We start from the raw sequence: 115,343 nt of genomic DNA, 5'->3' as shown, positions 1-115,343 counted from the left end.
CGATAACACACGTTTGTTTTTCAAGCCTTCAGGCACTTCGCCATTAATAATACGCTGCGCGAGCCCTTCAGCTATAGCGGTTTTACCGACACCGGGTTCGCCAATCAACACGGGGTTATTTTTAGTACGCCGTTGTAATACTTGGATCGTGCGGCGAATTTCATCATCGCGGCCAATAACAGGATCAAGTTTACCCTGCTCTGCACGCTCAGTTAAATCGATAGTAAACTTTTTCAGCGCTTGACGGGTATCTTCGGCATTCGGATCATCAACTTTTTGACCACCGCGAATAGCTTGTATTGCTGCTTCTATTTTAGTGCTGGTCATATTTAAAGCGCGGAAGATATCACCCAATGGCCCTTTATCATCACACGCTGCTAATACAAATAACTCACTGGAGATGTATTTATCTTTACGCTTTTGCGCGTACTTATCGCATAAGTTGATCAGTGAAACCATGTTATTTGACAACTGCACGTCGCCGCCAACACCTTCCACTTTAAATAGCTTTTCTATCTCTTGTGATAACTTGGTATTAAGTTCATCGGCACTCACACTGGCTTGGGCTAATAACGCACGCACACTTGAGCCACTTTGCTGCAAGAGTGAATACATTAAATGTACTGGTTCAATAAATTGATGATCACGACCAAGCGCTAATGACTGAGCGTCAGAGAGCGCAGATTGAAATTTACTGGTAAATCGATCTAAACGCATAAGGGGTTACCTATTAAAAAAACTAATTACTTAATTAATGGGTATGCTCGGCACTTTGATCAAGGCTTAGGAGAAAATATACTCACTGAATAGACTATTACTTGCGCCAGATCAAAGAAGCCATACGGCCTGTTTGACCATCTCGACGGTATGAGAAGAATTGTTCGCTATTGCTAACTGTACAGTACTCACCACCACTAATATTTCTTATGCCTAGATTAATAAGCTGTGTGGTTGCGAGCAGATAAATATCCGCTAAATATTTACCATCCGCCTGCGCCACAAATGCAGTGTGATGAGATGCTGATTGTTCACAGAAAAGCGCTTTTACTTCACTGCCAACCTCAAACTTTGCAGCACCTATGGCAGGACCTAACCACGCTATAATTTGTTCTGCAGGGCTGCTAAAGTGACGCAAAGTATTAGCGATAATACCCGCATGCAAACCGCGCCAGCCACCATGAATAGCAGCCACCTCATCACCACTTTCACTGGTAAGTAAAACCGGCAAGCAATCTGCTGTCATAATTGCCAGTGGTTGATTTTTTAATCGGGTATACAGCGCATCCGCATCATAATTAGCCTGTGGGTCAAAATACTCATCCACAACAACGACTTCACTGCTATGGATCTGATTAAGCCACACCGGTGCTTTAGGAAGCTGAGCAGCTAAAAGTGCGCGATTCGTTAATACCGCTTGCTGATCATCGCCCACATGTAGGCCTAAGTTTAAACTCATAAAAGGCGCATGCGATACACCGCCCTGACGAGTTGTACTGAGAGCACCTACATTGGTTGGCGCTGTCCAATTAGGATAAAGCATTAAAGCAGCTTAAAAATCGATATTTGGATTAGCTTTGGTGTCTTCACGAAGTACGTGCGTCATGGCAACCATGTCATCAGGAATTGGCGCCTGCCAAGTCATCATATCACCCGTAATTGGGTGTGCGATACTTAGCTTTACCGCGTGCAATGCTTGACGATTAAATTCACGTAACATTTGGAACAATTCAGGTGTTGCGCCTTTTGGTGGACGTGGACGACCGCCATAGGCTTTATCACCAATCAATGGATGATTAATAAATGCCATATGCACACGAATTTGGTGAGTTCGGCCAGTTTCTAAACGAAGACGTAATCGCGTATGCGCACGGAATTTTTCAGCAACACGAAAATGCGTAATTGCTGGTTTACCCTGCTCATGCACAGCCATGTGTGTACGCTGCGTAGGATGGCGACCAATTGGTTTTTCAACCATACCACCTGCGGTCATGGTGCCATTACAAATTGCTTCATACTCACGCGTGAAGTTTTCACGCTTCTGTAATGCTTTAACTAAATGTGTTTGCGCCTGAATTGTTTTAGCTACCACCATCAAACCGGTAGTATCTTTATCTAGACGATGCACAATACCTGCGCGCGGAACATTAATGATATCTGGATAATGATGCAACAATGCATTGAGCACTGTGCCATCAGGATTACCGGCACCAGGGTGCACAACTAAACCCATAGGTTTGTTGATAACCAAAATATCATCATCTTCATAAACGATGTTTAATTTGATATCTTGCGCTAAGTATTCACGTGGGGCTTCAATGCTAGTTTCAACATTGACTGTTTCACCACCAAAGAGTTTCTCTCTCGGGGTGTTTAAAATTTCACCATCCACGGTGATTTTATCATCCAAAATCCACGTTTTTATACGTGAACGTGAATAATCAGGGAACAATTGTGCCAATACTTGGTCTAGACGTTTACCGCCTAACTCAGTTGGCACCTCGGCTTGAAGAGAAATTTGCTCTGACATTAGTAACTTTACCCAATTTACCAGTGCAAGCTGTGCTCGACTGGGTTAGAATCGCTTTTAATAAAAGCATTATATAATAAGCATAGTTTACTCGGTTTTACCCACTTGGCCTAGCCGAAGACATCGAAGGTAACAAATAAAATGATAAATAGAATAGGGAAACGTGCATTCGCCATTGTTTTTACAGTTTCATTACTTGGTTTAGGTGCCTGTTCGTCAGCACCTGATGCAGAAGATATCCAACGCGTTCCTAATAAATCAGCGCAAGCGTTGTATGATGATGCCAAACAAACACTTGATTCAGGCTTGTACGCGCGTGCAATTGAGCTTTTGAGTGCGATTGATTCACGCTATCCGTTTGGGCCTATGTCAAAACAAGTACAAATGGATTTAGTCTACGCCCATTACCAAGCGGGTAATACTGAACAAGCACTTGCAACAATTGACCGTTTTATTCGCCTAAATCCAAACCACAAAGATTTAGACTATATGTACTACATGCGTGGTTTAGTAAATATTAAAGCCGATAAAAACGCATTCCAAGAGTATTTTGGTGTTGATAGAGCCGACCGTGATGCTAATCGTACCCGTGTTGCCTTTACTGATTTATCAACCTTAGTCAATCGCTTCCCTGATAGTAGCTATGCCCCTGAAGCAAAAAGACGTTTAGTTTGGTTACTCAACAAAATGGCACGTTACGAGTTGAAAGTTGCTGATTACTACTATGAACGTGAAGCTTACTTAGCAGCAGCAAATCGCGGTAAATACGTCGTAGAGCATTATTCTCAAAGTAGTTATTTAAATGAAGCACTGGAAATGATGGAAAAAAGCTACAACAAGCTTGGTTTACCAGAATTAAGTAAACACGCCAAAATGACCCGAGAGTTAAATAAAAAGAAATAAATTAACATATACAAAAAAGGCGCTACTGATTGTTTATAAGTAGCGCCTTTTTTATGTCTGACTTTTAATCTCAGATAATAAATTAGATCGCGTCTTCATCTTCTTCAGCAGTACGAATACGTACTACACGCTCAACGTCAGTGACGAAAATCTTACCATCGCCAATTTTACCTGTTTGTGCTGTTTTAACGATCACTTCAATAGCACGGTCAACATCGTCATCACCAAGGACAATATCAAGCTTTACTTTTGGTAAAAAATCAACCATGTATTCAGCGCCACGATAAAGCTCAGTATGTCCTTTTTGACGGCCAAAACCTTTCACTTCACTGACGGTCATGCCAGTAATACCGACATCAGACAACGCTTCACGAACATCATCAAGTTTAAATGGTTTAATTATTGCTTCAATTTTCTTCATTATTAGTCGCTACTCTTATATTGCCAATTGAATCGATTTTAGACAATCCTGCACTTCATAGCAAACAAAGCAATTGAATTACGGTGATTTAATCGTCAGCAATGGTATGATTATATCAATTGGAACAATTATGTTTAAAATAAGTTCTTCAAAGTGCGCTGATTTACTCAGCGCACTCCAGTACCAGAGGTGAACATGAACAAACAACAACATGGCTTTACATTACTTGAGGTGATGGTCACCCTTGCGATAGTCGGAATTTTAGCCTCAATCGCTTTTTGGAATAGTAGCGACATGCTTGAAAATAACCGAGCTGAAAATTATTTGCTGGAGTTAAAACGTAACATCAACTTTGCTCGCGCAAAAGCCACAAGTACCGATTCATTGATCGTTGTGTGCAGTGGTAATACAACCAGCATAGAAAATGACAAAAAAGTGACCTGCTTAGATAGTTGGAATGACGGCTCTATAATCGTCTTTTATGATAGTAATAGTAATGGCGATCATAACCCACGCAGAGGAGACCGAATTCTCAGAGTTATGGAAGAAGTCCCTGACAATAATCAATTAACATTTTCAGGTGATAATTCATTGATATTTGATGCAAGTGGTCGTATTACCTCTAACCCAGGCACATTCATCTACTGTCCAAATAAAGATAACAAAAACAATAAAGCACTGACAATCAGCCAATCTGGTACGGCATTTTATAACGGAGATACGAGCGGCACCTGTGATTAAATTTCGCTCTATATTTGCATCTGATTTAGGGTCAACTAAGCTTAATCTACTTGTCATAATTGAGAACTTCAAGGATGAAGGATATAAACAACGGAGCAAAGCGACTAGGAACCACGTTGATTGAAACTATGGTAGTGTTAAGCATTATGTCAATAATGTGCCACTTAGTTTTATTTAATTATCAGCCATTACTCATAAATATCCGCCTTGACAACCATATCGCAAAAGTAAATCGAGCTATTGGCTTATCCCGTTTAAGCGCAGTATCTTATGGCGCAAACGTAACATTTTGCGCCCTTAAAAATAATCAATGCCATAGCGATAATTGGCACAAAGAACTTACTGTGTTTACTGATACTAACAAGGTAGGTAAATTTGATGGTAAAGATAAGGTTCTATTTTACATTGAACCAACACACTCTGAAGATATGCTCACCTACCCTAGGCCATTTATTACTTTTCGATATAACGGCACACCCATGGGCTTTCATAACGGTACATTTATATATTGTCCTAAGTATAAACAAGCAAGCCACAAAGGGCTTGCTATATCTATAAGCTATACTGGCAGAACGAAGATTAAAAATACCTCAAAATGCCAAGAGTAACCAAAAATAAAGCCATTACAAACTATTTACCCCAGCACATTGCAGAATTCGCTTTCGGTGTTGCGGTTTTTAGTCCTGCATCATCAATAACAAAGGTCTTACAGTCATCATCTTTTAATGGAGGACCAGCAACTGGAGTTGCTGTAAAGCTAAATGTCCCTGCATCGTTATCGACTTCAACCTCAATAGTATAAAAACCATGCTCAGTTGGTGTCGTTACACCAATATTTGCTAAATCATTTGTATATTCTCGATTATCAACAAAGAACTGCTCTTGCCGATTAGCCGCATCAAGTAATGACGTGATTGCTTCTGTGCGAGCAGTCCGTTTAACATGTTCAAAATAGCTTGGTAGAGCAATTGAGGCAATAATGCCTAATATTGCTACAGTGATCATGAGCTCAATTAATGTAAACCCTCGCTGCATGTTATTTTTGGTTGTCATTATTCTCTCGCTTATAGATAAAGGTTTGTTGAGTTTTAAAACCAAAGCCAATGGGCACCGCATCACTCACAAGCTTAATTTTGCCATCTTCATCAAACGTAATGCCTGGCCCTAGGATCTCTTTTGGTATAAATGGGTTTTTCGCACTAAATTCATCTTCAGTCGCTTTAGTTTGCTTTACTCCTGGTCCTAGTAATAAAAACTGGCTTTGTTCATTACATGCTTTACCATCACTGTCGCAAACTTCTGAGGTGCCAAAATAAAGTTGCGGTGTATCTGGTACATCATTGCTCGTGACATAACGCAATTGGTTATATACCTTGCTTCCGTAGTGCAAGTGAAATGCATATAAACCGCCACTTCCTCCACTTAAAGAACATTGGTTAATCGTGGCATCTGCTGAAGCTGGTGTGAAACTTGTAAAATAAGCAACTCCTCCAACTACAGTTGCAGCTGCGAGCGACTTTTCACCACTGCGAGGAAGATCATAATACCAACCGCTTTTTTTACTAAGCTTCACTTCCTCTTCTGTAAACTGCTCAATATCATCTAGCGCATTTGCAAAAGGATCACTATTTACATTCATTAAATCACTAGGCGTAATAGTCTCAGGAATGTCATCTCCTATAAATGACATGGTCACAGTATTAATATCACGGATCATATACAATTGATCTTGTACCGTTGTTAGTGTTGGCTTTGGTCTATTACCACTACCAATTAATATTGCGTCAAATGGGGTATCCTCGCGGATTATACTTGTTTGATTATTGCTTGTGGTACTGGTTACCTTGCTAAACATTGTACGTGCTACGGTCGCCTTATAAAAAAAGCGCCTATCTTGACTAGAAATTGCTCCCCCCAATTTAGCAAGTTCGAAATGGGTCCAAGGGTTTTTACTGTCGGTCGGGTTTGCACTTGGCATATCTACACGCCAAATACTACCCGCAGTATCTGTTGCATATAAGCGATCTATAAAACCGTCATAATCTGAATCAAGTATCGAAACTGTTGCTGCAATACTATGTTTTCCTTTAAAGCCTGTTTTAGGCGTTAATTCCCAAACCAAGCTACCGTCTGATGCATTGACGATATATATACCGCGCCCTTTCGTATCATTACTGAGTGATACATTGTCTTTATTAGTATCAAAACCAGCACCAAAAATTAACACTGGCTCTTTCTTTCCCTTAATATATGACACAGTTGGAGCAGACCAAGTTTGTGCTAACTCTTTATAAACTCCACTGCCACCTTGAATTGTCCACATTAATTTTGGTACATCTGGATTAGTAATATCTAATGCATAATATTGGTTACCACCACGTCGCATACCGAAGAATGCCCACACGCGATCACCAGCTTCAACAACACCATCACGATCAGCATCATCAAAAAATACAGTAATTGGGCCGTCAACACCGTACACTTTGGTGTCTGCTAGATTATTACGTAATGGAGTTAAAATTTTATATAAACTACTTGGAATAAATGACCATGTTTCGCTAACATCCTTACCTTTATCTTGGAACATATGCAGAAAACCAGCATTAGTACCAATCAATATGCGAATGTCACCACTACCATAATCAATCGTAACTGGCTTTGAGTGTAATGGATCACCAAATATATCTTTTCGTTGATCACGCCGAGAGCTATCTTTATCTTCATCATCAACATCTACCCCTCTAGCCCATTCAATAGTTGAACCAACACTATTGATATCTGTGCCAAAGCTAGTAGCAACCTTAGCAAGACTACCGAATGCGGTTTGCAACGTTGAGCTTTGAAACTCAATCAATCCTCCTTTAGGGGAATCTGTATAAACAGTTCGCTCTGCTAAATTGGTAAGGTGTAAATTGACACCACCACTTTCTACCGAATTACCATCAGGTGGAGTGTTCTCGGGTAACCAAAATGTCGATGCGGTTGACTTAATCAACCCATCGTCGTTCAGTGCAGGGGTCGAATTGGCATCAACTATTTCAGTTCCTGACACTTTTAATTTTTTCAAATTACCACGCCAGCGAGCGCCGGTTTCAGGGTAAAACATAGCGTAATATATAGATTCTCGACTACGAGTTTGATCAACATTATTACTAGCTATGGAAGGTGAAGTAAAAGTATCGTTTACTTCACGGATATTGGTGATGAATTTTTTAAATGCATCAGCTAATTGCTCTGCAGTATCTGCATATTCGTATTGACCACCACCGAGTGTAGCGGTTTCCTCTAGTAGTTTTTTACCAGAGCTACTCATCCCCGATCCAAAGCCCACGGTATATACACGGCCGGTTTCGTGAATATCGGGAGTTTGAGGATACAAATCAACAACGACCTCTTCGATGTTAGCCTTTTTATTCGCGTCTACACCATGAATTACTTTAGCTAACTGATGTAAGTAGTTACTGTAGATGTAATCATTATTATTTAAATAACGACCGAAATATGACTTATATGCTTCACTTATCGCACCGTCACTATTATTATCACTTCCAGCAGATGGATCACCGTCCGTCATATAAATTATATTTACTGAGTTATCACAGCGCTTAGCTTCCTCTACACTATCTGCAAAAGGTGAAATATACGAATAACTATATTTATCTTGCCATTCATACCTACAATTCCACCCCCAGTTGTTACATTTACGAACTTGCTCTCTTCCCGCATAGACTTTACTCTCAACATTTGTATCCCTACTGCTCTCACTGAGATTTAGCGCATAGTGCAAACCTTTCCCTGTAATATACAAATATGCTTCCCAAAGAGTTTCAGCTAATGGAGTACCACCATCGGCGGGTAGGTTATCTATTGATGCTTTTATAGCATTGTGTGAGCTACCAATACCATTCAATATATAACCGCCATCAGTACTGTTATAGCGCATAAGCCCAAAATCGATGTCAGGGTTACCGGTGATCAACTCAGTCATAGCATCTTTAGCCACTCCAAGTCGACTGTCATTACATACCTTCCAGCCACCATTATTATATTGACCACAATCTTTACCTGTTTTGGATGAAAACGCCATACTGCCAGAGGTATCAAAAATCAATAAAACTCGCGCTCTTTCGTCTATTTCTACATTATGGTTTACATATAATTCAATATCTTCCGCATAGCATTGCATACTTAAAAGTACCGCGATACTAAGTGAAATATTCATAACTAACTTTTTAAACTTGATCATATTTACTCACTTAACCGCCAGTATTTAAGCTTGCCATTTCCTGAGCAATGCCTGATGTTACTGTTATAGTATGTCTGCTTTTTGAGCCAAACGTAATGGTACTGTTTACCTGCACCATATTGCACGAAATTCCCGCTGTAAAATTAAACTTTCGAGGACATGGTAAGTCTAGTGCACCATTATTTAAATTACTCATCGTACTTGTTGTATCATCTATCTGAGGCAGTTCAAGCGTGCCATTTGGTATTTGAGCTCGAGTATATAGAAAATGACTTGTGCCGCCCTTGTTAGCCTCACCTGCAATCAATTGTTGTACGTTACCCATTAATAAATTTTCAGCTTCTTCTCGCTCAAATGCAGCATTAGTAATTTTTATATCTACACTACTACTGCTCATAAGTGTCACCGCAATGCCAGTGACAGCGACCACCATAATCAAAGCAACGACCAACACAATTCCTTGCTGTTTGGCAGCTGGTTTTAAATACGCCATAAGTTAGCCCCCACATTATTTAAGCGAATAGTTGTTGTAAATAAAGCTCGACGAAACCTGTCATTAAACCTAAGCACTCGTTGACCTGCATCCTCACCTAAAGTATACGTTTGATTGAGCTGATTTAAGTCTGCATATTCTTGTAATGACCGCACCAGTATAAAAACTTGTACGGTTAATATTCCTCGGCGGTTTTCCCAATCTGTTGCTGTCATCATTCCTACGCTTCGATAAGCATCCACACGGCCGTCATTATTTGTATCTAGCCCAAATAAAAAACGCATGTTTTCAACACCTTCCATAATAGTCTCAGTAATCATTTGGTCTTTTCTGGCGCTAAGTCGGCGTCGCATTAGTACCGGCACATTGATATTTTGTCCATTGACTTGATAAGTTTGTTCATCAATGTAATAAACGTGGTGACGATAACGCCAAATCGTTGCATTGCCGTTTATAGTCCCAGCAGCTATTGGGCCTTTGCGAAATTCAGCTCGCTCTTGCTCAGCTATAAAGTAATAATTACTTGAACTGGTATCAGCAGGATCAATTTGCAGACCCTCTAGAAATTTCACCTGTAAGATATCTGTTGTATCGTTTGAATCTGTAATACAGTTCAACTGCGCGCCTCCAGTTGATTCAAGTGCAAATACCGAACGAAAATTACTATTTGCATTATTAACGGGGAAACTACCGTTATTAAGTCCAGAAAAACAATCACCAGTAGGGTTGGTTAGAGTTGTGGTATTTTCTTTCGAAAATGAATCTTCGTAGAATGTCCCCCAAAAACCGATTTGCTCTATATCGCGCTGCATAATATTTAATGCTAAACGACCCGTTTCTTGTAATTCACCAATTACCATAGTATCTCTGGTCGTTACTTTCATACTTATGTAAGTAAACATAACTCCGCCGAGCACTAAACCACCAATAAAAAGTGCGATCATCATTTCGACTAAAGTGAAACCTCGCTGCTTCATGCTAGCTCCTTGAATAAACATAGCTTTTTAGTACCATAACGCGGCGTGTATTACTTTCTTCGCCACATGTTATTTTTTTTGTCTCAGCATTAGCAGTGATCTCTTGACGTCCCCGCCAACTTACCACGACTTGAATATTAAACCCTCTGCCACCATTACCTGCCGCTACAGTATTTTCTATACACACAGTGGCGTCATCGAGCGCGCCAGTATTTTCACGGGCTTGTATGGCACGGATCCATTGTTGACGATCTAGAGCAGCTATTTGAGCTGAGCTACATGTATCGGTGTAACATGTTCGAGACTGTTCTAGTGCTGTGTTACTGGTGAATGTGCCATTATACTGAGTGATTGACGCAACTCGGTCATTTGCTCGTATCCGTTGAATAATGTCATTACCTAAAGCAACTGCTGCTGCTCGTTGCATAGAGTCGAAGCTGGCTTGTTTTGCTTTTGCTTGTAATGCGACCGCACCGAGTAGGCCAAAGCTTAAAATCACAAACGCAATTAAAACCTCTATTAACGTAAAACCATGTTGCGATGTATGCTTGATGGACCTCATATTACACCCAATATAAAACTACCTGATTATAAGGATATGCTTATAATATGTAGATACAAGATGGGTTAGGATGAACGGTTATATTTGTTGATGAATGGTTAACTATGCATTTTTGCTGCAAAATTTAATGTGCTTAAAGATGCTCTTTTACTGTTTTATAAGCGCGTCTACTTACTGGTAATAAACAACTGCAACCTTCTAATAAAACCACATGACTGCCATCTTCAGCTTTTTTTAGAGCGATTAGCCGGGACAGATTAATCACTATCTTGCGGTGAATTCGTAATAACTGTGTAGGATAATCCTGCTCGAGTTGTTTTAAGCTTTGATCAAGCAATGCCTCACCGTTAGCAAAAACTAAACGCGTGTATTTCTCTTCAGCTATAATATAACAAACATCCTCTAATGCCACACTGCGTGTCACCCCCGCAAGCTGATAACTGATTGCCGCTGGACGTTGCTTTTGTAGATGGGCGCGTGTTAAACGACCTAGTTGATCTATTGTTTTTGCTAGATTTTGCTCCGTCACAGGTTTTACTAAATAACCCGCGGCACTGAGTTGCAAAGCTTCTAAGGCATGCTCAGGATGAGCGGTGACGAAAATAATAGCCGGAGGGACAGACAACTTGTTCAATTGTGTTGCAACTTCTAAACCGCTCATAGCAGGCATATCAACATCCAGAAATACAATATCAGGAGCCTGCAGCTTCACTTGTTGCAAAGCCTCGTTGCCATTACTTGCTTGTGCTGCATGGTTATAGTCTGGGTAATGAGCAAGTAATCGCTGTAAGCGAGCACGTGCTAGTGGCTCATCATCAACTATGAGTACCTTCATGCTTGCTCCTTGGCATTATTGATAGCCAAAGGCAGTACTAACTTTACCCGAAAAATATCACCTCGTGTTGTCATTGTCAGCTTTGCATGACCTTGATAATAAAGATCTAACCGCTGGCGAATATTATTCAGCGCCATGCCATTACCTGAGCGTTTCTGCTGCTGCGACGAGATTGGATTTTCAACTAAAATGACTAACGAGCGTTTACTAATATGTAACTCGACGTAAATTATAGCGCCAGTCAATGAAGGCTCAACACCGTGACAAACAGCATTCTCTAGCAGTGGTTGTAATGTTAAGCACGGAATAGTTATCTCTGGCAATTGCTCCGGTAATTGCCAGTTGACTTGTAAACGATCAGCAAACCGCCAACTTTCAAGCGCAATATATTGCTGAGTCAGTGCGATTTCATCACTTAGTGCAGTCTCTTTCCCCACTCGCATTGCCGCTTGAGATAATGCCGCGAGCGCTAAAATCGCTTGCTCTGCAGCTTGAGGATCATAATGAGTAAGCTCCGCTGCGGTATTGAGGCTGTTGTATAAAAAATGCGGACGAATACGTGCCTGTAAGGCATCTAGCTCTGCGCGAGCCAACGCATTAGTTTGCTGGTCTTTTTCAAAATGAATAGTTAAAAATTGAATAAATAATGCGGTGACTAAAAAAGCGACTAATAAGTTTCTTAAAATAAACTGATAAGTATGTTGTTGTGCAATAAAGTCGCCTCCATAGGTCACTAACAATCCGCTGAAAACCGCCGTTGTAAGTAGTAATGAAGCCATTAAAGCACTTAATTGCCAAGGCTGACCCAAGTTTGCAAGTGGTTTACGCAGTAAGTAAAGCCAAGTTAGACTAGACAAAAATGTGAGATGTAAAAACAGGCTGATCCCGCCGAGGCGGATCCAAATGTCATCCGCAGTTGCAGGAGCGAAAGCTAGTATAGTGGCGATAACTTGCGCAACGACTAAAGTAGCAAGTACGCCGCGTTCTTTAAACAGCGCCGCAAAAAGCAAAGTATTGGTTTGCACCGACTTGCTCATTGCGCGCTCCTTAATAATGTCCTGTCAGTACGCTAAGGTTAGCGTAGCTCAACGGGTACAGCAAATACGATATTCTCTACTTCGCCAGGGTTTTCAATAACCTGTTTACCGCCTAATTCTTTAAGGCGGTTAATCACTTGTTGTACAAGCACTTCAGGGGCTGATGCACCCGCGGTAACACCAACCGCATTGACATTAGCAAACCATTGATCTTCAACATTACTGGCGTCATCAATTAAGTAAGCAACAGTACCCATTTTATCAGCAAGTTCACGTAACCGATTTGAATTTGAGCTATTTTTAGCACCAACAACTAATAACACATCTACTTTATCAGCTAAGTCACGTACCGCATCTTGGCGATTTTGTGTGGCGTAACAAATATCGTCTTTACGTGGGCCATCAATCGCTGGAAACTTACTTCTTAAGCCACCTATAACATCTGCGGTATCATCTACCGATAATGTAGTTTGGCTACAATAAAATAAGTTATTTGGATTTTTCACGTTTAGTTTGGCAACATCTTCAGGCGTTTCAACTAAATAAATACCACCTTTAGCGTTATCGTATTGCCCCATGGTGCCTTCAACTTCAGGGTGACCATGATGACCAATTAAAATACACTCGATACCTTTACGACTAGCGCGGGTCACTTCCATATGCACTTTAGTGACCAATGGACATGTTGCATCAAATACTTTTAAATCTCGACGCTTAGCTTCACTGCGTACAGCTTGTGACACGCCATGGGCACTAAAAATAACAATGCTGTCGTCTGGCACTTGATCCAATTCTTCAACAAACACCGCACCACGTCTTTTCAAACCATCTACCACGTAGCGGTTATGGACAACTTCATGGCGCACATAGATCGGTTTTTCAAAGATATCTAACGCACGTTCAACGATACTAATCGCACGGTCGACTCCCGCACAAAAACCGCGCGGATTTGCCAATAAAATTTCCATTAGTTACTTACCTTAGCAATATCGGTAACCTCTAAAATATCAACTTCAAAAGTTAAACGTTGACCTGCAAGCGGATGATTAAAATCGATGGTCACAGACTCACCCTGCACTTCACGAACAACTCCTGGTAATTCGGTACCATCAGGTTGAGTAAACGCAATAATAGAGCCAATTTTTGCCGGCGTTTCTGGGCCAAACTTACTACGGTCTACATAGTAAATATTATCTGGGTTTGGTTGACCAAAAGCATCTTCTGGCTCAAGTTCAAATGACTTGCTGTCACCAGACGCTAAACCAAATAAGCATTTTTCAAAGTTAGCCGTTAGACTACCATCACCCATCGTTAATTTTGCAGGCTTATTATGCACTTTGGTTGAATCTGCCGCAGAACCATCCGATAGCTTAATTGAGAAATGAAAAATAACCTCTGATTTTTCACCTATAACTGCTTGGCTCATGCTTTTTGCTCCTTAGGACTTTCGCCAGTAAAGGCATCAAATAATAATAATGCGGCACCAATACAAATCGCACTGTCGGCAATATTGAACGCAGGAAAATTCCAGCTTTCATAATAAAAGTGTAAAAAGTCAATCACATAACCATGGCTGATACGGTCATATAAATTGCCAATTGCGCCCGCTAATACTAACGAGTAAGCACTGCATAAAATTTTATTAGTGGCAGGTAAACGTTTTAGCCACCAGATCAATAATACGCTGATTGAAATAGCAATAACGCTTAAAAACCAACGTTGCCAACCACCCGCTTCACTTAAAAAACTAAAAGCTGCGCCATAGTTATGCACATAGGTTAGATTGAAAAATGGCAATATATCAATTGATTCGCGTAAATTCATGGTTTTAACAACCAGTGTTTTACTGGCAAAGTCTGCTACTAAAAGTAGCAAACTTAACCAAAGCCACACTAAACCACTTTTTTGGGCTAGTTTGCTCACTTCCTACTCCTATGCGAATTGGCGTGTTTCGCCTTCGCCATCTACGTTGCTAACACAACGACCACAAATTTCTGGATGCGCAGGATTTGCACCTACATCATCACAGTAATGCCAACAACGTTCGCACTTTTGTGCATCGGTAGCTGATACGCTGATGTATAAGCCTTCAATTTCAGTTGTTTGAGTTGCATCTGGTTGTGTATCAACAGCTGTAACAGTAACGTTAGATGTTAAGAATACAAAGCGAAGCTCATCACCCAAAGCTGCTAATTTAGCTGCAAGCTCTGCATTGGCAAAAATATTCACATTAGCTTGGAGTGTCGCACCGATCACGTCTTCTTTACGTGCACCTTCTAACACACGGTTTACTTCATCACGCACAGTAAGAATCGTTAACCAATCGTCATTACTAAACTGGCCTTCGCCAACCGCTTTTAAGCCATCATACCAAACTGAGGTAAACACATATTGGTCACGTTCACCTGGCAGTGCTTGCCAAATCTCTTGTGCGGTAAAGCTCATGATTGGCGCCATCCAGCGCGTCATAGCTTCGGCAATATGATATAGAGCTGTTTGACATGAACGACGGGCATGACTATCACTTTTCGCTGTGTATTGACGGTCTTTGATCACATCTAAATAGAAGGAACCAAGCTCACCAGTACAGAAGTTCATTAGCTTTTGCGTTACTTGGAGCATTTGGTAACTTTCGTAAGCCGCCAAAATTTCATCTTGTAATTGCGCCGCACGGCCAACAATCCAACGATCAAGTTCAACCATGTCATCAATAGCTACTTGGTCAGTTTTAGGATCAAAACCACTTAAGTTAGCGAGTAAGTAACGGCTAGTGTTACGAATACGACGGTAGCGATCCGCAGAACGGTTGAAGATTTCATCTGATACGGTCATTTCTGCAGTGTAATCAGTTGAAGCAACCCACAAGCGTAAAATATCTGCACCGAGTTTATTCATCACATTCTGTGGTGAAATAACGTTACCTAGCGATTTTGACATCTTACGGCCGTTTTCATCCACAGTGAAACCGTGAGTTAGCACTTGACGATATGGTGCATGACCATTAATTGCCACTGACGTCATCATTGATGACATAAACCAACCGCGGTGTTGATCTGAGCCTTCTAAGTATAAATCAGCTGGACCAACTAAATCTTCGCGAGCATCAACCACACAGGCGTGCGTTACACCAGAATCAAACCATACATCTAATGTATCTTGCACTTTCATGTATTGCTGAGCATCAGCTTCACCAAGTAAAGTTGCAGGCTCTAAGTCGTACCATGCTTGAATACCTGATTTTTCAACCAGCAGGGCTGCTTTTTCAATCAAAGCTTGAGTATCAGGATGAAGAGCACCGGTGTCTTTATCAACAAACAGTGCAATTGGAACACCCCAGGTACGTTGACGTGAAATACACCAATCCGGGCGACCTTCAACCATGTTTGCTATGCGGCTTTCGCCCCATTCTGGCAACCACTGAGTGTTTTTAATCTCTTTTAATGAATCTTGGCGCAAATTAGCTTGATCCATACTAATGAACCACTGCGGCGTTGCACGGAAAATAATTGGCGTTTTATGACGCCAGCAATGCGGGTAACTGTGCGTTAAGGCATGGTGATGCATAAGCGCATTACGCTCAGTCAGCACATCAACTACACTCGCATTGGCTTTGAATACATGTTGACCTGCAAAAAGCTCAGTGTCAGGTAAATAAACACCATTTGCACCAACCGGGTTAGCCACCTCTAAGCCGTATTGTAGACCTGCCACGAAATCTTCTTGACCGTGGCCAGGTGCTGTATGCACGATACCCGTACCAGAATCAGTAGTAACATGATCGGCCACAATCACTGGTACATTAAAATCATAAAATGGATGCGCCACTTGTAAATTTTCAAGTGCTGAACCCGTTACATAACCTAATACGTGAAAGTGCTTAAAGCCGTAGCGATCCATTGCATCTTTAACTAGCTCTGACCCTATAATCAAACGCTGCTGCGCGCCTTCATCATCAACTTGCACTAAGGCATATTCTAGTTCAGCATGTACGGCAACCGCACGGTTAGCTGGCAGTGTCCATGGTGTAGTTGTCCAGATCACTGTACTGACTGTACCTTTACCTTCATGATCGGCTTTTAAATCAAAGGCACTAACAACGGCCGCTTGATCAACAAACTCAAAACGCACATCAATCGCTGGTGATTGCTTATCTTGATATTCAACCTCAGCCTCGGCCAAAGCAGAACCACAATCAGTACACCAATGCACAGGCTTTGCGCCTTTGTGTAAATGGCCTTTTTCGATGATACGTCCAAGCACACGAATTGCGTTTGCTTCGAAGTCAAAATTCATGGTTAAGTAAGGCTTATCCCAATCAGCAAATACGCCTAAACGTTTAAAATCAACTTTTTGGCCTTCAACTTGTTTTTTAGCGTATTCACGACATTTCTCACGGAATTCTGCAGCCGTGACTTTCACGCCTGGCTTACCCACTTTTTTCTCTACCATTAATTCAATCGGTAGACCATGGCAATCCCAACCAGGTACGTAAGGCGCATCAAAATCAGATAAGGTTTTTGATTTAACAATAATATCTTTTAGAATTTTATTTACTGAATGACCTAAATGGATATCGCCGTTCGCATACGGAGGGCCGTCATGCAAAATAAAGGTTTTTTTACCTTTCTTAGCGTTGCGAATTTGACCGTACAGGTCGTCTTCATACCATGTCTTAAGCATTTTTGGCTCACGTTGTGCCAAATTGCCGCGCATTGGAAACGTCGTTTCCGGTAAATTCAAAGTATGCTTGTAGTCGCTCATTAATCCTAGTTTCCGTATCGGCTACCTAATTTAAACCAAAACACTGTTTAGCGGCAGCAACATCAGTTGCTATTTGTGCCGTCAATTGTGTTAATGTCTCGAATTTTTTCTCATCGCGAAGCTTTTTAATTAACTCCACGTGCATAAACTGTCCATAAATATCTTGCGCAAAGTCGAACAGATGAACTTCTAATAATGCGCGTGTTCCATTAAATGTGGGTTTGTTGCCAATATTTGCAACCCCATACACTGTTTTATCGTTTAACGTTACTTGTACCGCAAACACCCCATTTACAGGGCATACTTGCCGCTTTAACGCAATATTTGCAGTCCTAAACCCTAATTCACGACCGCGTTTCCAGCCATGGATCACTCGCCCTGATATTGCGTAATCATGACCTAGCATCGCTTTGGCTTGCGCTAACTGACCTTCAGCTAATGCTTGGCGGATCAAGGTGCTGCTTACTCTAGCATTTAATTGCCGAAAACTCGCGGTGCTTTTTACATCCATATGAGCCGCGAGGCCCATTTTTTTTAGTAAATTAAAGTCACCTTGACGTCTTTTACCAAAGCGAAAATCATCACCTACGGTTAGCGCTTTGACACCCAACTTGTTGATCAGTATCTCTGTTACAAATTGCTCTGCTTCCATATTGGCAAATTGCTGATTAAAACTAATACAAATTACCCGTTCAACGCCTAACTTTGCTAACAAACCTAGCTTGTCGCGTAACCGCGTTAATCGAGCTGGCGCATTATCTCTGGCAAAAAACTCTTGTGGCTGAGGCTCAAATAACATTACCGTACTCGGTAAGTTATATTTTTTAGCGTCATTGAGTAATCCATTGAGTACTTCACCATGACCTAAGTGCACACCATCAAAATTACCAATGGTCAACACACAACCATAATGCTGTGTGCGAATATTGTGGATACCTCTAATTAACTCCATGCCACCTAATGCCTTTGTAAGCGTTATGTACCGAGTAAAATTTCACTTGGGTTACAGAATCACCGATTATACCCAAACCACTTCAAGATGCGAGTTTCAGTTGATTTTTTTAGTCTGATTGAGCACTAACAACGTTTTTTATGGTATTTAGTCTTACCCCGAGTAAAAACAACACTAAAAAGTACACCCCCCCTGCCAGAGCGAGTAAACCTATCAATAAAACAACTTGCTCACTAAAATGCCACTGACGCCATAAAAACTGTGTCGCAGCGTACCAAACTACAGCCCCCATCAATAAGGCGGCGAGCAAACATTTGCAGGTAAACAATAAACTAAAACGCGAAAACTGATAAACCTGCTCTTTGCTTAATTGACGATAAAGCAGGTACGCATTACAACTGGCCGACATTGAAGTCGCAAGCGCCAATCCTAAGTAACCTATAAATGGTGCTAACATAATATTAAAGACCATGTTCAACACCAGCGTAATAATGCCAATACGCACCGGAGTTTTAGTGTCTTGACGTGCATAAAATCCCGGCGCTAAAACTTTGATCAACATAAAACTGACAAGCCCAACAGAGTAAGCCATCACCCCTAAACTCACGGCCTGAACATGATCGACATCACCTTGACTAAACGCGCCATGATCAAATAATACAGAGATGATTAACGGGCTAATGATCATCAAACCAATCATCGCAGGTAAGCCTAAAAAGATCACAAACCGCACTCCCCAGTCTAAGGTGTGCTGAAAATCGCTGCTTTTTTCGCTGCTATGTAATTTAGATAGCGCAGGTAAAATAACCGTCGCGATACCAATGCCAAATAACCCCAGTGGAAATTCGATTAGGCGGTCAGAATAATATAACCAAGCAATTGACCCTGTCATTAACAATGACGCAATCATGGTATCAAGCAGTAGATTAATTTGACTAATAGATACCCCAAACAACGCCGGTAACATTAACTTACGGACTTTTTTTACATTTTCGTCCTGCCAGGCCCAACGTGGTTTACTGAGCATTTTCGCTCGGTACAGAAACGGCAATTGAAACAATAACTGCACCACTCCACCGACAAACACACCAATAGCTAGCGAATAAGCACCAACCGAGAATTTATCGTGTAATAAGATTGCACAGGCAATAATCGAAATATTCAACAGCACTGGCGTAAAGGCCGCAACAGCAAAACGATTATAAACATTCATCACCGCGCCACTTAGTGCAACAAGACTTACAAAAAATAAATAGGGGAACGTTAGCTTAAGTAAGCTACTGGCTAATACAAATTTTTCACCGTCTGGGCCACCTTGCCACCACTCAATAAACCACCCAGTACCAAATAGTGCTGCAATAATTGGCGATGCAATTACACCGATAATAGTTACAACCAGTAAAATAGTACCAAGTGTGCCAGCGGCTTGAGCAACAAACAGCCTGACTTTGTCGTCTCCTTGTTGCTGTTTGATTTCCGACAAAACTGGCACAAATGCTTGCGCAAATGCCCCTTCAGCAAATAAGCGGCGCAAAAAGTTGGGAATACGATTAGCGAATAAAAAAACGTCGGCGGCAGCACCTGCGCCAAGTAAATTTGCGACAACAGCATCTCGCACTAATCCTAAAACACGCGATATCATTGTCATTGCACTTACAATCATACCGGAACGAAATAATCCTTTTGCCACACTAAACCTGCTTTAAAACCAACGATAAAACCAATTATGCCACAGTCTTTTTTATAAATCGCTCTAAAGCACTAGGCTGAACTCACCGCCTTTGTTACAATAGCGGTATTAACTGTGCTAGAGCGGCAAATTGATGTTCGTTATATAGGAGCAGTTTTTCTTGGTATGTCAAATTTTTATTGACATTCACGATTAAAAAAGGCATATTCCACGGCCTTTAAATTAAGCTTATTTTAAGATTGTTAGGAGCAAACCTTGGCTAACATCAAGTCTGCAAAAAAACGCGCTATCACTAGCGAAAAAAACCGTCAGCATAACGCAAGCCGTCGTTCAATGATGCGTACATACTTCAAAAAAGTAGTTGTTGCTATTGAAGCGGGCGACAAGGAAGCTGCACAGCAAGCTTTCGCAGTTGCTACACCTATTTTAGACCGTTATGCAACTAAAGGTCTAATTCACAAAAACAAAGCAGCTCGTCATAAGAGCCGCATAGCAGCTAAGATCAAAGCGCTATAATTTGTTTTTGCTAGAATATAAAAAACCGGTCTTGACCGGTTTTTTTATATCTATCATTTAACGCTTAAAATTATTTAAACACTGTTGTTGCGTTAAACAACGTCTAATTCTGGATAAAACTTTTTCAACATTGCCGCTATTTTCTTCGGTGTAAATGGTTTTACCACAAATCCTTTAGCCCCTTTATCGATTGCATCTTTAACATTCTCAACCGTTGAGTGAGCCGATACCATAACGACATTAGTTTGTGGGTTTATTTCATTGATCTGCGCGATAATCTCTTTACCATCACCGTCTGGCAACTCAATATCTAAAAAAATAATATTATAATCGGCCGCTTGGCAAGCACTTATACATTGCGCAGCTGTCGACGCTTCTCTAACATTTTCAATACCTAAGTGCATTAATGTTTGATGGAGAAAGCTGCGCACTGTTCCCACATCATCCACTATTAAAATTGAAAGCTGCGTATTCATTGTTGATCCCCGTAGGTTATGAACTAGGTTTAAGTTATTATGCTTAATAACTTTTCTAATTTAATAATCTCATTATAGAGAGCTCTGCTTAAAAGGCCAGATTTGCTTTATGTCAAATAATATAAAAAAACAATCCTTGCTAGGAAAAACGCCTCAACGAAAAAAACCAACGGCACCAACTAACAAGCGAAAAGCGCCTGCTCAGGCAAACGTCACGCAAGCACAAACACAAACTGCTAGTAGTGAATTAACTGAAACAAAAAAAAGCCGCACAGGCATTATTGTAGCGGGTGTTATTGTGTTTGCTATTTTAGTTATCCCCAAACCACAGTTATTAACCTATGAAAAATTAGGATTAGTAACGCAAAGTGTATATTGGCCGGGACTGTTTGGTTATGGCGCCATGTTATTTGACTCAAATTTGCAGCCAAATGCCGATTTAGCGCGTAATAGCCTTTATTTATGTCAAAACAATAAGCAACCAGATACTTGTCAAAAATATCGAGTAACCGAACAAGCCGGCTTTTTTTCTGCATTACAAAAATTAATTTTGGATTAAAAAAACTAATCTGAAAATATAAAATTACTTGGTTGAAAGGTGCGCAAAATATCAACATAATGGCGCTCCTTTTTTCAACACTTGAACAACGATACAACCATGCTAAACGAGCTAGATTGGCTTTTAAATATTATCCTGTTAGCCCTAGGATTAGGGGCGTTTTTTATCAATCAATTAACAATACTGCGTGTAGCGGCGATCAGCGCCTGTGCTTTACTGTTTTTGTCATTTAGCTTGGATTTAATGTCGTCGAGTGTTATTTCAAACATGAGTTTAGTGTTGATAAACACGTTTTACTTGTTCAAGGTTTATACCTTTGGGCAATTAAATGTGCCGCAAAATTAATATCTCTCCCTAGATAATTTTATGTACCCTACCGGGCTTTGCTCGGTAGGGTATTTTTTTGCGCGAATAGAACTTGGGCAGCAAAATGAACTAAGTTAAAATCATCGGCGTATTATGCTACTTTGGGTATCACTATGCCTTTAACTGACTCTGATTTATTTTTAACGTCTATGGAAGACGTTGCTCGCCTAGATCACGATACGATCGAACCATCACAACACTTAACTGGCCCCTCTTTAGCCCAGCAACAAAAACGCAAAGCCGCAGAATTAAATTTAAACATCGATGAAAATTATCTACGTAGTGAATTAGTCGAGCTATTAGAGCCTAATGCACTATTGAGTTATAAAAATGCGGGAGTGCAAGATGCTGTATTTAAAAATCTTCGATTAGCTAAGTATCAGCTTGATGCGACACTTGACTTACATGGCCAAACACTAAAAAACGCACGCCAAGCCTTATTTGAATTTATAACTGATTGCCAAAAACGTAATATTCGTGTGGTAGTGATCCGCCACGGCACTGGTATCAAAAACAAAAAGACCCCTGGGGTGTTAAAAAGTTATACCAATAAATGGCTACAAGAAATTGACTGCGTATTAGCCTTTCATAGTGCACTTAGGCATCATGGTGGCAGTGGTGCAAGCTATGTGTTAATTAAAAAAAGTGATGAGAAGAAGAGTGAGAACCGGGAGCGTCATAGTAAACGCTAACCCGGCTTCGTTATCAATTGTTGGTTCTATTTATTCTGTTTGGCTTTGTAAAACAGGAGCTTGTTCACTTGCATTAGCTTGATTAAACCATGCAGACACACCCATTAAGACCACTGAAATAACGATAATACTAAATTTAACGCCTGTTTGATGCTGTTTCATTGTACACCTTATTATTATTGTTAGTGTTTTTTGAGTTAACTAGACTAACTAAAATTACAGATGTTAACAAGATGTACTACGCTATTGTCGCTGAACTTTTAATAACCTTTTGTTCTATCAACCTGATTATTTAATTTAAGGCCTGTTTTCATACGTTGTACATTATTAGCAATCTGCTGCGTTACAGTTTTCAGATCAGACAATGCCGCGCAATGGGGAGTCATTGTAACCGCTGAATGATGCCAAAAAGGATGCTCTGCAGCTAATGGCTCTTGTGCAAAAACATCCAATGTTGCTCCTCTTATAATTTGATTATCTAATGCCCAAAGTAAATCGTCTGCAACGACGTGCTGGCCTCGCGCTACATTGATGAGCACGGCATGACTTGGTAGCTGCATTAATAAGTTGCGATTAATAAAGCCCTTCGTTTGCGTGGTTAGTGGTAATAAACACACGAGATAATCAGCCTGTGCTAACAAACTTGGTAATTCACTTACTTGATGAATACAATTTACTTCGGGTATATTTTTAGGGCTTTGTGAAAATGCACTTACGGTAAAATTATTAGCCAGTAAACGTTTAGCGCAGCTTTGTCCTAACTCACCAAAACCTAAAATCACAACATGATTATGACTATAAGCGCGTTTTGGCAGCCATTGTCGTTGTTGTTGCTTAATCACATAGTCTTTAAGCCTTAACTTATGCGCTAAAATATGGGTAAGCACATACTCTGCCATATCATGAGCTAAATTTTCATCAACGATGCGTGTCACAATGACATTGTCAGGGAGTAAGTTTAAATCAATGCTATCGACCCCTGCGCCAAATGAAGAAACTACTTTTAAATTCGGTAGTTGTGCCCACATATCTGCAGGTGCCAGCCAAGCAAGCACAAATTCAACATCCTCTAAGTTATCACAGTCTGGCCACTGTGAAATTTTTACACCTGGTAATTTAGTCGCTAACGCAGTAATAATTTTACTGCAATCACGTCCACTAATCGCAACGAGTACGCTCATGTTATGCCTATAGAGTTGTTGATTTGCAAAGAGTATAACCTTTGTTAAAACATTTAATCTAATCGAATTACTGCTCGGCTCTTTAAAAAGTCACACAACTGCAACCTAATTGTCATGGCAAGCTTTTACTCTGGCGATATATTGATCACCATATGCAAACGAGGTAATTATGATCAGTGTTGATAAAGTAATCGCAGCAAATCTACCACAATTAGAAAACTCACCTAAAGTAAAAAGTTTAGTTAAAAAAGGGTTAGGTTATTTGCTTCACGAACAAGAATTTGTTGCATTTGGTGATGCCTACCCGCACTTACAAGGCATTGAGTTTGTTGAGCAAGTGTTGGATGAACTAGATTTTGATACTCGCTACAAGCCAAAGCAGATTGAGAATATTCCTAGTGAGGGTAAGTTAGTTATTGTTGCTAACCACCCTATTGGCTCTTTAGATGCACTGGCATTAATTAAAGTATTATCAAGTGTTCGTAAGGATTTAAAGGTCGTTGCCAATCGCATGTTAATGTCAGTTACGCCAATGCACTCATTATTACTGCCGGTCGATAATTTATCGGGTGACAGTAAAAAGCAAGAACTCAATAATATCCACCAGCACCTTAAAGAAGCTGGGGCCATTCTCATTTTCCCAGCAGGTGAAGTGTCGCGTTTAAGCCCTACCGGAATTAAAGATTGCAAGTGGAATAGTGGTTTTTTACGGATCGCAAAAAAAGCCAATGCGCCAATTTTACCGATTTTTATTAAAGCCAAAAATAGCCCACTTTTTTATGGCACATCGATGATTTACAAGCCTTTAGCGAGTTTATTACTGGTTAAAGAAATGTTTAAACAACGACAAAAATCATTAGAGTTTGAAATTGGCGCATCGATACCTCCAGAGTCTTATTTAATTGAAAACCTTAAAGACAAAGAAGTAGTCAATCTGATCCGTAAGCAGCTTTATGCACTTACCTCAAAGAAAACCTTACCGCTTAAAACACAAGCACCCATCGCCTCCTCAGAATGCCGCAAGGAACTAAAAAAAGCCATCGAACAGTGTGAGCTATTAGGCACAACTCAAGACGGCATGCAGATATACCTTTATCAATATCAAGGCAGCTCAGCGATTTTCAGAGAGCTTGGCCGGTTACGAGAGATTTCGTTTCGCACTGTTGGTGAAGGCAGTGGTAAGCGTCGTGATATTGATAAGTACGATATGGATTATCAGCACTTGGTTTTATGGGACGGCTCACAACTTGAATTGGTTGGCGCATACCGACTTGCTTGTGCTCAAGCTATTATTGATAAACACGGCCGCAAAGGTTTATATACTGATAGCTTATTTTCTTACAGTGATGCAATGACTCCTTACTTTGCTGCAGGTATTGAACTGGGTCGCAGCTTTGTACAACCTAAATACTGGGGTCGTAAAAGTCTTGATTATTTATGGTATGGGATTGGCGCGTTTGTGAAAAATTATCCTCAGTATCGCTACCTCTATGGCGCAGTCAGTGTCTCTAACGCGTTGCCAGAACCAGCCAAAGCCATGTTAGTTCATTATTATCAGCATTATTACGGCGCTAAGCAGGTTATAGCTACACCTAATAATGAGTTCAAACTCACAGAGCAGCAACTCATACAGTGCGCAAATCTATTTAGCGGTGATGATGTCAAAGAAGACTTTGTTGAGCTCAAACATGTGCTCGCAAACATGGGTGCCCAAGTACCCACTTTATTTAAACAATACACCGAACTATGTGAGCCTGGCGGCGTACAGTTTTTAAGTTTTAGTGTTGATCCTGATTTCAATAATTGTATTGATGGCTTAGTGCTTGTTGATCTTGAAAAAGTAAAAGAAGGCAAAGCAAAAAGATATTTAGGAAAGAACTAAGAACGCAAAGGTGTATAAAATAAGGACGACCAGCCATCTAGCTTATTTACTAAACCTACTTTTGATCCGTAACGTGAATTTGCGTTCGCTGTATGCTATCAAAAGTAGTTTTTATGTGCAGATATGATAAAGTGGTTGTACACAAATTGTTGACAGAACAGCTATGAAAAGGTCCCTGCTATTTTTATCTTTTATCATTATTTTTTCGGTAGTTAGCATTCAATTATTGGTGATACCTCATTTTGAAAGTAACGTCAGGTACCCTACTGAAAAATGGGCTTTAGAGTTTTTAACATCAGGCTCTACGGATCTTCTTGCACAACAATTACAATCCATACCTAAACACCAGAGAATGGCCTACTTACAAAACATACAAGCTAATTTTGGCTTTGAACTTACTTTACAAGACTATCAACAAAGTGATTTTTCAAGTGAGCAACAATCTTGGCTCGCAGAGGATAAAATTTGGGGTGATCCGCAAACAGATTTAGCATATCGAAAAATAGATGACGAACAGCTATTAGTAATTGTAAAACCCAATACGGTTCCTAAGCATCTGATCAACGAAGCGCAACGTTGGATGATGGGCTCTTTTTACCTACTGAATAATATGCTGATGCAACACCCACAGCAGAGCTGGCCGTCGATAATTGATTCGCTCAGTGATGATTTTACATATCCCGTTGCACTGATGACATTGAGTGAGTTAACTTACACAGAGCAACAAATAGCCCAATTAAAAACAGGAGCTATTGTGACCATATCAACTGCGGATTCTGATTTTATTGGCTATCCCGCCGACATTGCCGTACAGCGCATCAAAAATAGCGATAAAGTAATTGTACTTGGCCCTTTTAGCCCTCAACTAAAGGGCAAAGTGGTGTACATGTTAAGTATCTTTTATTTTATATTCGGCTTTTTTCTGCTTATACCAATTATAATATGGTTAATTCCTGGCTGGCGCTCTATGTTATCGCTCAATAAAGTGGCGATATTACTTGGACAAGGTAAATTTGATGCTCGCGCTAAGCTAATTCGTTTTAGCCATCTAAACCACTTGTCCAAAACGTTTAATACCATGGCCGAAAAAATACAACGCCTTATCTCTTCTCATAAAACTCTGATCAATGCTGTATCACATGAATTGCGAACTCCCATCGCACGCATTGAATTCAATGTTGAATTACTTAGAAATAGTACAACCAATGACTATCAACTAGGGCAACTAGAGCGGATTGAATTATCTTTGAATGAACTAAATTCATTAGTATCAGAAATGCTTACACATGCTCGATTTGAGCGCGAAATACCCACTCTTACATTTGCAACCGTTGAACTTAATCATTGGATAAAACAAGAGTTAATCTGTTGGCAAGAAGCCAACCCTGATACTGAGATTGTTTTACTTGAACAAGGCGCTTGCCATGCAATGATTGATAAGTTTTATATGAGCCGTGCATTAAGTAATTTAATGCGCAATGCCATAGCGTATGGAAGAAACCATATTCAAGTAAGCTATGAACAAACCGCAAAAGGCTGGCTGATTTGTGTTGCTGATAACGGTGATGGTATTCCTTTACCCTGTGCTGAGAAGGTATTTGAACCATTCTATCGAGAAGATCAAAGTCGTAATTTGCAAGTCGGTGGAACCGGACTAGGCCTTGCAATCGTTAAACAAATTTTAGGCTGGCATGAAGGAACCGCGAGTGTTGAGCCATCCAGCTTAGGTGGTGCATGTTTCATACTAAATTGGCCAGCCAAACGCACACATCGATAATCCACATAGAGAACAAGAAATGAAAACAAAGATTTTAGTGGTAGAAGATGATTTACCGCTTGCTGAGTCAATTCAAGAGTATTTAACGATTGAAGGCTATCAGGTTGAAATAGAATCAAATGGCGAGCATGCGGTCTCCCGTATTCTTCAGTGGCAGCCAGCTCTGGTGCTGCTTGACGTTATGTTACCGAACAAGGATGGCTTAACGGTATGCCGCGAAGTAAGGCAGTCATACAGCGGCTATATTTTGATGTTTACTGCACGAGAAGAAGAAATTGATCAGGTTGTAGGGCTTGAAATTGGTGCCGACGATTATTTATTAAAGCCGGTGAAACCTCGCTTACTACTGGCAAAAATTAAAGCTTTTTTAAGACGTGGACATCCCACAGATCCACTCGCCATAAAGCCACAAACGAAAGAGTCTATAACGTTTGGGCAATTAATCATTAATACGCACAACCGAACTGTCTCTTTAGCAACGCAACATATCCAGCTCACAGACGGCGAATATGACCTACTGCTACTGCTTGCTAAAAATGCAGGAGTTATTCTGTCACGTAGTGACATTGTTGAAAAAATAAAAGGTTATCACTATGATGGAATTGAACGTGGTGTTGATAATCATATTAGCCAGTTACGCAAGAAGCTCGGTGATAATGCGCGTAACCCAATAAAAATTAAGACTATCCGTTCCAAAGGCTACTTATTTGTAGTTAGTGCGTGGTAGTTCTAGGTGGATATGGCGCTATATCTCCAACATGGGAGTAGCGCCTTTGAGAGACTTGAACTGTGGATAATACATCTATCTCAGCAACTATTTCACACTAACCAGAGGAGTTTTAATCTAAAGTTATTCTTCAGCCATTACTCGTTTACCATTACTATCGACAACTAATAAATATGAAGCGCCAAAATTACCCGCACATAAATCGATAGCCTGATTGGCAACTTTTAGGCCATTAGCACAATTACTCACCGCTAAGAACGCTGTGACACTGCCCTTTTTTGTAGTTAATACTTTTTTATCATCAATTGACACATCATACTCGCCGTTGGCAAATAAACGCACATTAAATACATCTGCAGTATTGTTTTGTTTTTTATCAATGACAGACAAAGCCCGCTTACCTGAAGATTGCCAAGCAATTACCCATAAATCGTCGTTATTACTCAAGGTTGTATTTATGCGTTCCTCTTTATTCGCATTGATACTATCTTTAACTCCCAAGTTAATCATGTTATTGATTACTTTATAACTGTAGTTATAGCGACTACCCACAGCATTGGCCTCTACATCGCCCGCAGCGATATTATCACTATCGAATAAACCACTGTAGCCGGTGCTAATACTCCTTTTTTTGACATGAAAGTCAGCCATATAATCCAATGAATTTATGAAAGACATATTTGCTTGATGGGTTAATTTATCATCTAATTCATCCGTGCTTTCACCACATCCACTTAAAGCAGCTGCCACACCAAACAACAGTGCAATACTAAATCCTTTATTACTGGTGCTCATAACAATCTCCATAATGTTTAATTTTATCAACGCTAAAAACCGCACTAAACGCTGTTATTACTTTAATAATTTTTTATAAATCAATTACTAAGTATTTTATTTCGAATAGCGAAATTTACTGAAAAAATGTTAGCATATCCTTTACGATACATCTCTCAGCGCTTGTCGGACATTGTCAGAAATTGTCTGTTTATAATGAACAGTTTAATGATAGCCTTGCGTTATAGTCAGCTGATACGGCTAAATACCTGCTCTAAAAGCTGTGTATATATTTTCTCAATTTTTAGTAAGTCATTAATAGGCACATGCTCGTTAACTTGGTGGATGGTATTATTTCGTACCCCGCATTCAATCACTTGGGTGTAATCATTGGCAAAAAACCGCCCATCAGAAGTTCCGCCACTGGTACTTAATAAAGGATAACTGCCTGTCACATTAAAAATAGCTTGTTCAACTTGAGTCAATAAACAGCGACGCGTTTGATGACTCGTATAAAAAGGCTCACACGGACGCTCCCATTCCACACTCAGCAAAGCTTGTAAATCGTCTAACGCGAATTGAATCTCATTTTTTATATCACTGCTTTTATAACCATGGCTATAACGAATATTAAATGTCATTTCACATCGTGCTGGCACCATGTTATCGACAACATTAGCAATATTAATCCCGGTTATTTGCAAGCTCGTATGTGAACTTGGCTCGTCACGCTGCCAAGTTATGCTAGTCAAGCGCTTGATTACTTCTGCACTAAGATGAGCTGCATTGATGGTGTTTTCTGGATAAGCAACATGCCCTGCTTTGCCGTTGATCACTAACCGCGCAGACAGTGCACCTCGACGGCCATTTTTGATTGTATCACCAACATGCAAATGACTGGTTGGCTCGCCGACAATGCAGCCGTCAAGTTGGATGCCCTGTTGCGCTAAACGCTCGGCAATCAGTAGTGAACCATATTCCGCTTCCCCTTCTTCATCAGAGGTGATCAACCAGTAAAAAGTACCTTTTTTTGCGGCTACGTTAGCCAGTAATGCACGACTGGCACATAACATGGCGGCAACGCCCCCTTTCATATCAGCAGCGCCTCGGCCATAAATCGCGCCATCAATAATATCACCTGAAAATGGTTCTGCTCGCCACGCTCCTCCAGATGCGGGGACCACATCAATATGCCCCGAAAAAGCATAGCGTGGCCCATCACCAAAGCTTACTTTAGCTATTAAGTTAGTAACATTATTAAAGGTAAACTGTTCACAGTTAAAGCCAAGGTCTGTTAACTGCTTTGCTAACCAGTCTATTGCCCCGGCTTGCTGTGGCGTAACAGATTTAAATTGGATCAGCTTTTGAAGGTAACTGACCACAGTATCAGTGTGGATTGCATCATTCGTGGTGTGAGATTGGATAGCTAAAGTCATAATTAACACCCTTATTAAGAGAGAGTGTATTCATTACAACCTGAATTTATGACCGCTTTATGAAACACGGATTATACTAATCGTTTTAAGTTACTGACCATTTATAGCGACAGAAAAATACAGTGATAACAAGGCAGAGATTTTGACATGTAGTTGTTCTCGGCAATTGCTCCTGCATTGCTCTACCTCTTGCATCCATGCAGTCGTACATGAAAAATTACTAACGCAGTTAGCGCTTTATTTAGCGCGCTAGAATGGTTAAATATTTAAGTCGATTGGTATTAGTGTGCACCTTCTTCGATGAATGCTTCTTGGCTGACTTTAGCGATATCTTTATCATCTTTGGTCAATTTTGTTTGTTGCCAACGACCACGACAAAACCACAAATACGATAGCGATGCGACGATCACATTGGTGACAGCAAACGAGTACCAAATGCCGTGATCGCCCAGATGTGTGTGTTTTGACAAAATATACGCCACCGGAAATTGTACTACGCATTGAGAAAACAGCGCCAACAACATCGCATTAAGCATGTTCCCTGATGCTCTAAATGCAGCCACCACACATAATTGCACGCCTATTCCGCCCCAAGTTAAGCACATAACACGAATAAACTGTGCGCCTTTGGCTATCACACCTTGATCATCGGGGATAAAAAATGCCACTAAGTAAGGTGCAAATATAAATGCAATCGCCCCAATAAAAGACAAACCACATAATCCCCAAAGTACCGCCAACTTAGTAATTTGCGATGCTCGTTGCGGGTTACCTGCGCCCATATTCTGTCCAACTAAGGTCGACACAGCCATCGAGAGTCCCATAGCCGGGATCATCACCATCTGTAATATATTTGAACCAACACCATAAGAAGCAATGGTTTGAGTGCCAAAACTAGCCACTAAAAAAGACATGATAATCAAACCAAATGCACGCGCTGACAACTCCACAGAGCCTGGTGCACCTAAATAAAACGCTTGTTTGATATAACTGTAATCAGGAATGAAACTTGATAATTTTAGCTTAATACCATGGCGACCACGCATAAAAATAACAATGCCAGCAATGGCTGCCAAACTTTGTGTCACCAATGTAGCCAGCGCTGCCCCCATCACCCCAAGACCTGTAAAGCTGCCATAACCAAAAATAAATAATGGATCGAGTACAAAGTTTAGCAACACGGTTACGGAAACAATGATCAGTGGCACCTTGGTTTGGCCAATACCCCGCATTAAGGCTTGAAACATGGCATAAATAAATACAAATACCACACCCACAAATGACACATGCATAAATTTTAAAGCATCGTTATAAACGGCATCTTCAACACCCAGTAAATGTAAAAAGTAAGGAGATAGCAAATAACCGATAATTCCTAAACAAATGGCCGTCACAGTCACCATTAACACTGTTTGTGCGGCCACATGGTTTACTTTATCTTGCTGGCCAGCCCCCATATATTGCGCTGACAAAATAGCCCCCGCCATCGCAAGTCCAGAGCCAATCGCAATCACTAAAAAAGTCACTGGCATACTTACTGACACCGCTGCAACTTGTGCCGCCCCTAGACGACCAACCCAGAACGCATCGGTTAATTGATAGGCAGATTGTAAAATATTGATAAGAATAATAGGAACTGCAAGTTTTAACAGTGCTTTGCTAATAGAGCCAGACAGAAAAAGATGGTTGGTTTCGTTCATTGTATACCCTTGCTTTAAGCAGCAATTATAACTTATTTTCCTGACCTATTGATGAATAGCAATAAAAAAGAGTGCACTGTCAATCGATTTTAAACGTCAATTAAGTAAACCTTAATCTAAATCAAACAAACGCTGCGCCGTTTTATACGCTGTTATAAAGCTTGATCTAGAACAGTTTTTTATTTTTTTTTTGGCTGATAATAACGCCAATTCAAAAAGTAGTTCTCGGAGAACAGCATGAAAAAACAACTTAGCGCAGCGTTACTCACCTCACTTTTAATCGCATCTCCTTTCGCCAGTGCAAACTTAAGCGTTAATGTCGGTGCTATTAATGTTAACCCTGACAATAGCAGCTCAGCGATCAATGAAGATCCAAGTTTAGGCTTAAAAGGTAGCTCGGATACACAACTGGGTATTACAGTTGACTATGCATTTAACGATCAGTGGGTTCTAGAATTGGTTGCTGCAACACCCTTTTCTCATGAAGTTAATGGCACCGGTGGTTTAGCTGGCAATAAAATAGCTGATATTAAGCAATTACCGCCGTCACTAATCGCTCAGTACCACTTTTTAGAAAGTACTTCAGCATTTCGCCCATTCGTTGGTGTAGGTATTAACTACACAGTGTTTTTTGATGAGCAACCTTCTACAGCGCTAAAAACAGTACTGGGCACCAACGACGTTGAAGTAAAGCTTGATAACTCATTTGGTTTTGTAGCTCAAGCAGGCTTTAACTATATGCTAGATCAAAACTGGGGCGTACATGCGATGGTATCAATCATGGATATTGAAACCGATGCAACTGTTTATGCCGATGGTAAACAAGCTCTTACTTCAACAGTAAAAATTGATCCTGTAGTTGCCATGTTAGGGGTTAAATACGCTTTTTAAACATACTCTAAAAAGGCCTAACGACCTTTTATCAGTGTATGTAAATTCAACTGGGAAGATTTGTTATTTTTTTCTGCTCTAACATTTCTTTCCAGTGCATAATTTCCGTAGGTAATATAGGCACAATACCATCAAAGTTTACCGCCTCTAGCATTTCTTCTACGCTGACGACACCTCGCTTGCGCTTAAACACACCTCTTACATAGGCGATCGCATGCAAGCCACGCTCGGAATGAAATTTTTGCTCAATATAAAAATACTTATGATCCCAACCAACTAAGCGCGTGCTAATGGTATATCGTTGCATTGGCTTAATATCACGAATATAAGTGATGGCCGTGGCGTTAACGATAGGAAACCAACGTTTTTTCATAATCGTTTCAAGCAAGCCAACTCGCTCAGTCATCCAAGTGCGAGCTAAATCCATCATTGCTAAATAACGAGAGTTAGTAAGATGTAAATTAATATCACAATCACTTGGCAGCGCTTTGTAATCTATATCCACAGTGTCTAACAATGATTGATAATCACGGTTACGTTTGATTTTAAAAAATAATAATAAAAGACGAAAATATAAGTTCACAATAAAGGTCTTACCAGTTAACAATTTTGTGAGTGTAGCATAGCGTATTGCATTGGAGAATATTCTGCTCTACTCTGAAATTCTCTGATTATAAATAATAGTAGAAAAATGATGAAAAAATCAGTTTCTTATTTGAGTATGGTATTTGCATTGATGAGTACCAGCGCGATGGCCGACTTTAACTATCCAGGCGAAGGAGACGTACGTTATCCAACTGGGGTTGAAAAGCCGTTTCAATTTGGGTTTGCTTGGCAGCAACAAAATAGCAAGTTTACTATAGGTAAAAAAAGCTATGATATGCAATTACCTGAATCCTATTCCATTGCTATTACTTTAGCAAAAGACGACCAACAAGTGTGGGTGCAAGAATTTAATAATGGCTTTATTGAAGGATTCAGCTGGGAAATTGGCGAACACACAATCAAACTTGAAAAACGTCAATATAAAGGCGCGGTAAAAGGGGATTATGTTATCAGTTTAGATAACAAAGATTACTTTTTTGCCCGTAATAACATCAGTATCTTAATTAAGTTCACCGCTGAAGGTATCGATACTGTCGCTATTGACGGTGTAACCAAAGATATGGGTACTAAGCAATAGTACCCAATACTGTTGATTTGAGTCAGTTTACACTTTTACCGTTTTACGATTAATGCCGTAATCACGTAGCTTATTTGCAACTGCGGTATGACTTAACCCTAAACGCTTAGCCAATTGTCTCGAACTTGGGTAAGCAGGGTACAACTTACGTAATAATGTAGCCTCAAAACGCTTTACAGCTTGATCGAGCGAGCCCTCAAAATCAGACTCCAAGTACCCTAAATCATGGGTAAATGCAGGTAATTGTAAATGCTCAACACGTAGCTCGTTATCATCTAATAACGAGACCGCACGGTATATCGCATTTTCTAATTGGCGGACATTGCCCGGCCAAGGATAATCTTGTAAAAACGACAAACACTCTGCAGATAGTTCCGGAATTGCATGACCATTTTGCTGCGCATATTTTTGAATAAAATGTTCTGCAAGTGGCCCTACATCAGCTTTACGATCACGTAGTGGAGCAATTTCTAAAGTCAGTACATTGATCCGATAGTATAAATCTTCTCTAAACGTACCCTCTTGTACCATCGCGGGTAAATCTTTTTGCGTGGCGGCGATAATGCGTACATTTACTTTTACTTCGTTCTCATCGCCAACTTTGCGAAATGTGCCATCTTGTAAAAAGCGCAGTAACTTAGTTTGAAGTTGGGTAGACATTTCACCCACTTCATCTAAAAATACCGTGCCACCATCCGCTTGCTCTAACACGCCGCGTTTTGGCGCTGCATTTTCTTCATAACCGGCATAACCAAATAATTCAGACTCAGCAACATCATCAGGCAGTGAAGCGCACGATAAAGCGATAAAAGGTTTCACAGAACGATTAGATGCATAGTGACAAGCGCGTGCCAGTAACTCTTTGCCGGTACCGGTTTCACCAGTGATAAGTATCGGAGCTTCAAGTTGCGCCATTTTACGCGCTTCACGAACCACACGACGCATCGCAGTGCTAAAGTTGTGAATAGTTGCAAAGCTTTCTTGACCATAACGACGAAACGCACTTACCTGCTGACCTAAACGGCTTTGTGATTTAATGTTGATCACCGCACCGGCCAATACATCACCTTCATTGCCTTGTGGTACTGCGATTGGCAAGATATCCGCGATAAAATCTTCACCAGCCACCTCAACCCGGGTTGTTTGTCCCAGTACTTCTTTGCCTTCTAACCAACGGGTAAAGTTAAAGCCTTTCAATAGATTATTAATATTTGAACCAATAACTTCTTTTTCAGTTAACTGTAAGTCTTTACATGCAGCATCGTTGCAAAGCCTTACCCAACCTTTGGCATCAATTGAGATCACACCATCTGGTAGCGCACGCAACAATGTGTTGAGCTCATTATGCTCACGCTCAGAAGGTAAAAAAGCGGTGGTACGTACATCCTGTACACCATCAATTAATCGAATTGAGGGCATGATTTTTTGAAACTGCTCAAATTCAATCGGCGGAAAACTCACATACATACGACAGTTAATTGAATCAACTTCAATACCTTTTAAATCAACGCGATAGTTGACTAAAATATTGAGTATTTCTTGAGCAATACCGATGCGGTCTGCACAATGGATATCTAAACGCATTTCACCCTCAAAAAGAGAAAACCTACTATGTCGCAAATAATACGCTAACTACCCATCGCTGGGTAGTCTATTGTAAAGATTTTTGGACAAATGATACTAACCATTATTGCAAAGACTTTTTATGGCAACTGACTATAATTTAGTATGAATGATATTAGAAAAATTCAAATACTTGGCTAATATCATTTCCACAAAAAATCCGTATAATGAAAACGTATTAAAAAATGTAACTACAGTGATAACGAGGCTTGTTTGAAAATTAAAAAATATAAACTCTTTTCTATTCTCTGCTTAGCCCTAATTATCGCTGGCTGTAAGGTTGAAGACCCCTATGATACAGGCGAAACACAAGCCCAAAAGAGCGATGCACAACTGCGCGATGATTATTTAAAAAAAACGTTTAATGGTGTAATCACAATAACCGATCAGCAAGCTAATAGTGTGGCTGGCATCATGGTTGAGTTTGCAGGACAGCAGTATCAAACAAATGCCAGTGGGCAAATTAATTACTCAGGTATTACAACAGGTAACCATCGGTTAATGATCGCTGATGAAAGTTACTTCCCTGCTGTCGCTACAGTCAAAATTACTGCTGATAACACTCAGCAACAGCTGACCCTAACAGCTAAGAGTAGTAACTCGGTTAGCCTGCTATTTGCTGGCGATACTATGTTTGCACGACGCTTTTTAGATCCCTCTTTGGCAACTATGACGGCTGCGATCCCTGATGTCGCAGGGGCACTTATTCGTCCAGCAACAGCCAGTGAAAATGCTCAAGCATTAACACATTTTGTCGCACCATTTTTTCAAGCTGCTGATTTTTCATCAGTAAACTTAGAGACACCGATAACAAGTAGTCCTGAAGCAGCACATCCAACAAAAGAGTTTAGCTTTTTTTCATTACCTGAGACGCTAGATGGGATCAAAGCCATTGGTATTGATTACGTCGCACTAGGAAATAATCATGTGTATGACTTTTTAGAAGATGGCCTCAATGATACTTTGCTTGAAGTAGATAGCGCTGGCCTTGCTCACAGTGGCGCAGGGAAAAACATAGCCAGTGCTTACCAAGCAAAGTTCATGGATGTGGGAACACTCACGTTAGGACTTTTTTCAGCGACCTCCATTACAGGTAAAGAACATGCAATTACCTATGTTACCGATGCCACAAAAGGCGGTGCCGCAGATTTAACAGAAACAGAATTAGTCTCCAACTATCTTAATGATGCAGTGCAAAATAGTGATTATGTAATTGCCCAAATGCATGGTGGTGATGAATACACTTATCAACCCAGCGGTTACATTAAAGGCAGGTTTAATTCTTTATCCAAACAACAAACCAATTTATTAGTTGCTCATCATCCGCATATTGCCCAAGGCTTTGCAGTTTTTAATGGCGTACCTGCCATTTTAGGCTTAGGCAATTTTGTGTTTGACCAAGACCGCTTAGAAACGCTGCTTGGCGTTGCGGTGTTAGTAAATGTAGACAAAGATGCATCTCCTATGACGAAGCGCGCTTTTGCTTACCCTATTTATGTTGAAGGGTATCAGCCTAAATTTACCAATGGTTTTTTGAGTGATTATTTATTACGACGTCTGGCTGAGTTTTCTGATAATAACATTACCTTGATCCCACGAGATGGTTATGCCGATGTATTTTTCACCGCAGATCAAGCGACTGTTTCTCAGCACACGGAAACAGTTACAGTTACCCCAAATCAAAGCATTCTAGATTTACGCAACTTTGCTCCATCAACAAAAGCATTTTTATCTAAACTTGAAATCATTGACGGATCGCCAAGTGATGTCACTTTAGGGCGCGATTTAATGATTTTCGGTGACTTTGAAGATTGGGATAACGATGATGAACAACTAGAAGTTGCTCGTTGGGATCACACCGGCGACAGCGTAACGCCTTGCTTAAGTGGTGCTCGTTCAGGCGCGCAAGGCTTATGCTCTGCTCGCACCCAGTTTGATAACACGCCATCGCTGCTCCCATTTAGACAAACCATTCGTGCAATGGAATTACCTAATGATGATGGCTCAATTGATGTCTTCAAGGAGTTTAGTTTGTTTGGTTACAGTAAAGCTGAAAACGCCGGAAAACTAGACGCAAAAATAGTTTATACCACCGCTGAGGATGGCCTTGAATTTTCTACTCAATTGGTCGATATTGAACCGGCTGGTAACCATGACTGGCAAGCCTTAAACTATGACTTTTCACTGCCTTCTGACGACTTAACACTTGGCCCAGAAAAGTTACCACCGCGCGGTATTAAAGTTACCTTGCGTCACTTTGCGCCAAATAGTGGCGAAGCAAGCTTGGCGTTGGATGATATGGCAATGATTTCATGGCAACAAAAAGTAAACTTCACTGATACGATGTGGCGCACGGATAAAATCCATGGATTTGACTTTTTACGTTTAAATGCAACGTCTTCTGTTACGTTTAAACTAACGTATAGCACCTTTAATTAATCTCTATTCTATTTTGGAGCTAATCGTGGCTTTTAAACAACAGTTTTTTTTACTTAAACGCCAGCGTTCTTTTTGGCTTACTATTTGCCTGTTTATCATTGTGGTGATCTCAAATTCATTATCACTGTTTAATTCATCAAATGCCTTTTTCTATAGCCGTTTAGCAAATCTTACACAAAGCCAGCAAAGCAATGTTGTGATCATTGAAAGTGAGCATTTAAGTCGCGAACATAATGAACTAGTACAACAACTATTAAGCTATCAACCAAAAGCAGTATTGGTTTTTGCTAATGAACAACTAACAGTAAATAAAACCTTGACGGACATGGCACAAAACACTGTTTTTTACCCACACCCTAAAAATGACTACTGCCTACCACATATAAACGATTGGTCTGGCTACAATGTTGAATTAGCCGCTATGGCTGACAGCTCATGTCTGGCAATTTGGCCGACACTGTTTAACGACCTTGATAGTAGCAAAAGTGTATTGCTTAACTTCGCTTTAGCCCCTTCTGCACTGCCAAAGTTTTCAGCTGAACGGCTGATGACAATGGACATTATGGCCAGCCAGTTACAAAACAAAATCATTATTCTCGGTCAACATAATGCTGGTTTAGGGGTAAAACTTAATGCGCCTAAATTAACCCAGACATCAAACTATTTATTACTTACTGCTTATATTGCCGATACACTTGATAAGCAAAGCAGCATATCGCTACTGACACTATGGCAAAGCACCCTACTGCTGCTTAGTATTTCTTTACTACTGCTGTTCGCTTTTCAAAAATTATCAATTAGTTACAGTATCGTAATTGCAGTGCTAACAAGTATATGTTGGTTTGGCTTAGGGTATTTTATTTTAGTGTTTCAGCATTTATTTTTACCCGTTGGCCAGATGACCATTTTTACCTTTATTACACTAGTGTGGGTAATATTGGTTAGAAAACTCAACGAAGACAGGGAGCTCACTAGCCTAATTGGGAATATTCAACAGAAAATGGCTGGGCGCTATTTACCAAAGTCATTTATTTCTCAAAGCTCGCCTTGGGATGCGATTATTCGCTTGGTAACTCAACAACTTGCTTTGAATAAATCGATATTTTTAGCGCGTAAAGAAGGCGATCACCGACTAACCGAAATAAGAGCCGTCAATTGCCACCTTAGTGATATTAAAGAAATGCGCCGCGATTATAAGCGCGCGCCATATTCAGATGCTTTAAAAGAATTTGGTGTTGTGCCAATTTTGCGCCCATTTTTTAATGAGCTAAGTGACGGTGAGCTGCAATATATCGTACCATTGATCTATGCCGGTGATGTTCGTGGTTTTTGGGCAATGACAGTAATGCCTGATGCACAATTTAACAAACAAGCATTTGAGCGCAATGTAAATGCCTTTGCCGGACAAGTGGGTGAATTACTGTTCCATTATCGAATTATTGAATCACAAAATAATGCTAATGATAGCGCCCTATCTCAACTACTCACTTTGAAATTACAAGAACCGCTCAGCCAGCAAGTAAAAACGTCGATAGCGGAAATGGAACAAAAGCTAACGACCTTAGAGCATGTGTTTAATAATGTTCGCTCTGCGACTGTATTATTTAATTTATTTGGTCAAGTGGTGCAAATAAACAAATCGTTAGAAAAACTAGCTGCGCAGCATCAATTCTCTATTTTTGATATGACAGCATTGGATTTGCTCTGCTTAGTTACTGATTTAGATACTGAAACCGCGAAAGGTAAATTACGCTTTATCACCTTACAAAAAGGCGATATTTATCTTCAAGCTAAGCTTGATGAAAATACCTATATACTCAATGTTCGAGCAATGGATGCAAGTCATCTACAAAATGCATCTGGCGAGCCATTTCAGGTTTCAGGTATTTTATTTGAGTTTATTGATATTGCGTTTTTTATTGAGCAAATGCCCAACAGCAAACAACTGTGTGATTCATTATGCAAACAACAGCAATTTTACGCTCAAAACTTGATGGAGCCATCAACTAGTGGGTGATTTTATTTTACAATTGTTTCCAGCAGGTGGTGGCTTAGGTCAATCGGTGATCACCACTGTATGGATAGGCATTACTGTTGTTTGTTTGTTAAATTTACGATTTGGTTTTCCGCTTACTGGGCTTGTTGTGCCTGGTTATTTAGTGCCACTACTTATTGTTAGCCCAACCTCAGCCGCCGTTATCTTAATTGAAGCGGTAGTAGTGTATGGCTTAATGCTCTTTAGCGCTAAGTACGTAATGCAAAGATTTGGCTACGCCGAGATGTTTGGTCGTGACCGCTTTTTTGCCATTATCTTGATCAGTATTTTAGTGCGTGTAGTCATGGATACTTTGTTTTGGCCATTGATTGCTAACGTGCTCAGCGGTTGGGATATAACCTTTGATTATTCATCACAGCTTTATTCCCTGGGGTTAGTTATTATCGCCCTCACTGCCAACGTGATGTGGAATGGTGGCTTTAAGTACGGCATGAAAGTTACCATTGTTCAGCTACTAATTACTTTCTTATTAGTTCGTTTTGCACTCATGCCAATGACTAACTTTAGCATCGCCAATTTAGCAATTATGTATGAAGCGGTTGCCGCATCAATTATAGCGGCACCAAAAGCCTATATTATTTTGGTGATCACTGCGTTTATTGCGTCGCGTGCCAATATTAAATATGGCTGGGAATTTAATGGCATTATGCTACCCGCATTATTGGCGCTGCAGCTTATGCAGCCAACTAAATTGCTCACATCCTTTGCAGAAACAGCCATTATACTGATCATTGGTGCTTCGCTATTAAACTTTACGCGGTTACGTAATGCCAATATTGAAGGTGCAAGATTATTGCTATTTTTCTTCAATATCGGTTTTATCTATAAGTTATTTTTAAATTATTTTGTGGTGCACTACTACCCTGAAATAAAAGTTACCGATACCTTTGCTTTTGGTTATATGCTGTCTACGCTTTTAGCATTAAAAATATATCAAAAAAGCGCACTAGGCTTAGTGATCCGAGCCACCTTTCAAACTTCAATCCTAGGCGGTGCGTTAGCCATTGTGATCGGCTTTATTATCATGTTTATCCCTTCTTTATTTGTTACAACTGACATTAAAGAATTGCAAAGCACAAACAAAGTCAGCGCTCTTGGTCAACAGATCAGTGAATATAAAAGCTACCTTTATACGAGCAATAAAGGACAACTAGACATCAGCAGTTATCAAGCTAGTCAGGACAAAAATAACTTTAAACAAGCGATTTATGAAATTAATAAAGCCCCTAATTCAATAGAAAACTTACTGCTGAATAAACAGCGCTTAGCTAAACTTGATTTTCAATTGCAATTTGATGATAGTTATATTTACATTCGCGATGCTAGAAAAACCTCGCAACGCGGGTTATTTGTTATTTCTCGAAAACCAAGCGCAGATTTCATAGTCACGGTACCATTTCCCACTTCAGAAAGTTTAGCGAGCGACTCTGCGGGGCTTATATTTTCACACTTTGACAGTCGTGCCTTAGTATTTGGTACCAGTGCTACACCAACGACGGAATTAACTCATAATAATAAACAAAGTCCTTATTATTTAGCATTTATTGAAGCGCTGGGGCTTGAGCAACTATTTCAAGTACGGGAAGTTAACAATCGCACAAATCGTTTGTTAATCAAAACCCCTGTCGGCGCAACAAGTCAGTATTGGATTTACAATCAGTTACCAAGCTCACTCAGCCAACGTTTGATCCAACAGCTATTAGGACATCAAGAGACTTTTTTTGGTCAAGCAACCAATAGCTCTTTACCTGCAGCAAATTTTAATGGCCAGCTGTTTGAAGTGTTTTTAAATAGTGATAACTACACTACGTTATTAGCTAACATATCTCGTGATGAAAGTAATAACGAGGACAACGCAATTAGCTATGCAACGCAGAGCCTGAATGAAGTGATTGAGCTATTTGCTGACAACATTACCGCTAAAGGCAGTGGCGCTTATAAACCATTAACGGCAAATCAAGCCGCCTTGTGGGAATTTGAAATATTACACCCTCTATACCGTTTAAAAACTAAGCTGACGGATCAAGATGTAGATGAGAATATAATCAATCAACTAAATCAAATTAATGCCACAGCCAGACTAATGGGCTATCAGCTAACATTACTCAATAACGCGCAAGGTCGCTTTTTACTTATCGCCCCTTTCGTTGATGGGGCTGCAATAGCCTATGGTCAAGGTTTCTATGTCATCAATCTGACATCAAGTACCCAACTTAATATTGAAGTACCGCGACCATTATTTGAAAGTAATACCTTAAAGTTTGCCACTGAACTATTTGTAAATAGCCGGGCAGAGCATTTACTGATCGCCGGTGCCCATCCTTATGCGCATCCACAAGCGAATGTATTATTACCCAATAACGTTGATTCATTATTTAATGTGGTTCATCAAAGCTATTTACGGTTTGCACAAAATAATGCCATTTTAAACTTACAAATTCGTAGTCACAGTGCACCATCATGGATCAGACCCACCGCCCTAGCTTTTGAATATACGCAATCAAATAACGCCCACCAGCATCTTTTACAAACACTTAATCACAGTTTGCAAGATTTGGCTGTTGATTACCAAGTTGTGCAAGGCCAAACCGCGACAAGAGGTTTAGAGCTTGGTACGTCGCCGCAATCTGGCTATCAAATATTTGCTCCCCACAGCGAACTAGCAACCCTGTGGCTTGCATCTGATTTTAAACAGCAATTTTCTGTTAACCAGCAAAGTCTTTTACAACGCTTGCTCGCGATTTCAGCGCAACCAACAATTAAAGTAATGAATATAACCACATTATCGCCTGCCAATTGGCAAGCTGTAAGTTCACAGCAGCAAAGTCATTTTTTAAAAACGATTGAGCATTATGCCAGCACGCAACGCTTGACGGCACTGGCACAACTATGTAAACCATTCGCTAACTGTGAATTACAAACAATTGAATTTGAAGGCCGCCAAGAGTATGCCCTCGCGATCAGACAAAAAGGTAAGCTGTTGGCAATTTTTAATCCGATAACAAACCGTCTCACTGACCAAAACCGTTTTAACACTATGATGATTGAGGGATCGTATGCAATTTATTAAACGACTCTTAAAAATACTCATATTGCTCCTAATACTTACTGGGCTTAGTTTTGCGCTGTTTAGTTTTTATCTGTGGATACAGTCAGCTGAACCTATAACTAGCCGTTCGGATGAAGAGACACGCTCTAACGTTCAATGGCTAAGCACTGAAAAACCATTGATTTTTTCGTTTTCTAGCACTAGAACACACTCGATCCGAGTATTATCAAATGCGATATTTTCTGAACCACAGGATTTAGATAAACCGATAAACTATGCCATTGAATACGCATTCTTAAATGAAAAAAAACAAGTAATTAGTAGTCATGTCTATCACCATGCGTCAAAACTAACACCTCCCGACAATGAGCAACAAATAAAGCAAATTATTGAAAATCGGCAAGCTTTACAGGTCTCATCTGGGCAATCTTTTTATATCAGCCCAGAACAATTAAAGAACGTTACCAGCGTATCATTAAAGTTAATTAGCGAAGATAGCCAAGTTATGGGAGTTGTAGTGCGAGTCCATGCTAAAACACATAACGATAATGATGATAAATACAGCGCGTGGCTCAAGTTACCATTAGAGCGAAGAGAGCGAAGCAGCGCATATCACAGTATTGGGGTTAATGCGTTATCAACCACAGAAATAAACAATGCAGTTACCTATTCATGGCTAAAACTTGCTCCACAAGGTATTCCTGGGATCGACTTTAAAGCCGACATTTTATATGAAACGCTGCCCTACAATGTTGTTACTTATGACTTTGCGCAGCAACAACTTAATTTAAATGACTATTACACCGATGCGACACTGTGTGCGAGCATTGAACTAAAACAGCCAGATTCGCTTATTTTCAGTCTGGACAAATCAGCTGAAATCAATTTAACTTGGTATGATTTAAGTCAGTTTATTGCACCACATACTGTGCTTTATCGCGCAATTACAGCGCAGCCACTGAGCTTTATTACCGAGCCATTAGATATTGGTTTAGTAACTATATGCAGCACCGAGCCACTGTTAAGTAATTGGTCTTTTAGCTCACTACAACCGTTAACGACCGCACAAGATGGTTACTATCAAATAAGTAACTTATTAAATGCTCGCTTCACACTTGAAGGAAGTAGCGATATTAACATCGATCTCAGATCATCTAGTCGAGGTCATGCTACTGTGATTGTTTATGATCAAAATAATCAGCCAATTGATACCTTTACTATTTCTTATGACGATGAATTATCTGAATTTGATCGAGTTATTCTAGATTCCACACAACGAGAAAAAATCCCTAAAGCAAATAGCTTTTATTTACGTCTTAACGAACGTGCAGCGGCATTGGTAATTACAACTGAGCAACCGACTCTTGTACGTGTCAAATCACGTAATAGCCAGTTTAACTATCAACGTACGGTATGCCATACGAAATGTATTGAAGATCCAAACTTTCATGATATTGCCGCTTGGTATGAGCAACAAGCTGATAACCATTACGACTTTACTGAACAAGATAGTTACGTCAATATCCGAGTTTTCCAAGAGCCACCAGAGATCCTAATTAAAGACAGTTTCTATCAATCAAGAGAGCTGTTTAAACAATTACCGATCTCTAATGTCGCATTGGTCAATAGCCCAACAAAATATTTTACCCCAGTTACTGAGCCCAGCCCTTATAACTTTGCACCATTGCAAAATAAGCATCTGCTGCAAGCGGCGACTAATGCGCCAAGTACAGATCCAGGCAGTGTGGTTTATCAACTAAACAACAAAACAGCCAGAGAAGTAAATTTAGTAGACACTGACTTTGAACAACTGGCAAGTATTGAAAAAAATGCCCAACAAATTTATCAAAACTGGCAAGGGCAACGCCCGTGGCTTAAACAACGGTTGTATAAACTTACGGCAAATACGCCACTAAAATTAGCATATCCAACGCAACGCCCGTACAGTGTGGTATTAAAAGCGTACAGCCATTATGCTGAGCAGAGCATTATCCTCGATATTGCTCAACGTGCTAAATACCAAAGTGGCTTAACCCATGATTATAGTATTGCAAACAAGCGCTATGGACTTCAGCCGAGCCGCTTAAGTGATGCCTTTTTGATCCATCCAAAAGACAGTCAACTATTTGCTTACCCGGCAATTACTCAACAGCTCAATGCTGATGTTCGTGCGCTCAACAGTTTAACCATTACAAGCAATAAAACCGTCTGGATCGCAGTATTAGAAGAGTACGCTAACGAAGAAGTAAAAATAAGGTGGTGGAATGATGATGCAAGCTAAACGGTTACTTGCGATAATATTACTGTTATTAACTAGCGCAAGTTACGCTAGTTCGTCATCACAAAATGGTGCCTATGCGGTTACAAAAGCCCAACTAGCGCAATGGCTGAACACGCAAACAAACTTGGCGCAAGGCAACGAACTAACATCAGCGTTAACTTTAGTAACGAAAGATGAACACGTTATAGCAGGAGAAATAAAATACCAGTCGAGTGGCAGTCAGTGTATTGCCTATGCTCCGCACCGCTATTTTGACAAACACAGCTACCCTATTGCGATGGCTCTATTTACTGAATGCCAGGTTTTCTTAGCCAATACCATACATCGCAATACACTTGCAGCTGATGGACAAAAAAGTGATCTAGGTAAATACCACTACAGTGTTACCAATGCGTTTATTCAAAGCTACGCCAACACAGTCGATCAGTTCGTTATTTATCAGATACACGGCTTTGATCCAAAAAAACGACACACTAAAAAAGCACGCAATAGTGATGTAATAATCAGTCATGGTGCCAAGCCAGCTACAGCTAAATTACAGCAAATAAGCCAGTGTTTAACTGACAAATTACAACTTGCCAGTTATGTATATCCGTTAGAAGTTACAGAGCTTGGCGGCACAAAAAATATTTTAAATAAAATTCTGCCAAGCAATGGCGAATTTTTCCATATTGAATTAAGTGATATATTACGCGCGCAACTTGTTCAACAGCCTACTTTGATGAGTCAATTTAAAATATGCATTACGCTATAACTGCTATTATTTTCAGCCTATTGCTTACTTTGAGCCCACACGGCTTAGCCAGTAATGACAATATTTTGAGTTCGCCTATGTGGCTAAATGTGACACCTAACGTGCATTTAGATAAATCTCAGCAAGCGATGTATTTTGAAGCTAAACAAAGTCGTTATCTTTGGCTGGCAAAAGGTCAATGGCTGGAGCTGGATAGTACAACATTTAATTCGTTTATTTACAGCTCGGGGACCAGTCACCTTGCCCAGCAGAGACTCAATGTGAGTCGCGATTTTATCTGTGAACAAGCCAAGTGTCAGTTACCGATTGCATCATATAACCGCATTTTAAAAATCACCAATCACCTTGATGAAGGTGTAACCTTAACGGCAATGGTCGGTGAAACAAACCGTCACCGTGATAGCTTCCGTCGCGCCGTAAAGCTACCACGAGCGGTAACTCGTTTACAATATGGTCAAAATATTGAGCATTATTATCACTTTAAAGCGGGCGAAAAAGTAAAACTGTACTTTCAACACGCTAAAAAATTAAAACTAACTGTGCGCAAAGATTTACTAAATAAAGATATTAACGGCAAAGTCTATACCTATGTAAATGAGCAACCGATCAGTGTGCTCGGTGTTATTGCCAGTCGCGCCAGCGAGTATAGTGACCAACACATTGGTTTGGCCAATACCGATTACTTAGCAATAGATAAAGGTGAATACCTAACTATACGTAGTGAAACAGACGCTTATATTAAACTTGAGCAAAATCACAGAGCAATTTTTGATGATCAAGCAATAGATAAGCAACAAGAACGTTTGTTTCAACCATATTGGGTTAATAATTTAGACAACACGCTGCGTGCTATCTACTCGCAACACGACTTATCACAGCTAAACAATTCACCTTATCAAAGTGGTGAATTACTTTCGCAACGTCGTTATCAAGATTTACTTAGCACAATTTCATCTCGCGATTTTCTTGTTCCGAAGTCGCAGGATAAAGTGTACTTTAATAGTCAATTTAAGCAGTTTGATAGCTTTAGCGGACTGCGGATGGTTGATGATACTGGCTACCCTGTACTATCAGAGCACTATGCGCAAATACATCAATTAGGCCAGCAACAGCATCAATTTTCTCTAAACAATAAACAGCGCGTGAGAACGACGATAACACTGCATGCGCGCAGCAGTGTCGATAGCCAATTGTTAGTTCGCAGTGGTAACTTAAAATGGCATTTAACCTTGCTAAAAAGCGAAAATTTTGCCGCTTTTGAGTTAAACGTGCCTTTAACAACAACTCAATTAAGCATTCAGAATCTTCAGCAACAGCGCCAACCAATTGAATACGTAATGCAAAGTGATCAATTACTAGATTTACCAAATAATGAATTGCTCTATGCACAAGCAGGTACGCTAAAAGAAAAAAGTAATCTTATTCATAACTTATTGGCCCAGCAAATTAGCCAAATCGGTGATGAGTTTACTGCCGCACTGCTCCCTTATAAACCACTGAAAACAAAAACTGCGGCAATAACTTCCACTGATACTATGCATTGGCAACATCAACTCGGTGAAGCTGAGTATTTAATGGCAGAGCATCCACTTCAGGCACTGCAATTAATTAAAAAATTAGTCAACGTGCCCAATACAGATATTGCAATTAAAGCGTGGCAATTGCGTCTCACTATTTTGATGGCGCAAGGGCGCGACGCTTTAGCCAAAAGCTACCTTGAAGGGCTCTACAAAAGCAGCCAAGAAGTGGCTATCAAATCCTATGCTGGCAATCAGTTGATACAACAATATCAAGCATTAGAGCAAGACTATAAACTGCAAGGTTTATGTGCCAATGCTTTAGATTTATTAGCGCCATGTAGGAACATTTTGATTGCGCTTGCAATCAAACAACAAAAAAACTTACTCGCATTGTGGTTAAGTCATGACTTACCTAATCAAGCGGCATTGCAAACAAGCTTTGCAAAATTAAATTGGCGCGATTACAGCGAAGCAGATATTCAACAGCCCAGCTACGAACTTGATTACCCAGGCACGCAAACGCTTGCCAGCCCAACGGGGTTAATACAAGCACTGGTGGTTAATAAAAGCCAAGCGGTAACATTCAAAGCGCAAAGCCAACCACTCACAATTGCCCTAAGAGCGCGCAGTACCAGTGTTCAAAATGGTCAATATAAAATGAGCTGGTTGTTTGCACAACAGACATCGCAATCATCAAAATCAGCGCAACACACTGTACTGCCAATTTTTTCTGATATTAACTCGCAAACCCTATTACGCAATGATGCTCAACCGCTGTCGATCTCCAGTGACGCGTTGATCACATTACAAGCTGGTGAGTCAGTTCGCTTATATAGTGATCAACAAACATTTATTTCCTATAAAATACTCTCGCAGCCATTGACGACGACGTATAATTATCAAAATATGGCAACCCGCTATTTTTGGCAAACACCATTTATGGCGTTGCTATATGACACCGATATCAACATGCAGACGTTATTGAATAATACCTTATTTAAGTTAGCGGATAAAACGCTAACCACCAATGAGTACACGCAAGTTTTAGCGAAAGTAAATGCCCTGAGCTTACCTCCACAACTCGCGCAGTTATTTTCACGTATACAAAGTTATGGCCAGTGGGTTCCTCTACAAGACTATACTGACTTTGCTGGCACGCAACTCATTGCTGTGGATTCTCAAGATGAGAGTAGCTATAGCGACCAATTACTGCGTACCAGTAGCCAAGGCGGTTTTACGCAAGGATTAGTCTTACGCCCACATCATGATTTACATATTGACTTGAGCCAAACCCGCTCAGAACAAATTCGTTTAAACTTTCATTTTTCGGTCGCAGAGTTATCTGCAGCGGCTGACTTATCCCAAGGGAATGTCGCGAACGTTGCAATAAAATTAGCCACATCGGAAAAAGTTTGGTCAATACAACCTGATAAACCAACTGCATTTGGTTTTAATAAAACTGAGCTAACCGAAAATGTGCTCTCGTTGCAATGGCTTAATCCTTATTTATCACAAATGATGACAATCAGCGCACAAGAGTACCGTAATGGTCGCTGGTATGACTTACCGCTTAGCAATAACTTGTTATTTTACACTGTTCTGCCAGAGCGGCATTTAATCGCACAATTACCAGCCGATCGCTTAGTTAAGCTCGAGCAAATGCTCCCAAGCAGTATTGTTGGTGAATTTGAACAACGCCTTGAACGCAGCTTTTTCCACCCAGCAGGTAAAATAGAAGTCAGCACCGACAGCATCAAGCACGTTCGCTTATATACTTGGCAATTGAGTGAAAGCAATCATAAAATATCTAATTTTGAAGCCGAGCAAAACAGCTTCGCAAACACCGTAATTTACCAACTGCCCGTTGCTCAGCGTGCCCTGCAAACTGAGGTCGCACAGTTTCATCCAGACGACTTAAGCTGGCAAGCATTTATTAATTATGACCGCCGAGGTATTTTTGAATCTAGCGAAAACGTCCCTATTCGTCATAGTATGGATGTTGGCGCTAGGTTTCGATTAAGTGACGATGAGAATTGGTATCGTCTTGATCTTACTTACTCTTTGAGCGAACAAGATAGCGAACTATTTTCGATTGATGGCTATCATTCTTGGCAAGATCATGACAGTCCTTGGTACGTCGACAGCGCCTTGCAAACCACATGGCAACCAAGTCAAGCAGACACTGACAGCCAATATGCATTTAATACCTATGTGCAGATTGGTCAGATCTGGCGCATTGATGAAAGTCATCGTCATCAATGGCAAATAAGTCCATTCTACAGCTACAGCAGTGCTAATATTGAAGACTTTTTATTTGATCCTAAACTCAATTCAGACATTTATAATTTTTATCGCGAAGATCACCCGCATGGTTGGCGAGGCGAATATCAATATCGCTATCAACCGTGGGTTGATAGTTACTTTAATTTTCTCGCCGGCAGCACGTCCAATGCCGATTGGACAAGCCTAGATATTTTGCGTTTTGGCGCATCTTGGCATCAATATTATCAAGGGCAAATCTTCCAAGCCGGATTAACCAGTTACTATAAGTTTGCTGATAAACATCGCCCTAATAGCACATGGCAATACATCACCAGTGTAGGTTGGCGAAAACAGCTGCCATTAGGTAACTTTTCACAAGGGTGGATCAAAGTACGTTGGGACCAAGATTGGTTTAGAAATGACCATAACATCAGTCTCGAGTTTTCGACTGGCAATATAGCTGACACCGGTTTTGGTGTTTTCTCTCACGACGAAATTATTTTTGAGTCACTGCAACTCAATCACTTTTTAGAGCAGAATTAATATGGCAAACACCAAGAAAGTTACTCCCTCTAGCGAATTAAAAGATCGCTTAGAACATCTATTGTTTGCTGATATTGCTAATTTTTGGCTGGACCTTTATCGCCAAAAATACCGTCAACTTGTTGATGAACTAGCGCAGTGGGAATTGCTGCAAAATATGCCCGATGGCGAAGATCAGGATATTTGGCTATTGCGCCAAGCAATTGCTTTTTTACGTCATCGCGTAGAACATAAACAGCAAAGTTTACAAAAGTTGGATGCCGGTTATCTGCTTTTTATTGAAAGACTCAGTCATGCAGAAATCAGCGCCGAACGTGAATTCCATATTTTAGATTACGCTCAGCAACTAGGCGCCACGTCTGAACAATTACGCCAAGATAAACTTGCCTTTAATCGTTGGTTTGACGAAGGTGCTGTGATCAACCGTTACCAAGATATAGTCGCTGATATTGAACAAACTCTTAAATTTTTAATTGGAAAGCTTGGCGACTTAAGTAATCGCTATTTAAAAAAATCTTCAAACGATATAGCAAAAGCGTGGCAAACTCTGGACTTAGAGAGCTTCTTTTTACAATTATTAACCAAGACCGATAATGAACATGTAAGAAATGCGCTATACCGTGCCTTGGCGAATCAAGTACAACTGATGCATAACCATGATGGCGATCCAGAGCTAAGTGCAAATTTAATTGAAACCTTAGTATTAGCATTAGAAGAGGTGAATACACCGCATTTAGCCCGTTTGGATATATTAGAAATTTTGATCCATCAACGGCCAACCTACATTCGTGCATTTATGCAGCAGCTGATCCAACAAACTGATCAGTGCCAACTTAATGCTGAAGAACGGTTATTTATTTTAGCTGCGTTACCAAAAATTTTAACCAGCCAGAACACATTGAGCCACTTATGTGAAAACCTGTTAATGCAGTTAGCCGAACACAGTTATCCACGAGTAAGGCAAAGTGTCATAGAGCAAGCTGGTAATTTTTCTATCAGTTTTTTACAAAATTTATTAACCGAACGATTAAAAATAGAAACCGTTGATGCCGTGCGCTTTACGTTAGTTAAACAACTAAGTAGCGCGCGTATAGATACTGACAACTTTACATTCAAACTCTGGTGGCAACTATTAAGTGGTAATGAAAGCTTTGCCATTAAACGTTTAACGTTAGAGCTCACAGCTCGTATGATGCTCAATCAACAATTAGAGACAAACCAACCAAATAGCGTTTTCACAACTTATATCAATTGTTTAAATGAACGATTGCAGAGCGAGCCGGTGCTGGCTATTCGCCGTTTTATCAGCCGTACCAGAGAGCAATTAGTTGCATTTGAGCATCAAAATTTAATGGCTGAGTTAGAGCAAGTATTACCAAACTCTGCAACCCTATCTCAGCTCGATAAAGAATTAGATGAAGAGTTACTTGGTCGCTTACTCAGTCGTAAAGCTCAGCAAAGCGAAGGCTACAATGTTAGTAAAAATAAATTAACATGGCAGATCCGCAGTGGTTATCGTTATGCGTTTAGGTTGTGGCGTTTTATACATGAATGGCGCAACCCAAGCACAGACAAACGCCAAAGCTTTAATCATAGCAAAGCCCGAAAACCATCTGCCTTTATGCATGTTCCTAGTTGCTCTGTAGCGGAGATAAGCACTACCAATGTTCCTGGCGAACCGTTATTTGATACTGATGAATACTCAGCGCGGCCACATTTACCGTTACCTGATTTCTTACTCTCGGTACTGAGCCAAGACAATTTAAAACAGCCAGCAAAAACCTATACGCCAGATGGTATTTTATTAGTTACCCCGCCAAAGTCATTATTTCAGCGAATTAGCAGTTATATTTGGCTAAGTATTAATATTGATAGTTTAGATACGCAACGTAAAGGTAACGAAATAGAGCAAAACAATTACCTGAAAGCACTCAATAAGCACGGTTTTAGTTTTGAATTTAAAGCCTATGGTGAACAACTCGGTTGTACGTTTGATGTAGAGCCAAATATTAGTAAGCTTTATAACAAGCTAAGTTTTTCTCCACTACTGGTAAATATTTGGCTGAATTTTAAAGAGTATCTTTACTCAATCTATCAAAACAGTATTGGTCAGCTTATCTTTTTTGTAGTTGGTTTTATGGTTTATTTTTGGGGACGTCATATTCGCATAAGCCGACGTATAAAAACCGACCGTCAAGCAATTCCAGTCAGTATTGGTGGTTGGGGCACCCGAGGTAAATCTGGCACTGAACGCTTAAAAGCCGCGCTGTTCAGCAGTCTTGCGTTAAAAGTAATAACGAAAACAACGGGCTGCGAAGCAACCCTTATTTATGCTCGCTCCAATGGTGAACAATTTGAAGTGCCTTTATTCCGCCCATTTGATAAAGCCAGTATTTGGGAGCAAAGTGATGTTTTACATTTTGCTAAAAATGTCAAAGCAGATGTCTTTTTATGGGAGTGCATGGGCTTAACACCTCGCTACGTCAAAATACTCAGGCAGTGGATGCAAGATAACTTTTCAACTATTACCAATGCCTATCCTGATCATGAAGATATATTAGGACCAACAGGTATTGATGTGGCTAAAGAAATGGCAAACTTTATCGCCCCCAAAAGTCAGGTTTTTACTAGCGAACAAACCATGTTCCCTATTTTAGATAAAGACGCTACACAAAAAAGCAGTACCTTAATTCAGGCACATTGGGGCGATGGTTATCAAATCACACCCGACATTAGAGCACTTTACCCATATGAAGAGCACCCGGATAATATTGCTTTAGTATGTAAGATGGCAGCCTACATTGGCCTGGAAAAAGACTTTGTATTTAAAGAAACAGCACAGCGTATAGTACCTGACATTGGTGTTTTACAACACTTTAGCCCTGTACCTTTTACACATTTTAGCATGTCATTCGTTAATAGTATGTCAGCCAATGAACGCTTAGCGACCATAGAGAACTGGCGACGCTTAGATTTATTTGGCCTAAGCAAGGATCCAAGTAAACAAACCATCGCCTTGATTAACAACCGAAATGACCGTGTAGCACGTTCAAAAGTGTTTGCCCAGATGCTCGTCGAAGATTTACCGTTTGATAAAATGGTTGTCATTGGTACCAATGTTGATGGCTTTTATAGCTATTACTTGCACGCTTTTGCTGAGCGCTTTGAACGAATAATTAGTAATAATGATTTACAGGAATTAGAATTGTTGTGCTCTCAGCTACACTGCATTAAAGAAGCAGATACAGTTGCCGAAATAATGAATAAAGCACTTGAAGGTAGCTACCAGGCAAAAGAATTTACCGCCTTGAATAATGCAGAGCAATTTACTGATTGGCTCAATGGACAGGCACAAACATTAAGTGAACAGCAGCGGATAAGTTTGCAAGATGTTTTTAATCACTATTTAAGCTATCAACAGATGCGGCCTTTGTTGAGTGATTTAAAAAAGAATCAACATAATTTACAAACAATATTATTGGAATTAGTCAAAAGTAAATGCATATTAATTACTAACTCCAAGGTCACCCCCGATCAATTAACGATCATGCTAACTGCACTTGCGAGGCCTCACTGTCACCAAGTCATCATTGGTATGCAAAACATTAAAGGAGCTGGCTTAGGCTATGTTTATGGCTGGCAACAATGGCAAAAGATTTACGATAGCATAAGTATGCTTTTAGATAACAATTGCTCAGCTGAACAGTTTAAAAAAACCTTAACGCGCTTATCACTGATCAGTACATTTAGTCAGCTTGAGCATGCTTATTTAAGCAGTGCGTTATTAGAGATAAAAAAAATGCATCATGCGCAAAATGAATACAGCCAAGCAGAGCTTGTGCATATTAATGAACGTTTGAATAAACATCAGCAACAGCTAGACAATAAAACCGACAGCCAGCAACAAGGCCCATTAAAAAGATTTGCCATACAAGTGGCTGAATCATTTTTAGATGCTGGGGCTGCTGTTAAACGCAAAAAAATTGCCAACCAAGTTTATAAAGATATCGCAACCCAGCGTATTACTCTTGAAAAAGCTATTACGGTCTTAGGAAAGCTAAATCGCAATCAAAAGCCCGGCTGGTTAACATTTTCAAATAAAGATAATAGCTAAGTTAATCATACCGTAAAAACCTACAAAGCCTTAATTACTAATTAAGGCATACCGACCTAAACAAATGTATTAACTTAATTTTCAGCTAAAATTTTAGTTATAAAAAAAGTAAAATATTTTCAAAGTAATTACATTCAGCAAGTCACTGTTTGCAAATGAATTATTTAAAAAAGACAAATAAAGCAGTGAATTATTGCGAAAACGCTCATGTTCAACATTTGACCGAACCCAATATTTATAGCAAAATAGTACCATAAATTGTTAATAAAAATGTTAACAAAAACAAAATGAATTACTTGGTAGGAAAAGTACTATGAAAAACTCATTGTTTAAGCTTGCAACATTACCTTTATTGATCGCTTCAGGCTTTGCAGCAGCATCAACGAACCTAGTAGCAAATGGTTCTTTTGAAAACACTGCAACAATTTCTGGAACATGGGGATTATTAAATCAAGTCTCAGGTTGGCAACGTTCAAACAATGCTAAGTTTGAAATCCAAACCAATAAGCTTGGCCTTATCAAAGCTCAAGATGGCAGCCAGTATTTAGAGTTAGATTCGACAGCTAATTATAGCGTTTCGCAAACATTGAATACTGATGTTGATCATAACTATGAAGTAAGCTTTTATTATTCAGCACGTGTAAGTGGCGATGCAAATACTAATAAAGCAGAAGTATATTGGGATGGTGAGTTACTCGATACGTTAAATTCAACCACCAAAGACTGGCAAAAGTTTACGTACACTGTAAAAGCAAGTTCAGCAGCAACCGAACTTAAATTTATCGGCGCAGGTAAATCTGATTCATTAGGTGCGTTTATTGATGATGTTAAAGTAACTAGCCAATGTGCATCTGGCTTATACGGTATTAATAACTTCGGTACGAATGAAGAAGGATTTGTTTACTTTTTCAATACTGACACAAACACATACTCTAAAGTAACGGGTTTAAGTAACACGGCATCAAATATTGCATCACATAATGGTGTTTTATATTTCATGGAGCAATTAGATAGCTCGACTAAAGTCTCGCAAATTTTATCACTTGACCTTGCTACGAATGAGCAGGCATTGGTTACATCTGCAACTTCGTACCCGATTTACCGCTCTGCAATGAACGCTGATGGCACAACATTACGTACCACAAGCAAAACATACATGTACGATTTTGACCTAGCTACAGGTGATAAAACAGTACTTGGTAAATTAACTTTCCCTGGTGATTCGTTCGCTGATGGTGATATTGCTTATTCAGCTGATAATAATGTTCTTTACGTTCTTACCGGTAAAGCACTTTATACTATTGACCAAGGTTCAATGGAGTTGTCTTTAATTGGTGAGCATGGTGTTGATCAAGCATCTGGTATCGCAATTGCTGCAGATGGCACAATTTATGTTTCAGGACGTGTAAAAGGCGAGAACGCTAAAATTTACCGATTAGATCAAAATACTGCGGCGGCAACATTCATTATGGATGGCCCTTCACATGTTAATGATTTAACGTTTGTTGATAGTAACTACTGTAACTAATTTACACTGTTAATAAGTCTTTATTTAAAGGCCGAGTAATTTATTACTCGGCCTTTAGTATTTGTTACACAATGCCACCTTATTTACCCGCTATACAAAAAATGAGCAAGTGTCATTTCATTACGCTTATTACCGCAAAGCCCCTTAGTGCCTTACGCTGACGCTTTAAAGCCATCAGTAATCTAACTATCGCAAGCACTTCCCCTGCACTGCCCGTGTATGTATACTTAGGCGCAATTGTAGCTAGGATAAGGGTGTGACTCTTACCCACTAAGCAATCTTAGTGAGCAAACCATTACCTTAGCTGCATTAAAAATAATATTCATGGCCACCCGTTCTGTTTGTGTTGAAAGCACATGAACGACCAAAGCAAAAAATATAAGGCCGCAATAATTAACGTTGAGTTAGGAAGTAAATATGAGTTCATTACCTAAAGCAGGTGATTTTTTAGGGCATCCTAAAGGATTATTTCTGTTGTTCGGCACAGAAATGTGGGAACGATTTGGTTATTACGGCATGCGTGCCATTTTAGTACTTTATCTTGTTGCTATTGTCCAAGACGGTGGTTTTGGTTGGAGTAATGCAGACGCACTAAGCCTTTATGGTACGTTCACAATGGCGGTTTATATCACTCCATTATTTGGTGGTTGGTTAGCTGATAACGTACTTGGTCAACGAAAAGCTATTATCATCGGCGGTCTACTAATGGCTGCTGGCCATTTTACTATGGGTATCCCCCACGATATGTTAGCCGGCCAACAGGAAAACGTATTTTATATCGGTCTTGCTTTATTATGTATGGGTAACGGTTTATTTAAACCTAACATCTCAACTATGGTTGGCGACTTGTATAAAGAGGGTGATCAACGTCGTGATGGCGCCTTCACAATCTTCTATATGGGTATCAACTTAGGTGGTGCGCTTGGGCCACTTGTTGCGGGTTTCGCAGCTGCATCTATGGGTTGGCAATATGGCTTCGTTGTTGCTGGTATTGGTATGCTAATTTCGGTAGCGATGCAAGTAGTACTTAGTAATAAGTACTTAGGTGATATTGGTGTTGTTCCTGCCGCTAAATTAGCGCAATCACAATCAACTTCAAATACCAAAGAGCCGCTCACAAAAGTGGAAACTGACCGTATAAAAGTTATTTTCACTATGAGTGTATTTAGTATCATATTTTGGATGGGTTTTGAGCAAGCCGGTGGCTTGATGAATTTATTCGCTAATGATTACACTGATCGTATGTTGTTCAACTTTGAAATTCCAGCGTCTTGGTTCCAATCATTAAACTCAATCTTCATCATTATTTTTGCGCCTATGGTTGCCATAGTATGGTTGAAACTTGATAAACGAGAGCCTAATTCTCCAGTTAAATTTGCCATTGCGTTGATATTCTTAGCGCTTGGCTTTATCACTATGATTTTAGCACTTATGACCCAAGGTCAAGGTGAGCCACTACAGATCAGCATGATGTGGTTAGTATTATTTTACTTATTCCATACCTTGGGTGAATTATGTTTATCGCCGATCGGCTTATCAATGGTGAGTAAACTAGCACCACTGCGTTTAGCATCAATGCTAATGGGAATTTGGTTCCTATGTACTGCTGTTGCGAATAAGATTGCTGGTTTCGTAGGTTCATTCTTAGGTGAAGGCGAAGAAGCGCTTGATAACGCATTGGGCATTTTTATTGGTTTAGGCGCGACTGCTGTTCTCTCTGCTGTGATCATGTACTTACTAAGCGACAAGCTTGTTAAATGGATGCACGGTGCTGAAGGTCAACACGAGCCACAAACACAAGAGCACATTTTAGCTGAAGAGCTTGAAGTAGTTGCTGAAAAACCGTAACGTTGTGTTTATTATCTCCCCACAAGCTATGCCGCTTGTGGGGATTTTAGTTGCTCTATTTATATCGCCATGATTAATTCCTGCCAACCAAACGTCGATTTAAGTTACGATATTAATAAGGCTGACTTCAAAGCGCGTAACAAAAGATTATAAATTACTTTTCAACAGCTTCATTAAACACATCTGATAGGCCACCACGCACGTTCAACGAAACGCTGTAGCACTGCTAGCAAAATGCCCCAGCCATTACTAGTAACCTTAGCTTAGCGCAGAAGAGTTAGTTTTTTAACAAATACGGCTCTAGCGTAAACAATTTATTACACCACGTATATTTAATAAGGGGGGAATAGTTCCTTTATTTGATTATTTACCCCCTTAAATAAGAATAAATTAATTTTATTTATCAACAAGTTAACAAAAGTTTAAGTTGCTTAATACAAGACCTTTCAATACAAATCTCAAAACCAAGCATTAATGCTTATGCATTTTAAAATGATCGTCCCATTTAATTTACAAAGAGCCGTTTGCCTAAATAGCTATCGGCTCTTCCCCTGCTGCCAATTATGGTTAATTATCTGCGCATCAGACACAACAAGACGCAGTGTTTATTGCGGGAGAATTATAATGAGTGAAGTAACTAACCCTTTAGGTTTGGTAGGTATCGAGTTTACTGAATACGCTACACCTGATGCAGATTATATGGATAAAGTATTTACCGATTTTGGTTTTTCAAAGCTCAAAACATTTAAAGGTAAAGACATTGTTTATTACAACCAAAACGATATTCACTTTTTACTAAATAATGAACGTGATGGTTTCTCTGCAGAGTTTGCAAAAAGTCATGGTCCTGCAATTTGTTCTATGGGTTGGCGTGTAGAGAATGCTCAACAGGCATTTGACACCGCAGTAGCGCGTGGTGCAAAACCCGCGACTGATTCAACTCATAAAGACCTACCATACCCGGCAATTTACGGTATTGGTGACAGCTTAATTTATTTTATTGAGCAATTTGGTGACAAAGGTTCAATCTATGAGCAAGACTTTGAAGACTTAAGCGAACAAAACATTGTTGATGATAAAGGCTTTATTCGCATCGACCATTTAACTAATAACGTTTATAAAGGCACTATGGAAACATGGGCTAACTTTTATAAAGACGTCTTTGGTTTTACTGAGGTTCGTTACTTTGATATCAAAGGCCAAAAAACAGCCTTGATCTCTTATGCTCTTAAATCACCGTGCGGCACCTTCTCGATTCCAATCAATGAAGGTAAAGGCAACGATAACAACCAAATCGATGAATACCTTGGTGAATACAATGGCCCAGGCGTGCAGCATTTAGCATTCTTAACAGATGACCTAGTAAGCTCACTAGATAAGCTTGATAAATCAACCATTGCCACGCTTGATATTATCCCTGAATACTACGATACAATTTTCGATCGTGTACCTTGGGTTGCAGAAGATAAAGAAAAGATCCGTGAACATCAGATCTTAGTCGATAGCCAAAGTGAAAATTGCTACTTATTGCAAATTTTCTCGAAAAACTTATTTGGCCCAATCTTTATCGAGATGATCCAACGTGTTGATGACGGCGGTTTTGGTGAAGGTAACTTCCAAGCACTGTTTGAATCAATCGAGCGCGACCAAGAGCGCCGCGGCGTTTTATAAGCACCGTATTGTAAATTTAAAAAGCAGCGTACTTCGCTGCTTTTTGTCGTTTCATCAATATTATAAATGACAATCTGAATTTCACTGTTTAAATCGCGCTATTCATCACCATATCCACTGTAAAGCGCGACTGACTAAACCAAAGGAAATGTAATGAGTTTAATTAACGAAACCCATGATATAAATTTAACTAGCTGGGTTGCCTCAGCGAACGTTGCAAATTGTGACTTCCCAATTCAAAACCTACCATTTGCAGAAGTACGTCGTAAGAACTCTGACGAAGCTTTTCGTGGTGCCGTTGCCATTGGCGACCAAGTTATCGACCTTGCCAAAGTAAACGAGTTAGCTATTTTCTCAGGCGATGCACAAACAGCCATAGCAGCAGCAAGCCAAGCAACATTAAATGAATTTATGGGTCTTGGTCAGCAATATTGGTCAGCGCTACGTTTAGCATTATCTAAAGCATTACGCGAAGGCGCCGCTGAACAAGCTAAGTTAAGCGACGCATTAATTGCCCAAGCAGACATTGAGTTTGCATTGCCATGTCGTATTGGCGATTACACTGACTTTTACACATCTATCTATCATGCAACAGCAGTCGGTAGCTTATTCCGTCCTGACAACCCGTTACTGCCTAACTATAAATGGGTACCCATTGGTTACCATGGCCGTTCTTCATCAATTGATGTGTCAGGTCAAACCTTTCATCGCCCAAATGGTCAAACTAAGGCGCCAGACGCTGAAGTACCATCGCTTGGTCCGTGTAAACGTTTAGATTATGAGTTAGAGCTAGGCATTTATTTAGGTAAAGGTAATGAATTAGGTGATGCCATTGCTATCGAAAACGCTGAAAACCATGTATTTGGTTTTTGTGTATTCAATGACTGGTCAGCACGTGACTTACAGGCATGGGAATACCAACCATTAGGTCCATTCCTTGCGAAAAACTTTGCTTCAACTGTATCACCGTGGATTGTAACCACCGAAGCATTAGCACCTTATAGAACATCATGGACTCGTGATGAAAATGACCCACAACCATTAGATTATTTAGAATCAAGCCAAAACCGTGAGCTTGGCGCCTTTGATATAAAAATGGACGTGCAAATTGAGACCGCTAAAATGCGTGAACAAGGTGCTGCACCTTCATTAGTATCTAAATCAAGTTTCAAACATTCATACTGGACAGTGGCACAAATGGTGACTCATCACACAGTAAATGGTTGTAACTTTATGCCAGGTGATATGCTGGGCTCAGGTACGCAATCAGGTCCGACTCATGAAGAAGCCGGTTCATTACTTGAACTGTCTCGTGGTGGTAAAGAAAAAATCACCCTTAATAACGGTGAACAACGCAGCTTTTTAGAAGATGGCGACAACGTTATTATGCGTGGTTGGTGTGAAAAAGCCGGTTTTGCTCGTATCGGTTTTGGCTGCGTAGAAGGAACGGTTCTTCCTGCTAAGTAACTAAGTTGTAAACATTTATTAAATGTATTTATTATAAGGAGGCGACCAACGCCTCCTTTTTTAAGATTAATTACAATTTTTTACTGGCTTTTTCAGCTCAGATTGCTATCTTAATTCGGTTAATAGCCAGTGTTTATAAGCCATGTCAGCATTTATTAAGTCTTTTTATCACAAATTATTCCCAGCTAGACAGCTGTTGATCCGCCAAAATGGTGAGGTTAAACATGTGATATTAGCACCTTGGTTACAAATATCAGCTGTAGCGATTATTTTAATTGCTTTAGTATGGTTGGCTGTTTCGACCCTGCGAATATACTCTCAAACCAACAAGATTTCCGATATCGAACAAAGCCAATTATCAAAACAACAACAGTGGCAGCAACAAAGTAAAGAACAACAAGCACAATACGATAAACAGTTAGCCCAGCTTGCGGTGCTAGAGCAAAAGCATGCTTTATTGCAGAGCATGATCGATTCTTTACCTGAGTCGATGAGTAATCCCACACTGCCAGCAGCGCCGCCAGAAGGTGAACTCGGCGAACAACAAGAAGAGTTCCACGAACCATTAGTTGATGAAAACCCTAACAGCGCACACACTCTTTCACTCTCTGAATCTGTTAATATCGAGCAACGTTTTGCACTACTCGATAGCCAATACCAACACAGCTTTTTACAAATAGAGCAACAAATAGAACGCCGCCAGCACGATATTTTAGCGATGCTCAAAGGTGCAGGACTTGATACCGCCTTGGCGCGTCGTCTAGATGGTGATATGACAGAAACCGCGCAAGGTGGTCCGCTGGATTTATTTGATGAATCAAAGATCCCAGCTGAATTTTTAGTCATCGCAGATAAACTATTGGCGTTGAATAAGCTTGAAAATTTACTCAGTGAGTTACCGCAAACTCTGCCTGCAGCAAATTACTATATTTCGAGTAGTTTTGGCCTGCGTAAAGATCCAGTGAATAACCGTCATGCTTATCATAAAGGTGTTGATTTAGCAGGTTGGCATAAAACCGAAATATTCGCCCCCGCTGATGGCACTGTATTACGCGCAGGACGCAACGGTGGTTATGGTAATTTTATCGAACTGCAACATAAAAACGGCTTTGTAACTCGGTTTGGTCACTTAAATAAAATCAACGTTAAAAAAGGCCAAACGGTAACCAAAAATGATGTTATCGGATTAATGGGCAGCACTGGCAGAAGTACTGGCACTCACCTACACTATGAAGTATTACTTAACGACAAACATGTCAATCCAGTCAAAATAACAAAGGCGCTTTCTCGTGTTCGGTAAAAAAAAATCAACAGTAAGTAGTTCTGCAAATTCTCAACTAAAAAGAACTAGCCACACTCCTTCGATAATTTCTGAAGATGTTCGCTTAACGGGCAGCCTAGTGAGTCAAGGTGAAGTACAGCTTGATGGTCGCATAGATGGTGATGTTCGTGTTAACCATTTAGTTATTGGTAATACCGGTTGTGTTGAAGGCTCAGTGGTCGCTGAAAGCGTGATTGTAAAAGGTAAAGTAATCGGCTCACTCAACGCCAGCAAAGTAGTTATTGAACGTTCAGCGCAAGTGCACGGGGATGTTTATCAAGATACTTTAAGTATTGATGCTGGTGCAATTATTGAAGGTAACTTAAAACAACGCCATGAAGCTGAAACGGTTGAATTAATTACCAATAACGCAGAATCAAAGCCAGAGCTTACATCTGCGCTCAGTGAAGGTGATAATGACTTGTCGTTTTTCAACAAACAAGCCGCAGAGAAAAAATAATCGCTTTATTTTTCTTTTACTTTTTCTTAGTAACGTACATCGTAATATCAGCAGTGAAGACCAATTCACTGCGAGTATTGTAAAGCTTCACTGGCACCACTAAATCCTCTTTATCTAGCCATTGTCTTGGCATTGCAATTTCTGCCACAGCTGTGACATCAGTATCAACCTTCGCTAAGTACTGCACCGTCATTCCTTTAGGGATCCAGCGATGAGTTTTATACGGCACGGTAGCATCAACCATCACACCGGCACATAACTCAGCTAAATTACATTGCGCAATAGCATGGATAGTCCCAATATGATTGTGCACACTCCGTCGGTTTTTAACCATTGCGCTGCAATGTCCGTCACGTAAATCTAAAACAGTGGGTTTCATTGAGCCAAAATAAGGGGCTTTAAAACACACGACTTTAGTAAATAACCAATTGCCAAATGGTAGACGCTTAAAACTATGCCATGCTGTTAAAACTGCAGATTTATTACTCATTATTATTTTCCATTGAATGTCGCTATTGCAAAATTAGCACATCAGACCAGTTAGCAAAAGTGCATTTATACTTATAATCTTACTCGCTATATTCTTATAGATGGGTCATATGCCCTTTCTTTTTTATCTTTGCAGACCTAAAATACGCGGCAAAAGGAGCACTCATGCCAACAACCGATCGCCGCAATCATCTTAGTGTTATTTTAATTCTCGCTCTTCTGGTTATATTCTGCCCATTAGCGATTGATATTTACTTACCCGCATTTCCTGATATAGCGCAAGCATTGGCTATTGATGAGCAGCAAGTGCAACTTACCGTCGCTATTTTTATGCTGACGGTTGGCTTAGGTCAGCTTATAGCAGGTCCTTTAGCCGACAAGTTTGGCCGCCGTCCAGTCGCACTATTTGGCATCACACTGTATGGATTTGCTGGGATGTTGGCTTTTTTAGCGCCTAATTTTAGCATTCTGATGCTTGCGCGTGCACTACAAGGTTTTGGGGCTTGTGCCACTTTTGTGGTTGCATTTGCGATTGTTCGTGATACCTACGGCAGTGCTAAAAGCGGCCAAATGATCACTTACCTAAATGGTATTGTGTGTTTTATTCCCGCGTTAGCGCCTATTTTAGGCGCTTGGCTGACTGTGCAATTTGGCTGGCGGATAAACTTTTTATTTTTGGCGGGGTTTGCTTGTGTTGGACTAATGATCACTGCCATATATTTTAAAGAAACACGCCCTGCGGATAGCCACTATGAGGGCCACATACTCGATTTACGTCGTTTTATACCAATCATTAGCACGCCTATTTTTCTTTTTAATAGCCTAATTTGTATGGTGGCAATGTCGGCTATTTTAGCTTTTGTAACATTAGCACCGGGATGGATCATGACCGAGTTAGGTGGATCGGTCAGCGATTTTACTTTTTGGTTTACTCTCAATGCCATTGTTAGCATTGTAGCTAGCTTTATTGCACCATTGTATATCAAACGCCATAGTCAAAAAGCGTTACGCATAGGTATGAGTTTATTAATTTTCTCTGGTGTACTGATTTTAATTCTCGGCCAGTTTAAAAGTGCCTTTGCTTTTATGCTACCAGTGTTGATTGCTGCGCTAGGCTTTGCACTTAGCTTAGGCTCAGCGGCTGGAATGGCATTGTCACATTTTGCTAAACAAGCAGGTACTGCATCTGCGTTAATCGGTTTAATGCAAATGAGCGGCGCTGGAGCATTGGTTATGCTCACCCAAGTGCTCCCTTTCAATGCGCCCGAGTTTATTGCTTTTCACTTATTATTATTGCTGCCACTGTGGGTTATACTGCTCAGTAATAAAGCACATGCTTATCACCCTAAAAACACATAAAAACAATGATCAATTTTGAATTTTTACTGTCATTTTTAGCCGCGAGTTTTTTAATCGCTGTTGCACCAGGTCCTTCCAATGCTTTTTTAATGGCGCAAACTTTTGCCAATGGCCGCGCAGCAGGCTTACAAAGCGCATTTGGTTTTGCTTTAGGCGGAGTGGCGCATACTTTATTTGCCGTTGTCGGTCTTACGGCCATCCTTAAAGCCTCAGAAGTGGCTTATACCAGCGTACAATACGCTGGTGCTGCCTACTTATGTTATTTAGGTGTAATGATGGTTAAAAGCACATTTATCCAGTCAGAGTGCAGTAGCGAAGATAAACCCCATGTAAGCACCAAGAAAAAAACTAATGTTATGTTTCAGGCTATGATGACTGAAGTGCTCAACCCTAAAGTAGCGTTATTTTTTATTGCGTTTATTCCGCAGTTTGTTGATCCAACCCTGTCATCATCAACTACATTTCAATTAGCTTTCTTTGGCTTACTGTATCCACTTTTTGCGTTTCCGATTGACTGCACGTATATTTACTTTGGCGATAAAATTGCAGGCTACTTTCGAGAGCACCCGCAAAGCCAAATTTGGATTGATCGTATAACAGGTGTAGTATTTGTAGTTCTTGCGGTTAATCTACTCATCTAAAAAAAAAAGAGTCAACATGGAACAAAAACAGCAAACCCTTCCAGCGCAAAAAAATATTGCTTTAGTTGCACACGATGGTAAAAAAGCAGCCTTGCTAGCCTGGTGTAATAAACATCGCGATAACCTCAGTAAGCACACATTGTATGGCACAGGCACCACAGGTCATTTAATTGAGCGAAATACTGGACTTGAAGTTATCAAACTACTTAGTGGCCCTATGGGGGGCGATCAGCAGTTAGGCGCTAAAATTGCGGAGCATGAAATTCATGTGTTGATTTTCTTTTGGGACCCCCTTGCATCTCAACCTCATGATCCGGATGTTAAAGCATTATTACGCTTAGCTGCGGTATGGAATATTCCAGTGGCGTGTAATGAAGTCAGCGCAGATATGATTTTAAGCTCGCCTTTGATGCATAACGAGCTTGAACGGTCATTGCCAGATTACGAGAAATACCTCGCAACCCGACAAGTCATTCTATAAGCACCCTTTAACGATAAAGCATACTTGCCCATTTAGTGAGTCCGGCGGTTACACTACCAAAGTGATCGCCGTTTACCATTTTAATATCACCTAAGTGCTCAACTAATGCGGCTTTTATTAGTGGCGATTGCGCGCTGCCACCTGTAAGGTAAATCACATCAGGAACGGTCCCTGCATCTTTAATCGCTTGTTTTGCTAAACTTACTATTTGCATAATCGAATCATCAACCGCCACAGCTAAATCAGCCCGTGATAGCACTTTATGTAATTGCGGCGCTAAAAAACCTAATTCACAGTCATACTCAGTCACTGACGAAAGCGCAATTTTTGCCGCCTCTCCTTGCTGTACCAGCTGATGACCTTGCTTATTTTGCTGCAAATCGATCAGTCGTTGAAATAACTCAGGTGCTTGTACTTCACGTAACTGCGTAAGTAATTCTCGATGATGGCTTTGACTATAAAACTGGCTTTGTAAGTTCACATCGTTAATTTTACATGCTTGCCAAAATGCTTGATTAGGCAGTGGTAAACCTGATTTAAACTGACTGCCTAAACCAAGCAATGGCATTAATGCGTGATAGCTTAAAGCAATGTCTAAATCATTACCGCCAACACGTTTACCTGTATGCGCTAAAAAGTCATGATCACGGTCACTACTATCACGAAAGCTAGGTCCCATTTGCACAAATGAGCAGTCACTGGTACCACCACCAATATCAATAACCAATACTTTTTGATCGTGATTTAAGTCACTTTCATAATCAATTCCTGCTGCGAGTGGTTCATATAAAAAAGCCACATCTTTAAAGCCAGCTCGTTTTGCTGCACGCTCTAAAATACCAATTGCTTGTTGGTTTGATTGCTCTCCACCCACGGCTTGGAAATTTACCGGGCGGCCAATAACCGTTTGTGTTAACTCTTTTTGTAGTGATGTTTCAGCACGCTGTTTGATTTTTAAAATCATTGCGGTGGCAATATCTTCAAAGAAGTTGATTTGCCCTTGCTTTAAGCCTATTGCCCCAAAAAACGATTTAGGGGATTTAACAAAATAGCCTTCTTCAGGAAATTGCACATATTCGTTAATTGCTTCACGGCCAATAAAAAGACTTTCATCACCGGGGGCTAGATCTAAGTCAGACTTGATCCGCACCATACTATTGAGCAGGGCTTGGCGCTGGGTTTTAAAATCAGTTTCATAACTTGTACCTGTTAGATGCTGAGCAACAAAATCGACAACTAAAGCACTGTGATGTGTGTATAAGGTTGAAGGGAGGTAAAACTTACCTTGCTCTAGGGGCACCAGCTCAACAGTATTTTGAGCATTCATTACACCCATTGCGCAATTAGAACTACCATAATCAAAACCAACTACCATTACTTCACCACAACTAACATCAAAAGGCCGCGCAATTTAGCATACTTACGGCTTTTTTTAAATGTTAATCAGGATCGCGTTGACGTAAAAAACTGGCAAACCGTGGTAAACCGTTTTTAGTAAAACCATGGTATCGGTATGTCACCGTCGCTCCTATTGCGGGTGGATTTTGGCGCTGTGCGTTACTAAAGCCAGTACCAATTGAAAACTCTTTTCCTTGTGGTGTAACTACTTTTAACGCCCCTAGCATGCCAGTAAATTTGCCTTTTCCTGGAAGATGAGCAATGACGACCGCTTCACTATCAAAATAAGGTTTTAACTTTAACAGCGCATCAGAACGGCCACTTTTATGCATTGCCGAGGCTAAATGCAGCATTACACCTTCACCACCTTGCTGAGTTACTTTATCAAAGTACGCAGATAATGCCTGCTCTGTAGTAAATTGATACTGCTGTACTGCTTGGATGTGAGGCTTATTTAATGTTTTTACTAAACGTAGATAATTTTCATAGCGTACTGCAAAGGGATTATGTTGATCTGGCATGTCAAATATCTGATAGGTGACTTTTTGCCAGTCACTATCCAACGGCTGTAAAGTGCGCACAATACCACTGAGGTCTGCAAAATCACCGCGCTTGGTCCACAACTCACCGTCGAACCTCAAATTAGGTAAATCAGCAATAAACCAGCCTGGCGCATGAATGGCATTGCCATTACGGGTTATCAACTGTGTTCCTGTCCAAATCGCACGGACCCCATCAAACTTCTCACTAACGAGATAGTTTTCAATGGCAAGCGCTTGGTCTTGTTGGTAAACCTTGGCCAGTTGGGCATCTGCGGTGATCTGTGTATCAGTTGCTGAGCAAGTAAAAGTACTGATCAGCAACCATAATACTGTTAGTCCTTTAAGCATATCGGTCTCCTTGTTTATCACCAAGCAGACTAAACTATAGCTTAGTTTGTACCCATTGCCATAGCTGCTGTAAATTATCCATGCGAGAAACAGCTAAACTTAAATCGTGGCCTAGAGTATGTTTATTCGGTATTGCAACCACAGGTACGTTTGCATTAGTTGCTGCTGTAACGCCGGTGTGTGTATCTTCAACAGCAATTGCTTGCTCTGCTGAAATCCCTAATGTTGTCAGTGCAAGTAAATAAGGGTCTCCCGCAGGTTTTGGATTTTGCACGTCGTCTTTAGTCACTACGCAGTCAAACCATTCATAAAAGCCATAGCCTTTTAAGATAGGTAACGCCTCATGGCGTGAACTACCCGTCACTAATGCCATTTTAAGATCGCTTTGCTTCACTGCCTCTAATACCTCTTCGGCAAAAGGCATTAAAGGAGGTAAATTAGTGGTAACAAATTGCTCGAATGCATCATATTTAGCCTGCGCTAACCACTGCGGTGAAACCGATAAGTTATATTGCTCAACCACTTCAATTGCCGCATCTAAGGTCGGTCGACCTGAAAAACGTTGGCAAAAATCATCTTCTTCATAGCGCACGCCAAACGGTGCTAAAACATCATTCCAACAGTTAAAGTGGACACTTTCTGAATCAACTAAAGTGCCATCCATATCAAATAATACTGCTTTTAATGTCATCCTCATTCCTTTATTTTTCAGCAACAAAAAAGGCGCTCATAGCACCTTTTTGGTTTAATACTTATGCTGTTAAACCTGCTGGAGGCTCTGCAAATGCTTCTTCACCCGTTTCAACATCTACCAACTCGTAGCCACGTTCTTTTCTAACAACTTTTAGTACAGGTTTTTCAAATGCTGTTTTTAAACGCTCTGCGTCATCTCGTAACGCATCTAAGGTGTTGCCAAAAGGCGCTGCGCCCGTTTCTGACCAATTCGTTACTTTACCATTTAGGTTATATTCAACCTCATGTATTTGATATTGCGCCGCTTCATCTTTAGTTGCTTCACAAAAAATCACTCGGTAGTTCCAAAATCCAGCCATTGTTCTTCTCTTGTTAAATTTAATTGTCGCTACTTTAGCAGCTCTAATAAGGCTTTTCACTAGCGTAAAAAAAAAAGCCCGCAAATAATGCGGGCTTAAATCTACTTAACTAAAATGGAGTTTAGTAAAACTTCACTTTAAATTCTGCACCGATATAGCGTTCTTCATTTACCATACCAGTGTTATTATTGAAGTCGATTGCACCGATTACTTGTTGCTCGTCAAATAAGTTACGTACAAACGCAGATACTTCATACTCATAATCACCTTCAGCCCAGTTATAACCAGCACGTAGGCCAGTTTCTAATAGTGATTTACCTTCGAATTCAACTGACTCATACAAGAAGAAGTCAATTTCGCTGCGGTATGAAATATCGGTATAGGCGAAGAAGTCACCACCAGCTACTTCTTTAGTATAACGAAGCGTTAAATTAGAGATCCATTCCGGCGCATGCGGAAGGCTATTGCCATCCAAAATAGCGCGATCTTCAGGGCCAAATGCGCCAGGAACTTGGAATGTAGGATCTTTCACGGTGCACTGCGCACATACAGCAACAGCAAGGTCATTATCTTTAAGCTCAGTTTTGTTGTAGCTTAAGTTAAATGTGGCATTCAACTCATCAGTTAATACCCACTCAGTGTCTAGCTCAAAACCATAACCGGTCGTTTTATCAGCATTTACTAAACGGTTAAAATTAGCGCCACCACCTACAGCCGTTAACTGCTGGTCATCCATTTGATAGTAAAAAACAGTCGCATTTACACGGCCGCGGCCATCTAACACATCTGATTTGATACCTGTTTCGTATGATGTAACAGTCTCTGACTTAGCAATCGTTACTTCATCGCCAAATAAAATACGGCCCTGAATGCTTGGCGCTCGGAAGCTATTCGCAATACGTGCATACCAGTTAACATCGTCGTTAATTTTATAGCTTGATGAAATATCCCAGCTCATGTGATCATCACTAGGGTTTTCAGTTAAAAACAGTGCACCACCGCCAGCAGGACTTAATGTACGATTTGCAGAGAATTCTTTATCATCATCAGAATAACGAAGGCCAGCAGTCACTTTAAAGTCATCTGTTAGTGTGTAGTCAACCGAACCAAAGACTGCCCACGCTTTAGTGTCTTGCTGTTGAATAACATAACCATTTAGTGCTCCATTAGCAGCAGTATCATAGCTGTAGTTCTCAATGGTTAACGCTTCATCAAAGTAAAATACACCTACTTGATAATTTAAGTCACCAGTGAAGTTACTTGATAAACGAAGTTCTTGCGTATACTGGTCGTGCTCAGGAATACCATCAGCACTTTCTGAAGAAAATGGAATAAACCCAGGTCCCATTGCAACAGCTACGTCATTAATTGAATAACCACCGTAACCACCATCGATGTCTGCGCGAGAATAAATTTCTGCGCTTTCCCATGCTGAGATAGAGGTAATAGTATGGTTAGCCAAATCCCACTCAAGTTTTAGATTGGCACCTTGAGATTCAACCTGCTGTGTCGCACGAGAAGCTGCATCATGAAAAACTACATCATGATCATAGCCATCAACTAAATCATTACTGCCTTTTTTAATAACATTGGCACGAAAAGCAATTGGTGAACCGTCCATATCACGCACATGGTAGTTAAATAAACCGGTAAAATCATTGCCTTCATACAAGAATTGGATACGTGCGGCTTGGTCAGTGTAGCCACCCAGAGCATCTTTTTGTTCAAAGCCTGGCGCACGATTATCAATATAATCGTCTTTATCCTGCCAAAGTACTGATACACGTGTTGATAAACGGTCTGTTAATGCACCACCAACTGCACCTTCAAAGTCTACTGCACCTCGGCTGCCGTAAGATACAGAGCCATAGCCATCAAAATCTTGGCTTGGTTTAACTGTATCAAATTTAACTAAACCTGCCGGCGTATTACGACCAAACAAGGTGCCTTGTGGGCCACGTAATACTTCAACACGTGCCACATCAAATACAGGGAAGCCCTTTAAAATAGCATTTTCTTGTACTACTTCATCAACTACCAATGATACTGGTTGCGAGGCATTTAAATCAAAATCAGTATTACCTAAGCCACGAACATAAAAGCGTGGGAAAGAACGGCCAAATGAAGACTCAATCGATAAGCTTGGGATTTTCGCATTCATAAAGCGAATATCCATGCCAGCAGAGCTGTAAGCATCTAAATTATCGCCTTGCAATGCAGATACTGCGACAGGTACTTCCTGTGCATTTTCTACACGCTTGCGCGCAGTGATTTGAATAACTTCTAATTGCTTGCTTTGCGCAGTTGGAGCTTGTTCATCAGCAGCAAGAGTTGTAAATGAAGTACCTGCTACGGCAGAGAACAACGTTGCATTGATTAGGGTTGCTAACGTAGATCTTTTCATTGCTTTCATGTCGGGGTTTAACCTTTTTAGTGCACTCTTATTCAACGGTTGATGTGTTGCGCCAAATTCACTCGGCGGGTTCGGCCAATTTTTCGCGCCTTAAGTTAAGCTGCGCGGACCTCTTTGTCGAGAGTGCAAAACGAAGTAAAGAGGCTGAACGAACGCTGAAGATTATAGCACTGTGTGACACTTTTACTGCATTAATATGTACAAAAATATAAACTTTTTACAACATATGGCGACATGATAGAATAATTTTAGAAAAATTATGCAAATATATTTATTTGATACGGACATTTGTCCTGTTAATTTCAATGGTGAAACTGTATTGGCTGTATGTAATCATCTATAGATATGTCTTTATAAACCAACTACACAAACTAACAATTTCACCCGCTAACTCGAGCAAATTCAGGATTCGCTAATTGACAATTATGCTCATTGAGTAAGCCTAGAATAGCTAAATTTAACTCTTCGATTATTTCCATATACTCGGAAAAATCAGTTGTTACTACATAACTCAATAAATCAATTTGTAATGCCCATGGCGTAAAGCCTTTAAAACGAACTCGACATGGCGTGTCATCAATCTTTTCGTGCTTATCAAGTAAGTTTTTACATGCGGCCATAAAAGCTAATAGATCATGTTGTTTAGTTTTGGCACTGAGCATTAAGTTAGGGCGATAGGAAATTCTTTCTCGCTCTGAAATGTTCTCTAACTGCATATCAACAAATTTTGCATTTGCGACGTATATAACAGATCGATCTAAAGTACGTATTCGGGTAGCACGTAAGCCTATTTCTTCGATGGTTCCCATACTTGAACCAAATTTACATAAGTTACCTATTTTCACTGGCGAAGAGATATATAAAGTAATTGCCCCTATTATATTTTCTACCGTTTTTTGCGCTGCCAATGCAATGGCTAATCCACCAATACCTAAGCCTGCAAGTAAGGTGGTGGCATTAAAACCTAAATTTTCAAACCACAATAATACGGCCACAATCACGACCAGAGTTTTTAGCACATTACTTGCTGGACGCAACAAAAATACAGCTTGTGGTTTTTTTTGCTCAATAAAGCGATCTGATAGGCGATGTTTAATAATATCAACGCAACGTAAAAACACCCAAGTCCATGCAACTAATAATACTGTTGCGCCTTGAGCAAGCGCAACGACTGTAATAGTAACATTGGAAATATCATAAAGTGAACGCGATAAAAGTACAGCCAACAATAAGCAGATAGGCCCTTTAATAAGCGCGAGTACATCGTCAGGTGTTTGCACTATAAAACGATGTAAGATCGCTGCAAAAATTCGTGTAATTAATATCGCAAGCAAAAAGAACGCAAAAAACGACCCGATAAAATAAACCCACTGCCATACCATTACTCCCAACAACTGTGTTTTGGGTAAATTATTATAAAGCCACTCGCCAAGCACGTTATAACCAAATTCATCAATTAAAAATGGGATATTACTAACTGTTGCATTCGATATTTTCCAAACTTTATTATTTCCTTTTTCATCAGGAACACGTTGTAATAATATTTGTACAGGCCCTCGCGACGTCGTTATCTCAGCAACTAAATCTCGATAACTAGGTACTGGTTCATTTTTCTTTCCTTCAGGTTTGTTACTTAATGTATCGATATCAATCCATAGCGTGCGATCAAAAACCAGTGACAGTTGCTCAGCCAGTAACTCTGGTGCAATTGCTTTAACTTCAGGTGGTAAATTTCGATAATCTAAATAATTTGTTGCTAGGGCATAATCGCGTTGGTTTACAGCACGTAAATAAGCCCGCATTGTAGTACTAGGAGTAATACGGTGGAATTCATCATAGGGCAAAGAATCAATATCAATTTCTTTGCCGGTTTCCGCGGAAGTAATTACCGTTGCTTGTAATGACTGTTCGACCTCTGAATTAGGGTTACTTTGACTATCTTCTTTGTTCTCATTATCAAACAGAGATTTTACCGTTATCTCTGGCTGTGCGAATAAACTGAAACTCAAAGAAAATAATATGGACAAGCCAATTAGTTTTAATAATGTTATGAAGTACTTATCCATAAATCAATTCCTTGAGCTGTTTTAATTTAGCACCTTACCTGTTATTAACTATAAAAGCGTTAACACTTATTTAAAAGTTAAAAACAGTATACTTCACTAGAAACTTCGCTCTAGGGCGTATTTATCTTTCTAGGTTACTATTACAGCAATATATTTGGTTTTTAGGTAAGACAAAGCTATATAGTGTGGTTATTTCCCATAAGTAAGCAATAACGCTGCATGTGATTAGGACGTAAAACAAAAAGAAAGTGGCATATCAAATTTAAAGCTAATAGCATCAAGAGACGTCGGTTTCTCTCATTTTTAACCTTAGCCAAACACATCATTAAGCTATTTAAGAAACGTATTACAAAACGACGTGGAAAAGTCTCAAAAACTTTATTTTGAATGAATAAAAGCGCTCATTAGGTAAAATCAGGGTCTATCAGCTCGAACGGTTTTGCCTAGGACGTTTAATTTTTTGTTGCCCGCATAGATGTAGATTAGAAACATGGGAAGATGCACAAACTTTGCTCTATTTTCACTTAGCCCACGTAGGTTACAAATCTAGCGTCATGATCTACTCGCCCCTAAAATGGAATGAATTTTAGCTCCCAAAGGTCAAAATGCCCCAACGCTATACACATAACGTGGAGTTTGACCTAAGTACCTACACAAGCTAACGTATATGCAGTATTTATGCTGTTAAATATAATTTTAGCGCTGTCATTAAGGAATAGAATGGATCTAACCACCACACTTTCAAAAAACTGGTCAGTACTGTTAGTACGCGGCCTCATTGCAATTATTTTTGGCGTTATTACTTGGTTAGCACCCAATGCATCTCTGAGTATTATGTTGTTATTTTTTGCGGGCTATTTTTTATTTGATGGCATGCTAAGAACATGGGTTGCTTGGAACTCTAAGCAACACAATCCCTATTGGCGCTGGTTATTGGCCGGTGGGGTGTTATCAATCATCGCAGGACTAGTTACCCTATTTGCACCAAACGTTACCGCGATACTATTACTTTATTATGTCGCTGCGTGGGCCATAGCGATTGGCGCTGTTGAAATTTTAATTGCGCTTAAATTAAGAGCGGAGATATCTAATGAGTGGATATTAATTATTACTGGGGCAATATCAGTATTATTTGGTTTATATTTAATCTTTAATCCTAGCGCAGGGATCCATACTTTACTTTGGTTAGTCGCCACTTACGCCGTACTATTTGGTGCTTTAATTGTATTATTTTCATTAAAGCTAAGAAAGATGGCACAACAGCAATAACTCATCAATAAAAACGAAGTAATTTGCTACTCGTTGCAGCAAATTACTTCTGCAAGACGATACCGGTGCCGCTGGATTTATTTCTTTGCTCGTCCCCGCCTTAATGCAATTTCACCATCAATATGTATATCGCGTTGTGGGAAAGAAATAACGACATTATGCTCAGCAAATATTTTATATACGCTAAAACGAATATCACTGCGAACTTGGCGCAACATGGTTTCTGATTCAGCACAAACCCAAAAAATAGCATTGAACACTAAAGAGCTTTCTGCAAAATCATCAAATAACACTGAAGATGCCGGCGTCGGGAGTATTGCAGGATGTTCGCTCAACACTTGTTTGATCAGTTTTTCAACTAACAATACATCTGATCCATATGCCACACCAACACTGACAGACGAACGAGCATTGCGGTCAATCAAGGTCCAATTCGTCACTGTGTTTTCGAGTAGTTGACTGTTTGGTATAAGCATGTGTACACCATCGTTGCGACGAATACGCGTTGAGCGGGTATTTATCGTTTCAACCACCCCTTTGGCGTTGCCCACTTCTAAGAAATCTCCAATACGAATTGGCCGCTCCCACATTAAAATCCAGCCACTAATAAAGTTATTAATGATATTTTGTGCCCCGAATCCTACACCAATAGCTATAGCGCCAGAAACAAAGGCAAATGCTGTTAACGGAATATTTAACACTTCAAGGGAGGTAAATATTAAAATTGCGATACTTAACACTAAATAAATACGGGTAAATAAATGCACCGCATCAGGGTTCATTTTACGTGCGAGAAGAGTTTTTCGTATTAATCGACCAATCCATGTAACCACAAACCACATGGCAAAGAGTATCAAAGGCACTTGAATAACTTTAGCTACAGTAATTTCGATATTGTTATAGCTAAAAATTACATACGATAAATAATGAGAGATTGACTCTAACGTCATACTTTTTCCAAAATTAATAAAACAAATAGCTATTCAGGGTTAAGTAAGTTTAGCACGCCATAATGGCATTTACGGAGAAGTTAAAGTTCAATATGTTTTTTATGAACAAATCATTAACATTTTCTTACAGGTAATGCTATATAAGTACTGTAAGCTTAAATAAAGCACGAGGAACGAATGATGTCACAACTGACCTTAAATCAAAAATTAGCCACGCTACAACCTTTAGTTGATTTGCAACTGTTTGAATCAAGTATTGAATACCGCAATAAAATTTTGTCTGTGCTTGCAGAGCAAGAACATACTCTTAATTGCATTAATAAAGAGTTTGGTCACCAGCAACCGGCAAGTTTTGGTAGCGAAAAAAAGTTTGTTTTAGGTTACAACTAATTTTGCTACTTCGCGCATGCAATATAAACCAAAATTCTCAATTAAGTACCAACCTGTAGTAGCTTTAATACGTCCTACTGTTTAAGGCTACTATTTCTCGATTTGCACTATTTTTACCTAAAAACACGCTTTTTGCGCTCAACCCCCACCTTAAACCGATAAACTTAGTTGTATATACATGAAAATTTGCTAAGTTATGGGGGTTTTATGTCTCGCCTGTTTTTCAAGGCTCACCTATTTTATGGAGTTCTCATGCGTAAGACCCTTATAGCAACTACAATTGCTAGTGCATTATTATTATCTGCTTGTAGTTCGCAAAACGATGCAGATACAAAAGAGCAAACGACTCAAGTACAAACAGCCAATGTAGACAACGTATTAATGAAACCAAGTCCATTACAATATATGGCACCAGAATTTGATAAATTTGGTACCAGTGATTATGAACCGGCATTTGATGCAGGTATTGCGCAGCAAAAAGCGCAAATCACGGCTATCGCTAACAACCCAGCTCCAGCTACATTTAAAAACACCTTAGTTGAATTAGAACTATCTGGCGAATTGCTTGATCGCGTTTCAACCGCTTTCTATAACTTATCTGGTTTGATCTCTAATGATGAGTATCAACGTATTGCAGCAAAAATGGCCCCAGTGTTATCTGCGCATTCTGATGACATTTATCTTAACAAAGCATTATTTTCACGTGTTGAAACCATTAATGGCAATAAAGCGAAGTTAAATGCCGAAGATCAGCGTTTAGTTGAGTTTTACTACACTAAGTTTGTTAACGCTGGTGCAAAATTAGATGAAGCACAAAAAGCCAAAATGCGTGAAATCAACGCAGAGCTTGCTAAGTTATCAACTGCCTTCTCGCAAAACGTATTAAAATCGTTTAAAGAGGACGTTGTATTAGTAACCGATAAAAGCGAACTTGCTGGCCTTTCTGACGCTGAAATAGCAAGCCTTGCCGCTGCCGCTAAAAAAGCAGGTAAAGAAGGCTACATGATCACGTTGGTGAACACCACGCAACAGCCGATTCTCAGCAGCCTAGAAAACCGTAAGTTACGTGAACGTATTTTTAAAGCATCAACGACTCGTGCGCAAAATACCAATGGCCCTATCATTATCAAAGAAACCAATTTGCGCGCTCAAAAAGCAGCACTACTTGGCTATAAAGATTGGGCTTCATATGTAATGACCACACGTATGGCTAAAACCACTGAAAACGTTTATGGCATATTAGATGACTTGGCACCAAAAGCCGTAAATAAAGCAAAAGCTGAAGCTGCTGAAATTCAAAAAGTAATTGATGCATCAGGCGAAACGTTTGCTGTACAACCATGGGACTGGGCATTCTATTCTGAAAAAGTGCGCCAAGCTAAGTACGACCTAGATCCTGCTTTAGTTAAGCCATACTTTGAAATGCAATCAGTGATCCATAACGGTTTATTCTTTGCGATGGAAAAACTGTACGGCATTACTTTCAAAGAGCGTAAAGATTTACCACTTTATCACGAAGATGTAATGGCGTTTGAAGTGTTCAACGCCGATGGTAGTTCTATTGGTTTATTCTACATGGACCCTTATGCTCGTGAGGGTAAACGTGGTGGTGCTTGGATGAGTGCATATGTTAGCCAAAGTAGCTTAAAAGGCACAAAACCTGTAATTTATAACGCGCAAAACATTCCTAAACCTGCAGATGGTCAGCCAACACTGATGACTTTTGACGAAGTTACGACTATGTTCCATGAATTTGGTCATGCGGCACACGGTTTGTTCTCAGACGTCAAATACCCAAGCCTTGCTGGCACTGCTACAGCTCGTGACTTTGTTGAATTCCCGTCACAAGCGAACGAAGATTGGAACATCGAACCAACTGTACTTGCTAACTACGCTAAGCATTACAAAACAGGTGAGCCAATTCCTAAAGAATTACTCGACAAAGTACTTGAGTCACAAAACTTCAATCAAGGTTTTGGCACCACTGAGTATTTAGCTGCAGCATTACTTGATATGGAATGGCATTCATTTGGTGTTGATAAGAAAATAACTGATGTACAAAAATTTGAGCATGATGCGTTAGAGAAACACGGCATTGCTTACTACCCAGTACCACCGCGTTATAAGTCTTGCTACTTTAGCCACACCTTTGCTGGTGGCTATTCAGCAGGTTACTATGCATACCTTTGGACTGAAGTATTTGCAGCTGATGCCTTTGCACATATGACAAAGCAAGGCGGCTTAACTCGTGACAACGGTGATAGCTTCCGCAAAGAGATTTTATCAAAAGGTAACAGCCGCGACTTAATGCAAAGCTATATTGAGTTCCGTGGTCAAAAGCCAACTACCGACGCCCTACTTAAGCGCCGTGGTTTAGTTAAGTAAACCAAAATGATTATAATGGGAGTCCGTAATGGACTCTCATTTTTTTATCGCCATTATTCATCCTAACTTTGTTACCTTCTAACTCAAATCAACACTTTACAGAAGATATATATGCTAATCTAAATAAAAAATTTAGAGTTACACAATGCAAAATATACTTTTATTTTCAACTTGCTTACTACTGACTGCATGTGCCACAGAGCCAACTGAGCACGCCGATATAGTGATCGCTAATGCGACGATCATCGACGTAACAACCGGACAACTCAGCGTTGAACAATCCCTTGCTATTCGCGATGGTGTGATCATAAAGCGCGCTAACAACTCACTAAAAAATAACTATATTACTGATAATTACATTGATGCTAATGATCAATTTTTAATGCCAGGCCTTTGGGATATGCATGTCCATTTTGGCGGCGGTGAAGCGCTTATAGCCGAAAACAAAGCCCTGTTACCACTTTACCTCGCGTATGGCATTACTACAGTACGTGATGCTGCTGCTGATTTAAGTGAGTCAGTTTTAAGCTGGCGAGAGCAAATTAATAATAACCAATTAGTTGGCCCGACCATTTATACATCAGGGCCCAAACTCGAAGGTAAAGACTCTATTTGGCCTGGCGACTTAGAAGTTGAAACTGTCGAGGAAATGAATGCTGCTATTGATACGCTTGATGCTATGAATGTGGATTTTGTGAAAATCACCGATAGTGCATTAACACCTGAACTTTATTTAAAAGCAGTTAAAGAAGTGAAAAAACGTGGCTACCAAATATCTGGTCATATTCCGTTTTCGCTATCAGTTACAGATGTATCAAATGCAGGGTTAGATGCCATTGAGCATATGACCTATTTGTTAAAAGCCGCAGCAATTAATGAACCTGAAATATCAGCAAAAGTGGCTTCAGGTGAACTGAGTTACCGCAGTGCTTTGCCAATTATTACAGCAAATATTGATAACCAAACAGCTTTAAATAAATACGCCGTGTTAGCTCAAAATAACACGGCCGTAGTACCTACTTTAATTGGTGGTCAAATCACCGCTTATATTGATGAAGATAACCATCAAGATGATGAGTTTTTAAATTATTTAGGTAAAGGTCTTAAAGCCACTTACCAATGGCGTGTAGACAGAGCCAATAAAGATACCCAAGATCAAATCAAACAACGTAAAGAACGCTTTGTTAAAACAGCTCAATTACTACCTTTAGCACAACAGGCTGGCGTATCAATTATTGCTGGGACCGACGCTGGATTTTTAAATTCGTATATTTACCCAGGTTTATCTCTTCATCAAGAGCTGGCTATTTTTAGTGATTATGGCTTAACGCCATTACAAACATTGCAATCAGCAACACTTGCTGGACCAAAGTTTTTAGGTAAAACGGCGCAGTTTGGAGAACTTACAGAAGGCAAAACCGCCGATATCATTTTCTTAACTGATAACCCATTAATTGATGTACGTAACACGCAAAAGCTCACTGGGGTTATTTCTCATAGTCGTTATTACAATAAAGCAGCACTTGAACAGCTAAAAGTAGATGCCAAGCAATTCGTTAGTTCACAACAGTAAATTAATCACCGGGCTCAGGTTACTTCACTGAGCCACTCCCTTTAATACTCGTTGTAGTATACACTCGCGCTTTTAGTTTGGAGTAAGCACTATGGGCTACTTATTTGCCGTCACTCTATTATGGGCGTTTTCATTTAGTTTAATTGGCGTATATTTAGCAGGTCAAGTTGATGCTTGGTTTAGTGTATTAATTCGCGTAGCCCTAGCCACACTGCTATTTTTACCGTTTTTAAAACGAACACCTCCCCCACTTGCTTGCAAACTCATGCTGATAGGCGCAGTACAACTCGGTATTATGTATAGCTTTTATTACCACTCATTTTTGTTCTTAAGTGTGCCTGAAGTACTGCTATTTACCGTAATGACCCCGCTTTATATCACGTTATTAAACGATGCGTGCAACAAGTATTTTAACCCACAGTTTTTTATAGTCGCTTTTATTGCTGTGCTGGGTGCAATTACTATTCGCTATGAAAACTTAGACAGTAACTTCTTAGTCGGATTATTACTGGTACAAGGCGCTAATATTAGTTTTGCTGTAGGACAAGTAACCTACAAACGCTTAATGCTGGGTAAGCAGCTTGATGATAAAACTGTATTTGGCTGGTTTTTTATTGGTGCACTGATTGTTGCAAGTAGCTGTTATGTCTTATTTGGTAACTCAAACAAATTACCAAGCACCTCAACACAATGGGGCATATTGATTTATTTAGGAGTTGTGGCATCTGGTGTTGGCTATTTTATGTGGAATAAAGGCGCCACGCTTGTCAATGTGGGCGCACTGGCGGTGATGAACAACTTGCTTATTCCTGCAGGCATTGTTGTTAATGTACTTATTTGGAATAGAGACGCGGACATACTCAGATTAAGTATTGGCGCGGGGGTTATGCTATTTGCCTTAGTGGTAAACCAAATAATGGCTAAAAGAGTAAATTAATTACTCTGTAGTTAAACTGTCACTAATAATTAGTAAGGTAGCGTCCACTTTGATTTTTAAGGACAAATAATGAAGCGCATACCTTTACTGACTAGTTGTTTATTATTAATTACACTAGCTGGCTGCGATGACGATGTAGAAATAGTCGAAAAAGAAGTGGTTGTTACCAACACTGAGGTTGAAATTGTTAAAGTTCCTACCCCGGTTATTGTTGAAGTAGCGCAAGGTACGAATATTCAACTCGGTGCTCGCCCCGACTACTTAATTGACGATATGGCCACCAGCGCACTAAAAACAAAATTAGAATCGTGCAAAGACGGCCCTTTTTATCGTACTGATTTTTCAATTGGTCACCGCGGTGCACCTATGCAATACCCAGAGCACACTAAAGAATCTTACATTGCAGCAGCTCGTATGGGCGCTGGCATTGTCGAGTGCGATGTGACGTTTACAAATGATAAAGAGCTGGTATGCCGCCATTCACAATGCGATTTACATACCACCACTAATATTTTAGCGATCCCAGAACTTGCCGCTAAATGCAGCGTGCCATTTACGCCAGCGGATCCTAACAGTGGTACACCCGCTGCAGCTAAATGTTGCACCAGCGATATTAGCCTGGCGGAATTTTTAACCCTTGAGGGTAAAATGGATGGCGCGAACACCAATGCCACCAATGTTAACGATTATATGAATGGAACACCGAGTTGGCGCACTGATTTATACGCCACCTCAGGTACACTCATGACCCATAAACAAAGTATTGCGCTATTTAAAGAGCTGGGTGTAAAAATGACCCCAGAGCTGAAATCGCCTCAAGTGAGCATGCCTTTTAATGGTATGACTCAAGCGCAATATGCACAAAAAATGCTGGATGAATACACGCAAATGGACGTACCCGCAAACCATGTTTATCCGCAATCATTTAACCTAGCCGACGTAGAATATTGGATTAGCACTAATCCTGAATTTGCAGCGCAAAGTGTGTATTTGGATGGTCGCGACAGCAATGCAGGGTTTGATCCTAATAACGCAGCAACATGGCAGCCAAGCATGGCAGAGCTAGCTACTGATGGCGTTAAAATTATAGCGCCCCCTATTTGGATGCTGCTAACCATAGATAACGACAGTAATATTGTACCCTCACAGTACGCTATAGATGCTAAGGCCGCAGGGCTTAATATTATTGCATGGAGCCTTGAACGCTCTGGCCCTCTAAATGAAGGCGGCGGTTATTATTATCAATCTATTAGTGATGTTATAGATAACGATGGCGACATGTTAACTGTGGTTGATGTTTTAGCACAAGAAGTGGGGGTCATGGGGATATTTTCCGATTGGCCAGCAACCGTAAGTTACTATGCTAGCTGTAATAAAATGCCTGCAAGTATTTAAACTTTAAGGCGTGTTTATTTTATCGCGCTCAGTTACCATATATTTTATATTATTTAACTGAGCGCTTTTATGATCATCCAACACCACCATGCAGACTTGCCTACCCCAACAGGTTTAATGCGCACCACGGTTTACCGCCCCGAAATGTCAGGGCAATTTCCCGCGATTATTTTTTATTCTGAAATATTTCAGCAAACCGCGCCTATTGCTCGCAGCGCTGCACTTTTAGCAAGCCATGGTTTTGTAGTACTTGTGCCAGAAGTGTTTCATGAGCTAAACCCTATCGGGACAGTGCTTGCTTATGATGATGCGGGTAAAGATAAAGGTAATAACGATAAGTGGGCAAAATCACTTGAATCCCACGATAGCGATACCCAAGCGTTGCTCGACTTTGTACAAACACAAGATTATTGCACCGGCTCTGTAGGTACTATGGGTGTCTGTATTGGCGGTCACTTAGCTTATAGAGCCGCATTAAACACACACATAAAAGCCGCATTTTGCTTATATGCCACCGACATTCATAGCGATACACTCCCCGCACAAGCCGGTAATAACTCGTTTGAACGCATGGCTGATATACAAGGTGAGATTCACTTTATTTGGGGAAAGCAAGACCCCCATGTGCCACAACAAGGTCGCGACAAAATTTATCAACAAGCTGTTAGTATGGGTATTAATTACCAATGGCAAGAAGTTAACGCCCAACATGCCTTTATGCGTGATGAGGGTGAGCGATACGACGGCGCACTAGCAATCACCATGTACCAGCAAGCCGTTGCATTATTTAACCGTACTTTGTAAGCCATAAATTAGACATTTTTAAGCATACCCAATGCGGTATGCCTTTTTATAAAATAATCTTTTAAATAATCGATAAATAAGCGCAGCTTCTTAGAATCGGCGCCGCCGGGTGGAAATACGCCGTAAAGTTCTATATCTTTACTTTTATAGTCATCGAGTACAATTTCCAATAGCCCAGCTTGAACTTTTGGCCATGCATCGTAAAGTGGAATACGCCCGATACCATGGCCTGCTTCAACAAAAGCAGTTCGCGCCGCAGCGTTATTAGTCCTTAAACCACCTTGCATAGTTAAGTTATGCTTTTTACCATCTTTTTGTAGCGTTAATGTTTTACTGCCGAGCTGATACACCACCCATTGATGTTCGCTTAATTGCGCTGGAGTTTTAGGTTTACCGTAATGGGCAAAATAATCTGGCGAGCCACAAATACAGGTACTCATCGTAGTGAGTTTAGTCGCTTGTAAATTGGAGTCACTAAGCGCCACACCGCGAATCGCAAAATCAAAGCCATTTTTAATAATATCAATCACTTCGTCACTTAACTGTAAATCAATATCGATTTTGGGATACTGACGTTTAAAATCATTGATTGCAGGCACAACCAACTGCATACCGACATTCACCGGGCAGCTAATTTTAAGTAAGCCTTGTGGTTCGCTTTTTATATTTTCTATTTGCTGTTTAGCCGCATTAGCTTGCTCAGTAATAATTCTGCAGCGCTCATAATAAGCAATCCCCGCTTCGGTCAGAGCCATAGTTCGCGTTGAACGATTAAGCAGCGTCACTTCCAGTTGGGTTTCTAATTTTTTTAAGTGATAACTTGCCACTGCACGAGTAAACCCCAATTGTTTGGCGGCCGCCGTTAAACTGCCCTGCTCTACAATTTGTGCAAATACCACCATACTTTTGAGTTGCTCAAACGATACCTTCATAAGATCTCCTATACTGACTTACTTTATTGTATCAATTATTAAACCAATAAAGTTGAATTTATCATCGTTGTTTAAAGTAACCTTAGTGCATATAGTAGTTAGTAAGATAAATTAAAAATTTAAATCATCAGAAGGAATATGGTTATGGCTAAAAAAATACTTATGGTTCTTACCTCTCATGCAGAGCTTGGCAATACCGGTCATAAAACGGGCTTTTGGGTCGAAGAATTTGCGGCTCCTTATTATGCATTTATTGATGCCGGTGCTGAGGTTACACTCGCATCAGTAAAAGGCGGGCAACCACCGATTGATCCAAATAGCGCCGCACCTGATGCCGCAACAGATGCTACAAAACGTTTTGATAACGACAGTGCAGCACAAACATTGATGGCCAATACAAAAGCGCTTGGTGATGTAAATGCCAGCGACTTTGACGCCGTATTTTACCCAGGCGGTCATGGCCCATTATGGGACTTAGTTGACAATACAGACTCAATTTCATTGATTGAAGACTTTATCAAAACAGAAAAACCTGTTGCAGCTGTTTGCCACGCAAGTGCCGTGTTTTTAAATGCTAAAAATTCAGATGGCAGTGCATTGGTTGCAGGTAAGAAAGTAACTGGCTTTAGCAACAGTGAAGAAGCCGCAGTGCAACTTACTGACATTGTTCCATTGTTGGTAGAAGATGAGCTGATCAAAAAAGGCGGTGATTACCAAAAAACGGATGATTGGGGTGTGCTCGCATTAGTCGATGGCTTATTGATCACCGGTCAAAATCCTGCCAGCTCTGAGCTTGCAGCGCAAAAACTGCTGACCCAATTAGGCTAATTCTTTAATATTGTAACTAAAGCCTTGCTTAACCCAGCAAGGCTTTTCAATTAAGCATCAGGATAGGTATACTCAGTCAAACATATTTAAAATTAAGTGATGTATGGCAAACCCAAAAAGCTCTTTGAGCATTCCTCCTCTAGTCAGTAAACGCTTTACGCTTATTGGTATTATTTTATTGTGTGTTTTACTGCAAATTATTAATAGCTTACCAGGCGTTAACTTAAATGGATTAGGTATTTACCCTCGCAGTCTAAGTGGCTTAACGGGTATTTTTTTCGCGCCTTTTTTACATGGCGGCTGGGCACATTTGCTTAGTAACTTAATCCCATTTGCAGTGCTTGGCTGGCTAGTCTGCCAATATAGCGTCAAACGGTTTTGGGCTGTATTTATCTTTACTGCTGTGGTTGGAGGATTACTGGTTTGGCTATTTGGTCGCGCTAATATTCACGTTGGCCTGAGCGGTGTACTTTATGGCTTGTGGGGCTTTTTAATTTGCTACGGCATTATGCATCGGTCATTTAAGGCCATTGCTATTAGTGTCGCGGTGGTATTTTTATATAGTGGTTTAATTTGGGGTGTTTTGCCACAGCGTCCCCATGTGTCATTTGAAAGCCACCTGTTTGGCGCACTCGCTGGTATTCTTATTGGCTATTATTTAGCAAAACAAGATAAGAAAAGCGCAAGTTACAAGCTTTAAAGTTAGCAAGGTTAAAGATAAAATATTAACCGTCATTATCTCGGATTAAATAAATTTGCGCTTTCTCTATTTCGGTTAGCGCTTTATACCCTCGTGGATAAGGCCATCCATGACCTCATCTAAATGATCTTCATATTACCAATGAAAGTTATCTTTGCTTCCCTTGCTCTAAATGATCAACTAGGATGGGTTGTTCGTAACCTTAATTAAAGTAACCAACGTTTAAGGAGTTTTGATGAGTAACAGCGAAAACTATACCCCGCCTAAAGTATGGCTGTGGGACGCGGAAAGTGGCGGTGACTGGGCAAAAATAAATCGACCAATTGCAGGCGCTACGCACCAGCAAGATTTACCCGTTGGTGAGCACCCTCTTCAGCTTTACTCACTGGCAACCCCTAATGGCCAAAAAGTCACCATCATGCTTGAAGAACTATTAGAGCTTGGTATCACTGAAGCCGAATATGATGCGTTTTTAATTAAAATCGGCGATGGCGATCAATTTGGCTCAGGCTTTGTGGGTGTTAACCCTAATTCAAAAATTCCAGCGCTGATGGATCACAGTACGACCCCTATAACGCGGGTGTTTGAATCAGGTGCTATTTTACAATACTTAGCAGAGAAGTTTGATGCGCTAGTGCCAAGCGACCACACCAGTAAAACCGAATGCCGTAACTGGTTATTTTGGCAAATGGGATCAGCACCTTATTTAGGCGGTGGTTTTGGTCATTTCTATGCCTATGCACCACACAAAATGCAATATCCTATTGACCGATTTACGATGGAAGTTAAACGCCAGCTAGATGTATTAAACCGCCATTTAAGTGATCATGATTACATGGCTGGTAGTGACTATTCAATCGCAGATATTGCTATTTGGCCATGGTATGGCTCGCTGGTATTGGGATATTTATACGACGCCGCCGAGTTTTTAGATGTTGAATCATATACCCACGTGATGCGCTGGGCAAAACAGATTGAACGCCGCCCTGCAGTAAAGCGTGGTCGCAGAGTTAACCGGACTTGGGGCCCAGAAGATGAGCAACTAGCCGAGCGCCACAGTAAAAGCGACTTTTAACGAAAACCTAACAGCGCGATTAGTATGACTAACCGCGCTGTTACTTATGCTGGCTGTAAATCTATTTGGTTATTTCTCGCCTGCAGGATCTGTAAGCCGCGAGCTAAGAATATGCCACTTAAAATACCGTAAATCGCGCTGACAATAACCATAAATTCTGTACTTTGCGTAACTGCTAGTTGTATTGCCAACATCACTCCAACACAATATTTAGTAAAGAAAATGGCCATTATTAGTATAAATGGTACTTTGCTACCAGGTATATGAAACACATGCTGCTCACTTATGTAGCGCACTCCCTTTGGCAAACCGAATTGACGAGCGACTCCCCAACCAAGTACTAAACACACAAACCAAACTGCTAATGCAATTACACCAGAAAATGCGGAGTACACCCCAAAAACTGACAGGCCAGCCATTGCGACAGGTAACACACAAACACTGCGTAACGTGACCTCTCTTGCTCGGGTTTGTTTGACACCAAGCACAATCAGGCCGGCAAATAACGCGAACACCCACAGCGGTGTATGTTTAATTATATCAATCACTAAACTTCCTTTTTATTGTTGTTATTGCTTATTGTATTAGTGCCTTGAGCTTAATCTTATTTAAATAATTAATAAAGTTACAATTACATTTTTTTAACCTTTATATACGTAGCAAGCTTAAGGGGCCATCTCGATGCTAACTTAGAGAATAGTAAAAGGCGACGACAAACAAATATCGCAGAGTGTAATCGCCATCATTTCAGTCGTAGCAAAACAACAGCGCAATTTGATAACCAAAAACCACTCAGCAGCAAACTAAAACATTCTCTTAAATCGAATGGTTAAGCCATTAAATTGCATTGTTAATTTGTAATATAAAAGGATATGCTCTTATTAGTAATTTACAATTAAAGGAACGGCTATGAAGAACGTATTATTAATCAACTCATCACTCAACGGTGAAAACGGTAATTCACATCAGCTTAGTGAGCAGTTCATTGCTGAGCTTACACAAAAAACTGACATTACAGTGACTCGTCGTGATGTTGCCGAAAACTCATTACCACACCTAACTCAAGCTGAAATGGGCGCATGGATGACAGAGCCTTCACAACGCAGCGATGAGCAAAACAAACTGGCTGCTATTTCTGATGAGTTGGTCACTGAGCTGCAAAATAATAAGCTCATCGTGATGGGCGTCCCTATGTATAACTTTGGTATTCCATCTACATTAAAAGCGTGGATCGATCGTGTTGCTCGCGCTGGCATTACGTTTAAATACACTGAAACAGGCCCAGTTGGGTTAGTTGAAAACACTAAAGTAGTTATTCTTGCTGCTCGTGGCGGTATGTACTTAGGTACTGATATGGATACGCAAACTAAGTATCTAAAAGACTTTTTTGCATTTTTAGGTATCAACGATGTGGACTTTATTTATGCTGAAGGCCTAAATATGCCAGGTGGTGATGACAGCAAAAACGCAGCTAGTAAAGAAATTTCAGATTACGTATCGGCACTTTAATTTTTTGATAAACAAGCGGTCAGTAAGGACCGCTTTTTAGTTAGCCATGCTGATTTCATTTATTACACATTCTTATCGTCAGTGGATCCGTGTAACTCAACATTCAATACTTTTGTAAACTTGGTGCTTATGTTGCAACACTCTCTATAAACCGCCCATTTCGCTATGCAAAGGTGAAATCTTTTCACAGTTAGCGAAATTATTACAAAGGAGATGAGTATGACGATTAAGAAATCTGCACAATCACATTGGTCTGGCGATATTAAATCTGGTAAAGGTCAAATTAGCACCGAAAGCGGCGCTTTAGATAATCAGCCCTATGGTTTTAATACGCGCTTTGAAGATAAAGCGGGCACTAACCCAGAAGAACTAATAGCTGCGGCGCACAGTGCTTGCTTTAGTATGGCGCTATCACTTGCGTTAACTGAAGCAAATTACGTTGCTGATGATATCACCACCAGTGCAGTGGTTAGTTTAGATGAAGTGGATGATGGCTTTGAGGTTAGTCATATAGCCTTAAGTGTAGAGGCAAAAATTGCCGGTATTGCTGAATCAGAATTTAAAAAACTGTGCGAGCAAACCAAACAAGGCTGCCCTATCTCAAAATTAATGAATGCTGAGATATCTCTCACTATGGCACTCAACTAAGCTAAAAAATTAACCGTATATAAGCCAAGTAATTATTACTTGGCTTTTTACTGCACGGTTTTTACTATACGTAAAAGGTATAAACATAAAATAACGTAAAATTTCAGCTAAATCTCTGGCCTAGCCAAGCTAAATAAATCATGCGTTGTCGTAAAGTAATCTCCGCCCATTTTACCAACGGTATTTAAAGCTCTTGGGTCAATATAGCCGTTAACAAGTACACTTTCATCAATATAAATACCAACTACATTTAATAACATCATTTGCCCGCCACCTGCTTGTTCAGAAATAGTGACCACGTCACGTAAGCTACATTCATAACGAACCTTAGCTGCTGCCACCCCCAATGGAGTTACTGATTGACTTGCACATGATGCGATCCCCACAGCCGTAAATTCACTAGTTTGCGAAGAAAAATTACCGCAACTTTGATTCATTTGCTCCACCAGATTATGACTGACCACATTGATAACGCACTCTTTTGTGGCCAGTAAATTGTTTAAGGTATCCTTGTTTTGATTCTCAGCTGGATTTACCTGAGTCACACTCAACACTGGCGGGTTTACACTTGCCACGGTAAAAAATGAATACGGCGCAATATTCGCCACGCCATCACTACTTAACGTGCTTATCCATGCGATAGGCCTTGGCGTGATCCCACCAACCAATTTACTGTATGCCCCTTTTTGCTCGTCAGGATCAGTTAAATCAAAATACATCATCACCTCATTAAATTTAAACTCATTAAACTAAACGCCTTTTCACTTTGTTACGTATTAAAGACAAAGTAAATGAAAAAAACGCTTTATTACTATGACACACTCTTTGTACTGGTTTACTAACGATTTACGACTAAGCGATAACGCACTAATCTCTCTTGCTGCAAAGCAAGATACAGCACTTAGCTTTATATATTGTGTTGACCCTCAATGGTTTAAAAGCAATCACCATGATTGCCAATCAATGGGACAACATCGCTGGCAGTTTTTAGCGCAATCTTTACAACAGTTAAACAATACTCTGAAAGACTATGGGCAACATTTAGTGATCTACCATCAAGCTGCTCATGAGGTGATTGAACATTATTATCACCATCACAACGTGCGTACTCTATATTGCAGTGAACAAATTGGTTACGATGAGCAGCAAACGCTACTCAATGTAGCGAAAAATCATGGTGATCTTGTTATTAAACAAGCTAATACATTTACCTTATATGACAACCAGCAACTTCCTTTTACTATTAATGAACTGCCAGCAACATTTAGCCAATTCAGAAAGCTAATTGAGCAAACAACGCCCACTATAAATACACTTTTAGATCCTCCAGTGTACATAGCCAGACCTTTAATTGCTCCAATGCCTTGGCCAACTACATTGCCTAATGTCAGTAAAGAACGAACGTTATTCGCAGGTGGTGAACAAAGTGCGACTGATCATCTAGCTGATTACTTTTCAAGTGCTAATCCATCTACCTACAAAGAAACTCGCAACGCTTTAGCTGGTATTGAAAACTCAACCAAGTTTTCTCCTTGGCTTGCTAATGGCTGCATTAGTGCTCGGCAAATAGTCAACGCTTTGCGTAATTATGAGCACATTCATGGCGCAAACGACTCAACTTACTGGATTTATTTTGAATTACTGTGGCGTGAATACTTTCAACTATACAGCCTGCGTTATGGCAATAAGTTATTTTCTTTTGCCGGAATTACAAAGCGTAAGCCACTAACCAGTTTTTACCCACAGCGATTTAAGCAATGGTGCACAGGCACAACACCGTATCCCATTGTCAATGCATGTATGAAACAGCTGAATAAAACCGGCTATATGTCAAATCGTGGCCGGCAATTAGTTGCAAGCTGCTTGGTAAACGAGCTCAAGCTAGATTGGCGCTTTGGCGCTGCTTATTTTGAACAACAACTGATTGATTACGACGTGGCATCTAATTGGGGAAATTGGCAATACCTTGCAGGTGTTGGCGCGGATCCTCGTTCGGGTAGGCATTTCAATTTAGTAAAGCAAACTCAAACCTACGATGCTAATAATCAATTTATTAATCACTGGCAAGGTGATGAGGTACACGCCATAGACTCGTTAGATGCCGCAGATTGGCCGTTAAGCAGTTAATAATGCTTAAAGAATAGCGGTGGTGAGAATAAAAGTTGTAGCACACAAAACCGAGCCTTTAAGACTCGGTTTTGTACATTTTAGCAAGGTGCAACATTATTAAATGTTCTAATTTTTGTTTTTAAATCAAATGCTGCATAACCAGCCACAATAATAAAACAGCCTGCTGGCACAATATAAGAAAAAGCGACACTGAAGGTATCAATAAATACAGCCTGTACCACGGGTACTATCGCTCCACCTAAAATAGCCATTACTAATCCGGCAGCACCTAACTTTGCATCATCGCCTAAACCATGTAATGAAATTGCGTAAATAGTGGGAAACATTAACGATAAACAAGCCGATATACAAACTAAAGCCCAAACGCCACTTATAGTTGGCATTTGCACCATATATAAACATAGTAGCGTCGCAATTACAGAGGTTGCCATTAATAGTTTTGCTGGTCTAATAAATCCCATAAGCCATGTCATCACAAACCGAGAGAACAGAAAAGTGATCATACTGTATTGCAAAAACGTTCCACCGGTCACTTCGTTTGTATCAAGTGCTTCCATAACGTATTGAATGGTAAAGGTCCATACACAGGTTTGCGCTGCAACATTAAAAAACTGCGCAATAACGCCAAAGCGATAATGTGTATTTTTAAATAATCGTTTAAAGGTTGCACGAAAATCGACATGCTTAGATACCTTTTTTTGCTTGCAAAAGTTAGGTGTTTTAGTAAATGCAATTGCCAGCCAAATAAGCACAAGTACGCAAGCCATACCCACATAAGGCACCATAACCGCATCTAGTTCTGCTTTTATTACCTGAGTTAGTTGCTCAGCGCTCATAGCTGCACGCTCATCTGAGGAAGCTATATTTAGGCTAGGTAAAATAAGGGTTGCGGCTAAAAACACACCGATATTAGTACCAACAGGATTGAAAGATTGCGCTAAATTTAATCTACGGGTTGCACTTTGCTGATTTCCCATTCCCATCACATAGGGGTTTGCTGAAGTTTCTAAAATAGATAGACCACCAGCTAACACAAATAAAGCGGCTAAAAAAAAGCCGTAAGTCATTGCTTGGCTTGCGGGATAAAACATAAATGCCCCCATCGCAGCCATGCCTAAGCCTGTCAATACTCCCGTTTTGTAAGAAAAGCGTTTATTTATATAAGCGGCAGGAATGGCTAAACAAAAGTAGGCGCCATAGTAGCTAAACTGTACAAGTGCCGATTGCACTGAAGACATAGTAAATATTTTACTAAATACTTTAACTAACGGATCAGTCATATTTGCTGCAGCACCCCATGCTGCAAAGCAAAGTACAAGCAAAATAAAGGGAACCACCATCTCCTTAGAGACAAGAGGTGTTTTTGTATGTGTGTGTGTGGTCATTGCCATGTCTCAGTTGTTAACTTTGAGTAAAGCATTTAAACAGGTAAATATCACCTCGTCAATAAATCAACTATAGTTATTTATTACATTTAACAATACTTAATTGTACTCTGTCGTTAATTTAATATTAAATGATCAGCACAGTAATAAAACCAATGCTGTCGCCAAGTATGTCCGCTCAGTGTACAATTAGTTAAGTTATTCAAGACAATAACAGATTAGACAGGAATCATTATCAAAGCTAAAAACCCTCGACTCGTCTCACAAGAAGGCCGAAGCCAATCTGGCTTGCGTGCTCACAATGAACGTCGAATTATGTCTTTAATTCGTCAACAAGGGAGTGCGCCAAAAGCCGAGATAGCACAAAAAACGGGTCTTTCTGCACAAGCCGTTACAGTTATTATCAATAGCTTAGAAGCCGAGTCGTTATTAATAAGAAAAGAGCCACAGCGTGGCCGTGTTGGCCAACCCACGATTCCGTTTGCCTTAAATCCTGATGGTGCTTTTGGCATCGGCTTAAAAGTTGGTCGCCGAAGTTATGATTTAACCTTGATTGACTTGGTCGGAAATATACGCGCAACCTTAAATGAATACTGTGCCTACCCTACTGTAAATAGTCTGCTCACTTTTCTAGAAAAAGGTATCAGCGTACTTAAAATGAGCTTAAGTGACGAGTTAGCCGAGCGTATTCTAGGTATTGGTGTTGCAACTCCTTTTGAAATTTGGAATTGGACTGAAGAAGCTGGCGCACCAAAGAAAGTAATGAATGAGTGGAAGTCTTTCGATTTTAAACAAAGAATCAATCAGATCATCTCTCTTCCTGTCTATGTATGTAATGATGATACCGCAGCATGCTCAGCAGAGCTCAGCTTTGGTAACCCAGCTCGCTTTACCGATTTTTTATACATTTTTATTGGCACTTTTATTGGTGGTGGAGTCGTTATAAATGAAACCTTATTTACCGGTAAAAAAGGCAATGCGGGAGCTATTGGCTCATTACCAAGGCCTGTACTCAATAGTGAAGGCCAACTAACATCGCAACAGCTGATCATGCAGTCTTCGCTGTATATCCTTGAAAAAATGCTTAAAGATGATGGCTACAATACCGACATAGTGTGGAGTTCAAAAGAATATTGGGGAGATTTAGGCCCTGTTTTAGATAAATGGATAGATCAAGTTGCAGATGGCCTTGCCTATGCAGCACTGTGCTCACTAGCTATTTTTGATTTTGAAGCCATTGTGATTGATGGTGCAATCCCTATCAATGTAAGAGAGAAAATAGTATTAGCAACAAAGTTAAAATTAAGCCAAGCCGATCATCGTGGCATTTATCGCTGTGCCGTACAAAGCGGCTCTATTGGTGCTAAAGCTCAATCAATAGGTTGCGCTAACCTACCGTTAATTATAAACTTTTCTCAAGATAACGTCAGCCTTTCCCACAACTAGCTTCCAATAAATTTATCAAGCAGCCGGCGCTATTCGCCGGCGCTTTGATATTCTGGATTACCCGCAAATAAATTCAATTAAATAACTCCATAAACTTGTACAAAAAAATAAGTAATAATAGTTGATTTATTGCTTTTAGTTCTCTACATTCTATTTACAAATTTGCCCAAACTGGTGAGGCGGGTTGATAAAACAGCAAGTTTGTAATCACACGCAACAAAAAGCAAAAAATGGTTTAGGATTTGGGCACATAATCGTAACGGGTACATCTGGTCAAAAAAGAGTGAATCTATCAATGCCATTAACCCAGCTAAGTTAGCTGGCTTGATTCGAGAAGATACATAAAGCGACGTATTTTTTGACACCAAAATCAATAACTGTCTTGGTGGTCAAGGCTTAGATTTAACCAAAGGTATCGTTTAAAACAAGACGATACCCTGACAATTTTTATAGGAATAACGTAATGGAAGTAGTTGCAATTGGTGAAGCCTTAATTGATTTACTCTCAAATGATTGTATAGATAAAACAGTATTAAGCAGCGAGCTAGGATTCACTCAATTTGCAGGAGGTGCGCCCGCAAATGTAGCTGTCGCCGTAGCAAAGTTAGGCGGTTTGAGCTCATTGCTTGGTAAGGTAGGCGATGATCCGTTTGGTCGTTTTTTAATAAAGGCACTCGATACACATAATGTTAAAACATCACATGTTAGCTTTTCTAAAAAGGGTAAAACTGCACTAGCCTTTGTCTCATTAGATGAAAGCGGTGAACGTACATTTGATTTTTACGATAAAGACGCCGCGCATTATGATTTGCAGATTTCCGATTTAACCCCCTCTTTATTTGCAGCCCCTAAAATAGTGAGCTTTTGCTCAGGCTCTTTAGCTAAGGCTAACATATTAAATACTACGTTAAATGCACTAAAACACTTTAAAGAAGCAGACTCGGTTACATGCTTTGATATTAATTTTCGACCTGCCTTTTGGGATGAACCACTTACAGCCCCATCCATTATTAATGATATAGCTAAAACGGTTGATGTTATTAAAGCAAGTAAAGATGAGCTGATAGCCCTGTATGGCATTGAGCATATTGAAACCGCAATAAAAAGCTGGGTAGACAATGGCGTGTCATTGGTTTTAATGACTGATGGTGGCGAGCCAATTACATTTTCCTCATGCTCATTTAGTGGTACATATCCTTGTCCACCAGCGAATGTCGTAGATACCACAGCTGCCGGTGATGCTTTTGTAGGCGGTTTTTTATACCAAGTAGCTTCGCTAGTAAGTGATAAAAACGAATTTACTGATTGGGTCAATAATTTTGAAAACGTATTAAAAGCAATCGACTTTGCAACTAAGTGTGGCGCCTCAACTGTCGCAAAGTTTGGTGCATTCGACGCTTTACCAACGCAGCAAGACCTGTCTGCCTGAGCACTTACAATCAAGCAGCCTATTTGTAACCTCTATACTAACGACTAAAACTCATATTTTTAGTTTTAGTCGTCTAACAAAATCGCTTTTAAACTACTTTTACATTTAATACGTATAAAACTATTTATGCCTAATTATTTATAAACGATACGGTTTTGATATCACCAGTATGAAAGAAAAAATAAACATAGTCTGGTTTAAACGTGACTTACGCCTAAGCGATCATCAGCCTTTAAAAAATGCGTTTAGTAATGGCCTGCCCACACTATTAATTTATAACTTTGAACCTTTACTGCTTGACGATGGGCATTACAACGAGCGGCATTGGCGCTTTGTCTATCAATCAATTGTTGATTTAAATACCCAACTAGCTCGCTTTAATAGCCGCGTGTATATATTTAATGAAGACATGCAAACCCTGCTTGAATCGCTTCACTCGCAGTTTGCAATCACAAACATTTTTAGCCATCAAGAAATAGGGCTAAACAACACTTTTGAACGTGATAAAACCATTAAAGCATGGTGCCAACACCATCATATTAACTGGTTAGAGTCGCCAACCGGGGCTGTGATACGTGGCAAAAAAAATCGCCACAATTGGAACGAACGCTGGCAACAAACCATGCAAGCACCTATTGCTATACCTAACTGGAAGCAAATAAAGCCACTCCCCCTTACTGACTATAAAACACCCAAGCTGCCTAGTGCCTATACGCAAGATAATGAATATTTTCAGCATGGGGGCCCACGACTTGCCCGTGAAGTAATGCAAAGTTTTTTTGCTGAACGCGGTAAGGGTTATCAAAAAGGAATATCTAGCCCTAGTTTAAGCCGTACTCATTGCTCTAGGCTATCGCCCTATTTAGCGTGGGGAAATATCAGCCTGAGGCAACTGTATCAAATGGCGATTGACGCATACCATAGCACTCATGCTGATAAAAAAGGTTGGCAGCGCCCGCTTGCTGCATTTGTATCTCGCCTGCACTGGCATTGCCATTTTATGCAAAAGTTTGAAAGCGAATGCAGCATGGAATTAAGAGCATTAAATCCGGGGTACCATGCATTTCCATATCGTGATGACGCACAAGTTACTAGCGATATTGAACGCTGGGCACAGGGGCAAACCGGTATTCCTATTATTGATGCCTGTATGCGCTGTTTAAAAGCCACCGGTTATATTAATTTTAGAATGCGCGCTATGTTAGTTAGTTTTGTTACGCATCATTTAAACATCAGCTGGCAACATGCAAGCCTGCCGTTGGCTAACTATTTTTTAGACTTTGAACCGGGGATCCACTACCCGCAAATACAAATGCAAGCATCGGTTACGGGCATTAATACTATTAGACATTACAACCCGATTAAACAATCTGAGGATCAAGACCCAACCGGAGCGTTTATAAAAAAATGGTGCCCAGAGCTTGAAAAGCTGCCTGTAGAATACTTGCATGAACCTTGGGAGCAAACACCCATGGAAGCATTATTTAACGACTTTAAACTAGGTGACGATTACCCTGCACCGATGATTGATTTAACCAAAGCGTCTAAAGAAGCGAGAGAACGGCTTTGGCAATATCGCGAACGTATTGAGGTTAAGCGCGCTATTCCTGCGATTTTAAAAAAGCATGTAAGCATCGCCCCTAGATCAAAAAGTACAAAGAAAAACCATCACAATGGCTCATAAAAAACTAACTTTACCGCAAAAAACCTGCCCCACTTGCAAACGTGATTTTGCTTGGCGTAAAAAATGGCAGCGCGACTGGGATAACGTAATTTACTGCTCGCAGCGCTGTAAACGCAGTAAAAACGAAGAGTCAACGCGCTAGCTAAAATTTGCAGTTAAACAGAACAAAGCTTTGTTATTGATTCTAAAAATACGGTAACATCATTGTTATTATTAATAATAAATAGCAATAATTATCCTAACGGTGGTTTTTCAGGGTAAGTAAAATAAATTAAGGGATACTATGAATTGTACTAATTGTGGTAAAGGTTTACTTAAACCTAGTTTTATTGAAGGTCAATTTCGTTCGCACACATGCACGCACTGTAATGGCCACTGGATACTAATCGAAGACTTTGCAGCTTGGAAAGAGCGTAACCCAAACTTTGCATTTGCTGACAATATCTCATTCGAAGCCGACGCTACAGACACTAAAAAAGCATTAATTTGCCCAGTATCGGGGGTCATTATGCGTAAGTTTCGTATTTCTTCATCAACTGACCATCGTATTGATTACAGCGCACCAGTAGGTGGGATCTGGTTAGATGCAGGTGAGTGGGAATTACTAAAAGAAGAAGGCTTAGCTGGTACTTTGAATGCAGTAGTAACACAGCAATGGCAAAACCAAATTAGAGAGCAAAGTACCAAGCAAAACTTTAGTGACATATATGCTGATAAATTCGGCGCAGACACTTATACAAAAGTGAAAGAACTCAGAACATGGCTTAATGCACAACCGCAAAAAGCAGATTTGAGAGCCTACCTAATGGCTGAAGACCCATATTCTGCAGAAAAGTAAGCTGCTAAAAAAGTGGGACTCGCTGTATCGAGTCCTTTCATCACAAAATACACCACAGTCATTGTACTTGTTTAATTTTCTTATTGCTGTGTTAACCGCATGCGCCACTGTTTTACTGTTATACTTAAATGCTAATACGCAGAAGCCAATCGCGGCTATGTCATATTTACTTTCAACTTGTCATTCTATGCAAGTTAACCACCTGATTTAAAACCGCTTTATATTAAAAATACTAATTTAGTAAATAACAAAACCCTTTACTGAGACCATTGTTTACAGTCAAGTGTTTCGCTTGCCTGTAAAACAGCCCACAGTTTGTTGGCGAAGTAGCATCATTCGTTTATGAACTCAGCATACTTTAAACAAGGCGATAGCATGAGTGAATTAACTATTGGCGTAATTGGTACGTCACGCAAGACAGATGAACGACGTTACCCTATCCACCCAGACCACCTTAAGCGCATTCCAGAACAACTTAGAAAACAACTGATCTTTGAACAAGGCTACGGCGAAGCTTTTAATGTGAGCGATGCGCAAATAGCCGCATTAACCGCTGGTGTTGCAAGTCGCAGTGATATTTTAACCCAAATAGGCACCGTGATCATCGCCAAACCGGTGCTTGCTGATTTACAAGAGCTACGTGAAGGTGGAACCCTTTGGGGCTACGTACATTGCGTACAGCAACGCGAAATAACCCAAGCTGCACTTGATAGAAAACTCACTCTCATTGCGTTTGAAGATATGTTTGTATGGTCGCCACAAGGCAATGTTGGCCGTCATACTTTTTATAAAAATAACGAAATGGCCGGCTACTGTGCGGTATTACATGCACTGCAGCTTAAAGGCATTGACGGACATTATGGTGATCAGCGTAAAACCATCATCTTTAGTTTTGGTGCTGTTAGTCGCGGTGCAATTTATGCACTCAAAGCCCATGGTTTTAGAGATATTACGATTTGCATCCAGCGCCCCGATCACGAAGTACGCGAAGAGATCCTGGACTGCCATTACGTTAAAGTTCGCCAAGGCCAACACGATGAAGCACGGATGATGGTGGTTGAACACGATGGGACGCAACGGCCACTAACGGAGCTCATTAGCGAAGCCGATATTATCGTAAATGGCACTTTTCAAGAAACTGCAAACCCAGTTAATTTTGTTATTGAATCTGAAGCGGACTGCCTAAAAGCAAACAGTTTAATTATAGATGTAAGCTGTGACGAAGGTATGGGGTTCTTTTTTGCTAAACCGACCACATTTGCAAATCCGATGTTTCGCTATGAAACCGTTGATTATTACGCGGTTGATCATACACCTAGTTATTTATGGGAAAGCGCAACACGTTCAATCTCAGCCGCCATGATTGTATACTTACCTACAGTATTAGCAGGCAAGGCACAATGGCAAAAAGATGAAACTATCCGTCGTGCGATTAATATTGAAGACGGTATAATCAAAAATACTGCGATTCTAGCGTTTCAAAAGCGCCAATTAAACCCGCCTTATAATGCACTTTAGTTATTAAACATCAATAAACACGCCGAGCAGCTAATCCTGCTCGACGAGTTCATCTGTAAGAGTCATTGTTCTGATGTTGTTTGCTCACCAGCAACTTTTTCTCTCAGTTGCATCACCACTTGCTCTGATATAGCTAAATCGCCTTGCTTGGCACTAAAGCTATGAACAACCCCGGCAGAGGCAGCAACCACTTCCAACACCACTTTATCAAAATCAACATCAAATAAAGTTTGGTCTCGTGCTACGGCATCCCCCTCATTAACGTAAATTGCCGAAATCGTAGCCTTACCCATCATTCCTTGTAGTTCAGGTACTTTGATATCCATATTGCTTCCTTTGTGGTTAATTTAAATGCTATTTCGCGCCCCATGCAGCAATTAATTTTTCAAACTGAGCCTGCACATTGTTATTATTGATACCTTGAGTTTGTTGGTTAATTGCATTAACAAGCTCAGTAAATGACGTTTGGTTATTGTTACTGGTAACCGCTGCAGTTAGCGCATTCACAGCCTCTTTATTATCAAGGGCTGCAAGTTGCTCAATTAACGCCTGCAAGTGTGGTTGATAGTTATTACCAGCTATAGCACGGCTTAATTGCTCTAAACTTGCCATATAAGGCGTTTGCACAAAACCATTATCAAGCGATTGCGCTATGCTACTAATTGCTTGTTTATTATCTAAACCTTGAATATTCACACCAACACTTTGCAATAACTGGCTGTAATCGTGGCTTAGGTTGTTTTTACTAAGTTTACCGGCAATCTCTTCCAGTGATTGATGCAAATAACCCATTTGCTCAACCGCCATCATCACCGGACTGCCGGCGCCATCAAGTTTATTTAAACGTACAAAGTCACCTTTAATTTGACTAAAGCGCTGCTGCTGTTCTGCGCTTAAGGTGCCACGCAGTTCACCGAGTTTAAGTAAGTTCTCTTCAGAGCCTTTACTGAGTGTTTGCGCTTCACCACGATAATGGTCACAAATCAAGTTTTCTAGCTCTTCGTCATTCATGGCAGCAACGACTTTTTCTGCCATTTTATTCATATTACGGTAGCTGCCTTGCAATTTAAATGGCGGCTCTGTGCGGTAATTATTATCTTGCGCGGCTGAGGCAATATACTGGGCGTTCACTTTTAGTACGGTATTACGAATAGTGATTAGTCGCATCAGTACCGCTTTAATTTCGTTAACTTCCGCTTGTGAATAGCCGTGTTCAAGCTCATTTAATGAAATGTCTTCGCCTTGACACATCCGCACTAACTTATATAAATCTTCCATGTTGCGGTTAGCCAATGGCGCTAATACTGCATTAGATGTTAGCGCATTTTCTATAAAGCTCATGGCAAACTCTTGCTCACACCCGGCTAAGGTATCACCAAGATTATAAATATCGGCGCGGTTTGCCAACATATCAGGAATTTTAAAGCTCTCACCAGATTCCGTATACGGGTTACCTGCCATCACTACGGCAAACTTTTTACCGCGTAAATCATAGGTTTTACTTTTACCGTTCCACACCCCGTCAATACGTCTTGAGCCATCACACAAAGAAATAAACTTTTGTAAAAACTCAGGGTTAGTATGCTGAATATCATCTAAATACAGCATCACGTTATTGCCCATTTCAAAGCTCTGATTGATTTTTGCAATCTCTTTTTCAGCAGTAGCATTAATGGCTTGAGCAGGATCGAGTGACACCTGATCGTGCCCTATCGACGGGCAATTTACTTTTACAAAAGTCAGCCCTAAACGGTTAGCAACGTATTCAACTAAGGTTGTTTTACCGTAACCTGGCGGCGAGATCAGTAATAGCATGCCCATTAAATCAGTGCGTTTGTTTTTACCTGCTGAGCCAATTTGTTTTGCTAAGTTATCACCAATAATTGGGAAGTACACTTTATTGATCAGCTGATTACGTACAAACGAGCTAAGTGGCCTGGCTTTAAATTCCTCAAGTTGCAGGCGCTCTTTTTGCGCCGCTAAAATATCACTGCGCAGTGCATGATACTGCTCAAAAGCCGGTACTTGCTCAGTGATGTATTTACGAGTTCTGGCATAAAACTCTGCATAATCAACATGTAAAGTTTGCTCTTGCACTCGTTTATGCTGCCCCATTAAACGCTCAACTTGGGTGTTTGGGGTAACGTCCAACACAGTGTATTTTAATGTTATGGTGGCACTGAGATGCAAGTAGTTAGCCGCTTCCGCCTGCACCATCGCCGACACTTTAGGATTTTGCATGCAGTACGCATTAAGCCAACTTAAAAATAATAATGCCCGCTCATCAGTTTGCTTTACGTTTTCACAGGCCTGAGCAAGCTCGTTGCTATAACCTTTGGCTTTAGCGTCACTACTAAACTGTTCAGCTAAATTTTTAGCTTGCTGAGAAACGATAAATAGCTGTTGCTCTGCCGTTTTTTGTTGCGCTAATTGTTGCACTAAATAAGCTGCGGCCAAGTCACTGGATAAATCAGCAAAACGTGCAGATAATTTGCTAACTTGAGTTAAAAAGACATTGATCTGTTCACTTAACTGCGCGGTTAACGTGCTGATAAAACTGGTCGCAGCAAAGTGTTTATCCATCAAAATAGCATTGCTCGCTTGATGGAAGTATTCGTTCAGTTGTGCAGATGACAATTGCGCACTAAATAACTGCGCAATAATACGACAACTAGCTGGATAAATAAGTAAATCCAGACTATTTTTTTGCGTCAATAAGGTGTCAATAATTGCCCATGCATCGTGGTCATGAATGCCTTTTTCATAGCCTTCTTGATAGCGCGGTTCAGCAAATTTTTGCACCAGCTGCAATAATTGTTTATCTCGTTGTGCCTGCTCTAATTGTGCAAAAGTCAGCGAATGCTCACTGTTTTCACAAGCGAGTAATATTTGTGCAGCTAAATACTCACCACGATAAACCACCTCACTTTCAGAAACTAATGTTTGTTGCCACAAATGACGGCTTTGCTGTAACGTTTGTAAGCTTTTCTCATCTGTTATTGGCTCAAAATAATCAGTACCCGTTAAGTGCAGCATCAGCTGCTCGTCACGCGGCAATAAGGTTAAATCGAGTAATTGCTTATTAACACTAAAAGCGTGCTTACCAATACTGACTGTATTGCCGCCGTCAGTGAAAATATCTTGTTTATCACGTAACGAACGTATGCCCTGATCTTTACTGGCTTTTAGCTTTGATTGGATATCATCGGCACGAATTTCATCGCCTAACTCTTTAAGCTCACTAGTCAATGCACGAAGCTTGCTGATCATAGGATCGGCGGCAAAATAAGTATTTAATGCATCAAGCTCAGTAAAGCTTTGCGCACGGCGGTTAACGCCTTGCAATATACGCTCGGCGGCATTGGCTAAATTCAATGCGCGGCGCTGACGGATATCAATTAAGCTTTGTTTATGCGCTTCAAAGCTTTCGTATACGTCATCACGTTTGGCAATGATCTCTGTCAGGTATTCGTCAAAATCACTAAATTGCGATTCCAGCTCTTCAAGCTGAATAAGCAAACGTGAAAGTTGCTCGTCACACGCCTCTGGGGTTTTAGCATTATTTAGTGCGTTGGTAATACTTTGCGAAAAAAGCTTAAAGCGTGCGGCAAATTCAGCTTTAGCTTCAACACTGCCAAGGCTCTTTTGACGGATTTCAATGCTCGCTTTAGCACGATTAACCAACGCATAAACAGCACTGATATCTTCGAGGATTTGCGTGCGCACACGGCTGTCGTCGATGTCTAAATCAAGCATAGTGTGGTTAAGTAAATCCAGCTCTACACTTTGCGCATCTAACTGTGCGATATAGGTCTTCAGCTCGCTAACGCTTTCGCTTTTACTGCTTAGCTCTTCAAGCTCTTTAAGTTTTTCGTGGTACGGCGCCAGCGCGCTGTCTTGTTGTAAAAACGCGGCTGTTGCTTGGCTTACTTCCACCAGCCGTGTATCAATTTCACTTTGTAAGTTATTCAGTGCAGCAATATCTATATATTTAATATCTTCAAGGCTTATTACTTGCCCTTTGAGCATTTTTAATGCATCAATACCTTGCACAAATTGCGGTGCGACTTTAAAGCTATCAGGACGTACTTCTCGGGTTACATCAGTGTATTGCTTATTAATATCCACCAAGGCTTGCTTTGCTTTGTTTTGAATCTCGGTGACTTTTTCAAACTCATCAAGCACTTGCTCAGCGGTTTCATTGATGCTGTGTAGGTTTTGTGCGATTTCCGCAAATTCGCTTTCGTTAAGCCAATGGTAACGGTCAAAGATATTCCGGCTAAGGGCAATTAAATCTTCGTAATGAAATAAAGTCGGGCTTTGCTCGCTAATGGCTTTACAGACACTGTATAAATCAGAAATACCGCGAACTAAATCGGGGTTACCTATTTTACCAAAAAAGCTAGTAAGTGGCGGCGCATTGGCTGCAAATTCAGCCGATACAAACGGGCTTTGCCAAATTTGAATCGGGTGTACTCGCTCCGCTTGGTCTTTATCGGCTTTAAAAGTCAGCGTTATACCATCGTTGTAAATAGCATAACCGTGACAATAAATTGGATTTTGCAGGTTTTTATCAATAATATTATAGGCAAATAGCGCGTAACGGCCTTCACTTGGCTCGTAAAACACGTATAAAACATCTTCGCCGTTTGGTGACTTTATATGTCGGTGAAATTCTAAATCTTCTATTTGCTCTTCAAACGAGCGTGCTTGCCCTGATTGTAAGTAGTAACCGCCAGGGAAAATAATGCCGTGATCTTCAGGTAAAGTAACACATGCACTGCCGATTGCATCTTGGCGCATGACCTGCTGAGTGCGGGTGTTATAAATAAAGTAACGCCATGTTTTTTCACGGTATGGGAGAATTTTTAGCAGCACTAAGTCGCCTACCAGCGCGTACTCAACTTCGCTGTCAGCAAGGGATTGGTTTTTATCATCAACAGCTTCTTGATAAATCCCTTCACCGGTGTCAGTGCTGTTTTCTATTTTAATGGTCAGTGAACCGCCAATGGTTTCAACAAACACTTGGTCCGCGATGTTGATATGAGCGTGGCGCCCTTCTATGTGGTTACTTCGGTCAATTTTGAGCCATTCAAAATCATAGTCATGTGCGTGTTGAATATCACGCTCACCGCGGTTATCGATATAATTAATGGTGTTGTCTGGGTGAATTTCCCAGCGAAAAACCCGCACATCCGATAACTTGTCACCGATTTGGAATAGAGCAAATAGCTTGCCATTTTGTTGATATAAATGCTGTAGGCTGGTTTGTTTGTAGTAGGTATACAGTTCTTCAAAATCACGAATAAAACGACTATCGGTTAAAAAACGCGTTGTCTCTGGGTAAGGCTCAATTTCGTAATGGTCGTCTTGCTCCACCAACTTTTGTACACTAAATACATCACTGATTGCGGTTTCTTTTTTTAATCCCAAAAATACGTTGTAAGCAAAGATAACTTTATCGCCAATAATCACGATATCGCGCGGGGTACAATTTTGCTCCGTACGAACGCGAACACGCCCTTTTACTTGTAGATCAGTGCTACCAAACTCGTTAATACGCTGTGTATTTACATCATCTATTTGCGTTTTTAAACTAGCACCAAAATTATTTAAGCGGCGTTTAATTAAATCGTACGAGCCTTGTTCTAGCGCTTGTTGAGTTGCGTCCGTCATGAAACCTATCCTGAAATTTAATAGAAGTTAGCCGCAATAGTTAAACTATTGCGGCTTCAACGAGAGAACTTAGAAATTAAGCTAGTCTTTTGGATCTAGTTTAATTTTCTCATCTAACCCACCACCTAAGTTACCGCCTAACATGCTTAGTAATTGGCTTTTTTCAGCCGCAGAGGTATTACTTAACTGCTTTAATAACTTACTCATGTTGAAGTTTTTAAGTGTTTCGGCTGAGCCATTCGCCCCAGCTAACACCCCTTTTAGGTCTTCAATTAAATTACGATCACCATTTAAGTGATCTTTAAATACGGTTTGTACGGTTTTACTTTCATCAACTAAGCCATCAATTGATTTACCTAAACTAATTGCACTCATAAATTGATTAAAGAACTGACCATCGCCGCCCATAATATTAATATCAGCATTACCTAAGGCTTTCGCCATAATATGTGCTTGGTGCTCAGCAATGTCTTTGCTGGCCGAAATTTTTGCCAATACGAGCTCTTTTTGCTGGTTAAGCTGCAGCGTAAAGCTTTCGTAATCGCGAGCATCTTGATCCATTGCGTTCAAGGCTTGTAGCTTCTCTTCAAGGCCTTTTGCTTCGGCGCGCATCTTACGCTCTAGGTTAATCGCTTCCACTTCACCTTGTTTCTCATTCGCATCAGCCATGGCTGTTTGTACTTGCGCCTGAGATAAACCAATTTCACGATTACCTTGTGCTTCAGCTTCAAGTTTTTGACGCATTACTTTAGCATCAGTTTCACCTTGAATTGCATTTGCTTCGGCCTTCGCTTTAATAACATCCGCTTCAGCAAGCCCTTTAGCAGCTGTTTCAACTTGTTGCGCATGCGCCAAAATCTTTTTCGACTCAGCTTGTTGATTAGCAATTCTAAGCTCTGCATTGGCCATTGTTTCAAGCTCACGAGCTTTATATTCTGCGGCTTGCTCTTGCGCTTTTGCAGCTTCGATATCTTTTACTAATGACTGTTCGGCTTCGGCTTTGGCACGAATGATCATCGCACTCTTCTCGCGCTCTGCACCTGCGAGTACCTTCACATCTTTAATGCGCTCTTCTTCTTCAGCCACTGATTTTTCAACAATCACGCGATCACGCACTACATCGGCAATTTCTTTACGTTCTACTTCCAGTGCTTTTTCTTTATTGATGCGCAGGATTTCGGTTTCTCTTTCACGTTCGATCACTTCAATTTCACGTGAACGAGCAACTTTCTCTTCTTCAATACCCAAAACGCGTAATCGGTTTTGTTCGGCAATATCAAGCTCACGTTGCTTATTTTGCTCGCTAATGCCAATCGCTTCTTCTGTTTGAATGCGGGCTTGCTCTGATTTTAAGCGCTCTTCTTGGCGTACTTTTTCAGCTTCGGCATATTCGCGGGCTTTCACGGTTTCAATTTCGCGCACTTGACGTGACATGGCATCTTGCTTTTGACGCTCAATTTCCAGTGACTTTTCGGTGGCTTCTTGATTTTGGATCTCAATTTTAGCGCGTTCATCACACTTCAATTGATTGGTAGATACATTTTGTACTGCTGTCATTTCAGTGATGCGGCGAATACCTTCGGCATCGAGAATATTTTGCGGATCGAGCTTATCAATTGACGTTTGTTCAAGGTAATCAATAGCAACATCTTCAAGTGAATAACCCGATAAATCTTGGCCAATCACTTCTTTAATATTATCGCGAAATTCATTTCGGTGAGTAAATAACTCAACAAAATCCATTCGCTTACCAACAGTTTTAAGTGCTTCTGAGAATTTCGCTTCAAACAATTCTTGCAATGTGGCGTGCTCTGATGCACGGGCGCAACCGACTTGCTTAGCAACGCGTAAAATATCTTCTTTGTTTTCGTTAACACGAATATAAAAAGTAATGGCGATATCGGCGCGAATATTATCTTTACAGATCAAACCGCCTTTATCTTTACGCTCAAGCACCATGCGCTTGGTTGAAATGTCCATCACTTCCATTTTATGGATCACAGGATAAACAATTCCGCCCGTAGTGGTGACATCGGGCTCGTTCTTCATTTTATTAATGATCAGTGCTTGGCCTTGCTCTACCTTGCGATAAAACTTGCCGATAATTAGCAAAATAGCAAAAATAACAGCGATTGCTATACCTACAAATGTCAATATAGGTATGAGATTATCTAAAAATTCCATGTTATGTCCTAACGTGATTATCGATTTATTATGTGTTACTTACCCCTAAATAAACTAGGGTATTACCAAGGTTTGGCGGTAATAATGTAACAGTGTTGCTCTTTGAGGTGTTCAAGCAACACCGCTGTGTCACCTGATGTAAATTGCTCGTCATTTTCAGCTCTAACTTCAAGTAACTGCTCAGTACCTTGAAATTTAACCCGTGCTTGGCCAAATGTATTAGTTACTTTGCCAGTAACAACAACACATTCTAAACCCAGTAAATCTGAACTTTGCGAGGTTTGTGCGCTGCTAAAAAAGCGCTGTAATGGCCGAGAAATAATGGCCGCAATTGGCATAGCAATCAGCAAACAAACGCCCAGCATTAGCACGCCAAAAATATAAAGCCACATACCATCGCCTAACAGGTAGGCAAAAAACTTATGGGCATAGATGCTGATCAACCAGCTACTCATCACTACGAGACTAATAGATACAGTAATTGGGATGCCACCAAACCCCATGCTAAACCATGAACTCAAGCCTGAGCTTTGCGACGCATCGGCTTCAATTTCTAGATCTGATTCAAACATGTCAATATCAGCAAAGCCAATAAGGGTTATTAGCCAAAACAACATCACAACTAACAACAGGGCTGAAAAAATAACGGTGGGGAAAGTAAGCGCTAAGTTTAAAAATTCCATCATTACAACTATCCATTTATTTTAAACGCAGTAGGCGATAAAACTTTTTATCATTTAGTCGCGTAAATGTTAAGTGTTTTATGGAAAATCAACGTTGTTAATATAAAAAATTGTAAATGAACGACTACTTTGAAACGTTAACTTAGCTTAATTAACGACTTAGAAGTAAAAAAACGCCGCAATTTAGCGGCGTTTTACTTTGTGTGTATGACGACCTAAGTTACATATTACCCAGCTTTATCATCATTGCTGTATACATTTTAAGATTGAGCTTAAGTTGTTCAACTGTAATAAACTCATGCTCTGAGTGACCGGTGTAGCGCTTGCCTGGCATTGATGGCCCAAACGATACCGCATTATCAAATAACTTGGCATTGGTGCCACCACCAATAGATACAAACCCAGCCTCTTGATCACCGGTAAAATGTTTAAAAATATCTAACAATGCTTGTGCATGAGGTGCGCTGTCGAGCAACATTGGCGTGCCAATCACCACATCAACACCAGATAACTTTACGTTATTTCTCACTTGCCAATTACTCAGTGCGGTATCAATTTGCGTACGCAATACCGCTTCATCTTTACCCATTGGGCGACGTAAATTCACAGCGAGTGTGAGTTCATTACCATTACGTTCAATAAGCGTTGGTGCTACTGTCATAGGTCCCATAAAGTCATGTTTATAAGCAATATCACCAAACTGTTTGCCATGTATATCAAGACCAATTAGCTGATTAATAAACGCAATTACTTGGCCATCACTGTTATTCTCAAGCTCAACACCTTTAAAAACTTCTGCTAAGTAAGCAATGGCGTTAACCCCAGATTCTGGCTCTGATGAATGAGCAGACAACCCTTTTACGCTGATAACAACACTATCAGCTTGCTCGCTAAAGTTAAATTCCACAGCGTTAAGCGCACTCGCTGCATGTTTAAGTTTGCTGACTAACGCAGTATCGGCGTTATGTAACACCACACTCGCATCTTCTGGTATTTGGCTTTTAAAAGCGCCGCCAGTAAGTTCACTTACATACACTCCTGTTTGTGCTGAGGTAGCATTAAACGTTGGTGCAATTAAGCTCCAACCTTTTTCCGCGACAACCACCGGGTATGACGCATCAATAGTAACCGCATATTTAGGCTGCTGATAGCTTTTCATAAACTCTTCAAGCGGACCCCAATCAGATTCTTCAGCTAAGTAAATCATCAACTCAATACGATTATTAAGTGTGATCTGTTGATCTTTTATAGCTTTCATTGCATATAAAGCGGTTGCGATAGCACCTTTATCATCTTCTGTTCCACGCGCAATTAATTTACCTGGCTCTGAGGTACTATCTATTTCAAACGGGCTTTTTTTCCACTTACTTGCGTTGGCAGGTTGCACATCGCCATGGGTTACTATGGTTACTTTATCTGTTTGTTGACCCATACCAATTAAGACTGTGTAACCTAAATCTTGGTAATCAAAACCAAGTTCAGCAGCTTTCATTTTTAACAAAGCTTTAAAGCCAATAAAGTCGGGATTATCAGGAGTATTGATGCCGTCTTTATTAACCGTCGGGAATGATACTAAATTAGCTAAGGTATGAATTTGCGCACTTTGATATATATTGACCGCATATTGCGCCGCAGCATCGCTGCGCGTATCAAGGTTAGCATGTGCATTGGCGGCCAAAAGTGCCAAACTGGCTAAAATAAACTGTTTCAAAACAAATTCCTATTTTTAAAAGACCGAGAATTGGATAAACCAAACGACTCTGCAATTGTAACGTTGTTAACCTTTATTAAGCCAGCACTGTACCTATCACAGCAAGATTCAGAGCAAAATATTTAAATAGCTAATGGCTGCAATAAGGCTGTATACTATGCCACCAATTTTAAGCGCGTGAAGATAAACCATGAACCGCAGAAAAAAGATCGTTACTAAATTTAATCAAAGAGATAAGCGCGCTAACGCTAAATTACACAAAAGTAATAAGCCTGCTTACGTTTCTAAAGCTGAACGTGAAAGATTGGCTTTACTTGTTGAGGAACAACCAGTTGCTTTAGTAAATGATGAAGCGAATTGATAAACCAATAAAAACATAAACTTGAGATTTAAGTAAAATAAAAGTTAATAAATAGTTGCAAATTGCACACCTAACTGTAATATTGAATATTCAGCAACAATGCTGAAACACACCAATAATCACTTAGGAGGCATAAATGAACAAATTATTTATTATCGCTCCTAGTGCTCCTCAAGAATGTTCTGTCAACTATCATTTAAGTGAATGGTTCGACGAATAAAAAAACCTGAATAATTTAAAAGCAATAATGCCTCGCAGTAGGAAGGCTTCTATGTAATTAAAATTCAGGTAACAATAATGAAAAGAAAACTCTCAATTCTTAATGGATCACTAGCCGCGTGCATGTTTTTTTCGTTTGCAAGCAATGCTTGCTTAACAAACGAAGTTGAATCAAACGACACTGAAAGCAATGCAAATACCCAACTTTGTAGTAATACCACCGTTGCAGGCTCGTTGAGCCGCAATGATACTGATTGGTTTAGCTTTGAAGTAACTCAAGTCGGGCCTATTGAGGTCAGCCTTGAGCACAACACTAACGATGATTTTGACTGGGCATTATACCAAGAAACAGGACCTGCTGTTGCCGAAGGGGCAACTAGCAATGTACCAGAAACAGGCAGTTATAGTGCACAATCAACGGGTACTTATTATGTAAAAGTAACGCGTTACTCCGGTACAGGTTGGTACGATTTAACGGTCAATTTTGGTGAAGGTAGTAACACCGGTGGCGGAAGTGGCAGCGGTGATTGTGGCTATAGCTCTCGCCCTGCAAAGCCAGGTTCATTACAAGCATATTTACAAGGTGGCAGTACTGATTCATGCAACACATTAACAGCTGATCAAGGTGCTGTATTACTTATGGGCGGTGGCAGCGATGTTGATCAAGCATTTAGTAATCGCGTTGCTAACCATGTTGGCAGCGGTGCCGATGTTGTTGTGCTTAGAACCTCTGGTACTGACGCTTATAACGATTATTTACTGAACTTAATGAATGCCGACTCAGTAGAAACACTGATCATTGATACTCGCAACAAAGCGAATGATGACTATGTTGACTGGGCTATCCGCAGTGCCGAATTTGTATGGATTGCAGGCGGTGACCAATCTGATTATCTTAATCAATGGCAAGGTACAAAAGTACAAACCGCTGTGCAACACGTTTTTGATAAGGGCGGTGTCGTTGGCGGAACGTCTGCAGGCATGGCATTAATGGCAAACAGCGTGTACGATCCAGATGGCGTTGCTGGCGCAGTATCAGATGAAGTAGTCACTGACTTTTGCCACGAAACACTTAACTTCAGCAGTCGATTTATTGATGTGCCTGTATTAAACAACAGCTTAACCGATACACACTTCCAAGAACGTGACAGAATGGGGCGTGCCATCGTGTCTTTAGGCCATCACAGCAATCAGTATTTTTCTATTGCAGCCAGTGAGGCAACCTCACTGTTCATCGATGCCTCTGGTACAGGTGTTGTTGACGGCAGCAATGAAGTTTACATCTTTAAAGAAACGGCTAATACGCAAAGAGTGACATTGCAATGTGGGAGCCCAGTAAACTATCAAAATATTAATAGAGTAAAGCTACTACCTGGTGATAATTACAATGTGGTTAGCCACGCTCATAATGGTATGCAACTAGACGTGAGCATTAATGGTAATAACAATAACTTCTACTCCCCTATCAATCCTTATTAATTCCCCCAGTTAAGAGCCCTTTGGGCTCTTTTTTATTTAAAAAGCAACTTGAGCAATTTCAATCAGGCAGGCATTCTCTTACTTTGTCACACTGACGCCACTTCTGAATAAAAGTATAACGAGTAACTATGAAAAACACGCACCTACAGCGCATCCATCATGTCTGTGATTATATAAACCACCATATTGATGAGCCACTTACATTAGATAGTTTAAGTGCCGTTGCCTGTTGTTCTAAATTTCATTTTCATCGTTTATTTATCTCAATAATGGGGGTAAGCGTTACTAAGTACACGCAATTTGCTCGCTTAAAGCGCGCCTCTTATCGGCTTGCTTTTGAGCATCACAAACGCATTATTGATATTGCATTAGAGGCAAGTTTTGAAAGTCCTGAAGCTTTTAGTCGTGCTTTCAAACGTGTTTTTGCTCAATCCCCAACTCAGTTCAGAAGCACACCAAACTGGCCACATTGGCATGCGCAGTTTGACTTTAAAATACCTGAATTAAAGGTTAGTAATATGAAAGTAGAAATTGTTCACTTTGCACCGCAAGCTGTTGCGTTGCTTACCCACAACGGTTCGGCCACTAAGCTTATGGAAACAGCCGCACAGTTTATTAAATGGCGAAAAGAGTCAGGCTTATCACCGGTAAAAACCAGTGATACTTATGGCATCCCTTATAGCGATCCTGCGGTGACTGACGACAACGATTTTCGCTTTGACTTCGCCGGCAGCGTCAAGCAACCAATTAGCGATAATCAATACGGCGTAAAAAATGGTGAGATCCCGGCAGGTCGCTGCGCTTTAGTCAGGCACTTTGGCAGTCATGACACTATCAGCGACACTGTTTATTATCTATATCGTCAATGGTTACCAAACAGTGCTGAAGAAGTTAGAGATTTTCCGTGCTTCTTTCATTACTTAAATCTCATTCATGAAGTAGATGAGTGTGATTTAATAACTGATATTTACTTGCCGCTAAAATAATAATTAACCGCAGAGGCAAAATCTCATTATTGCCTCTTCGTTCTGTATTCAAACTATTACAATTTCACACCCTCAAGCCGTTTAAAGCCAAGGAACTAAAATAATGCGTATAACGGATCGCTACATAGCCAACCACAGCGCTTGCTACTAGCAATTCAACTACCGCTAAATGATGTATTTGGTTTATAAACTGTACATCAACATTCATAGTTAGCATCCAATCCGCGAGTTTAAATAACGCCGTAGCACCAATGACCATGGGAAAGGTAAATGCAGCAAACCCAGGGCAAAACCTGCGGCGTAGTAATTTAAAAAATGCCGTATAAATAATTAATGTCATTAGTATGGCAATACCAAATAACCCCCCAATTATCACTGGCGACGGCTGGGTCACTACAGTGAAATACCCCGCCAACGATAAGCTTGCCGGCGCCGCTAATATAGCTAATGTGGGCTGTGCAGCATCAGGAATTTGCTCAGCAAATATTATCCGGTAAATCATTAACGGCAACATAACTGCGTACATTAACATGCCAAAATAAAGTGCTGCTTGTGCTAAAAACAACAGTGCTGGGTTACCCGAGAACGCTACATCGGCAACAATAATACCCACAGGTGGTACAAACCAACTTGGCACCATGTGTTCAATTTTAAATTCACGAACACGATGAATAACAAAGCTCAATAAAAATCCTAAGTGCAATAAAAATGCGCCTACCCAAAGCACATCCCCTGCTAATGGATTAACGTGCCCTAACGAATTAGATACCACCAACGTTGCCATAGCAAAAGTAGGCACAACGCTACCTACAACAGGGTGCGCTAAATCGGCTTTTAGTAATTGCGGGTGCAGTAAAAATTTTAAGCCAAGTATTAATAATAATACGCTCGCAATTGCCGCCCCAGTGTATTGCGCTGCGCCATTTGCATTAAACATGTTTTCCCAAGCCCAACCAAGGCTGGCTATGCCTAATGCTAATCCACCCATTGGGGTAGGTGCGGTTATTACTTTGGCTTTTATATAATTAAACATGTTTATACTCCACACTCACTGTTTATCTTATACAGAAGTTTAACCTTGCATTTTGTTTAGTTAAATCTAATTATATAGAACACATGTTCATAAAAAATAAACATAAAACTCATGAATATTTCTCTTAAACAACTTAAAGTGTTTGTAGGTATTACTCAGCATGCAACACTTACCGCAGCCTCAGAGCGGCTTTATCTATCTAAAGCGGCAGTCAGTATGGCGCTTAGCGAGCTTGAAAAGCAGTTAGGTCACCCACTGTTTGACCGAGTAAATCATCGCTTAATTTTAAATCAAGAAGGGCAAAAATTACTGCCCTTGGCCGATGAATTACTGCACAGAGCAAATGATATTAATACGCTTTTTTCGCCCCAAGCAAAAGCCAGCGGCACCTTAAGAATAGGTGCCAGCGATACCATTGGTAATCATGTGTTGCCCTTTATACTCAGTGGATTTCGCCAACAACAGCAGCATTATTCACAGCAAGTTTTTATTTCAAATTCTGAGCTTATTTGCCAAAAACTGCGCGATTTTGAGCTCGACATTGCACTAATAGAAGGCCAAGCCCAGCAAAGCGACTTAGTCTCAACCGTGTTTAGCCAAGACTCTATGTGTATTATTGCACCGCTATCCCACCCTTTAGCTGCAAAATTACAGCTTAGTTTTAATGATTTAACAAACAGCGAATGGGTATTAAGGGAAGCTGGCTCTGGTTCACGCTCATTCTTTTTACAAAACCTCGCTACGCATATCGATAATTGGAGCCAAAGTTTTGAACTCAACACGACAGAGGCACTGATCAACAGCGTTGCTGAAGGGTTAGGGCTGGGGTGTTTATCGTCACTCGCGGCACAGTACGCTTTACAAGATGGCCGCGTTACGCAGCTTAACTTAAACCACCCCATGCAAAGGCAGTTTTGGTTGGTGATGCATAAAGACAAATACAAAAGTCCGTTGTTAACGCAGTTTATAGATTTTTGTGATCAGCTGTAATTTAGCCATGCTAAACATCATGGCTACATTTAGGTAATTTACCAGGGCAAGATCACGAACTTTACCTTGACTTAAAAGTATGATCTTATACTCCTTTTTAAGGAGCCCCCATGCCTGATATTCAACTATTTAAATATTTCGAATCAATTGACGACCCTCGCCAGCA

The 115,343-nt window shown here is 40.3% G+C and carries 94 protein-coding genes (1 of these 94 running past the window's edge); 51 read left to right on the top strand and 43 right to left on the bottom strand.

Annotated features, from left to right (window positions below):
* From clpB to rluD, 3 genes are all read right to left on the bottom strand, one after another.
* A protein-coding gene (gene clpB, locus H5183_RS05120) for an ATP-dependent chaperone ClpB (RefSeq protein WP_149980795.1) crosses the window boundary here: on the bottom strand, nucleotides 1–717 show its beginning. 1,860 nt of this gene lie to the left of the window's left edge; the window shows 717 of its 2,577 coding nt (coding positions 1–717); the start codon lies at nucleotides 715–717; the stop codon falls past the left edge of the window.
* Nucleotides 718–814: 97 nt separating this feature from the next.
* On the bottom strand, nucleotides 815–1,540 hold the full coding sequence (gene pgeF, locus H5183_RS05115; protein WP_145237218.1) for a peptidoglycan editing factor PgeF: 726 nt from the start codon (nucleotides 1,538–1,540) through the stop codon (nucleotides 815–817).
* A gap of 9 nt (nucleotides 1,541–1,549) precedes the next feature.
* Nucleotides 1,550–2,527 carry a 23S rRNA pseudouridine(1911/1915/1917) synthase RluD gene (gene rluD / locus H5183_RS05110; RefSeq protein WP_182731098.1) on the bottom strand — a complete coding sequence of 326 codons (978 nt, stop codon included), beginning with the start codon at nucleotides 2,525–2,527 and terminating at the stop codon, nucleotides 1,550–1,552.
* Between the two features lie 141 nt (nucleotides 2,528–2,668).
* On the opposite strand from rluD, the gene H5183_RS05105 reads away from it, so the two are divergent.
* On the top strand, nucleotides 2,669–3,430 hold the full coding sequence (locus H5183_RS05105) for an outer membrane protein assembly factor BamD (RefSeq protein WP_145237224.1): 762 nt from the start codon (nucleotides 2,669–2,671) through the stop codon (nucleotides 3,428–3,430).
* 82 nt (nucleotides 3,431–3,512) lie between these two features.
* On the opposite strand, the gene glnB is transcribed toward H5183_RS05105, so the two are convergent.
* Nucleotides 3,513–3,851, bottom strand: a complete 339-nt coding sequence (gene glnB / locus H5183_RS05100) for a nitrogen regulatory protein P-II (RefSeq protein ID WP_145237227.1) — start codon at nucleotides 3,849–3,851, stop codon at nucleotides 3,513–3,515.
* A gap of 195 nt (nucleotides 3,852–4,046) precedes the next feature.
* Between glnB and H5183_RS05095 the strand changes: the two genes are divergently transcribed.
* Together H5183_RS05095 and H5183_RS05090 are read left to right on the top strand one after the other, a co-directional pair.
* Complete coding sequence (locus tag H5183_RS05095; protein ID WP_145237230.1) at nucleotides 4,047–4,592, top strand: GspH/FimT family pseudopilin; 546 nt, start codon at nucleotides 4,047–4,049, stop codon at nucleotides 4,590–4,592.
* Nucleotides 4,593–4,708: 116 nt separating this feature from the next.
* Nucleotides 4,709–5,200, top strand: a complete 492-nt coding sequence (locus H5183_RS05090; protein ID WP_182731097.1) for a GspH/FimT family pseudopilin — start codon at nucleotides 4,709–4,711, stop codon at nucleotides 5,198–5,200.
* A gap of 22 nt (nucleotides 5,201–5,222) precedes the next feature.
* On the opposite strand, the gene H5183_RS05085 is transcribed toward H5183_RS05090, so the two are convergent.
* The 13 genes from H5183_RS05085 to murJ form a co-directional block, all read right to left on the bottom strand.
* The gene (locus tag H5183_RS05085; RefSeq protein ID WP_145237238.1) at nucleotides 5,223–5,645 is read right to left on the bottom strand and encodes a type IV pilin protein; all 423 of its coding nucleotides are present in this window, start codon (nucleotides 5,643–5,645) and stop codon (nucleotides 5,223–5,225) included.
* Nucleotides 5,629–8,838, bottom strand: a complete 3,210-nt coding sequence (locus H5183_RS05080) for a pilus assembly protein (RefSeq protein WP_145237241.1) — start codon at nucleotides 8,836–8,838, stop codon at nucleotides 5,629–5,631. Before H5183_RS05080 ends, H5183_RS05085 begins: the two co-directional genes overlap by 17 nt.
* A 10-nt stretch (nucleotides 8,839–8,848) precedes the next feature.
* Nucleotides 8,849–9,331 (bottom strand): pilus assembly protein PilX, encoded by a 483-nt coding sequence (locus H5183_RS05075; RefSeq protein WP_145237244.1) that lies wholly within the window; start codon nucleotides 9,329–9,331, stop codon nucleotides 8,849–8,851.
* Complete coding sequence (locus H5183_RS05070; RefSeq protein ID WP_145237247.1) at nucleotides 9,319–10,308, bottom strand: PilW family protein; 990 nt, start codon at nucleotides 10,306–10,308, stop codon at nucleotides 9,319–9,321. Before H5183_RS05070 ends, H5183_RS05075 begins: the two co-directional genes overlap by 13 nt.
* Nucleotide 10,309: 1 nt before the next feature.
* On the bottom strand, nucleotides 10,310–10,870 hold the full coding sequence (gene pilV, locus H5183_RS05065) for a type IV pilus modification protein PilV (protein WP_145237250.1): 561 nt from the start codon (nucleotides 10,868–10,870) through the stop codon (nucleotides 10,310–10,312).
* A 133-nt stretch (nucleotides 10,871–11,003) separates the two neighbouring features.
* On the bottom strand, nucleotides 11,004–11,705 hold the full coding sequence (locus tag H5183_RS05060) for a LytTR family DNA-binding domain-containing protein (RefSeq protein WP_182731096.1): 702 nt from the start codon (nucleotides 11,703–11,705) through the stop codon (nucleotides 11,004–11,006).
* Nucleotides 11,702–12,742: a sensor histidine kinase gene (locus H5183_RS05055; RefSeq protein ID WP_145237256.1), complete on the bottom strand. Its 1,041-nt coding sequence runs from the start codon at nucleotides 12,740–12,742 to the stop codon at nucleotides 11,702–11,704. Before H5183_RS05055 ends, H5183_RS05060 begins: the two co-directional genes overlap by 4 nt.
* 38 nt (nucleotides 12,743–12,780) lie before the next feature.
* The gene (gene ispH / locus H5183_RS05050; RefSeq protein ID WP_182731095.1) at nucleotides 12,781–13,710 is read right to left on the bottom strand and encodes a 4-hydroxy-3-methylbut-2-enyl diphosphate reductase; all 930 of its coding nucleotides are present in this window, start codon (nucleotides 13,708–13,710) and stop codon (nucleotides 12,781–12,783) included.
* Nucleotides 13,710–14,168, bottom strand: coding sequence for an FKBP-type peptidyl-prolyl cis-trans isomerase (gene fkpB, locus H5183_RS05045; protein WP_182717082.1), 459 nt, complete (start codon nucleotides 14,166–14,168; stop codon nucleotides 13,710–13,712). Before fkpB ends, ispH begins: the two co-directional genes overlap by 1 nt.
* The gene (lspA, locus tag H5183_RS05040) at nucleotides 14,165–14,665 is read right to left on the bottom strand and encodes a signal peptidase II (RefSeq protein ID WP_145237265.1); all 501 of its coding nucleotides are present in this window, start codon (nucleotides 14,663–14,665) and stop codon (nucleotides 14,165–14,167) included. Before lspA ends, fkpB begins: the two co-directional genes overlap by 4 nt.
* A gap of 9 nt (nucleotides 14,666–14,674) precedes the next feature.
* Nucleotides 14,675–17,503: an isoleucine--tRNA ligase gene (ileS, locus tag H5183_RS05035; RefSeq protein WP_145237269.1), complete on the bottom strand. Its 2,829-nt coding sequence runs from the start codon at nucleotides 17,501–17,503 to the stop codon at nucleotides 14,675–14,677.
* Nucleotides 17,504–17,528: 25 nt separating this feature from the next.
* A complete protein-coding gene (gene ribF / locus H5183_RS05030) occupies nucleotides 17,529–18,455 on the bottom strand; it encodes a bifunctional riboflavin kinase/FAD synthetase (protein ID WP_182731094.1) in 927 nt (308 codons plus the stop codon).
* A 109-nt stretch (nucleotides 18,456–18,564) separates the two neighbouring features.
* A complete protein-coding gene (murJ, locus tag H5183_RS05025) occupies nucleotides 18,565–20,103 on the bottom strand; it encodes a murein biosynthesis integral membrane protein MurJ (RefSeq protein WP_392352530.1) in 1,539 nt (512 codons plus the stop codon).
* A gap of 297 nt (nucleotides 20,104–20,400) precedes the next feature.
* Between murJ and rpsT the strand changes: the two genes are divergently transcribed.
* On the top strand, nucleotides 20,401–20,661 hold the full coding sequence (rpsT, locus tag H5183_RS05020; protein WP_145237275.1) for a 30S ribosomal protein S20: 261 nt from the start codon (nucleotides 20,401–20,403) through the stop codon (nucleotides 20,659–20,661).
* A 92-nt stretch (nucleotides 20,662–20,753) separates the two neighbouring features.
* On the opposite strand, the gene H5183_RS05015 is transcribed toward rpsT, so the two are convergent.
* A complete protein-coding gene (locus tag H5183_RS05015; RefSeq protein ID WP_145237278.1) occupies nucleotides 20,754–21,137 on the bottom strand; it encodes a response regulator in 384 nt (127 codons plus the stop codon).
* A gap of 109 nt (nucleotides 21,138–21,246) precedes the next feature.
* Here H5183_RS05015 and H5183_RS05010 point away from each other — a divergent pair, with 109 nt between their 5' ends.
* From H5183_RS05010 to smrA, 3 genes are all read left to right on the top strand, one after another.
* Entirely contained in the window at nucleotides 21,247–21,696 is a 450-nt protein-coding gene (locus H5183_RS05010; protein WP_145237281.1) for a hypothetical protein, read from the top strand.
* 99 nt (nucleotides 21,697–21,795) lie between these two features.
* Complete coding sequence (locus H5183_RS05005) at nucleotides 21,796–22,041, top strand: hypothetical protein (protein WP_145237284.1); 246 nt, start codon at nucleotides 21,796–21,798, stop codon at nucleotides 22,039–22,041.
* 134 nt (nucleotides 22,042–22,175) lie between these two features.
* Nucleotides 22,176–22,754 carry a DNA endonuclease SmrA gene (smrA, locus tag H5183_RS05000; protein ID WP_145237288.1) on the top strand — a complete coding sequence of 193 codons (579 nt, stop codon included), beginning with the start codon at nucleotides 22,176–22,178 and terminating at the stop codon, nucleotides 22,752–22,754.
* Between the two features lie 30 nt (nucleotides 22,755–22,784).
* Here the strand turns inward: smrA and H5183_RS21730 are convergent, their stop codons facing one another.
* Both H5183_RS21730 and H5183_RS04995 read right to left on the bottom strand, forming a co-directional pair.
* Nucleotides 22,785–22,916 (bottom strand): hypothetical protein, encoded by a 132-nt coding sequence (locus H5183_RS21730; RefSeq protein WP_257325490.1) that lies wholly within the window; start codon nucleotides 22,914–22,916, stop codon nucleotides 22,785–22,787.
* A gap of 98 nt (nucleotides 22,917–23,014) precedes the next feature.
* Complete coding sequence (locus H5183_RS04995) at nucleotides 23,015–23,935, bottom strand: glyoxylate/hydroxypyruvate reductase A (RefSeq protein ID WP_182731093.1); 921 nt, start codon at nucleotides 23,933–23,935, stop codon at nucleotides 23,015–23,017.
* A gap of 169 nt (nucleotides 23,936–24,104) precedes the next feature.
* Between H5183_RS04995 and H5183_RS04990 the strand changes: the two genes are divergently transcribed.
* The 3 genes from H5183_RS04990 to H5183_RS04980 all read left to right on the top strand — a co-directional run bounded on the left by H5183_RS04990 (nucleotide 24,105) and on the right by H5183_RS04980 (nucleotide 28,321).
* A complete protein-coding gene (locus H5183_RS04990) occupies nucleotides 24,105–25,817 on the top strand; it encodes a lysophospholipid acyltransferase family protein (RefSeq protein WP_145237294.1) in 1,713 nt (570 codons plus the stop codon).
* 163 nt (nucleotides 25,818–25,980) lie between these two features.
* Nucleotides 25,981–27,594, top strand: coding sequence for an ATP-binding protein (locus H5183_RS04985; RefSeq protein WP_145237297.1), 1,614 nt, complete (start codon nucleotides 25,981–25,983; stop codon nucleotides 27,592–27,594).
* A 19-nt stretch (nucleotides 27,595–27,613) separates the two neighbouring features.
* Nucleotides 27,614–28,321 (top strand): response regulator transcription factor, encoded by a 708-nt coding sequence (locus H5183_RS04980; protein WP_182717074.1) that lies wholly within the window; start codon nucleotides 27,614–27,616, stop codon nucleotides 28,319–28,321.
* Between the two features lie 123 nt (nucleotides 28,322–28,444).
* Here H5183_RS04980 and H5183_RS04975 read toward each other — a convergent pair whose 3' ends face one another.
* The 3 genes from H5183_RS04975 to H5183_RS04965 form a co-directional block, all read right to left on the bottom strand.
* Entirely contained in the window at nucleotides 28,445–29,116 is a 672-nt protein-coding gene (locus H5183_RS04975) for a hypothetical protein (protein ID WP_182717073.1), read from the bottom strand.
* Between the two features lie 227 nt (nucleotides 29,117–29,343).
* Nucleotides 29,344–30,531, bottom strand: coding sequence for a succinyl-diaminopimelate desuccinylase (dapE, locus tag H5183_RS04970; RefSeq protein WP_182731092.1), 1,188 nt, complete (start codon nucleotides 30,529–30,531; stop codon nucleotides 29,344–29,346).
* 281 nt (nucleotides 30,532–30,812) lie between these two features.
* Entirely contained in the window at nucleotides 30,813–32,231 is a 1,419-nt protein-coding gene (locus H5183_RS04965; protein WP_182731091.1) for an MATE family efflux transporter, read from the bottom strand.
* 237 nt (nucleotides 32,232–32,468) lie between these two features.
* Between H5183_RS04965 and H5183_RS04960 the strand changes: the two genes are divergently transcribed.
* On the top strand, nucleotides 32,469–33,122 hold the full coding sequence (locus tag H5183_RS04960) for an OmpW family protein (protein WP_145237312.1): 654 nt from the start codon (nucleotides 32,469–32,471) through the stop codon (nucleotides 33,120–33,122).
* A 46-nt stretch (nucleotides 33,123–33,168) separates the two neighbouring features.
* On the opposite strand, the gene H5183_RS04955 is transcribed toward H5183_RS04960, so the two are convergent.
* On the bottom strand, nucleotides 33,169–33,705 hold the full coding sequence (locus H5183_RS04955; protein ID WP_182731090.1) for a thioesterase family protein: 537 nt from the start codon (nucleotides 33,703–33,705) through the stop codon (nucleotides 33,169–33,171).
* A 111-nt stretch (nucleotides 33,706–33,816) separates the two neighbouring features.
* Here H5183_RS04955 and H5183_RS04950 point away from each other — a divergent pair, with 111 nt between their 5' ends.
* Nucleotides 33,817–34,305 (top strand): hypothetical protein, encoded by a 489-nt coding sequence (locus tag H5183_RS04950; RefSeq protein WP_145237744.1) that lies wholly within the window; start codon nucleotides 33,817–33,819, stop codon nucleotides 34,303–34,305.
* Between the two features lie 27 nt (nucleotides 34,306–34,332).
* Here the strand turns inward: H5183_RS04950 and tyrR are convergent, their stop codons facing one another.
* Nucleotides 34,333–35,889 carry a transcriptional regulator TyrR gene (gene tyrR / locus H5183_RS04945; protein ID WP_145237318.1) on the bottom strand — a complete coding sequence of 519 codons (1,557 nt, stop codon included), beginning with the start codon at nucleotides 35,887–35,889 and terminating at the stop codon, nucleotides 34,333–34,335.
* Nucleotides 35,890–36,141: 252 nt separating this feature from the next.
* Between tyrR and H5183_RS04940 the strand changes: the two genes are divergently transcribed.
* From H5183_RS04940 to H5183_RS04880, 13 genes are all read left to right on the top strand, one after another.
* A complete protein-coding gene (locus H5183_RS04940) occupies nucleotides 36,142–38,367 on the top strand; it encodes a CapA family protein (protein ID WP_220496263.1) in 2,226 nt (741 codons plus the stop codon).
* A gap of 25 nt (nucleotides 38,368–38,392) precedes the next feature.
* Nucleotides 38,393–40,384 carry a hypothetical protein gene (locus H5183_RS04935; RefSeq protein ID WP_182717069.1) on the top strand — a complete coding sequence of 664 codons (1,992 nt, stop codon included), beginning with the start codon at nucleotides 38,393–38,395 and terminating at the stop codon, nucleotides 40,382–40,384.
* The gene (locus H5183_RS04930) at nucleotides 40,377–43,493 is read left to right on the top strand and encodes a poly-gamma-glutamate biosynthesis protein PgsC/CapC (RefSeq protein ID WP_182731089.1); all 3,117 of its coding nucleotides are present in this window, start codon (nucleotides 40,377–40,379) and stop codon (nucleotides 43,491–43,493) included. The genes H5183_RS04935 and H5183_RS04930 overlap by 8 nt, the downstream gene beginning before the upstream one ends.
* Nucleotides 43,480–45,753: a hypothetical protein gene (locus tag H5183_RS04925; protein ID WP_182731088.1), complete on the top strand. Its 2,274-nt coding sequence runs from the start codon at nucleotides 43,480–43,482 to the stop codon at nucleotides 45,751–45,753. Before H5183_RS04930 ends, H5183_RS04925 begins: the two co-directional genes overlap by 14 nt.
* On the top strand, nucleotides 45,737–46,507 hold the full coding sequence (locus tag H5183_RS04920; RefSeq protein WP_182731087.1) for a hypothetical protein: 771 nt from the start codon (nucleotides 45,737–45,739) through the stop codon (nucleotides 46,505–46,507). Before H5183_RS04925 ends, H5183_RS04920 begins: the two co-directional genes overlap by 17 nt.
* The gene (locus H5183_RS04915) at nucleotides 46,492–50,832 is read left to right on the top strand and encodes an autotransporter outer membrane beta-barrel domain-containing protein (protein ID WP_220496260.1); all 4,341 of its coding nucleotides are present in this window, start codon (nucleotides 46,492–46,494) and stop codon (nucleotides 50,830–50,832) included. The genes H5183_RS04920 and H5183_RS04915 overlap by 16 nt, the downstream gene beginning before the upstream one ends.
* 1 nt (nucleotide 50,833) lies before the next feature.
* Nucleotides 50,834–54,946, top strand: coding sequence for a poly-gamma-glutamate synthase PgsB (locus H5183_RS04910; RefSeq protein WP_182731085.1), 4,113 nt, complete (start codon nucleotides 50,834–50,836; stop codon nucleotides 54,944–54,946).
* Between the two features lie 313 nt (nucleotides 54,947–55,259).
* Nucleotides 55,260–56,474 carry a hemolysin-type calcium-binding protein gene (locus H5183_RS04905; RefSeq protein ID WP_182731084.1) on the top strand — a complete coding sequence of 405 codons (1,215 nt, stop codon included), beginning with the start codon at nucleotides 55,260–55,262 and terminating at the stop codon, nucleotides 56,472–56,474.
* A 417-nt stretch (nucleotides 56,475–56,891) separates the two neighbouring features.
* On the top strand, nucleotides 56,892–58,322 hold the full coding sequence (locus H5183_RS04900; protein ID WP_145237342.1) for a peptide MFS transporter: 1,431 nt from the start codon (nucleotides 56,892–56,894) through the stop codon (nucleotides 58,320–58,322).
* Between the two features lie 624 nt (nucleotides 58,323–58,946).
* The gene (gene hppD, locus H5183_RS04895) at nucleotides 58,947–59,993 is read left to right on the top strand and encodes a 4-hydroxyphenylpyruvate dioxygenase (protein ID WP_145237345.1); all 1,047 of its coding nucleotides are present in this window, start codon (nucleotides 58,947–58,949) and stop codon (nucleotides 59,991–59,993) included.
* A 153-nt stretch (nucleotides 59,994–60,146) separates the two neighbouring features.
* On the top strand, nucleotides 60,147–61,460 hold the full coding sequence (gene fahA / locus H5183_RS04890; RefSeq protein WP_182717062.1) for a fumarylacetoacetase: 1,314 nt from the start codon (nucleotides 60,147–60,149) through the stop codon (nucleotides 61,458–61,460).
* A gap of 142 nt (nucleotides 61,461–61,602) precedes the next feature.
* Nucleotides 61,603–62,760: a M23 family metallopeptidase gene (locus H5183_RS04885; RefSeq protein WP_182731083.1), complete on the top strand. Its 1,158-nt coding sequence runs from the start codon at nucleotides 61,603–61,605 to the stop codon at nucleotides 62,758–62,760.
* Nucleotides 62,750–63,241: a polymer-forming cytoskeletal protein gene (locus tag H5183_RS04880; protein ID WP_145237352.1), complete on the top strand. Its 492-nt coding sequence runs from the start codon at nucleotides 62,750–62,752 to the stop codon at nucleotides 63,239–63,241. Before H5183_RS04885 ends, H5183_RS04880 begins: the two co-directional genes overlap by 11 nt.
* A 16-nt stretch (nucleotides 63,242–63,257) precedes the next feature.
* On the opposite strand, the gene H5183_RS04875 is transcribed toward H5183_RS04880, so the two are convergent.
* Nucleotides 63,258–63,731 carry a hotdog fold domain-containing protein gene (locus H5183_RS04875; protein WP_145237355.1) on the bottom strand — a complete coding sequence of 158 codons (474 nt, stop codon included), beginning with the start codon at nucleotides 63,729–63,731 and terminating at the stop codon, nucleotides 63,258–63,260.
* Nucleotides 63,732–63,895: 164 nt separating this feature from the next.
* Here H5183_RS04875 and H5183_RS04870 point away from each other — a divergent pair, with 164 nt between their 5' ends.
* Genes H5183_RS04870 through H5183_RS04860 form a run of 3 tightly spaced genes read left to right on the top strand, consistent with a single transcriptional unit; the run spans nucleotide 63,896 to nucleotide 66,211 of the window.
* On the top strand, nucleotides 63,896–65,089 hold the full coding sequence (locus H5183_RS04870) for a multidrug effflux MFS transporter (RefSeq protein ID WP_149980832.1): 1,194 nt from the start codon (nucleotides 63,896–63,898) through the stop codon (nucleotides 65,087–65,089).
* Nucleotides 65,090–65,094: 5 nt separating this feature from the next.
* Complete coding sequence (locus H5183_RS04865) at nucleotides 65,095–65,730, top strand: LysE family translocator (protein ID WP_182731082.1); 636 nt, start codon at nucleotides 65,095–65,097, stop codon at nucleotides 65,728–65,730.
* 16 nt (nucleotides 65,731–65,746) lie between these two features.
* Nucleotides 65,747–66,211, top strand: coding sequence for a methylglyoxal synthase (locus H5183_RS04860; protein ID WP_145237363.1), 465 nt, complete (start codon nucleotides 65,747–65,749; stop codon nucleotides 66,209–66,211).
* 7 nt (nucleotides 66,212–66,218) lie between these two features.
* Here H5183_RS04860 and yegD read toward each other — a convergent pair whose 3' ends face one another.
* The 6 genes from yegD to H5183_RS04830 all read right to left on the bottom strand — a co-directional run bounded on the left by yegD (nucleotide 66,219) and on the right by H5183_RS04830 (nucleotide 74,030).
* A complete protein-coding gene (gene yegD, locus H5183_RS04855) occupies nucleotides 66,219–67,586 on the bottom strand; it encodes a molecular chaperone (protein ID WP_182731081.1) in 1,368 nt (455 codons plus the stop codon).
* Nucleotides 67,587–67,650: 64 nt separating this feature from the next.
* Nucleotides 67,651–68,499, bottom strand: a complete 849-nt coding sequence (locus tag H5183_RS04850; RefSeq protein ID WP_182731080.1) for a DNA ligase — start codon at nucleotides 68,497–68,499, stop codon at nucleotides 67,651–67,653.
* Nucleotides 68,500–68,533: 34 nt separating this feature from the next.
* Nucleotides 68,534–69,190 carry an HAD family phosphatase gene (locus H5183_RS04845; protein WP_149980836.1) on the bottom strand — a complete coding sequence of 219 codons (657 nt, stop codon included), beginning with the start codon at nucleotides 69,188–69,190 and terminating at the stop codon, nucleotides 68,534–68,536.
* Between the two features lie 61 nt (nucleotides 69,191–69,251).
* Nucleotides 69,252–69,551 (bottom strand): hypothetical protein, encoded by a 300-nt coding sequence (locus H5183_RS04840; RefSeq protein WP_145237374.1) that lies wholly within the window; start codon nucleotides 69,549–69,551, stop codon nucleotides 69,252–69,254.
* Nucleotides 69,552–69,672: 121 nt separating this feature from the next.
* The gene (locus tag H5183_RS04835; protein WP_182731079.1) at nucleotides 69,673–71,964 is read right to left on the bottom strand and encodes a TonB-dependent receptor; all 2,292 of its coding nucleotides are present in this window, start codon (nucleotides 71,962–71,964) and stop codon (nucleotides 69,673–69,675) included.
* A gap of 380 nt (nucleotides 71,965–72,344) precedes the next feature.
* On the bottom strand, nucleotides 72,345–74,030 hold the full coding sequence (locus H5183_RS04830) for a mechanosensitive ion channel family protein (protein WP_182731078.1): 1,686 nt from the start codon (nucleotides 74,028–74,030) through the stop codon (nucleotides 72,345–72,347).
* A gap of 720 nt (nucleotides 74,031–74,750) precedes the next feature.
* Between H5183_RS04830 and H5183_RS04825 the strand changes: the two genes are divergently transcribed.
* Entirely contained in the window at nucleotides 74,751–75,299 is a 549-nt protein-coding gene (locus H5183_RS04825) for an HdeD family acid-resistance protein (RefSeq protein ID WP_182731077.1), read from the top strand.
* A gap of 77 nt (nucleotides 75,300–75,376) precedes the next feature.
* Here the strand turns inward: H5183_RS04825 and H5183_RS04820 are convergent, their stop codons facing one another.
* Nucleotides 75,377–76,249 carry a mechanosensitive ion channel family protein gene (locus H5183_RS04820; RefSeq protein ID WP_182731076.1) on the bottom strand — a complete coding sequence of 291 codons (873 nt, stop codon included), beginning with the start codon at nucleotides 76,247–76,249 and terminating at the stop codon, nucleotides 75,377–75,379.
* A 180-nt stretch (nucleotides 76,250–76,429) separates the two neighbouring features.
* On the opposite strand from H5183_RS04820, the gene H5183_RS04815 reads away from it, so the two are divergent.
* The 6 genes from H5183_RS04815 (at nucleotide 76,430) to H5183_RS04790 (ending at nucleotide 83,733) form a co-directional block, all read left to right on the top strand.
* Nucleotides 76,430–76,639: a hypothetical protein gene (locus H5183_RS04815; protein WP_145237750.1), complete on the top strand. Its 210-nt coding sequence runs from the start codon at nucleotides 76,430–76,432 to the stop codon at nucleotides 76,637–76,639.
* A 252-nt stretch (nucleotides 76,640–76,891) separates the two neighbouring features.
* Entirely contained in the window at nucleotides 76,892–79,024 is a 2,133-nt protein-coding gene (locus tag H5183_RS04810; protein ID WP_182731075.1) for a M3 family metallopeptidase, read from the top strand.
* A 145-nt stretch (nucleotides 79,025–79,169) separates the two neighbouring features.
* A complete protein-coding gene (locus tag H5183_RS04805; protein ID WP_182731074.1) occupies nucleotides 79,170–80,597 on the top strand; it encodes an amidohydrolase family protein in 1,428 nt (475 codons plus the stop codon).
* A gap of 91 nt (nucleotides 80,598–80,688) precedes the next feature.
* Nucleotides 80,689–81,534 carry a DMT family transporter gene (locus H5183_RS04800; RefSeq protein WP_145237392.1) on the top strand — a complete coding sequence of 282 codons (846 nt, stop codon included), beginning with the start codon at nucleotides 80,689–80,691 and terminating at the stop codon, nucleotides 81,532–81,534.
* A 69-nt stretch (nucleotides 81,535–81,603) separates the two neighbouring features.
* Entirely contained in the window at nucleotides 81,604–82,929 is a 1,326-nt protein-coding gene (locus H5183_RS04795) for a glycerophosphodiester phosphodiesterase family protein (RefSeq protein ID WP_145237395.1), read from the top strand.
* A gap of 69 nt (nucleotides 82,930–82,998) precedes the next feature.
* Nucleotides 82,999–83,733, top strand: a complete 735-nt coding sequence (locus H5183_RS04790) for a dienelactone hydrolase family protein (protein WP_182731073.1) — start codon at nucleotides 82,999–83,001, stop codon at nucleotides 83,731–83,733.
* Nucleotides 83,734–83,741: 8 nt separating this feature from the next.
* Here H5183_RS04790 and H5183_RS04785 read toward each other — a convergent pair whose 3' ends face one another.
* Nucleotides 83,742–84,665, bottom strand: a complete 924-nt coding sequence (locus H5183_RS04785) for a LysR family transcriptional regulator (protein ID WP_149980844.1) — start codon at nucleotides 84,663–84,665, stop codon at nucleotides 83,742–83,744.
* A gap of 144 nt (nucleotides 84,666–84,809) precedes the next feature.
* Between H5183_RS04785 and H5183_RS04780 the strand changes: the two genes are divergently transcribed.
* The 3 genes from H5183_RS04780 to yghU all read left to right on the top strand — a co-directional run bounded on the left by H5183_RS04780 (nucleotide 84,810) and on the right by yghU (nucleotide 87,268).
* On the top strand, nucleotides 84,810–85,493 hold the full coding sequence (locus H5183_RS04780) for a type 1 glutamine amidotransferase domain-containing protein (protein WP_149980845.1): 684 nt from the start codon (nucleotides 84,810–84,812) through the stop codon (nucleotides 85,491–85,493).
* 103 nt (nucleotides 85,494–85,596) lie between these two features.
* Nucleotides 85,597–86,193, top strand: coding sequence for a rhomboid family intramembrane serine protease (locus tag H5183_RS04775; RefSeq protein WP_145237407.1), 597 nt, complete (start codon nucleotides 85,597–85,599; stop codon nucleotides 86,191–86,193).
* Nucleotides 86,194–86,428: 235 nt separating this feature from the next.
* Nucleotides 86,429–87,268, top strand: a complete 840-nt coding sequence (gene yghU / locus H5183_RS04770; RefSeq protein ID WP_182731072.1) for a glutathione-dependent disulfide-bond oxidoreductase — start codon at nucleotides 86,429–86,431, stop codon at nucleotides 87,266–87,268.
* Nucleotides 87,269–87,312: 44 nt separating this feature from the next.
* Here the strand turns inward: yghU and H5183_RS04765 are convergent, their stop codons facing one another.
* Nucleotides 87,313–87,816: a DUF6622 family protein gene (locus H5183_RS04765; protein ID WP_182731071.1), complete on the bottom strand. Its 504-nt coding sequence runs from the start codon at nucleotides 87,814–87,816 to the stop codon at nucleotides 87,313–87,315.
* A gap of 361 nt (nucleotides 87,817–88,177) precedes the next feature.
* Here H5183_RS04765 and H5183_RS04760 point away from each other — a divergent pair, with 361 nt between their 5' ends.
* The gene (locus tag H5183_RS04760) at nucleotides 88,178–88,777 is read left to right on the top strand and encodes an FMN-dependent NADH-azoreductase (protein ID WP_182731070.1); all 600 of its coding nucleotides are present in this window, start codon (nucleotides 88,178–88,180) and stop codon (nucleotides 88,775–88,777) included.
* A gap of 219 nt (nucleotides 88,778–88,996) precedes the next feature.
* Entirely contained in the window at nucleotides 88,997–89,425 is a 429-nt protein-coding gene (locus H5183_RS04755) for an OsmC family protein (RefSeq protein WP_145237444.1), read from the top strand.
* A 107-nt stretch (nucleotides 89,426–89,532) separates the two neighbouring features.
* On the opposite strand, the gene H5183_RS04750 is transcribed toward H5183_RS04755, so the two are convergent.
* Nucleotides 89,533–90,144 (bottom strand): flavin reductase family protein, encoded by a 612-nt coding sequence (locus H5183_RS04750; RefSeq protein WP_145237753.1) that lies wholly within the window; start codon nucleotides 90,142–90,144, stop codon nucleotides 89,533–89,535.
* Nucleotides 90,145–90,238: 94 nt separating this feature from the next.
* Here H5183_RS04750 and H5183_RS04745 point away from each other — a divergent pair, with 94 nt between their 5' ends.
* On the top strand, nucleotides 90,239–91,552 hold the full coding sequence (locus H5183_RS04745; RefSeq protein WP_145237447.1) for a DASH family cryptochrome: 1,314 nt from the start codon (nucleotides 90,239–90,241) through the stop codon (nucleotides 91,550–91,552).
* An 80-nt stretch (nucleotides 91,553–91,632) separates the two neighbouring features.
* On the opposite strand, the gene fucP is transcribed toward H5183_RS04745, so the two are convergent.
* Nucleotides 91,633–92,940, bottom strand: coding sequence for an L-fucose:H+ symporter permease (gene fucP / locus H5183_RS04740; protein WP_145237450.1), 1,308 nt, complete (start codon nucleotides 92,938–92,940; stop codon nucleotides 91,633–91,635).
* A gap of 288 nt (nucleotides 92,941–93,228) precedes the next feature.
* Between fucP and H5183_RS04735 the strand changes: the two genes are divergently transcribed.
* The 6 genes from H5183_RS04735 to H5183_RS04710 all read left to right on the top strand — a co-directional run bounded on the left by H5183_RS04735 (nucleotide 93,229) and on the right by H5183_RS04710 (nucleotide 99,855).
* A complete protein-coding gene (locus tag H5183_RS04735) occupies nucleotides 93,229–94,386 on the top strand; it encodes an ROK family transcriptional regulator (RefSeq protein ID WP_220493207.1) in 1,158 nt (385 codons plus the stop codon).
* Nucleotides 94,387–94,849: 463 nt separating this feature from the next.
* Entirely contained in the window at nucleotides 94,850–95,815 is a 966-nt protein-coding gene (locus tag H5183_RS04730) for a carbohydrate kinase (protein WP_182731069.1), read from the top strand.
* A 169-nt stretch (nucleotides 95,816–95,984) separates the two neighbouring features.
* On the top strand, nucleotides 95,985–97,499 hold the full coding sequence (locus H5183_RS04725) for a cryptochrome/deoxyribodipyrimidine photo-lyase family protein (RefSeq protein ID WP_182731068.1): 1,515 nt from the start codon (nucleotides 95,985–95,987) through the stop codon (nucleotides 97,497–97,499).
* Nucleotides 97,489–97,641, top strand: coding sequence for a DUF2256 domain-containing protein (locus tag H5183_RS04720; RefSeq protein ID WP_182731067.1), 153 nt, complete (start codon nucleotides 97,489–97,491; stop codon nucleotides 97,639–97,641). The genes H5183_RS04725 and H5183_RS04720 overlap by 11 nt, the downstream gene beginning before the upstream one ends.
* Before the next feature lie 141 nt (nucleotides 97,642–97,782).
* The gene (locus tag H5183_RS04715; RefSeq protein WP_182731066.1) at nucleotides 97,783–98,337 is read left to right on the top strand and encodes a zf-TFIIB domain-containing protein; all 555 of its coding nucleotides are present in this window, start codon (nucleotides 97,783–97,785) and stop codon (nucleotides 98,335–98,337) included.
* 375 nt (nucleotides 98,338–98,712) lie between these two features.
* On the top strand, nucleotides 98,713–99,855 hold the full coding sequence (locus H5183_RS04710; protein ID WP_182731065.1) for a N(5)-(carboxyethyl)ornithine synthase: 1,143 nt from the start codon (nucleotides 98,713–98,715) through the stop codon (nucleotides 99,853–99,855).
* A 62-nt stretch (nucleotides 99,856–99,917) separates the two neighbouring features.
* Here the strand turns inward: H5183_RS04710 and H5183_RS04705 are convergent, their stop codons facing one another.
* From H5183_RS04705 to H5183_RS04685, 5 genes are all read right to left on the bottom strand, one after another.
* On the bottom strand, nucleotides 99,918–100,181 hold the full coding sequence (locus H5183_RS04705) for a biotin/lipoyl-containing protein (RefSeq protein ID WP_182731064.1): 264 nt from the start codon (nucleotides 100,179–100,181) through the stop codon (nucleotides 99,918–99,920).
* Nucleotides 100,182–100,209: 28 nt separating this feature from the next.
* The gene (locus H5183_RS04700) at nucleotides 100,210–105,531 is read right to left on the bottom strand and encodes a DNA repair ATPase (RefSeq protein ID WP_182731063.1); all 5,322 of its coding nucleotides are present in this window, start codon (nucleotides 105,529–105,531) and stop codon (nucleotides 100,210–100,212) included.
* An 81-nt stretch (nucleotides 105,532–105,612) separates the two neighbouring features.
* A complete protein-coding gene (locus H5183_RS04695) occupies nucleotides 105,613–107,715 on the bottom strand; it encodes a flotillin family protein (RefSeq protein WP_145237480.1) in 2,103 nt (700 codons plus the stop codon).
* 62 nt (nucleotides 107,716–107,777) lie between these two features.
* The gene (locus tag H5183_RS04690; RefSeq protein WP_259397109.1) at nucleotides 107,778–108,401 is read right to left on the bottom strand and encodes a YqiJ family protein; all 624 of its coding nucleotides are present in this window, start codon (nucleotides 108,399–108,401) and stop codon (nucleotides 107,778–107,780) included.
* Nucleotides 108,402–108,618: 217 nt separating this feature from the next.
* A complete protein-coding gene (locus H5183_RS04685) occupies nucleotides 108,619–110,109 on the bottom strand; it encodes a dipeptidase (RefSeq protein WP_182731062.1) in 1,491 nt (496 codons plus the stop codon).
* Nucleotides 110,110–110,299: 190 nt separating this feature from the next.
* Between H5183_RS04685 and H5183_RS04680 the strand changes: the two genes are divergently transcribed.
* The 3 genes from H5183_RS04680 (at nucleotide 110,300) to H5183_RS04670 (ending at nucleotide 113,154) form a co-directional block, all read left to right on the top strand.
* Nucleotides 110,300–110,470, top strand: a complete 171-nt coding sequence (locus H5183_RS04680) for a DUF2986 domain-containing protein (protein WP_145237486.1) — start codon at nucleotides 110,300–110,302, stop codon at nucleotides 110,468–110,470.
* A 297-nt stretch (nucleotides 110,471–110,767) separates the two neighbouring features.
* Nucleotides 110,768–112,168, top strand: a complete 1,401-nt coding sequence (locus tag H5183_RS04675) for a pre-peptidase C-terminal domain-containing protein (protein WP_182731061.1) — start codon at nucleotides 110,768–110,770, stop codon at nucleotides 112,166–112,168.
* A gap of 128 nt (nucleotides 112,169–112,296) precedes the next feature.
* Nucleotides 112,297–113,154: a GyrI-like domain-containing protein gene (locus H5183_RS04670; RefSeq protein WP_145237492.1), complete on the top strand. Its 858-nt coding sequence runs from the start codon at nucleotides 112,297–112,299 to the stop codon at nucleotides 113,152–113,154.
* Nucleotides 113,155–113,218: 64 nt separating this feature from the next.
* Here the strand turns inward: H5183_RS04670 and H5183_RS04665 are convergent, their stop codons facing one another.
* The gene (locus H5183_RS04665; protein ID WP_182731060.1) at nucleotides 113,219–114,187 is read right to left on the bottom strand and encodes a TDT family transporter; all 969 of its coding nucleotides are present in this window, start codon (nucleotides 114,185–114,187) and stop codon (nucleotides 113,219–113,221) included.
* Nucleotides 114,188–114,298: 111 nt separating this feature from the next.
* On the opposite strand from H5183_RS04665, the gene H5183_RS04660 reads away from it, so the two are divergent.
* Nucleotides 114,299–115,177, top strand: a complete 879-nt coding sequence (locus H5183_RS04660) for a LysR family transcriptional regulator (RefSeq protein WP_182731059.1) — start codon at nucleotides 114,299–114,301, stop codon at nucleotides 115,175–115,177.
* Nucleotides 115,178–115,343 lie beyond the last annotated feature (166 nt).

Source organism: Pseudoalteromonas sp. SR44-8 (assembly GCF_014163635.1).
Classification (GTDB): domain Bacteria; phylum Pseudomonadota; class Gammaproteobacteria; order Enterobacterales; family Alteromonadaceae; genus Pseudoalteromonas; species Pseudoalteromonas rhizosphaerae.
Note: the sequence above shows the minus strand (reverse complement) of the source record. Positions and strands in the feature narration are given on the sequence as shown.

What these genes read in the sequence shown, in the direction of transcription:
- dapE (WP_182731092.1), bottom strand. Translation starts at nt 30,531, where the DNA reads ATGACTTTAGCTATCCAATCTCACACCACGAATGATGCAATCCACACT.
- tyrR (WP_145237318.1), bottom strand. Translation starts at nt 35,889, where the DNA reads ATGCGTTTAGATATCCATTGTGCAGACCGCATCGGTATTGCTCAAGAA.
- H5183_RS05015 (WP_145237278.1), bottom strand. Translation starts at nt 21,137, where the DNA reads ATGAATACGCAGCTTTCAATTTTAATAGTGGATGATGTGGGAACAGTG.
- H5183_RS04725 (WP_182731068.1), top strand. Translation starts at nt 95,985, where the DNA reads ATGAAAGAAAAAATAAACATAGTCTGGTTTAAACGTGACTTACGCCTA.
- H5183_RS04980 (WP_182717074.1), top strand. Translation starts at nt 27,614, where the DNA reads ATGAAAACAAAGATTTTAGTGGTAGAAGATGATTTACCGCTTGCTGAG.
- H5183_RS04920 (WP_182731087.1), top strand. Translation starts at nt 45,737, where the DNA reads ATGATGATGCAAGCTAAACGGTTACTTGCGATAATATTACTGTTATTA.
- hppD (WP_145237345.1), top strand. Translation starts at nt 58,947, where the DNA reads ATGAGTGAAGTAACTAACCCTTTAGGTTTGGTAGGTATCGAGTTTACT.
- fkpB (WP_182717082.1), bottom strand. Translation starts at nt 14,168, where the DNA reads ATGAGCCAAGCAGTTATAGGTGAAAAATCAGAGGTTATTTTTCATTTC.
- H5183_RS05005 (WP_145237284.1), top strand. Translation starts at nt 21,796, where the DNA reads ATGCTAAACGAGCTAGATTGGCTTTTAAATATTATCCTGTTAGCCCTA.
- H5183_RS04840 (WP_145237374.1), bottom strand. Translation starts at nt 69,551, where the DNA reads ATGGCTGGATTTTGGAACTACCGAGTGATTTTTTGTGAAGCAACTAAA.
- H5183_RS04700 (WP_182731063.1), bottom strand. Translation starts at nt 105,531, where the DNA reads ATGACGGACGCAACTCAACAAGCGCTAGAACAAGGCTCGTACGATTTA.
- H5183_RS04790 (WP_182731073.1), top strand. Translation starts at nt 82,999, where the DNA reads ATGATCATCCAACACCACCATGCAGACTTGCCTACCCCAACAGGTTTA.
- H5183_RS04830 (WP_182731078.1), bottom strand. Translation starts at nt 74,030, where the DNA reads ATGGATAAGTACTTCATAACATTATTAAAACTAATTGGCTTGTCCATA.
- H5183_RS21730 (WP_257325490.1), bottom strand. Translation starts at nt 22,916, where the DNA reads ATGAAACAGCATCAAACAGGCGTTAAATTTAGTATTATCGTTATTTCA.
- H5183_RS04695 (WP_145237480.1), bottom strand. Translation starts at nt 107,715, where the DNA reads ATGGAATTTTTAGATAATCTCATACCTATATTGACATTTGTAGGTATA.
- H5183_RS04795 (WP_145237395.1), top strand. Translation starts at nt 81,604, where the DNA reads ATGAAGCGCATACCTTTACTGACTAGTTGTTTATTATTAATTACACTA.
- H5183_RS04780 (WP_149980845.1), top strand. Translation starts at nt 84,810, where the DNA reads ATGGCTAAAAAAATACTTATGGTTCTTACCTCTCATGCAGAGCTTGGC.
- ispH (WP_182731095.1), bottom strand. Translation starts at nt 13,710, where the DNA reads ATGGAAATTTTATTGGCAAATCCGCGCGGTTTTTGTGCGGGAGTCGAC.
- H5183_RS05075 (WP_145237244.1), bottom strand. Translation starts at nt 9,331, where the DNA reads ATGGCGTATTTAAAACCAGCTGCCAAACAGCAAGGAATTGTGTTGGTC.
- H5183_RS05010 (WP_145237281.1), top strand. Translation starts at nt 21,247, where the DNA reads ATGTCAAATAATATAAAAAAACAATCCTTGCTAGGAAAAACGCCTCAA.
- H5183_RS04965 (WP_182731091.1), bottom strand. Translation starts at nt 32,231, where the DNA reads ATGAACGAAACCAACCATCTTTTTCTGTCTGGCTCTATTAGCAAAGCA.
- H5183_RS04690 (WP_259397109.1), bottom strand. Translation starts at nt 108,401, where the DNA reads ATGATGGAATTTTTAAACTTAGCGCTTACTTTCCCCACCGTTATTTTT.
- H5183_RS04915 (WP_220496260.1), top strand. Translation starts at nt 46,492, where the DNA reads ATGCATTACGCTATAACTGCTATTATTTTCAGCCTATTGCTTACTTTG.
- H5183_RS05055 (WP_145237256.1), bottom strand. Translation starts at nt 12,742, where the DNA reads ATGAGCAAGTCGGTGCAAACCAATACTTTGCTTTTTGCGGCGCTGTTT.
- H5183_RS04800 (WP_145237392.1), top strand. Translation starts at nt 80,689, where the DNA reads ATGGGCTACTTATTTGCCGTCACTCTATTATGGGCGTTTTCATTTAGT.
- H5183_RS04845 (WP_149980836.1), bottom strand. Translation starts at nt 69,190, where the DNA reads ATGACATTAAAAGCAGTATTATTTGATATGGATGGCACTTTAGTTGAT.
- H5183_RS04960 (WP_145237312.1), top strand. Translation starts at nt 32,469, where the DNA reads ATGAAAAAACAACTTAGCGCAGCGTTACTCACCTCACTTTTAATCGCA.
- H5183_RS04730 (WP_182731069.1), top strand. Translation starts at nt 94,850, where the DNA reads ATGGAAGTAGTTGCAATTGGTGAAGCCTTAATTGATTTACTCTCAAAT.
- ileS (WP_145237269.1), bottom strand. Translation starts at nt 17,503, where the DNA reads ATGAGCGACTACAAGCATACTTTGAATTTACCGGAAACGACGTTTCCA.
- H5183_RS05060 (WP_182731096.1), bottom strand. Translation starts at nt 11,705, where the DNA reads ATGAAGGTACTCATAGTTGATGATGAGCCACTAGCACGTGCTCGCTTA.
- H5183_RS04870 (WP_149980832.1), top strand. Translation starts at nt 63,896, where the DNA reads ATGCCAACAACCGATCGCCGCAATCATCTTAGTGTTATTTTAATTCTC.
- H5183_RS04810 (WP_182731075.1), top strand. Translation starts at nt 76,892, where the DNA reads ATGCGTAAGACCCTTATAGCAACTACAATTGCTAGTGCATTATTATTA.
- H5183_RS04680 (WP_145237486.1), top strand. Translation starts at nt 110,300, where the DNA reads ATGAACCGCAGAAAAAAGATCGTTACTAAATTTAATCAAAGAGATAAG.
- H5183_RS04885 (WP_182731083.1), top strand. Translation starts at nt 61,603, where the DNA reads ATGTCAGCATTTATTAAGTCTTTTTATCACAAATTATTCCCAGCTAGA.
- H5183_RS04900 (WP_145237342.1), top strand. Translation starts at nt 56,892, where the DNA reads ATGAGTTCATTACCTAAAGCAGGTGATTTTTTAGGGCATCCTAAAGGA.
- H5183_RS05085 (WP_145237238.1), bottom strand. Translation starts at nt 5,645, where the DNA reads ATGACAACCAAAAATAACATGCAGCGAGGGTTTACATTAATTGAGCTC.
- H5183_RS05105 (WP_145237224.1), top strand. Translation starts at nt 2,669, where the DNA reads ATGATAAATAGAATAGGGAAACGTGCATTCGCCATTGTTTTTACAGTT.
- H5183_RS04660 (WP_182731059.1), top strand. Translation starts at nt 114,299, where the DNA reads ATGAATATTTCTCTTAAACAACTTAAAGTGTTTGTAGGTATTACTCAG.
- pgeF (WP_145237218.1), bottom strand. Translation starts at nt 1,540, where the DNA reads ATGCTTTATCCTAATTGGACAGCGCCAACCAATGTAGGTGCTCTCAGT.
- H5183_RS04665 (WP_182731060.1), bottom strand. Translation starts at nt 114,187, where the DNA reads ATGTTTAATTATATAAAAGCCAAAGTAATAACCGCACCTACCCCAATG.
- H5183_RS04710 (WP_182731065.1), top strand. Translation starts at nt 98,713, where the DNA reads ATGAGTGAATTAACTATTGGCGTAATTGGTACGTCACGCAAGACAGAT.
- H5183_RS04675 (WP_182731061.1), top strand. Translation starts at nt 110,768, where the DNA reads ATGAAAAGAAAACTCTCAATTCTTAATGGATCACTAGCCGCGTGCATG.
- ribF (WP_182731094.1), bottom strand. Translation starts at nt 18,455, where the DNA reads ATGGAGTTAATTAGAGGTATCCACAATATTCGCACACAGCATTATGGT.
- H5183_RS04785 (WP_149980844.1), bottom strand. Translation starts at nt 84,665, where the DNA reads ATGAAGGTATCGTTTGAGCAACTCAAAAGTATGGTGGTATTTGCACAA.
- H5183_RS04820 (WP_182731076.1), bottom strand. Translation starts at nt 76,249, where the DNA reads ATGACGTTAGAGTCAATCTCTCATTATTTATCGTATGTAATTTTTAGC.
- yegD (WP_182731081.1), bottom strand. Translation starts at nt 67,586, where the DNA reads ATGGTAGTTGGTTTTGATTATGGTAGTTCTAATTGCGCAATGGGTGTA.
- H5183_RS04860 (WP_145237363.1), top strand. Translation starts at nt 65,747, where the DNA reads ATGGAACAAAAACAGCAAACCCTTCCAGCGCAAAAAAATATTGCTTTA.
- glnB (WP_145237227.1), bottom strand. Translation starts at nt 3,851, where the DNA reads ATGAAGAAAATTGAAGCAATAATTAAACCATTTAAACTTGATGATGTT.
- H5183_RS04925 (WP_182731088.1), top strand. Translation starts at nt 43,480, where the DNA reads ATGCAATTTATTAAACGACTCTTAAAAATACTCATATTGCTCCTAATA.
- H5183_RS04835 (WP_182731079.1), bottom strand. Translation starts at nt 71,964, where the DNA reads ATGAAAGCAATGAAAAGATCTACGTTAGCAACCCTAATCAATGCAACG.
- H5183_RS04715 (WP_182731066.1), top strand. Translation starts at nt 97,783, where the DNA reads ATGAATTGTACTAATTGTGGTAAAGGTTTACTTAAACCTAGTTTTATT.
- H5183_RS04975 (WP_182717073.1), bottom strand. Translation starts at nt 29,116, where the DNA reads ATGAGCACCAGTAATAAAGGATTTAGTATTGCACTGTTGTTTGGTGTG.
- H5183_RS04750 (WP_145237753.1), bottom strand. Translation starts at nt 90,144, where the DNA reads ATGTATTTTGATTTAACTGATCCTGACGAGCAAAAAGGGGCATACAGT.
- H5183_RS04990 (WP_145237294.1), top strand. Translation starts at nt 24,105, where the DNA reads ATGATCAGTGTTGATAAAGTAATCGCAGCAAATCTACCACAATTAGAA.
- yghU (WP_182731072.1), top strand. Translation starts at nt 86,429, where the DNA reads ATGAGTAACAGCGAAAACTATACCCCGCCTAAAGTATGGCTGTGGGAC.
- H5183_RS04865 (WP_182731082.1), top strand. Translation starts at nt 65,095, where the DNA reads ATGATCAATTTTGAATTTTTACTGTCATTTTTAGCCGCGAGTTTTTTA.
- rluD (WP_182731098.1), bottom strand. Translation starts at nt 2,527, where the DNA reads ATGTCAGAGCAAATTTCTCTTCAAGCCGAGGTGCCAACTGAGTTAGGC.
- H5183_RS04705 (WP_182731064.1), bottom strand. Translation starts at nt 100,181, where the DNA reads ATGGATATCAAAGTACCTGAACTACAAGGAATGATGGGTAAGGCTACG.
- H5183_RS04950 (WP_145237744.1), top strand. Translation starts at nt 33,817, where the DNA reads ATGAAAAAATCAGTTTCTTATTTGAGTATGGTATTTGCATTGATGAGT.
- H5183_RS04760 (WP_182731070.1), top strand. Translation starts at nt 88,178, where the DNA reads ATGAAGAACGTATTATTAATCAACTCATCACTCAACGGTGAAAACGGT.
- H5183_RS04850 (WP_182731080.1), bottom strand. Translation starts at nt 68,499, where the DNA reads ATGCTTAAAGGACTAACAGTATTATGGTTGCTGATCAGTACTTTTACT.
- H5183_RS04755 (WP_145237444.1), top strand. Translation starts at nt 88,997, where the DNA reads ATGACGATTAAGAAATCTGCACAATCACATTGGTCTGGCGATATTAAA.
- fucP (WP_145237450.1), bottom strand. Translation starts at nt 92,940, where the DNA reads ATGACCACACACACACATACAAAAACACCTCTTGTCTCTAAGGAGATG.
- H5183_RS04875 (WP_145237355.1), bottom strand. Translation starts at nt 63,731, where the DNA reads ATGAGTAATAAATCTGCAGTTTTAACAGCATGGCATAGTTTTAAGCGT.
- fahA (WP_182717062.1), top strand. Translation starts at nt 60,147, where the DNA reads ATGAGTTTAATTAACGAAACCCATGATATAAATTTAACTAGCTGGGTT.
- H5183_RS04745 (WP_145237447.1), top strand. Translation starts at nt 90,239, where the DNA reads ATGACACACTCTTTGTACTGGTTTACTAACGATTTACGACTAAGCGAT.
- murJ (WP_392352530.1), bottom strand. Translation starts at nt 20,103, where the DNA reads ATGACAATGATATCGCGTGTTTTAGGATTAGTGCGAGATGCTGTTGTC.
- H5183_RS04775 (WP_145237407.1), top strand. Translation starts at nt 85,597, where the DNA reads ATGGCAAACCCAAAAAGCTCTTTGAGCATTCCTCCTCTAGTCAGTAAA.
- H5183_RS05095 (WP_145237230.1), top strand. Translation starts at nt 4,047, where the DNA reads ATGAACAAACAACAACATGGCTTTACATTACTTGAGGTGATGGTCACC.
- H5183_RS04670 (WP_145237492.1), top strand. Translation starts at nt 112,297, where the DNA reads ATGAAAAACACGCACCTACAGCGCATCCATCATGTCTGTGATTATATA.
- H5183_RS04720 (WP_182731067.1), top strand. Translation starts at nt 97,489, where the DNA reads ATGGCTCATAAAAAACTAACTTTACCGCAAAAAACCTGCCCCACTTGC.
- H5183_RS04910 (WP_182731085.1), top strand. Translation starts at nt 50,834, where the DNA reads ATGGCAAACACCAAGAAAGTTACTCCCTCTAGCGAATTAAAAGATCGC.
- smrA (WP_145237288.1), top strand. Translation starts at nt 22,176, where the DNA reads ATGCCTTTAACTGACTCTGATTTATTTTTAACGTCTATGGAAGACGTT.
- H5183_RS05080 (WP_145237241.1), bottom strand. Translation starts at nt 8,838, where the DNA reads ATGATCAAGTTTAAAAAGTTAGTTATGAATATTTCACTTAGTATCGCG.
- H5183_RS04995 (WP_182731093.1), bottom strand. Translation starts at nt 23,935, where the DNA reads ATGAGCGTACTCGTTGCGATTAGTGGACGTGATTGCAGTAAAATTATT.
- H5183_RS04905 (WP_182731084.1), top strand. Translation starts at nt 55,260, where the DNA reads ATGAAAAACTCATTGTTTAAGCTTGCAACATTACCTTTATTGATCGCT.
- H5183_RS04825 (WP_182731077.1), top strand. Translation starts at nt 74,751, where the DNA reads ATGGATCTAACCACCACACTTTCAAAAAACTGGTCAGTACTGTTAGTA.
- H5183_RS04985 (WP_145237297.1), top strand. Translation starts at nt 25,981, where the DNA reads ATGAAAAGGTCCCTGCTATTTTTATCTTTTATCATTATTTTTTCGGTA.
- pilV (WP_145237250.1), bottom strand. Translation starts at nt 10,870, where the DNA reads ATGAGGTCCATCAAGCATACATCGCAACATGGTTTTACGTTAATAGAG.
- H5183_RS04815 (WP_145237750.1), top strand. Translation starts at nt 76,430, where the DNA reads ATGTCACAACTGACCTTAAATCAAAAATTAGCCACGCTACAACCTTTA.
- H5183_RS04805 (WP_182731074.1), top strand. Translation starts at nt 79,170, where the DNA reads ATGCAAAATATACTTTTATTTTCAACTTGCTTACTACTGACTGCATGT.
- H5183_RS05070 (WP_145237247.1), bottom strand. Translation starts at nt 10,308, where the DNA reads ATGAAGCAGCGAGGTTTCACTTTAGTCGAAATGATGATCGCACTTTTT.